This window comes from Bacillus sp. T2.9-1 (assembly GCF_950097965.1).
Lineage (GTDB): Bacteria > Bacillota > Bacilli > Bacillales > Cytobacillaceae > Niallia > Niallia hominis.
Map to the genome: position 1 here is coordinate 1 of NZ_CATNHG010000119.1, position 115343 is coordinate 115343.

At 36.5% G+C, this 115343-nt stretch carries 117 protein-coding genes and 1 pseudogene (1 of these 118 running past the window's edge); 84 read left to right on the plus strand and 34 right to left on the minus strand.

Translation table 11 applies throughout. The features are described 5' to 3' along the window. The first annotated feature begins 134 nt into the window (after positions 1-134). The 4 genes from QQZ16_RS17640 (at position 135) to mgrA (ending at position 3750) form a co-directional block, all read left to right on the plus strand. Complete coding sequence (locus QQZ16_RS17640; RefSeq protein ID WP_284561627.1) at positions 135-1529, plus strand: glycoside hydrolase family 1 protein; 1395 nt, start codon at positions 135-137, stop codon at positions 1527-1529. 95 nt (positions 1530-1624) lie between these two features. Then, positions 1625-2500: an ROK family protein gene (locus QQZ16_RS17645; protein ID WP_284561558.1), complete on the plus strand. Its 876-nt coding sequence runs from the start codon at positions 1625-1627 to the stop codon at positions 2498-2500. A gap of 7 nt (positions 2501-2507) precedes the next feature. Further along, positions 2508-2678, plus strand: a complete 171-nt coding sequence (locus QQZ16_RS17650) for a hypothetical protein (RefSeq protein WP_284561559.1) — start codon at positions 2508-2510, stop codon at positions 2676-2678. Between the two features lie 82 nt (positions 2679-2760). Then, the gene (gene mgrA / locus QQZ16_RS17655) at positions 2761-3750 is read left to right on the plus strand and encodes an L-glyceraldehyde 3-phosphate reductase (protein WP_031539521.1); all 990 of its coding nucleotides are present in this window, start codon (positions 2761-2763) and stop codon (positions 3748-3750) included. A gap of 59 nt (positions 3751-3809) precedes the next feature. Here the strand turns inward: mgrA and QQZ16_RS17660 are convergent, their stop codons facing one another. After that, the gene (locus QQZ16_RS17660) at positions 3810-3986 is read right to left on the minus strand and encodes a hypothetical protein (RefSeq protein WP_251629172.1); all 177 of its coding nucleotides are present in this window, start codon (positions 3984-3986) and stop codon (positions 3810-3812) included. 172 nt (positions 3987-4158) lie between these two features. On the opposite strand from QQZ16_RS17660, the gene QQZ16_RS17665 reads away from it, so the two are divergent. Together QQZ16_RS17665 and QQZ16_RS17670 are read left to right on the plus strand one after the other, a co-directional pair. Next, positions 4159-5070 (plus strand): glycoside hydrolase domain-containing protein, encoded by a 912-nt coding sequence (locus QQZ16_RS17665; RefSeq protein ID WP_109769001.1) that lies wholly within the window; start codon positions 4159-4161, stop codon positions 5068-5070. Between the two features lie 78 nt (positions 5071-5148). Beyond that, positions 5149-6126: a Gfo/Idh/MocA family protein gene (locus tag QQZ16_RS17670; protein ID WP_284561560.1), complete on the plus strand. Its 978-nt coding sequence runs from the start codon at positions 5149-5151 to the stop codon at positions 6124-6126. A 909-nt stretch (positions 6127-7035) separates the two neighbouring features. On the opposite strand, the gene QQZ16_RS17675 is transcribed toward QQZ16_RS17670, so the two are convergent. From QQZ16_RS17675 to QQZ16_RS17690, 4 genes are all read right to left on the minus strand, one after another. Beyond that, entirely contained in the window at positions 7036-8937 is a 1902-nt protein-coding gene (locus tag QQZ16_RS17675; RefSeq protein WP_048718603.1) for a DHA2 family efflux MFS transporter permease subunit, read from the minus strand. Between the two features lie 9 nt (positions 8938-8946). Further along, positions 8947-9597 carry an HlyD family secretion protein gene (locus QQZ16_RS17680; RefSeq protein WP_031536156.1) on the minus strand — a complete coding sequence of 217 codons (651 nt, stop codon included), beginning with the start codon at positions 9595-9597 and terminating at the stop codon, positions 8947-8949. Further along, the gene (locus QQZ16_RS17685) at positions 9594-10046 is read right to left on the minus strand and encodes a MarR family winged helix-turn-helix transcriptional regulator (protein ID WP_031536157.1); all 453 of its coding nucleotides are present in this window, start codon (positions 10044-10046) and stop codon (positions 9594-9596) included. Before QQZ16_RS17685 ends, QQZ16_RS17680 begins: the two co-directional genes overlap by 4 nt. 195 nt (positions 10047-10241) lie before the next feature. Next, entirely contained in the window at positions 10242-11162 is a 921-nt protein-coding gene (locus QQZ16_RS17690; protein ID WP_284561561.1) for an HD-GYP domain-containing protein, read from the minus strand. A 159-nt stretch (positions 11163-11321) separates the two neighbouring features. Between QQZ16_RS17690 and QQZ16_RS17695 the strand changes: the two genes are divergently transcribed. The 3 genes from QQZ16_RS17695 to QQZ16_RS17705 all read left to right on the plus strand — a co-directional run bounded on the left by QQZ16_RS17695 (position 11322) and on the right by QQZ16_RS17705 (position 12760). Next, positions 11322-11900 (plus strand): CBO0543 family protein, encoded by a 579-nt coding sequence (locus tag QQZ16_RS17695; protein WP_284561562.1) that lies wholly within the window; start codon positions 11322-11324, stop codon positions 11898-11900. A 14-nt stretch (positions 11901-11914) separates the two neighbouring features. Further along, the gene (locus QQZ16_RS17700) at positions 11915-12247 is read left to right on the plus strand and encodes a CBO0543 family protein (protein WP_251629182.1); all 333 of its coding nucleotides are present in this window, start codon (positions 11915-11917) and stop codon (positions 12245-12247) included. Between the two features lie 192 nt (positions 12248-12439). Next, positions 12440-12760 (plus strand): YnfA family protein, encoded by a 321-nt coding sequence (locus QQZ16_RS17705; RefSeq protein ID WP_031536160.1) that lies wholly within the window; start codon positions 12440-12442, stop codon positions 12758-12760. Positions 12761-12833: 73 nt separating this feature from the next. On the opposite strand, the gene QQZ16_RS17710 is transcribed toward QQZ16_RS17705, so the two are convergent. Beyond that, positions 12834-13124, minus strand: a complete 291-nt coding sequence (locus QQZ16_RS17710; RefSeq protein ID WP_031536161.1) for an AbrB/MazE/SpoVT family DNA-binding domain-containing protein — start codon at positions 13122-13124, stop codon at positions 12834-12836. 197 nt (positions 13125-13321) lie between these two features. On the opposite strand from QQZ16_RS17710, the gene QQZ16_RS17715 reads away from it, so the two are divergent. Further along, positions 13322-14164 (plus strand): aldo/keto reductase, encoded by an 843-nt coding sequence (locus tag QQZ16_RS17715; protein WP_284561563.1) that lies wholly within the window; start codon positions 13322-13324, stop codon positions 14162-14164. Positions 14165-14723: 559 nt separating this feature from the next. After that, complete coding sequence (locus QQZ16_RS17720; RefSeq protein WP_284561564.1) at positions 14724-15578, plus strand: nuclease-related domain-containing protein; 855 nt, start codon at positions 14724-14726, stop codon at positions 15576-15578. A 459-nt stretch (positions 15579-16037) separates the two neighbouring features. Here the strand turns inward: QQZ16_RS17720 and QQZ16_RS17725 are convergent, their stop codons facing one another. Then, a complete protein-coding gene (locus tag QQZ16_RS17725) occupies positions 16038-17096 on the minus strand; it encodes a hypothetical protein (protein WP_284561565.1) in 1059 nt (352 codons plus the stop codon). 161 nt (positions 17097-17257) lie between these two features. On the opposite strand from QQZ16_RS17725, the gene QQZ16_RS17730 reads away from it, so the two are divergent. From QQZ16_RS17730 to QQZ16_RS17750, 5 genes are all read left to right on the plus strand, one after another. After that, positions 17258-17815, plus strand: coding sequence for a thioredoxin family protein (locus QQZ16_RS17730; protein ID WP_251629185.1), 558 nt, complete (start codon positions 17258-17260; stop codon positions 17813-17815). Between the two features lie 144 nt (positions 17816-17959). Further along, a complete protein-coding gene (locus QQZ16_RS17735) occupies positions 17960-19414 on the plus strand; it encodes an IS1182 family transposase (RefSeq protein WP_284561566.1) in 1455 nt (484 codons plus the stop codon). Positions 19415-19766: 352 nt separating this feature from the next. Beyond that, complete coding sequence (locus QQZ16_RS17740; RefSeq protein ID WP_235252463.1) at positions 19767-21518, plus strand: ABC transporter ATP-binding protein; 1752 nt, start codon at positions 19767-19769, stop codon at positions 21516-21518. Positions 21519-21561: 43 nt separating this feature from the next. Further along, complete coding sequence (locus QQZ16_RS17745) at positions 21562-23325, plus strand: ABC transporter ATP-binding protein (RefSeq protein WP_284561628.1); 1764 nt, start codon at positions 21562-21564, stop codon at positions 23323-23325. Positions 23326-23407: 82 nt separating this feature from the next. Next, positions 23408-23908: a MarR family winged helix-turn-helix transcriptional regulator gene (locus QQZ16_RS17750; RefSeq protein ID WP_251629187.1), complete on the plus strand. Its 501-nt coding sequence runs from the start codon at positions 23408-23410 to the stop codon at positions 23906-23908. A gap of 67 nt (positions 23909-23975) precedes the next feature. Here QQZ16_RS17750 and QQZ16_RS17755 read toward each other — a convergent pair whose 3' ends face one another. Further along, positions 23976-24143 carry a hypothetical protein gene (locus QQZ16_RS17755; RefSeq protein WP_251629188.1) on the minus strand — a complete coding sequence of 56 codons (168 nt, stop codon included), beginning with the start codon at positions 24141-24143 and terminating at the stop codon, positions 23976-23978. Positions 24144-24517: 374 nt separating this feature from the next. On the opposite strand from QQZ16_RS17755, the gene QQZ16_RS17760 reads away from it, so the two are divergent. Together QQZ16_RS17760 and QQZ16_RS17765 are read left to right on the plus strand one after the other, a co-directional pair. Then, the gene (locus QQZ16_RS17760; RefSeq protein ID WP_031536170.1) at positions 24518-25183 is read left to right on the plus strand and encodes a Crp/Fnr family transcriptional regulator; all 666 of its coding nucleotides are present in this window, start codon (positions 24518-24520) and stop codon (positions 25181-25183) included. Between the two features lie 108 nt (positions 25184-25291). Then, a complete protein-coding gene (locus QQZ16_RS17765) occupies positions 25292-25483 on the plus strand; it encodes a YgaP family membrane protein (protein ID WP_031536171.1) in 192 nt (63 codons plus the stop codon). A 132-nt stretch (positions 25484-25615) separates the two neighbouring features. Here QQZ16_RS17765 and QQZ16_RS17770 read toward each other — a convergent pair whose 3' ends face one another. The 3 genes from QQZ16_RS17770 to QQZ16_RS17780 all read right to left on the minus strand — a co-directional run bounded on the left by QQZ16_RS17770 (position 25616) and on the right by QQZ16_RS17780 (position 29051). Continuing rightward, entirely contained in the window at positions 25616-25801 is a 186-nt protein-coding gene (locus QQZ16_RS17770) for a hypothetical protein (protein ID WP_251629192.1), read from the minus strand. A gap of 150 nt (positions 25802-25951) precedes the next feature. After that, positions 25952-26080: a hypothetical protein gene (locus QQZ16_RS17775; RefSeq protein WP_284561567.1), complete on the minus strand. Its 129-nt coding sequence runs from the start codon at positions 26078-26080 to the stop codon at positions 25952-25954. Positions 26081-26762: 682 nt separating this feature from the next. Continuing rightward, on the minus strand, positions 26763-29051 hold the full coding sequence (locus QQZ16_RS17780; RefSeq protein ID WP_446715459.1) for an alpha-galactosidase: 2289 nt from the start codon (positions 29049-29051) through the stop codon (positions 26763-26765). Positions 29052-29306: 255 nt separating this feature from the next. Here QQZ16_RS17780 and QQZ16_RS17785 point away from each other — a divergent pair, with 255 nt between their 5' ends. Both QQZ16_RS17785 and QQZ16_RS17790 read left to right on the plus strand, forming a co-directional pair. After that, positions 29307-30134 (plus strand): AraC family transcriptional regulator, encoded by an 828-nt coding sequence (locus QQZ16_RS17785; protein WP_284561569.1) that lies wholly within the window; start codon positions 29307-29309, stop codon positions 30132-30134. Positions 30135-30384: 250 nt separating this feature from the next. After that, the gene (locus tag QQZ16_RS17790) at positions 30385-30696 is read left to right on the plus strand and encodes a hypothetical protein (RefSeq protein WP_284561570.1); all 312 of its coding nucleotides are present in this window, start codon (positions 30385-30387) and stop codon (positions 30694-30696) included. Here the strand turns inward: QQZ16_RS17790 and QQZ16_RS17795 are convergent. The 3 genes from QQZ16_RS17795 to QQZ16_RS17805 all read right to left on the minus strand — a co-directional run bounded on the left by QQZ16_RS17795 (position 30635) and on the right by QQZ16_RS17805 (position 35851). Beyond that, the gene (locus QQZ16_RS17795; RefSeq protein ID WP_284561571.1) at positions 30635-31750 is read right to left on the minus strand and encodes a mechanosensitive ion channel family protein; all 1116 of its coding nucleotides are present in this window, start codon (positions 31748-31750) and stop codon (positions 30635-30637) included. The genes QQZ16_RS17790 and QQZ16_RS17795 overlap by 62 nt on opposite strands. A 137-nt stretch (positions 31751-31887) precedes the next feature. Further along, the gene (locus QQZ16_RS17800; RefSeq protein ID WP_284561572.1) at positions 31888-34617 is read right to left on the minus strand and encodes an N-acetylmuramoyl-L-alanine amidase; all 2730 of its coding nucleotides are present in this window, start codon (positions 34615-34617) and stop codon (positions 31888-31890) included. Positions 34618-35047: 430 nt separating this feature from the next. After that, positions 35048-35851, minus strand: coding sequence for a hypothetical protein (locus QQZ16_RS17805; protein ID WP_284561573.1), 804 nt, complete (start codon positions 35849-35851; stop codon positions 35048-35050). A gap of 231 nt (positions 35852-36082) precedes the next feature. Here QQZ16_RS17805 and QQZ16_RS17810 point away from each other — a divergent pair, with 231 nt between their 5' ends. The 18 genes and pseudogenes from QQZ16_RS17810 to QQZ16_RS23310 form a co-directional block, all read left to right on the plus strand. Further along, on the plus strand, positions 36083-36829 hold the full coding sequence (locus tag QQZ16_RS17810) for a YveK family protein (RefSeq protein ID WP_284561574.1): 747 nt from the start codon (positions 36083-36085) through the stop codon (positions 36827-36829). Then, positions 36816-37523 (plus strand): CpsD/CapB family tyrosine-protein kinase, encoded by a 708-nt coding sequence (locus QQZ16_RS17815; RefSeq protein WP_284561575.1) that lies wholly within the window; start codon positions 36816-36818, stop codon positions 37521-37523. The genes QQZ16_RS17810 and QQZ16_RS17815 overlap by 14 nt, the downstream gene beginning before the upstream one ends. 120 nt (positions 37524-37643) lie before the next feature. Further along, positions 37644-38408, plus strand: coding sequence for a tyrosine-protein phosphatase (locus QQZ16_RS17820; protein ID WP_284561576.1), 765 nt, complete (start codon positions 37644-37646; stop codon positions 38406-38408). Positions 38409-38438: 30 nt separating this feature from the next. After that, on the plus strand, positions 38439-39107 hold the full coding sequence (locus QQZ16_RS17825) for a sugar transferase (RefSeq protein WP_284561577.1): 669 nt from the start codon (positions 38439-38441) through the stop codon (positions 39105-39107). After that, positions 39108-40325, plus strand: coding sequence for a hypothetical protein (locus QQZ16_RS17830; RefSeq protein ID WP_284561578.1), 1218 nt, complete (start codon positions 39108-39110; stop codon positions 40323-40325). Continuing rightward, positions 40322-41437: a polysaccharide pyruvyl transferase family protein gene (locus tag QQZ16_RS17835; RefSeq protein ID WP_284561579.1), complete on the plus strand. Its 1116-nt coding sequence runs from the start codon at positions 40322-40324 to the stop codon at positions 41435-41437. The genes QQZ16_RS17830 and QQZ16_RS17835 overlap by 4 nt, the downstream gene beginning before the upstream one ends. 38 nt (positions 41438-41475) lie before the next feature. Next, positions 41476-42591: a glycosyltransferase family 4 protein gene (locus QQZ16_RS17840; protein ID WP_284561580.1), complete on the plus strand. Its 1116-nt coding sequence runs from the start codon at positions 41476-41478 to the stop codon at positions 42589-42591. Beyond that, complete coding sequence (locus tag QQZ16_RS17845) at positions 42588-43502, plus strand: glycosyltransferase (protein WP_284561581.1); 915 nt, start codon at positions 42588-42590, stop codon at positions 43500-43502. The genes QQZ16_RS17840 and QQZ16_RS17845 overlap by 4 nt, the downstream gene beginning before the upstream one ends. 61 nt (positions 43503-43563) lie before the next feature. Further along, entirely contained in the window at positions 43564-44865 is a 1302-nt protein-coding gene (locus tag QQZ16_RS17850; protein WP_284561582.1) for an O-antigen polymerase, read from the plus strand. A gap of 70 nt (positions 44866-44935) precedes the next feature. After that, positions 44936-46213 carry a hypothetical protein gene (locus QQZ16_RS17855; RefSeq protein ID WP_284561583.1) on the plus strand — a complete coding sequence of 426 codons (1278 nt, stop codon included), beginning with the start codon at positions 44936-44938 and terminating at the stop codon, positions 46211-46213. A gap of 8 nt (positions 46214-46221) precedes the next feature. Next, positions 46222-47100: a glucose-1-phosphate thymidylyltransferase RfbA gene (gene rfbA, locus QQZ16_RS17860; RefSeq protein ID WP_284561629.1), complete on the plus strand. Its 879-nt coding sequence runs from the start codon at positions 46222-46224 to the stop codon at positions 47098-47100. A 21-nt stretch (positions 47101-47121) separates the two neighbouring features. Beyond that, entirely contained in the window at positions 47122-47688 is a 567-nt protein-coding gene (gene rfbC, locus QQZ16_RS17865) for a dTDP-4-dehydrorhamnose 3,5-epimerase (RefSeq protein WP_284561584.1), read from the plus strand. Further along, entirely contained in the window at positions 47685-48539 is an 855-nt protein-coding gene (gene rfbD / locus QQZ16_RS17870; protein ID WP_284561585.1) for a dTDP-4-dehydrorhamnose reductase, read from the plus strand. The genes rfbC and rfbD overlap by 4 nt, the downstream gene beginning before the upstream one ends. A gap of 1 nt (position 48540) precedes the next feature. Continuing rightward, complete coding sequence (gene rfbB / locus QQZ16_RS17875) at positions 48541-49560, plus strand: dTDP-glucose 4,6-dehydratase (RefSeq protein ID WP_284561586.1); 1020 nt, start codon at positions 48541-48543, stop codon at positions 49558-49560. A 60-nt stretch (positions 49561-49620) separates the two neighbouring features. Then, the gene (locus tag QQZ16_RS17880; RefSeq protein WP_284561587.1) at positions 49621-50991 is read left to right on the plus strand and encodes a sugar phosphate nucleotidyltransferase; all 1371 of its coding nucleotides are present in this window, start codon (positions 49621-49623) and stop codon (positions 50989-50991) included. Between the two features lie 46 nt (positions 50992-51037). Next, a complete protein-coding gene (locus QQZ16_RS17885) occupies positions 51038-52204 on the plus strand; it encodes a nucleotide sugar dehydrogenase (RefSeq protein ID WP_284561588.1) in 1167 nt (388 codons plus the stop codon). Between the two features lie 563 nt (positions 52205-52767). Continuing rightward, positions 52768-53646 carry an aldose 1-epimerase family protein gene (locus QQZ16_RS17890; protein ID WP_284561589.1) on the plus strand — a complete coding sequence of 293 codons (879 nt, stop codon included), beginning with the start codon at positions 52768-52770 and terminating at the stop codon, positions 53644-53646. 97 nt (positions 53647-53743) lie between these two features. Beyond that, positions 53744-53945 (plus strand): annotated as a pseudogene (locus QQZ16_RS23310) (hypothetical protein); the annotation flags it as partial. Here the strand turns inward: QQZ16_RS23310 and QQZ16_RS17895 are convergent. After that, entirely contained in the window at positions 53892-54851 is a 960-nt protein-coding gene (locus QQZ16_RS17895; protein ID WP_284561590.1) for an HD domain-containing protein, read from the minus strand. The pseudogene QQZ16_RS23310 and the gene QQZ16_RS17895 overlap by 54 nt on opposite strands. 1347 nt (positions 54852-56198) lie before the next feature. On the opposite strand from QQZ16_RS17895, the gene QQZ16_RS17900 reads away from it, so the two are divergent. Both QQZ16_RS17900 and QQZ16_RS17905 read left to right on the plus strand, forming a co-directional pair. Next, positions 56199-56465 (plus strand): AbrB/MazE/SpoVT family DNA-binding domain-containing protein, encoded by a 267-nt coding sequence (locus QQZ16_RS17900; protein ID WP_051641024.1) that lies wholly within the window; start codon positions 56199-56201, stop codon positions 56463-56465. A 4-nt stretch (positions 56466-56469) separates the two neighbouring features. Beyond that, positions 56470-56868: a type II toxin-antitoxin system death-on-curing family toxin gene (locus QQZ16_RS17905; protein ID WP_031539831.1), complete on the plus strand. Its 399-nt coding sequence runs from the start codon at positions 56470-56472 to the stop codon at positions 56866-56868. 171 nt (positions 56869-57039) lie between these two features. On the opposite strand, the gene QQZ16_RS17910 is transcribed toward QQZ16_RS17905, so the two are convergent. From QQZ16_RS17910 to QQZ16_RS17925, 4 genes are all read right to left on the minus strand, one after another. Then, positions 57040-57168: a hypothetical protein gene (locus tag QQZ16_RS17910; protein WP_284561591.1), complete on the minus strand. Its 129-nt coding sequence runs from the start codon at positions 57166-57168 to the stop codon at positions 57040-57042. Positions 57169-57171: 3 nt separating this feature from the next. Next, positions 57172-57585 carry a type VII toxin-antitoxin system HepT family RNase toxin gene (gene hepT / locus QQZ16_RS17915; protein ID WP_251629089.1) on the minus strand — a complete coding sequence of 138 codons (414 nt, stop codon included), beginning with the start codon at positions 57583-57585 and terminating at the stop codon, positions 57172-57174. Next, entirely contained in the window at positions 57578-57988 is a 411-nt protein-coding gene (gene mntA / locus QQZ16_RS17920) for a type VII toxin-antitoxin system MntA family adenylyltransferase antitoxin (protein WP_284561630.1), read from the minus strand. The genes hepT and mntA overlap by 8 nt, the downstream gene beginning before the upstream one ends. Before the next feature lie 624 nt (positions 57989-58612). Continuing rightward, positions 58613-58837 carry a hypothetical protein gene (locus QQZ16_RS17925; RefSeq protein ID WP_284561592.1) on the minus strand — a complete coding sequence of 75 codons (225 nt, stop codon included), beginning with the start codon at positions 58835-58837 and terminating at the stop codon, positions 58613-58615. A gap of 165 nt (positions 58838-59002) precedes the next feature. On the opposite strand from QQZ16_RS17925, the gene QQZ16_RS17930 reads away from it, so the two are divergent. After that, positions 59003-59515, plus strand: a complete 513-nt coding sequence (locus QQZ16_RS17930; RefSeq protein ID WP_284561593.1) for a type 1 glutamine amidotransferase domain-containing protein — start codon at positions 59003-59005, stop codon at positions 59513-59515. Positions 59516-59575: 60 nt separating this feature from the next. On the opposite strand, the gene QQZ16_RS17935 is transcribed toward QQZ16_RS17930, so the two are convergent. The 4 genes from QQZ16_RS17935 to QQZ16_RS17950 all read right to left on the minus strand — a co-directional run bounded on the left by QQZ16_RS17935 (position 59576) and on the right by QQZ16_RS17950 (position 62783). Further along, positions 59576-59950, minus strand: a complete 375-nt coding sequence (locus QQZ16_RS17935; protein WP_048717726.1) for a winged helix-turn-helix transcriptional regulator — start codon at positions 59948-59950, stop codon at positions 59576-59578. Between the two features lie 270 nt (positions 59951-60220). Continuing rightward, positions 60221-60490 (minus strand): hypothetical protein, encoded by a 270-nt coding sequence (locus QQZ16_RS17940; protein ID WP_284561631.1) that lies wholly within the window; start codon positions 60488-60490, stop codon positions 60221-60223. Between the two features lie 135 nt (positions 60491-60625). After that, the gene (locus QQZ16_RS17945; protein WP_284561632.1) at positions 60626-61528 is read right to left on the minus strand and encodes an SDR family oxidoreductase; all 903 of its coding nucleotides are present in this window, start codon (positions 61526-61528) and stop codon (positions 60626-60628) included. Positions 61529-61586: 58 nt separating this feature from the next. Further along, positions 61587-62783, minus strand: a complete 1197-nt coding sequence (locus tag QQZ16_RS17950) for an AGE family epimerase/isomerase (RefSeq protein ID WP_284561594.1) — start codon at positions 62781-62783, stop codon at positions 61587-61589. Between the two features lie 302 nt (positions 62784-63085). On the opposite strand from QQZ16_RS17950, the gene QQZ16_RS17955 reads away from it, so the two are divergent. Further along, positions 63086-63232, plus strand: coding sequence for a hypothetical protein (locus QQZ16_RS17955; protein ID WP_192840943.1), 147 nt, complete (start codon positions 63086-63088; stop codon positions 63230-63232). 677 nt (positions 63233-63909) lie between these two features. On the opposite strand, the gene QQZ16_RS17960 is transcribed toward QQZ16_RS17955, so the two are convergent. The 3 genes from QQZ16_RS17960 to QQZ16_RS17970 all read right to left on the minus strand — a co-directional run bounded on the left by QQZ16_RS17960 (position 63910) and on the right by QQZ16_RS17970 (position 67366). Then, positions 63910-65262, minus strand: coding sequence for a gluconate:H+ symporter (locus QQZ16_RS17960; RefSeq protein ID WP_048717723.1), 1353 nt, complete (start codon positions 65260-65262; stop codon positions 63910-63912). A gap of 169 nt (positions 65263-65431) precedes the next feature. Continuing rightward, positions 65432-66478, minus strand: coding sequence for a mannonate dehydratase (gene uxuA / locus QQZ16_RS17965; protein ID WP_048717722.1), 1047 nt, complete (start codon positions 66476-66478; stop codon positions 65432-65434). A gap of 171 nt (positions 66479-66649) precedes the next feature. Further along, positions 66650-67366, minus strand: coding sequence for a GntR family transcriptional regulator (locus QQZ16_RS17970; RefSeq protein WP_048717721.1), 717 nt, complete (start codon positions 67364-67366; stop codon positions 66650-66652). 161 nt (positions 67367-67527) lie between these two features. On the opposite strand from QQZ16_RS17970, the gene QQZ16_RS17975 reads away from it, so the two are divergent. From QQZ16_RS17975 to QQZ16_RS18000, 6 genes are all read left to right on the plus strand, one after another. Continuing rightward, positions 67528-67710 (plus strand): hypothetical protein, encoded by a 183-nt coding sequence (locus tag QQZ16_RS17975; RefSeq protein ID WP_284561595.1) that lies wholly within the window; start codon positions 67528-67530, stop codon positions 67708-67710. A gap of 513 nt (positions 67711-68223) precedes the next feature. Continuing rightward, on the plus strand, positions 68224-68511 hold the full coding sequence (locus tag QQZ16_RS17980; protein WP_031540315.1) for a hypothetical protein: 288 nt from the start codon (positions 68224-68226) through the stop codon (positions 68509-68511). 239 nt (positions 68512-68750) lie between these two features. Next, positions 68751-69173 carry a hypothetical protein gene (locus tag QQZ16_RS17985; RefSeq protein WP_031540316.1) on the plus strand — a complete coding sequence of 141 codons (423 nt, stop codon included), beginning with the start codon at positions 68751-68753 and terminating at the stop codon, positions 69171-69173. After that, positions 69160-69543, plus strand: coding sequence for a hypothetical protein (locus QQZ16_RS17990; protein ID WP_284561596.1), 384 nt, complete (start codon positions 69160-69162; stop codon positions 69541-69543). Before QQZ16_RS17985 ends, QQZ16_RS17990 begins: the two co-directional genes overlap by 14 nt. Before the next feature lie 684 nt (positions 69544-70227). Next, entirely contained in the window at positions 70228-71013 is a 786-nt protein-coding gene (locus tag QQZ16_RS17995) for a L,D-transpeptidase family protein (protein WP_446715460.1), read from the plus strand. A gap of 343 nt (positions 71014-71356) precedes the next feature. Further along, entirely contained in the window at positions 71357-72013 is a 657-nt protein-coding gene (locus QQZ16_RS18000) for a Type 1 glutamine amidotransferase-like domain-containing protein (RefSeq protein WP_031538583.1), read from the plus strand. 241 nt (positions 72014-72254) lie between these two features. On the opposite strand, the gene QQZ16_RS18005 is transcribed toward QQZ16_RS18000, so the two are convergent. After that, positions 72255-72530 carry a helix-turn-helix domain-containing protein gene (locus QQZ16_RS18005; protein WP_031538585.1) on the minus strand — a complete coding sequence of 92 codons (276 nt, stop codon included), beginning with the start codon at positions 72528-72530 and terminating at the stop codon, positions 72255-72257. Between the two features lie 151 nt (positions 72531-72681). Next, positions 72682-73140, minus strand: coding sequence for a competence protein ComK (locus QQZ16_RS18010; protein WP_031538587.1), 459 nt, complete (start codon positions 73138-73140; stop codon positions 72682-72684). A 389-nt stretch (positions 73141-73529) separates the two neighbouring features. On the opposite strand from QQZ16_RS18010, the gene QQZ16_RS18015 reads away from it, so the two are divergent. From QQZ16_RS18015 to QQZ16_RS18085, 15 genes are all read left to right on the plus strand, one after another. Beyond that, the gene (locus QQZ16_RS18015) at positions 73530-74669 is read left to right on the plus strand and encodes a hypothetical protein (protein ID WP_048716973.1); all 1140 of its coding nucleotides are present in this window, start codon (positions 73530-73532) and stop codon (positions 74667-74669) included. A gap of 116 nt (positions 74670-74785) precedes the next feature. Then, positions 74786-75946 (plus strand): SEC-C metal-binding domain-containing protein, encoded by a 1161-nt coding sequence (locus QQZ16_RS18020; RefSeq protein WP_048716977.1) that lies wholly within the window; start codon positions 74786-74788, stop codon positions 75944-75946. 177 nt (positions 75947-76123) lie between these two features. Then, positions 76124-77767, plus strand: coding sequence for a PTS transporter subunit IIBC (locus QQZ16_RS18025; RefSeq protein ID WP_284561597.1), 1644 nt, complete (start codon positions 76124-76126; stop codon positions 77765-77767). Then, entirely contained in the window at positions 77764-78603 is an 840-nt protein-coding gene (locus QQZ16_RS18030) for an endonuclease/exonuclease/phosphatase family protein (protein ID WP_284561598.1), read from the plus strand. Before QQZ16_RS18025 ends, QQZ16_RS18030 begins: the two co-directional genes overlap by 4 nt. A 276-nt stretch (positions 78604-78879) precedes the next feature. After that, a complete protein-coding gene (locus QQZ16_RS18035; protein WP_031538597.1) occupies positions 78880-79440 on the plus strand; it encodes a transposase in 561 nt (186 codons plus the stop codon). A gap of 145 nt (positions 79441-79585) precedes the next feature. Continuing rightward, the gene (locus tag QQZ16_RS18040) at positions 79586-80722 is read left to right on the plus strand and encodes an SEC-C metal-binding domain-containing protein (protein WP_284561599.1); all 1137 of its coding nucleotides are present in this window, start codon (positions 79586-79588) and stop codon (positions 80720-80722) included. A gap of 80 nt (positions 80723-80802) precedes the next feature. Continuing rightward, entirely contained in the window at positions 80803-81537 is a 735-nt protein-coding gene (locus QQZ16_RS18045; protein WP_284561600.1) for an RQC-minor-1 family DNA-binding protein, read from the plus strand. 685 nt (positions 81538-82222) lie between these two features. Then, the gene (locus QQZ16_RS18050; RefSeq protein ID WP_284561601.1) at positions 82223-83362 is read left to right on the plus strand and encodes an MFS transporter; all 1140 of its coding nucleotides are present in this window, start codon (positions 82223-82225) and stop codon (positions 83360-83362) included. 135 nt (positions 83363-83497) lie between these two features. Beyond that, on the plus strand, positions 83498-84271 hold the full coding sequence (locus tag QQZ16_RS18055; RefSeq protein WP_235251936.1) for an IclR family transcriptional regulator: 774 nt from the start codon (positions 83498-83500) through the stop codon (positions 84269-84271). A gap of 18 nt (positions 84272-84289) precedes the next feature. Beyond that, a complete protein-coding gene (locus tag QQZ16_RS18060; RefSeq protein ID WP_235251935.1) occupies positions 84290-85549 on the plus strand; it encodes a M20 family metallo-hydrolase in 1260 nt (419 codons plus the stop codon). 20 nt (positions 85550-85569) lie between these two features. Beyond that, positions 85570-86355 (plus strand): dihydroorotate dehydrogenase electron transfer subunit, encoded by a 786-nt coding sequence (locus tag QQZ16_RS18065; RefSeq protein WP_284561602.1) that lies wholly within the window; start codon positions 85570-85572, stop codon positions 86353-86355. Next, positions 86352-87263, plus strand: a complete 912-nt coding sequence (locus QQZ16_RS18070) for a dihydroorotate dehydrogenase (protein ID WP_235251933.1) — start codon at positions 86352-86354, stop codon at positions 87261-87263. The genes QQZ16_RS18065 and QQZ16_RS18070 overlap by 4 nt, the downstream gene beginning before the upstream one ends. Positions 87264-87387: 124 nt before the next feature. After that, positions 87388-88833, plus strand: a complete 1446-nt coding sequence (locus QQZ16_RS18075; protein WP_235251932.1) for a dihydroorotase — start codon at positions 87388-87390, stop codon at positions 88831-88833. Positions 88834-88916: 83 nt separating this feature from the next. Continuing rightward, a complete protein-coding gene (locus tag QQZ16_RS18080; RefSeq protein ID WP_235251931.1) occupies positions 88917-89102 on the plus strand; it encodes a hypothetical protein in 186 nt (61 codons plus the stop codon). A 216-nt stretch (positions 89103-89318) separates the two neighbouring features. Next, complete coding sequence (locus tag QQZ16_RS18085) at positions 89319-89492, plus strand: YjfB family protein (RefSeq protein WP_235251930.1); 174 nt, start codon at positions 89319-89321, stop codon at positions 89490-89492. Between the two features lie 351 nt (positions 89493-89843). Here the strand turns inward: QQZ16_RS18085 and QQZ16_RS18090 are convergent, their stop codons facing one another. After that, entirely contained in the window at positions 89844-90287 is a 444-nt protein-coding gene (locus QQZ16_RS18090; protein ID WP_235251929.1) for a flavoprotein, read from the minus strand. A 306-nt stretch (positions 90288-90593) separates the two neighbouring features. On the opposite strand from QQZ16_RS18090, the gene QQZ16_RS18095 reads away from it, so the two are divergent. The 3 genes from QQZ16_RS18095 (at position 90594) to QQZ16_RS18105 (ending at position 93757) form a co-directional block, all read left to right on the plus strand. Beyond that, on the plus strand, positions 90594-91232 hold the full coding sequence (locus QQZ16_RS18095) for a GntR family transcriptional regulator (RefSeq protein WP_235251928.1): 639 nt from the start codon (positions 90594-90596) through the stop codon (positions 91230-91232). Positions 91233-91468: 236 nt separating this feature from the next. After that, positions 91469-92218 (plus strand): glucose 1-dehydrogenase, encoded by a 750-nt coding sequence (locus QQZ16_RS18100; protein WP_235251927.1) that lies wholly within the window; start codon positions 91469-91471, stop codon positions 92216-92218. 204 nt (positions 92219-92422) lie between these two features. Further along, positions 92423-93757 carry a gluconate:H+ symporter gene (locus QQZ16_RS18105; protein ID WP_235251926.1) on the plus strand — a complete coding sequence of 445 codons (1335 nt, stop codon included), beginning with the start codon at positions 92423-92425 and terminating at the stop codon, positions 93755-93757. A gap of 135 nt (positions 93758-93892) precedes the next feature. Here QQZ16_RS18105 and QQZ16_RS18110 read toward each other — a convergent pair whose 3' ends face one another. Continuing rightward, a complete protein-coding gene (locus tag QQZ16_RS18110) occupies positions 93893-94537 on the minus strand; it encodes a DUF6944 family repetitive protein (protein ID WP_048716983.1) in 645 nt (214 codons plus the stop codon). Between the two features lie 307 nt (positions 94538-94844). Between QQZ16_RS18110 and QQZ16_RS18115 the strand changes: the two genes are divergently transcribed. Next, positions 94845-95495, plus strand: a complete 651-nt coding sequence (locus QQZ16_RS18115) for a hypothetical protein (RefSeq protein WP_235251925.1) — start codon at positions 94845-94847, stop codon at positions 95493-95495. An 81-nt stretch (positions 95496-95576) separates the two neighbouring features. Here QQZ16_RS18115 and QQZ16_RS18120 read toward each other — a convergent pair whose 3' ends face one another. Further along, positions 95577-96047, minus strand: a complete 471-nt coding sequence (locus QQZ16_RS18120; RefSeq protein WP_048716985.1) for a tRNA (cytidine(34)-2'-O)-methyltransferase — start codon at positions 96045-96047, stop codon at positions 95577-95579. 272 nt (positions 96048-96319) lie between these two features. On the opposite strand from QQZ16_RS18120, the gene QQZ16_RS18125 reads away from it, so the two are divergent. Next, positions 96320-96817, plus strand: coding sequence for a sigma-70 family RNA polymerase sigma factor (locus QQZ16_RS18125; protein WP_251629068.1), 498 nt, complete (start codon positions 96320-96322; stop codon positions 96815-96817). Positions 96818-96973: 156 nt separating this feature from the next. Next, positions 96974-99481, plus strand: a complete 2508-nt coding sequence (locus tag QQZ16_RS18130) for a bifunctional diguanylate cyclase/phosphodiesterase (RefSeq protein ID WP_284561603.1) — start codon at positions 96974-96976, stop codon at positions 99479-99481. A gap of 155 nt (positions 99482-99636) precedes the next feature. Here the strand turns inward: QQZ16_RS18130 and QQZ16_RS18135 are convergent, their stop codons facing one another. Further along, positions 99637-100290 carry a GyrI-like domain-containing protein gene (locus QQZ16_RS18135; RefSeq protein WP_284561604.1) on the minus strand — a complete coding sequence of 218 codons (654 nt, stop codon included), beginning with the start codon at positions 100288-100290 and terminating at the stop codon, positions 99637-99639. A 394-nt stretch (positions 100291-100684) separates the two neighbouring features. Here QQZ16_RS18135 and QQZ16_RS18140 point away from each other — a divergent pair, with 394 nt between their 5' ends. Next, the gene (locus QQZ16_RS18140) at positions 100685-100939 is read left to right on the plus strand and encodes a helix-turn-helix domain-containing protein (RefSeq protein ID WP_284561605.1); all 255 of its coding nucleotides are present in this window, start codon (positions 100685-100687) and stop codon (positions 100937-100939) included. A 26-nt stretch (positions 100940-100965) separates the two neighbouring features. Then, positions 100966-101475, plus strand: a complete 510-nt coding sequence (locus tag QQZ16_RS18145) for a competence protein ComK (protein WP_284561606.1) — start codon at positions 100966-100968, stop codon at positions 101473-101475. A gap of 111 nt (positions 101476-101586) precedes the next feature. Here QQZ16_RS18145 and QQZ16_RS18150 read toward each other — a convergent pair whose 3' ends face one another. Continuing rightward, on the minus strand, positions 101587-102039 hold the full coding sequence (locus QQZ16_RS18150; protein WP_284561607.1) for a helix-turn-helix domain-containing protein: 453 nt from the start codon (positions 102037-102039) through the stop codon (positions 101587-101589). 469 nt (positions 102040-102508) lie between these two features. On the opposite strand from QQZ16_RS18150, the gene gnd reads away from it, so the two are divergent. The 10 genes from gnd to QQZ16_RS18200 all read left to right on the plus strand — a co-directional run bounded on the left by gnd (position 102509) and on the right by QQZ16_RS18200 (position 111517). Continuing rightward, positions 102509-103405, plus strand: coding sequence for a phosphogluconate dehydrogenase (NAD(+)-dependent, decarboxylating) (gene gnd / locus QQZ16_RS18155; protein WP_284561608.1), 897 nt, complete (start codon positions 102509-102511; stop codon positions 103403-103405). 107 nt (positions 103406-103512) lie between these two features. Then, on the plus strand, positions 103513-104280 hold the full coding sequence (locus tag QQZ16_RS18160; protein ID WP_284561609.1) for a PTS mannose/fructose/sorbose/N-acetylgalactosamine transporter subunit IIC: 768 nt from the start codon (positions 103513-103515) through the stop codon (positions 104278-104280). A 24-nt stretch (positions 104281-104304) separates the two neighbouring features. Then, entirely contained in the window at positions 104305-105174 is an 870-nt protein-coding gene (locus tag QQZ16_RS18165; protein ID WP_284561610.1) for a PTS system mannose/fructose/sorbose family transporter subunit IID, read from the plus strand. Positions 105175-105251: 77 nt separating this feature from the next. Then, positions 105252-105665, plus strand: coding sequence for a PTS sugar transporter subunit IIA (locus QQZ16_RS18170; RefSeq protein WP_284561611.1), 414 nt, complete (start codon positions 105252-105254; stop codon positions 105663-105665). A gap of 27 nt (positions 105666-105692) precedes the next feature. Further along, positions 105693-106187 carry a PTS system mannose/fructose/N-acetylgalactosamine-transporter subunit IIB gene (locus QQZ16_RS18175; RefSeq protein ID WP_284561612.1) on the plus strand — a complete coding sequence of 165 codons (495 nt, stop codon included), beginning with the start codon at positions 105693-105695 and terminating at the stop codon, positions 106185-106187. Positions 106188-106288: 101 nt separating this feature from the next. Then, complete coding sequence (locus QQZ16_RS18180; RefSeq protein ID WP_284561613.1) at positions 106289-107275, plus strand: D-isomer specific 2-hydroxyacid dehydrogenase family protein; 987 nt, start codon at positions 106289-106291, stop codon at positions 107273-107275. A 45-nt stretch (positions 107276-107320) separates the two neighbouring features. Next, a complete protein-coding gene (locus QQZ16_RS18185; RefSeq protein WP_284561614.1) occupies positions 107321-107986 on the plus strand; it encodes an HAD family hydrolase in 666 nt (221 codons plus the stop codon). A 38-nt stretch (positions 107987-108024) separates the two neighbouring features. Continuing rightward, a complete protein-coding gene (locus tag QQZ16_RS18190; RefSeq protein WP_284561615.1) occupies positions 108025-108948 on the plus strand; it encodes a phosphoglycerate dehydrogenase in 924 nt (307 codons plus the stop codon). 19 nt (positions 108949-108967) lie between these two features. Next, positions 108968-109597 carry a bifunctional 2-keto-4-hydroxyglutarate aldolase/2-keto-3-deoxy-6-phosphogluconate aldolase gene (locus QQZ16_RS18195; RefSeq protein ID WP_284561616.1) on the plus strand — a complete coding sequence of 210 codons (630 nt, stop codon included), beginning with the start codon at positions 108968-108970 and terminating at the stop codon, positions 109595-109597. 435 nt (positions 109598-110032) lie between these two features. Further along, positions 110033-111517, plus strand: coding sequence for an aldehyde dehydrogenase family protein (locus QQZ16_RS18200; RefSeq protein WP_284561617.1), 1485 nt, complete (start codon positions 110033-110035; stop codon positions 111515-111517). Between the two features lie 97 nt (positions 111518-111614). Here QQZ16_RS18200 and QQZ16_RS18205 read toward each other — a convergent pair whose 3' ends face one another. Then, complete coding sequence (locus tag QQZ16_RS18205; protein ID WP_284561618.1) at positions 111615-111944, minus strand: hypothetical protein; 330 nt, start codon at positions 111942-111944, stop codon at positions 111615-111617. Between the two features lie 359 nt (positions 111945-112303). Between QQZ16_RS18205 and QQZ16_RS18210 the strand changes: the two genes are divergently transcribed. From QQZ16_RS18210 to QQZ16_RS18220, 3 genes are all read left to right on the plus strand, one after another. After that, positions 112304-113959 (plus strand): M20/M25/M40 family metallo-hydrolase, encoded by a 1656-nt coding sequence (locus tag QQZ16_RS18210; RefSeq protein WP_284561619.1) that lies wholly within the window; start codon positions 112304-112306, stop codon positions 113957-113959. A 282-nt stretch (positions 113960-114241) separates the two neighbouring features. Beyond that, positions 114242-115021: a helix-turn-helix domain-containing protein gene (locus QQZ16_RS18215; RefSeq protein WP_284561620.1), complete on the plus strand. Its 780-nt coding sequence runs from the start codon at positions 114242-114244 to the stop codon at positions 115019-115021. 70 nt (positions 115022-115091) lie between these two features. Next, on the plus strand, positions 115092-115343 hold the 5' portion of the coding sequence (locus tag QQZ16_RS18220) for a DUF1398 family protein (RefSeq protein ID WP_284561621.1). 132 nt of this gene lie beyond the right edge of the window; the window shows 252 of its 384 coding nt (coding positions 1-252); it begins with the start codon at positions 115092-115094; its stop codon lies beyond the right edge, outside the window.

Sequence of the window (115343 nt, forward strand, 5' to 3'; positions counted from 1 at the left end):
GGAAAACTTTTTCAGATAGTGGGGGGCTAGCCCCCCACTATCTGAACTAACATCTATAGAATTATCAAAGAACAATATTTTAATTGGAAATTACCTCGAAAGAGGACTATAAACTTACTATACGAGGAGATAGGATAATGAAGAAATTTCCGGAGAATTTTTGGTGGGGTGCAGCTACATCTGGACCACAAAGTGAAGGTCGTTTTAATAAACAGCATGCGAACGTTTTTGACTACTGGTATGAAGTAGAACCAGAAGTATTTTATAACCAAGTTGGACCAGATACAGCATCTAATTTTTATAATAGCTATGTAAAAGATATTGCGCTAATGAAAGAGATTAACTTAAACTCTGTTCGTACTTCGATTCAATGGACTCGTTTAATTGATGATTTCGAGACAGCTAGTTTAAATGAGGATGGCGTAAATTTTTACAATAATGTCATAGATGAGTTTATTAAGCAAGGAATTACGCCTGTATTTAACCTGCATCATTTTGATTTGCCAGCAGAGCTTTATCATAAATATGGTGGCTGGGAGTGTAAGCATGTTGTGGAACTTTTTGCAAAATTTGCGCGTCGTTGCTTTGAAGTATTCGGCGATCGTGTGAAACATTGGTTTACTTTTAACGAGCCAATGGTCATTGTAGAGGGTCAATATTTATACCAATTCCATTATCCAAAACTAGTAAATGGGAAAAAAGCGGTGCAGGTAGCGTATAATTTAAATCTTGCTTCTGCAAAAGCAATCAAAGAATTCCGCGACCTGAAGTTGAATGAAACAGGAGCGAAAATCGGAACAATCCTAAACCTAACGCCATCTTATCCAGCCAGTGATAAGCCCGAAGATGTGGAAGCAGGCCGAATTGCCGACCTATGGCGCAATGAAATGTTCCTGCATGCAGCTGTTTATGGAGAATTCCCACCTGCATTAGTAGAACTTTTAACAAAAGATAAAGCAATTTGGGAATCAACGGAAGAAGAGCTTGCGATATTGAAGGAAAATACGATTGATACACTTGGAGTGAATTTCTATCATCCATCCCGTGTAAAAGCGCCAGACGTGGCGCCGAACAGTGTGGGTGACTGGATGCCAGACCGTTATTATGATAACTATGATATGCCTGGTCGTCGCATGAACTTAGATAAAGGCTGGGAAATCTATCCGAAGGCACTTTATGATATTGCTCTTAATATCCGTGATAATTATAAAAATATTGAGTGGTTCGTTTCTGAAAATGGGATGGGCGTTTCCCGAGAAGAACGTTTCTTAAATAAAGAAGGGGTAATCGAGGACGATTATCGTATCGAATTTATCCAAGAGCATTTAGAGTGGCTTCATAAAGGAATCGAAGAAGGCTCCAATTGCTACGGCTATCATTTATGGACGCCAATCGATTGCTGGAGCTGGATGAATGCGTATCGCAATCGCTATGGATTTATCTCCAACAACATCCATACTCAAGTGAAGACAATTAAGAAGTCTGGTCTTTGGATCAAAGAAGTGAGTGCCAATAACGGATTTGAATAATATTTTACGAAGATCATCGCACATTCTTTGCGGTGGTCTTTTACTACAGGCTATAATAGGATTGAAAGCGCAGACATAAATGAGGTGGTGACAAAATGTCATTATTACTAATGGATATAGGCGGGTCTTCCGTAAAGTTTGCAGTATGGGAAAAAGAACAGCTAGTAGAAAAAGGGTCCTTTGTTACGCCGAAAACATGGGAAGAACTGAAACAAGAAATGTTACAGCTAAAAGAAAAAATGGCGGAGAAATACACAATTGATGGCGTTGCGTTCAGTGCTCCAGGTGCAGTAAATCAAGCAAAAGGCGTTATTGAAGGAGCAAGCGCTGTTCCGTATATCCACCAATTCCCCATTTTTTTCGAACTAGAAGAACTGTTTGATTGCCCTGTTACGATGGAAAATGATGCAAACTGTGCAGGACTTGCAGAAGTTTGGCTGGGAGCAGCAACTGGATTAAAGTATGTGTTATTTGTAGTCATCGGCACTGGAATAGGCGGTGCAGTTATAGTGGATGGGAAAATTCAACATGGCAAGCACCTATTTGGCGGCGAATTTGGCTTTATGCTCCTTAAAGACGATCAAACATTCAGTACACTTGCTACTCCTGTCCAAATGGCGAAGCGTTATTCCAAGCGACTGGAGCTGGAGACTGAATTAAGCGGCAAGGAAGTATTTGAGCTCGCAGAACAAGGCGATGCGGTGGCAAAAGAGGAAGTAGAAACCTTCTATCACTATTTAGCGACTGGTATCTATAATCTTCAGTACAGCTTTGACCCAGAGAAAATCATCATTGGCGGTGGAATCTCCAGCAAAGAAGGCCTAATCGACGAGTTACATGCTCACCTCGAAAAAGTAGTAAAAAGCGTTAAAGTTGCCTCCTTTCTTCCAGAAGTGGAATTATGCCAATTCAGGAATGATGCGAATTTAATTGGTGCTGTTTATAATTATCAGCTTGTGTTCGGGGAGTAGGGTGAAGTTGAATTTGCAAGTAAAAGTGAGAGAGTTGCAAGTAAAAGTAGCTAAGTTGCAAAGAAAAGCGGCTAACTCGCAAGTAAAAAGGAGAAAGTCGCAAATAAAAGTCACAGACTTCCAAGTAAACTTCCATTCGCACACAAAAAAGAGCTTATCAGCAAAAGAATCACCATAAATCTCACGAATCGTTCATCCGATTCACCAAGAAGTACATAAGTAAATTTAGTAAACGATAAAAAGGAGAAAAGAGGGAAACCATGTATATTGCAGATGAAAATAGATATGAAAAGATGATGTATAATCGAGTTGGAAAAAGTGGTTTGAAATTATCGGCGTTATCATTAGGATTATGGCATAATTTTGGAGAGGTGGATCTCTTTGAAAATATGCGTGCTTTAGTGAGAAGAGCTTTTGACTTAGGGATTACTCATTTTGATTTGGCGAATAACTATGGTCCCCCAGCTGGTAGTGCGGAGGAGAATTTTGCAAAAATCTTGGAAAAAGATATGAAGATTTATCGTGATGAAATCGTTATTTCTACGAAAGCTGGTTTTCCAATGTGGGAGGGTCCTTATGGTGACGGGGGCTCAAAAAAGTATTTAGTATCTAGTCTTGACCAAAGCTTAAAGCGTATGGGGCTTGATTATGTAGATATTTATTATCACCATCGTCCAGATGCAGAAACGCCATTAGAGGAAACAGCAGAGGCATTAGATTTATTGGTACGTCAAGGAAAGGCGCTGTATGTTGGTGTTTCTAACTATACCCCAGAGCAAACAAGAGAAATGGCAGAAATTTTTGAAGCGAAAAAAACACCATTCATCATTCACCAACCATCCTACAGTATGTTTAATCGCTGGATTGAAGATGGGTTAAAGGATGTATTAGTGGAAAAACAACTTGGCGCGATTGCCTATAGTCCACTTGCGCAAGGTTTATTGACGGACCGTTATTTAAATGGTATTCCAGAGGATTCACGGGCAAATCGAGAAACAGGACGTTGGCTACATAAAGAGAATGTGGAGCAGACGATTGAAAAAGTAAAAGCACTAAACAATATTGCGAAGGACCGGGGGCAAACACTTGCGGAAATGGCTGTTGCTTGGATCCTTCGCGATGGCATCGTAACAAGTGTGCTTATTGGGGCAAGTAAAGTTAGTCAAATCGAAGACAATGTCAAAGCATTAGACAACATTGAATTTAGGGAAGAAGAGCTTGCCGCAATTGATCGTGTAATAAAAGGATAGGAAGCAAAAGAAACACTACAACTTTTCCATAGTTGTGGTGTTTTTTTGTAATGGTTGATTTAAAAATGGAATGTATTCTTCTTCAACCGATTAACAATATACTCAGCCTGCACAATCATAAAAAGTAAAAATAATGGAATAGCAAGCACGACAAGCTTTCGGTGCCAATGCAAATTGCGGTGGAGTAAATAGGAAGAAAATAAATTAGTCAGCACCATGTTCAACAAGTTGGTCATAAAAATTCACCCTTTTTTTCTTTTAGTTTGATAACAAAGGGTCATTCTTATTCAAGTGCTTATATGGAAAAGCAATCAAGAATACTTTTATATAAGAAAGAAAAAAGGGAAGTCTATTTCCTGTCCTTTTGCTAGCTTTTTTTCTATATAAAAGAAAAAAGGAGTTGTTGAAATGACAATAGGATTTGATTGTGCGACAAAATTAACGGAGAAAATGGCGAGGGATTTAAAGGGGGCAGGCTTTGAATATGCCGCACGATATTTGGGATCAAGTTGGAAGTCATTTGATAAAAAAGAGGCAGAGATTATTCAAAAAGCAGGAATCAAGCTAATTAGCATTTTTCAAAAAAGCGCCAATAAACTTTCCTATTTTACCGAAAAGCAAGGAATCACAGATGGAAAAGACGCAGAAAAATGGGCTAAAGCAGTCGATCAACCAGAAGGAACGGCAATCTATTTTGCCGTTGATTGTGATATAACGGGTAAACAAATGGCAAATATCGAAACCTATTTTTCAGCCGTGAAAAAGCAATTGCCGTCCTATAAGGTAGGGATTTATGGTTCCTATGCCGTGATGTATGCGATGAAGAACGATGCCGATTATTTTTGGCAAACCTATGCATGGTCCCGCGGGGAAGTAGCGCCATTTATTCACATGTATCAGCACGAGAATAATATTATCATCGAAGGGGTCAATATCGATCGAAATCGAATTATGCAAAGTCCAGGACATTGGGGAGCGGCGGAAGCTGTGCAGACCAGTAAGTATACTGTTCAAAAGGAAACGGGCGCTTTTCTGACTGCTGCTGATGCCAAATCTGGGAAAAATAAAAAAGGGACCGTCAAGCCGGGAACCTATGCAATTTTTAATACCTCCCAAGGAATGATAAATGTTACGAAAGTGGAGGGCAAGCCGGGATCTTGGATCAATCCCCATCATGAAACGATTCATATTGTGTCAAGTGGGGAAACGTTAACGAAAATCGCGAAAACCTATAGCACCACCATTCAAGCGATTCAAGCAAAGAATCCGCAGATTAAGAATATTAACCTTATCTATGTGGGCCAGGTAATAAAAATATAATTTGACTAGACAAATTATGGTATTAATAAAGGGTTTTCAAGAGAGGATAGCGAATGAATAAATGAGGTGAATAAAAAGATGAAATCATTTGAGAAAGAAGTTCGATGGGGAATTATTGGCTGTGGAGACGTAACAGAGGTTAAAAGCGGACCAGGGTTTCAGCTCGCTGAAAATTCTAAGCTAGTCGCTGTAATGAGGCGGAATGGCGAATTGGCAAAAGATTATGCAGAGCGTCATCATGTTCCTAAATGGTATGACGATGCAAAAGCTTTGATTAATGATCCAGAGGTTGATGCTGTTTATATCGCTACCCCTCCAGGTTTTCATAAAGAATACACGATTCTTGCAGCTAAAGCAGGCAAACCAGTGTATGTAGAAAAACCAATGGCAAGAAATTATCAGGAATGTCAAGACATGATTGAAGCATGTAAACAAGCAGAGGTACCTTTATTTGTAGCCTATTATCGACGAGCACTTCCTCGTTTTTTGAAAATAAAAGAAATCATAAACAGCGGCGTATTAGGGGATATTCGATTTGTGCGAACAATCCAATATCAGCCAGCGTTAAAAGATGATCAAGCATGGAGAGTGCAGCCCGAGCTTGCTGGCGGCGGCCTTTTCCTTGATTTAGCAAGTCATACATTAGATATTCTTGATTTTCTGTTTGGTCCCATTAAAGAAGCAAAAGGATTCGCATCCAATCAAAATGGCAGCTACCAAGCGGAAGATATCGTAACCGGCACCTATCTATTTGAGTCAGGCGTTCACGGGACAGGCACTTGGTGTTTCAGCGCCCATGACCATATCGACGAAAACGAAATCGTCGGCAGCAAAGGCAAACTTACTTTCGCAACCTTTGGCAACGGCCCAATTACCTTCACGACTCCAGAATCAAAAGAAGAGTGGGTAATCGAAAATCCTCGCCACATCCAACAGCATCTGATTCAATTGATGGTGGATGAATTAACAGGAAAAGGAACTAGCCCAAGCACAGGTGTTAGTGGAGCAAGAACGAATTGGGTAATGGACCAGCTGATAAAAGGGTATTATCAATAATAAAACGGGGAGAAAAACATTTCTTTTGGGGAGTGTTTCTTTTTTTGGTAGGAGGAAGTGTGAAAGTGTATGGGGGAAGAACTGCTGAAGTTATTAGAGGAATTCGAAAACCAGATTAAGATGGGATTTTGTTTTGATGGACCGGTTTGAGGAGGAGCCGTCTCTGAGCCCAAAAACAAGAAAAAGTAGAGGGAAAGGTAACAGAGAAGCCGTCTCTGAGCCCGAAAGCAAGGAAAAGCAGAGGAAAAGGTAACAGAGAAGCCGTCTCTGAGCCCGAAAGCAAGAAAAAGCAGAGGAAAAGGTAACAGAGAAGCGGTCTCTGTGCCCGAAAGCAAGAAAAAGTAGAGGAAAAGGTAACAGAGAAGCCGTCTCTGAGCCCAAAAGCAAGAAAAAACAGAGGAGAAGGTAACAGAGAAGCCGTCTCTGAGCCCAAAAGCAAGAAAAAGCAGAGGAAAAGGTAACAGAGGAGCCGTCTCTGAGCCCAAAAACAAGAAAAAGTAGAGGAGAAGGTAACAGAGAAGCCGTCTCTGAGCCCAAAAGCAAGAAAAAGCAGAGGAAAAGGTAACAGAGAAGCCGTCTCTGAGCCCAAAAACAAGAAAAAGCAGAGGAAAAGGTAACAGAGAAGCCGTCTCTGAGCCCAAAAGCAAGAAAAAACAGAGGAGAAGGTAACAGAGGAGCCGTCTCTGTGCCCAAAAGCAAGAAAAAGCAGAGGAAAAGGTAACAGAGGAGCCGTCTCTGAGCCCAAAAACAAGAAAAAGTAGAGGGAAAGGTAACAGAGAAGCGGTCTCTGAGCCCGAGAGAAAGAAAGATGGAAACAGAGATTATAGAAGAAATGAACCCCACATTCCCCATCCCACCAAAAAAATCCCAGAGCAACTACTATGCTCTGGGATGGAAACACTGCCTTTATTAACTATCTTTGGAACTGGTTGTGGCTCTACGTATAAACAGGGAAAGAACTAAGGCGATGCTGGCAATAATGGTTGCGACGAGAAAGGCGTCGTTTATTCCGCTGATGGTAGATGCTTGTGCTGCTTTTCCGTAGATGGTGGAGATGGCAAGTGTTTGACCTGCTCCTACTGGAAGTCCAGTTAGGCTTGCTAACCCTTGACCCAACTGTGCAAACTTTTCTGCGATAAACGGATTGGCAGAAGAGATGATGTTGTTATAGTTATCTAAATGAAATGCTGTACGATTTGTCATGACGGTGATTAAGAAAGCAGTTCCGATACTTCCGGCAACGGTTCTTGCTGTATTGGATACAGCTGTACCGTAGCTTGTTAAGTTTAAGGGAAGCTGATTCATTCCTTCTGTCATAACGGTCATCATAATAAAGGACATACCAAACATCCGGAAAATATAGAGCATCATCAAATGTGAATAGGATGTCTGCATGGTTAATTGGGTGAATCCCCATGTCGTTAAAACAGTGATAATTAAACCGATGACTGCAAGTGGTCTTGCACCAAAGCGGTCAAATAGCTTTCCGGCAATTGGAGACATGATTCCCATGATGATGGCACCTGGTAACATTAATAATCCAGAATCCAATGCGGTAAAGCCACGAATATTTTGTAAGTATATAGGCAGAAGCAGCATTGCTGCAAACATGGCCATATTTACAATCATGCTTATTAAGGTTGTTAAAGTAAAGATACTATATTTGAATACACGCAAATCAATCATAGGTGCTTCCGTTGTAAGTTCTCTCCATACGAATAGGCATAAGAAAATAACACCAATCACAAGGGAAAGAACAACTACTTTACTATCCCAGCCGTTGTTCCCAGCCTCACTGAATCCGTATAGCAAGGATCCTAGGCCAACAGTACAAGTAATAAAGCCGATGGTATCAAAGACTGGATTCGAAACTTTAGTGACATCCTTCATCCAAATAATGGCAATAATTAAATCAAGAATGCCGATAGGGATAACTAGCTCGAATAATACTCTCCAAGAGTAATGGCCGATTAACCAGCCGGATAAAGTGGGACCGATGGCAGGGGCGAAAATCATTACAACACCCATAATGCCCATCGCAGTTCCGCGTTTTTCTGGTGGGAAAATGATTAAGAAAACGGTCATCAACAGTGGCATTAATAAGCCTGCTCCTGCTGCTTGGATGATGCGTCCTATTAAGAGCATGGAAAAACCAACAGAGGTTGCACACACAACCGAACCAATGGTAAAAGCAGAAATCGCTCCAATAAGTAATTTCCTTGTTCCAAATTTATTTATCAAAAATGGAGTGATTGGGATAAACACACCATTTGTTAGCATATATCCAGTGGATAGCCATTGGACGGTGCTTGTAGATACATTTAAATCATTCATAATATGTGGAATGGCCACATTTAATAAGGTCTGGTTAAGAATCGCCACAAATGCGCCAAGCATCAGGGCAACAATTACTTTGCCGCGGTTTATTTCTTCGCCAGTGTCAAGTGGTTTATAAGGAGCTTTCTCCTTATTCGCTTCCTTCGTTTGTGAGAGTTCCTCTTCCTCTTTCGACTCTACTGAAGCTTTCTCATGGAACTCAACAGAGGATTCAGCAGCACTTTCATTCTCCCGTTTCTCTTCAATCAACTCTATTTGTTCCTCATGAGTTTCTCCCACATCCGCTTCCTTAGACGCTTCTACAGGTTTAGCTAGATCCGATTTTTCAAGGGATGGCTGAATGTCATTATTCCTCTTTGCATCATCTAGGACGTTTTCTGGTTTCGCCACTATTTTCTTTTTTCGTAAAAAAAGATTGATGATTAGGAGCAGGAGGATGCTTCCGATAATATAGCTTGTGATGTAAGTGGTCATATCCATCACCTACTTATGAATTCTTACGGAAACGTTCATACCTGGAATTAGTTTTAGGCCGCCGTAATTATCGATGGAGATGGTTACGGGTATGACTTGTGTTTCTTTTGTGTAGTTTCCTGAGCTGTTGTTGCTTGGCAGTAGGGAGAAGGTTCCTGCTGTTGCAAGTCCTAGGCTGTCTACTTTACCTGTTAGAACTGTATCTGGATAGGAGTCTACGTATAAGTCTACTTCTTGGCCGACTTTTACTTTATTGATGTCTGTTTCGTCGATGTTTGCTGTAACCCAAAGATTATCTAAATCATAGCTTTTTGCTAGGGATGTTCCTGCTGCAATATAAGTATTTGGTACGGCGCTTGATTGAACGATGGTGCTATTTTCTGGAACGGTAATATCCATATCAGTTGTGCCTGATTCTGTTACAACTTCTACAGTACCAATTTTTTGGTTTTTATTAAAAGAAGTACCTGTTTCGCCTTTCCATTCTGTTAGTTTCCCTGTAGCTGGTGATGCGATGCTAATTTGTTGTCCGGCGATTTGGGCATTGTCTGTTTTAATATAGGAGATTGATTGGTCGTAGAAGTAATAACCGGCAAATCCTCCTCCTACTAAAACGATTAAAAGGATAATATTTAATAAAATCATGCGTTTACTATTCATAGTTGTTCCTCCTCAATTTCACTTAAAATGGCTAATATTTTCCCATTTAGTTCTAGTATTTTGTTTATTTCTTCTTCAGGAAGCTCCATCACTTCTTTAACTTTTTTTGATAGAGTAGATGTTCCAGCAAAGTATTGTTTCATAATGCTGTGTCCTTCTTCCGTTAGTTGGATATTTACCGCTCGACGATTGTCTTCAGGAATGGTTCGTTCAATTAATTGTCGTTGGGATAGTCGATCGATAATTCCGCTAACGGTGCTTTTCGTTAAAGAGAGCTTTGTCGCTAGTTCTCCGATTCCGATATCAGGTTGGAAGTAGATTCTGTACAGTGTTTTAAGCTGTACGGCTGTTAAGTCCAATTTGTTCGCATCTAGCTGGACAAGGTGGTTATAGGCTTTATGAATCCGGGAATAAGAGCGAATTAATTCGTTATTTAACGACCCGTTCATCTGAAAATTCTCCCTTTCTATTGTTTTTATTAAAACTGTTCGTATACGAACTATTGGATTGTCGCATATATTTTTACTTTAGTCAATTGTTTTCTTAAGAGGAGTTATTTGGGTTGGCTTTCGTTATATAGGCTATAGCATTTTGTACCAAAAGGCGGTCGAACGATTTAACGCTGGAAAAATATTTTCGCTATCTTAGTTTCTTCTATTCTTAAATGGATTATCCTTGTCTTCGATTAAAGATAGAAACGCATCGACTACGAGTGGATCGAACTGTTTTCCTTTGTTGCATTTTATTTCTTCGAGAATTTGGTCTAATTGGAGTTCCTTTCGATAGACGCGCTTGGAGGACATTGCGTCAAAGCTGTCAGCTACTGCAACGATGCGGGCGACTAATGGAATTTCTTCTCCTTTTAACCCATTTGGATATCCCTTCCCATCAAACCGCTCATGGTGATGAAGGACAATATCGAGTATGCCATTGTTTTTATATTGCTTAACATGTTTAATGATTTCGTATCCCTTTATCGGATGCGTTTTTATTAATTCATATTCTTCCTCTGTCAATTTTCCAGGCTTAGTTAATAAACATTCTGGTATACCAATTTTCCCAATATCATGAAGTAGTCCTCCAATATGAATAACATCGCATAAGGAAGAAGGTAAATTCATTTCCTTTGCAATTTCCATTGCATATTTAGCAACATTTTTAGAGTGGTTCATCGTATAAGAATCTCTAGAATCTAGTGCATTGGAAAGCACCTTTGTTAACGCTAAGTTATCTTCAAGCACTCTTTGAACTCTAGACATAAGGCCAACCGAAATAAGGCTGATTAGTAAATAGGTCAATAAATAGGTAATAAAGGTAGACATAGTGAGTGATTGATCTTTGATGAAAAAAAATCTACAGGAAACTACCAAGAAAGTAAGTAAGAAAATTACCCAAAAGGGACTTTGATAAAAGCCGATTCCTAGAAAAATGGAACATAGAATATAGAAGATAAAATAGTTTTCGTGATTTTCAAAAATACAGAGATTCAATATGATACTAATAAATAAAAGAATAAAGAAAAAATATCGGAAATAAGTAGCATTATTCCATATTCGATGATACATAAAGTACCCCCAGTGTTCATCTAGTTACTATTAATCGAAAGAAGTTTCTAATAATTGAAGTCTGCCCCATTCTTTTTATTTAATGAGCGATGAGTAAGTGAAATATTTTCTAGTAAATAGTTCATACTAAAAAAATGAAATAATCCCTGAGGTGATCAGATGAATGACCAACAACGATCTTTTTTTGATCGATTAGTTTCTATACAAGAGAATTATACAAAAGAGGCAATAGAGTATTGGAGTAAGTATTCTGGTTTGGATACATGGCAGTTTTGGGTGGGAGTGCTGATGTTAGTTATTCCACTAATTGTCATATTTTTTTCTATTGATCGAAAGCATATATTCATTATTGGTTTCTTTGGTTTTGCTGTGCATATGTTATTTTCCTATGTAGATGCAACGGGTATTCGCTTTGGTTTATGGGCCTACCCGTATCAGTTTCTGCCATTCTTACCAAGCTTCTCACTGGATGGGGCGATTATTCCAGTGGCTATTATGCTCGTATTTCAATGGACGTTAAAGCATAATAAAAACTTCTATCTTTATGCAACCATATTAGCAGTTATTTTTGGCTTTGGTTTTAAACCACTTTTGACAGCTATCGGGTTATTTGAACCCTATAAATGGATTAATTTCTTCTATATTTTTCTGATTTATTGGTTCCTCTATATTGGTGGGTATCTATTAACAAGATTATTTATGAAGTTTCAGGAGAAAAGAACGGACAAGCCAATATAGACAGGAGTTATTTTATGTTCTTTCTTATCTTGATGGTAATTTTATTTAATACAATTGCTTATTTTATTCCTAAACGCTTAACAGCTATTGAATTGTTGACAACGACATTGTTTGCCACATTTCTTCAACTAGTAACTGATACCTTTCTCGATTTGAAATATGATTTATATGGTTATTTTAGAATAGGGGTAGATTGGGAAAGTTTGATTTATATTGGGGGAATCTATCCGGCGATTAACGTCATCTTTCTAAATTACTTTCCGTATAAAAGTGGTCTTCATAAAAAGATAGTCTATATTTTCACTTGGGGAGTCATTGCAATGGTATACGAAACCCTCTTTATTTAAACAGGAACCTTTTATTTGAATGGCTGGAAGCAATTTTACTCCATTTTTACCTATCTAGTTCTAAATGTTTTTTTGATGCTTTTTCACAAATTAACAGTGAGAATGATTGAAAGAAGTAGACGGGAAAGAAGTGATTAATTACCCTAGTTATTTGGTATAATGAATGGAAAATGGATAGTAGGGTGATTTTTGATGACAATTATCATTTTTATTTTGGCTGGTATAGCTGAAATCGGTGGGGGCTATCTCATTTGGCAATGGCTTCGAGAGGGCAAGCCTTATTATTGGGGGATATTTGGCGGAGTATCTCTTGTTTTATATGGTATTATTGCAACCTTTCAATCGTTTATGTCGTTTGGAAGAGTATATGCTGCATATGGAGGTATCTTTATCATCCTCTCTGTTTTATGGGGATGGGGGATTGATCGAAAAACACCTGATTTGTATGACTGGATAGGTGCAGGTATTTGCCTAATAGGAGTAGGTGTGATGCTGTTTGCACCGAGACAATAAAATCAAAAAAGACAATTCCGTCTATCGAGTGAATGGAGAGGGAATTGTCCTATCATAAATGGAATTTGAAAGCTTACTTCTGAGAATCATTCGCAAAAACGGATTCTAATTCTTTCATTAGTATTTCGGCGCCTTCTTTACTTAACACAATCTTTCCGTTGCCAATGGTGATATTATCAGGTGAGACTTCCCCAGTAATCGCACACTCCTCAAAGGCTTTATACTTCTGGAAGACGATTTTTTCCCCTTCTACGAAAATCTCTAATGGATCTTTAATTTCAATTCCCAATGTTCTTCTCAATTCTCTTGGAATAACAATACGACCTAATTCATCCACTTTCCGAACAATTCCAGTACTTTTCATCCCTTATCCCTCCGATACATTTTTTAATATATATACTATATTTTAACATATTGGTTAAGTATTGAAAGAATAATGTTTTGAAGTAAAGATAATTTAATGAAAGAGATGAAGCATATCAGTAGAATTTGTTATCTAGTATCGTCTATACTTTTAAAGAGAGGAAATCTTTTCTAATTTATAGAAGGAGGATATCAATCATGCATACAACAATTCCACAAATAACGCTAAATGATGGCCTTGTGATTCCAGCCATTGGATTTGGTACATATGATTTGCGAGGCGCGTCTGGTGTTCAAGCGATGACGACAGCAATTGATATGGGCTATCGCTTACTCGACTCTGCATTTAATTACGAAAATGAAGGAGCAGTCGGTGAAGCCGTTCGCCGCAGTGCTGTTAGCAGAGATCAATTATTCCTTACATCCAAACTTCCAGGAAGACACCATCAATACGACAAAGCCATCTATACTATCCAAGAATCACTCTACCGCACAAAACTAGATTATTACGATTTATTCCTAATTCACTGGCCAAATCCCAAAACAGATTTATACGTAGAAGCCTGGCAAGCGTTAATTGACGCCAAAAAATGGGGACTCATTCGCTCCATCGGTGTCTGCAACTTCTTACCAGAGCATCTCGATCGCTTGAAAAAAGAAACCGGCGTATTGCCGAGCATAAATCAAGTAGAACTACATCCATTTTTTTCACAAAAAGAGCAACTAGCCTATGACAAAGAGAACGGAATCGTAACCGAATCATGGAGCCCACTCGGCCGAGCAAATAATGTCCTAGAAAACGAAACGATTCAACAAATAGCAAAAGCACACGGCAAAACAATATCCCAAGTCATCCTAAGATGGCATACCCAACTAGGAGCCTTGCCAATTCCAAAATCAAGCTCCCCACAAAGACAAAAAGAAAACCTAGAAATATTCGATTTTCAATTAACAGAAGAACAAATGCAGCAAATTTCTGGGCTAACGCGTGTTGATGGGCGGATTGCGGATCAAGATCCAGCTGTTTATGAGGAGTTTTGAGGTTAGAATCCCTTATTGTGTTGAGCGATAAGGGATTTTTTTGTTGGTTGGAGTGGGGTGGAGATGGTCGGAAATGTGGATATATAATCGAAAGCAGTGGAAATGGTCCAAAAAACGAATATATGATCCAAAGCAAAGCAGATATAATCCAAAAAACAAATATATGATCCAAAGCAAAGCAGATATGATCCAAAAAACAAATATATGATTCAAAGCAAAGCAGATATGATCCAAAAAACAAATATATGATCCAAAGTAAAGCAGATATGATCCAAAAAAACAAATATATGATCCAAAGTAAAGCAGATATGATCCAAAAAACAAATATATGATCCAAAGCAAAGCAGATATGATCCAAAAAACAAATATATGATCCAAACCACATTCCGCCACATTATCAAAAAGGATTTTCAAGCAATCAAGTAGAATAACTAATCTAGAAAAAAAGAAAGGAAGTGGAAAATTGTTCTTAAATGAAATTTGCAAGAGTGATAGACTGAGATCAACAGAGGTGCTAGTAGGAAGGTTAAAAGAAACTTATAAACTTAGACCGAATGTAATGGAAGATTTAAGGAAACTTTTAGCTGGTTATCGCGGCGAGAAAGAAATGAAGTATTATCTGCAATTTTTGCCGGAAAAAGAGTGTCTTATCATTCATAATCTCCGCCTTTATGATGGAAAAACATATTTTCAGATAGACTATCTCATTCTCAACCAGCGGTTTTGCCTCATTGTTGAATGCAAAAATTATTACGGAGAGGTTTACTTTGATGCTAAGTTTAATCAAATGATTCGCAAAGTTGATGAAAAGGAAGAGGGATTTTCTGATCCTATATCCCAAGCCAAAAGGCATCAGCACCAATTGCAAACATACTTCAAGCTGCACAACTTCCCACCAATTCCCATCGATTTCTTAGTCATTTTCAGCAAGCCATCTACCATCATAAAAGGAAATCCCGCAATTAAAGACAAAGTCATACACAGCCACAGCTTTTTAGAAAAATGGGAATTACTCTCTGTAAAATATAAAATGATTGCGATTGATTGGAAGATTCTCCGCAAAATATCCAAAAACCTCTTAAAAAATAACACTCCCGAAACCTTAAATTTATTAAAACAGTATGGAATTCAACCAAATGATCTAATTACAGGAGTGCAATGCCCAGCATGCGCGAAATTTGCAATGATTCGCCAAAAACGGAAATGGTGCTGTCCTCATTGTGAGACATATGATGCAGCTGCCCATCAAAAGGCGGTAATGGATTACTTTTTATTGATAAAATCCACCATTACAAATAAGGAGTTTCGTGAATTCTCCCAGCTTACCTCACGTGGAATCGCCTCCAAAATGCTAGTAAAGATGAATTTACCAAGTAAAGGAGAAAATAAAGGCAGAGTTTATTACAAACCATGATTTTTCAAGAAGAGAATGGAGTGAAGATTTGTGAAAAAATGCGGATATGATCCAAAAATTAAATAAATAATCCAAAGGTGAACAGATATGATCCAAAATAGAAATATATTGTCCAAAGCAGGGAGGATATGATCCAAAAAACGGATATATGATCCAAAGTTGTACGAAAGCAACATTTGAATAAAAAAAGAGTCATTTTTCCCCATTCTTAATCTTTACGAAAAACAATGGAATAAAAATGACTCTTTTTCAGGTGGAAATTATTAACTTCATCTATTTAATAGTAGAGTTAGCCTAAATTAGAAAGGAAAAAATGCGGATATGATCCAAAAATTAAATATATGATCCAAAGGTGAACAGATATGATTCAAAATAGAAATATATTGTCCAAAGCGGAGAGGATATAATCCAAAAATTAAATATATGATCCAAACCAACATAATCAACTCCACCCAAACCTCAATCCCCCAACAAAACCCCCATCATCTTCCTCTCCAACACAACATCCGCAGCATTTGGATTATTAGCCTCCAACCCAACACCCTCTTCGCATAGAGCAACCGCCTTATCTCGGTCCCCATTCACGAAAAGCTCATAGGCAGCTGCGATTCGTTTATTGCTCATCTGTTTAATTGCTAAAAACCGTTTAACTTCCTTCAAAGCAAAGATGGAACGTGCTTCTTCCTTATCGACCTCTAAAACAGCTAATAAAAACAATCGTTCTTTTGCAATCTCGACTCTGAAAAGGGAAATAAGCTGTTCTTTTCTTTCCCACAGCATATCATTAATCCTTTTTGCCTCTTCAAAATCAAGGCGGTCCATTGCCAGTGCTTGCTGGATGCAGAGAGTCCACTGTGAAAAATAGTCCTTCCCATCATCGCCTGGGGGCAATGCAAATAGTTCCTCTGGCAGCTCCTGATAAGTGACACCGTTGGACGTTTGGGCGTTAATATAAAACTGGGAAAAAAGCTGCCACTGTTTGCTTTCCTTCTTCCAAGCCATTTTTAGCGTCATGCCATCATTAAAGCCAGCGGGAATAATATTCGTTAACCCGATGAGCAACCCGAGAAGGATAAAAATACTAGCAACTAAAGGTAATTCTCCTGCAATCCAGGCAATCAACCCAACGACAGCACTCGCAAGAAAATTCATGATGACTCCACCACATAAATACAGCTTAAATGGAAACTTGCCCGCAACATATGGCGGCGGGGCCATTAAGCATTGTCCAAGCGTTCCTGGAACATACAGCTTTTTACGCTCTAAGCCGTTCTTTGTCGAAACAACCATCCACGAAAAGACGCGAAAGGATACGAGAGAATAGCCAGTTAATTTTCCGAAAATAAGATGTCCTGCTTCATGCAAAATAATATGTACAATATAAAATACAATCAAACAAATCAAGCTAGTGATAATACTAGTAATATTTACATCCCCTGATAAAATAAGAAGTGAAAGCGCACCACCAAATACAGCGCCAATCACAACCATTACAAGTGTAGAAAGAAATTTCTTCATGCCATAACTCCTATCCCTCATTAATCTAAAATAATTGTATCAGACGTTTATATAATCATCTATCAAAAAAAGAAATTTATCCCAAATCTGAAAAATAGAATGAAAAACAGTTAAATAGTAAAATAATAGACAAGGCATACATAAAAAGGAGAGGTATATAAATGAAGACAGAGCAACAGTATTTCGAAGAAGGTTCTACCATCCAAGCGTATATGGACAATATGAGTACATTAAAAGAGGAAAGCTATGAGGTGTATCAAAACTTTACATTGCCTGAAGATGGCTTTGCAGCAGAATTAAAGCAACACAACCTCCACTTTTTAACCATAACAGAGGATTGGTGTGGAGATGCAATGGTGATTAATCCGATTCTTCGCAAATTAGTGGAAGCGGCTGATCTTCAGATGCATGTGGCACTTAGAGACGCGGACACGGATTTAATTGACAGACATTTAACAAACGGCGGCAGAGCTATTCCGATGGTCCTTGTTTTAAATGAACAAGGGGAGCTAGTCGGCAAGTGGGGACCAAGGGCGCCAGAGGTACAAGAGATGGTGACAGAAGGTCGAGCTAAGCTTCCAGTGAAAGAGGACCCAGCATTTGCGGAAAAGCAAAAGGAATTTTATATGCAATTACAAAAAACGTACCGAACGGATCCGGCAATTTGGACATATGTGTACAATAGCTTTAAGAGTATGTTAAAAGAAATCATAAAATAAAGGAAAAACAGCTCCCAACGATGGAGGCCACTGAAAAAGTCCTCCAAATGTTCATAATCTAAAAGGTATAGTCCTTCATTATTTGAAGGACTATCCTTTTTTTATTGTATAATTATAGTATCAATTTCAGTGTGGGTGGATACTATGATTCAAAAACAACAGTCTATGATTCTTTTTAGCCCTTTTATGGCTCTATATGATTTAGTCGTTCCAAAAGATAATCTGTTACGAAAAATTAATGACTTAATTGACTTTTCATTTGTTTATGATGAAATCAAGAAAAATTATTGTTTTGATAACGGTCGAAATGCCATCGATCCTATTCGTATGTTCAAGTATTTATTATTAAAGTCGATTTATGACTTGTCTGATGTTGACGTTGTTGAACGTTCAAAATATGATATGTCTTTTAAATATTTTCTTGATATGGCACCCGAAGATTCGGTGATTGAACCAAGTTCTTTAACCAAATTTAGAAAGTTGCGTTTAAAAGACGTAAAACTTTTAGATATGCTTGTTAATAAAACCGTAGAAATCGCTATTGAAAAGGGAATTATCAAAAGTAAAGCTATTATCGTAGATGCCACTCATTCGAAAGCTCGTTATAATCAGAAATCACCTAAAGAAATCCTAATGGATCGTTCGAAAAAGCTTAGAAAAGCTGTTTATAAAATAGATGAAAGCATGAAAGATAAGTTTCCCACTAAAACTTCAACGGATATTTTGGAGGATGAAATGGAGTATTGTCAAAAACTGATTGAGGTGATTGAGAAGGAAGATACGCTTGTTCCATATCCAAAAGTAAAGGAACAACTAAACCTTCTAAAAGAAACGGTAAATGACGATATCAAATATCTACAAATTTCAGAAGATAAAGATGCTAAAGTTGGTCACAAGAGTGAGGATACCTCATTTTTTGGATACAAAACGCACATAGCCATGAGTGAAGAAAGGATTATTACAGCCGCAACAGTCACAACTGGAGAAAAGAATGACGGAAAACAATTAGAAACACTGATTGAAAAAAGTATGACAGCCGGCATGGAAGTTGAGGCAGTGATCGGGGATGCAGCTTATTCGGAAAAAGGAAATATCGAGTTCACAAAAAAGAATGGAATGAAATTGGTAGCCAAATTAAACCCTTCTGTAACACAAGGATACCGTAAAAAAGAAGATGAATTTGAATTTAATAAAGATGCTGGAATGTATGTTTGTAAGGCTGGACATATGGCAATAAGAAAAGCAAAACAGGGCAAAAAAGGAGAAGGTAGAAATCAAGTTCATACGTACTATTTTGATATAGAAAAATGTAAACACTGTCCGTTTAAGGAAGGATGTTATAAGGAAGGGGCTAAAAGTAAAACATATTCTGTAAGCATCAAATCAAACGAGCATACAGAGCAGGCAAAATTTCAAGAAAGTGACTATTTTAAAGAAAAGTCGAAAGAACGATATAAAATAGAAGCTAAAAATAGCGAATTAAAACACAGACACGGGTACAATGTTGCAAAATCCTCGGGTCTATTAGGTATGGAATTGCAAGGTGCCATGGCAATATTTACGGTGAATTTAAAAAGAATCTTGAAATTAATGAGTTAAAAAAGATAGGAATTCATGAGAAAATGGATAAAAAAAGACGACTCTACATTCAAAAAATTTAATGAGGGTCGTCTTTTTTTATGCGGCCAGCTGATTATTTAGAAATGACCTCAGTTTGTCAGTGGCCTCCAACGATGGGGCTGTTTTTTTCTTTACCCACGAGATGGAATTATTTTCGTTTGACATTTAGCGATAAAATCATTAATATAATCGCATACGATGTATCGGATGCGATACATCTTATTCGATTAATTTTTGTTTGATAATTATTTGTAAATAGGGTCCAGAATAGCAGAGAGGATTTACAGCGAAAAAATAAATGTGTTTTGCTGCAGGAGGAGGAATAGATTCCATGTTAAAAATCTTGAAAAATTTTCAAAAAAGTGACTGGATGTTTATCACATTTGCCCTTATTTTTATCTTTGGGCAGGTATGGCTTGATTTAAAACTTCCAGATTATATGGCGGAAATCACTAGACTTGTACAGACAGAAGGTAGTGAGTTAAGTGATGTTCTCAAACAAGGTGCCTTTATGATGCTTTGTGCAGTGGGAAGTATGGCCGCTTCGATTATAACTGTATTTTTTGCGGCAAAGGTTGCTGCTGGTTTTTCTAATCGACTGCGTAAAAAAGTGTTTGATAAAACTTTATCTTTTTCCATGGAAGAACTGTCTAGTTTTTCGACAGCGAGCTTAATTACTCGTTCTACCAATGATATTATGCAAGTGCAAATTCTAATTATCCTAAGCTTGCAAATTGTGATAAAGGCTCCGATTATTGCCGTTTGGGGCATTTTTAAGATTATGGGAAAAAGCTGGGAATGGACTGCTGCTACAGGTGTAGCAATCGCTATATTATTAGTATTAATCGCCATCCTAGTTTTTGTGGCCCTGCCTAAATTTAAAGTAATCCAGAAGTTAACGGATAATCTTAATATGGTAACAAGAGAGAATTTATCAGGAATCCGTGTGGTTCATGCGTATAATGCAACTCGTTACCACGAGGATAAGTTTGAGAAAGCGAATAAGGAACTGACAGATACGAATCTTTTTACAACAAGAACAATGGCTGTTATGATGCCAACGATTACCCTTATTATGTCTGGAATGAGTCTTGCTATCTATTGGATTGGAGCGGTGATCATCAACAATGCTCCTATGGCAGATAGATTGCCTTTATTCTCTGATATGGTTGTATTCTCTTCCTATGCCATGCAAATCATCATGGCCTTTATGATGGTTTCTGTTGCATTCGTCATGCTTCCTCGTGCGGCTGTTTCTGTAAGAAGAATCAACGAAGTGCTCGATACAGATGTGAAAATAAAGAGTGGCACGAAGACAGAAGGGGACAGCAAAGGGGAAATCGAATTCCGCCATGTAAGCTTTAAATATCCTGGTGCGAGTGATTACATTCTCCGAGATATTAGCTTCACTGCATCCAAGGGAGAGACAGTAGCCATTATTGGTTCAACTGGTAGTGGAAAAAGTACCCTTCTCAACCTGATTCCACGCTTTATGGATGCTACAGACGGGGAAATTTTAGTGGATGGTCAAAATGTGAAAAATTATAAGTTGGAAGCTTTGCGAGATAAAATAGGCTATGTATCCCAAAAAGCTGTTATGTTCAGTGGTTCGGTTACATCCAATATTGCTTTCGGTGGGGAGATTAAGCAATCAGAAGATAAAGTAAAACGAGCCGTAGAAATTGCCCAAGGGAAGGATTTTATCGAAAAAATGGATCAGCAATATGAGGGAACTATTTCGCAAGGTGGAACCAATCTTTCTGGTGGTCAGAAACAGCGATTATCGATTGCCCGTGCTATTTACAAAGATCCAGAAATCTATTTATTTGACGATTCTTTTTCCGCATTGGACTATAAAACAGACCGTGTCCTCCGCTCCAAGCTTAAAGAGGAAATAAACGATGCTACAAACATTATTGTTGCACAGCGCATTGGAACCATTAAGGATGCAGACCGAATTCTTGTATTAGATAAAGGAGAAGTAGTCGGAATAGGGACACATGATGAGCTGATGGTTACTTGCGATGTTTATCAAGAAATTGCCTTATCACAATTATCAAAGGAGGAGCTCGAAATTGGCTAAGAAAAAGGATGTTAAAGAAACGAAAAATCAATCAACAAAATCGATTCCTCCAAATGCAAAAGGCATGAAATTTTCTAGCTTGAAGGAACTAGCGGTTTACTGTAAGGCGTATTTTCCAATCATTTTACTTGCTTTAATCCTTGCGATGACAGCCTCTATCTTTAGCATTATTGGTCCTGACCAGCTTAGCAAAATGACGGATTATATTACAGAAGGCTTAATGGGAGAAATTAACCTGGATGCTGTCTATGATGTCGCTATTTTTCTCGTATTCCTTTATGGTTTAGGCTATATTTTCAACTATGTTCAAGGTTTTATTATGGCTACCGTCACTCAAAGGATTTCTAAGCAATTAAGAAGAGATATTTCGGGAAAAATTAATCGATTGCCTTTAAGCTATTTTGATAATACAACAACAGGGGATGTCCTTAGCCGTGTAACAAATGATGTCGATATGGTTGGACAGACAATGAACCAGAGTGTTAGTAGCTTAATTACGGCTATTACGATGTTCATCGGTTCGTTAATCATGATGTTCTATACAAATTGGATTATGGCTATTGCCGCTATTTTATCTACATTTATCGGCTTTGCGTCTATGGGTATGATCATTTCGAAATCACAGAAATACTTTGCCCAACAGCAACAAGAACTTGGAAAACTAAATGGCCATATCGAAGAAATCTATTCCGGTCATAATGTTGTGAAGGCATATAATGGAGAGCAACAAGCAAAGGATGCTTTCTCTGCCATTAATTCACGCCTATTTGAAAGTGCGTGGAAATCGCAATTTATGTCAGGATTAATGATGCCATTAATGATGTTTATCGGAAACTTTGGCTATGTCGTTGTATGTATTGTTGGTGCTGTGCTTGCTGTTAATGGCCATATTTCATTTGGAGTCATCGTTGCCTTTATGCTGTACATTCGCTTATTTACACAGCCCCTGCAGCAAATTGCGCAAGCAGCGACAAATCTACAGCAAACAGCAGCGGCAAGTGGTCGTGTTTTTGAATTCTTAGCAGAGAAAGAGCTTGTAAAAGAAGACGAAAAGAAAGAAAAACTGCAAAATGTCAAAGGCGATGTGGAATTTAAGCATGTACGCTTTGGCTACAGTGAAGATAAAGCAGTTATCAAGGATTTTTCCGTAAAAGTAAATGCTGGTCAGAAAGTAGCAATCGTTGGACCAACTGGTGCTGGAAAAACAACATTAATCAACTTGCTTATGCGTTTTTATGAAGTGAATGGCGGAGAAATTATGATTGATGGTGTCCCGACTAACCAAATGACACGAGAATCTCTTCATGACCTGTTCTGCATGGTTCTTCAGGATACATGGATATTTGAAGGCTCTATCCGTGATAATATTGTTTATTCCAGAGAAGACGTATCTGATGAAGAAGTAGAAGCAGCTTGCAAATCAGTTGGCTTGCATCACTTTATTCAAACATTGCCAAACGGGTATGATACAATTTTAGATGACAAGACGAGCTTATCGGCAGGGCAAAAGCAGCTTATCACCATTGCCCGTGCGATGGTAAAAATGGCACCATTGCTCATTTTAGATGAAGCGACTAGCTCTGTAGATACACGCACAGAATTGCTGATTCAACAAGCAATGGATATGCTGACAGAAGGAAAAACTTCTTTCGTTATTGCACATAGATTGTCAACGATAAAAAATGCTGACTTAATTCTCGTAATGAAAGAAGGAGATATTATTGAAGCAGGAACACATAAGGAACTAATGGAGAATAATGGTTTCTATGCAGAGCTTTATAATAGTCAGTTTGAAGAAGCGTCTTAAATTTTACCTAAGCCAAGAAAGACTCGCAGTTTGGCTTTAAGAGTTTTTCTTCATAATAACTTTTGAAGAAAGGAGTTAACAAATGCTAGATAGGGCCACGTATATTTGGGAATCCATCGATTTCTTGAATCGTTTTATCATGAAGAGTCTCCAGAGACATGCAGAAGAACATGGAATGACTGCCCCGCAAGTACGCGTCATTCTAGAGGTCTTTATTAATAAAAAAATTAGTGTCAAGGAGCTAACCCAAAATCTTCGCATGACACAGAGTACGGTTTCAGATATTGTAGAAAGACTAACGGAAAAAGGGATTCTCATCAAGAAGCCGAATCCACAAGACAAGCGATCTGTTCAGATTATGTTAACAGAAGAAATGGTAAAAATAATCGAAGAAACCTCACCAAAGCCGATTCAGCAAATAATGGGTGCGGTATTAGATAATTTGCAGCCAAGCGAGCAAGCGACTGTTGAAGAAGGAATAAGGCTATTGGTAGCGGCAGTGGGCGAGAAGATGGAAGCAGATGGAATCGAGAGTTTAGAAGATTTTGAAGTGTTATTTTTGCCAAAAGAGAAGAAAAAGTAAAAGAAAAGGGAAGCCATGTTCAACGCCTAGTTAACATGGCTTTGGCCTGTCAAGAATGCTTATTTACTTAAAAAAATTGTTTTTCCTTACGTGCTAAAAACTGTTCCAATGCTTCGTTACTATCAATCCCCATTCTTTCCGCTAAAATAATGAGCCACCAGATGGATTCGCCAATTTTATGCGTAAGCTCTGCCTCTGGATTATCACCAGTTGGCCATCTCTCTTGCTGCGCCATTGATAATCGCCCAACCAATGCAGCATCTGTAAGAAAAGCAAGTGCATCTTCCGCAACAGACCACTCAGAACCATGGTATTATTTTTCTAATTGATGATAAGCCTGTCTAATTTGAAGAGAGCGTTCTATTGCTTCTTTAAAATTCATGTAAAGGATCCTCCTAATAATGTTGTTAGATGATGGAATGAGGATTCCACCATCTTCTTCACTTACTAAAAATAACATAGGAAAGTTGACAGCATGTTGTCATGTTTAAAGCCTAATTGTTTTGATTGGAAAAAAAGGAAAAGATACAACGAATGCTATAATATAGAATTAACAAATAAATCCTATCCTATGAAGTAAATAAAAAGAATGCGAAAGGAGAAGAATCGATGAGTAATAATGTACAGGACCATTTACCAAAGATTGTTTCTATTTTCCCTGATTTAGCTGATTTGCCAGAAGAAGAATGGCGCAAAGCTGGAATTGATGTAAAGAAACTGGAACCAGCTCAAACGATACCAGAAGGAATTATTCTAGATTATGCTGTTTTTATTTTAGATGGAAGGGTGAGAATGTACAAAGTAAGTGAAAGTGGGCGCGAAATAACGCTATACCGAATAAGTGATGGAGAGTGTTGTCCTTTAATGAGCTCGAGCATTTTAGGGGGAACAGAATATGAAGCATCTGCTAGTGTGGAAACCCACAGCCTCGCGCTTTTCATTCCAACACCAATCTTTCGGGAGTGGTTTGATACATATAAGAGCTTCCGCCAATTTATCTTTCAATCGATTTGCGGAAGAATCCTCACCCTTTCTAAATTACTCGATAACATTAATTTCAAATCCATTCGCAGCCGAGTAGTAGAATATTTGTTAGAACAAGCGGAAGGAAATGTTATCAAAACAACTCATGATACATTAGCAATCGAACTAGGATCAGTTCGCGAAGTAATTAGTCGCACACTAAAACAACTAGAAAAAGATCAATATATCGCATTGACGCGAGGAAAAATCATGATTTTAGACCGAGCAGGCTTAGAAGAATTAGTAGAATAACGACATGTTAAAGAATTTTTTTTGCTTTTATTCGTTATGTAACTTAGTTACGGAGTTCATGCTCTTCCTCCTGCTAAGATAGAAATATCTTGAAAGGAGGAATTAACAATGAAAAATGTCGGAGGATTTGATAGAGGTTTTCGCATCATATTAGGAATTGCCCTTTTATCACTATTTTATTTTTTACCAGGGTATTGGAAGCTATTTGGCCTAATCTCCCTTCCTTTACTAATCACTGGACTTACACAAAAGTGTGGCATCAATAAATTGTTAGGTAGAAATACTTGTAGAATTAATTAAGCTTGTACTTGGATGAAAGGGCAATCCCCCGCCGATAAAGAAAAGTAGGTGGGGGGGCCTAACTATTTAGGGGTGTTTTGATAGGAAATATTATTCCGACTGATGAATAGAATGAATAGCTAACAAGACTTCCTATGGTTGCCGATACTTTTGAAATCTTATTGTATTGTCACCTGAATTACTTAATTTTCTTCTTAAAAAGGATACATCCTTATTTATCATCGTACATAAATAAATCATAAATCCACTAAATAAACTGGATAAAAGCGTACTTGCTAGTAAAAACCAGATTATTTTTTTTGCCCCATTCCATGCCATTCTTACACCTCCTCAACTTGAAGGTATTATCTGTTAAATTAATGGATGTTATACTTTATTTCCGATACATTCTATAGATAAGAAAAGGCAGACTTCCATTAAATAAATATCCCTTTATAGAGCAAAACAAAAGGCACCTAAAAAGGCGCCCTATACCATATTAATTATCTCTATGTCACTATCTTCAAATTCCATTTCTAGCAAATGTTCATACTCTAAATTATCTTCGGCACTTATTAAAGGTTTTTCGATGATAGAATTAATCCATTTTCCCAACATTTTAAAGCACCTCATTTCGTTAGTATAATACGCATATACCCTATACCTTTATTTTATAAAAGTATTATGAACGATATGTTTAGCAAATATGAAATATTTATTAAGCTTTTTTCGGTGACATTTTTCGGTGACAGGCACCACAAAAAGACAAACTGCATGAATTGTACATATGAGAAGGACACTGAATGAAGACAATAAGGGTTCTCCGTCGTATACACCAACTTAGGTTGAAAGTGTTTATCTTGTAGGAAACAGAAAAACGATTGTTCATATCCAAAAAACGCGAGCAAAAGAATGCAAAACAAAACAAAAGACACTTCTCCCAGTCATCCGCTATTTTCTTCCATTCACCACTATCTAATCAAAAACAAATATGCATAGTAAAGGAACCATCCTTATTCCCAAAAAACATGTAACAGAATCTTTATCCATCCAAAGAAAGAAGTCCATAATGGAATACTGATGCCTAATCCAATCGTGAAGCCTTTAACAAATTTCTCGTTTTCCATGTAGAAACACTCCTCGATAATGACAAGTCCACTTTACCCTTGATAACAGTTATTCTAACCACTTATTAGAAAAATAGTAGGAAAAGCCCGAAATACAACATGGAATAATACATCACTTTACTACTCGCTTATTAAAAAAAGAAGTGAACATTAGCTCACTCCTACTTCAAAACTCAATCTAATTTCTGCAACTGAAACAACCTAGCTTGATAATCTCCCCGCACAGGCTCGCCGACACCATTTTTAGAAACACTCCGCCCATGCCGTTTGGAATATAATGTTTCCGATAAGAATAGACCCATTTCCATCAATTCACTTCCTGAATAGACAATATCCAATTCTTTTACGAGATAACGCGCTGTCCGGTCCAATCCTTTTAATCGCAAGCGCTTATAACGATCATTTGGACGAGCAAGAACTTGATACCAGCCAACAATTGCCTCCGACTGATCCTCCTTCACGACCATCCAAGCCGTTCCACTTCCAGCATCCCCTAAGCCGCTAAGACGACTCTCGGTAGTTGATTCCGCAAAAGGGTCAGCCAAACGAATAAACTTCCCATACAACAACAACTGGCGCTTTTCCTTATAAAAGCTGATTTGCTCCTTCACTAATTCAGCTTCCTCTTCTGAAAACGTGCGTGGGTCGAGCTCATAGCCAAAGGCGCCGAAATAGGCAACAGCTGCACGCATCCCAAGAGAAGTGACTCGGCCGACTTGATGATTTGGCGATGCAGAGACATGGGCACCCATTGAACTAACGGGATAGACGAGGGATGTTCCATATTGAATCTTTAAGCGTTCCACCGCATCACTATTGTCACTCGCCCAAGTTTGTGGTGCGTAATACAGCATCCCTGGGTCAAAGCGCCCGCCACCAGACGCACACGATTCAATCAAAAGGTCAGGATAATTATGAAGCAGCTTCTCATAAAGTGTATACACACCGAGGATATATCGATGCAGTACTTCCCCCTGACAAGCCCCATCCAAATAGACCGAATAGGCATCATTGATATTACGATTCATATCCCATTTTACATAAGCAATGTCTGCCTCGCCAATTACCTTATCCATCATCGTAAACACATAATCGACTACTTCCGGATTAGCAAAATCAAGCACATACTGGAACCTCGCGTGCTTACGCTTTCTGCCAGGTGTCCCCATAACCCAATCTGGATGTGCCCGGAACAAATCAGAATCCTCATTGACCATCTCTGGCTCAAACCACAAGCCGAATTGCATCCCTAGTTCCCGGACACGATCTGCAAGACCTTTAATCCCATTCGGCAACTTTTCCTTATATGCAACCCAGTCCCCAAGCGATGAACGGTCATCATCTCGCTTACCAAACCAGCCATCATCCAACACAAATAATTCGACGCCAAGCTTGCTCGCAGCAGATACCATCTCGACAATCTTCTCTTCATCAAAGTCAAAGTATGTACCTTCCCAATTATTCATAACGACAGGACGCGCCATTTTTGCCCACCGAGGATTGATTAAATGCCCGTGATACAAATCATGAAACGCCTGACTCATCCCATTTAAGCCACTATCTGAATACACCAACACCGCTTCCGGCGACCAAAATGCCTCCCCAGACGGCAAATTCCATTGAAAACGCTCTGGATGAATCCCAATCATCATCCGCGACATCCCATAATTGTCAACCTCCACCTGTGCCAGGAAATTGCCGCTATACACTAAATTCATTCCATAAACTTCCCCACCATGCTCTGTCGTGTCATTCGAAAGCAATGCCATAAACGGATTATGCATCGCACTACTCGCACCCCGCACCGACTTGACCGCCTGCACACCAGGTCGAGTCATCCCCCGATAGACATGACGCTCCTTCGCCCATGCACCTGATAGATGGAGCATCTCATACCCATCCCCAGGCAAATCAACACTCGCACTCAACAGCCGCTCCAACACAAACGATTGCTTCCCACCATTTACGACCCGCACAGATCGAGTCACAACAGGCAAATGCTCAAAAATCGTATAATGCAGATCCACCTGCAGCCCACATGTATCATCCGCTAACCGGACCACCAACGTTTCCGCCGCACCCTTCTCCGCAAAGGTAGCAGGCATCCCCCGACGTTTCGGCTTCCCATCCAACACATCATGGGATACATATGTAAGTTCCACCACATACGAACCATCCCCGAAAGCCACCTCCAGCATCGCCTCCCGGAAATCCCCCGACCCAGACACCGGTAACTCTTGCTTGATTAACTCCAGCGAATGATCCCACTCATCCTCAAACTCACAAACAGAAAGAGGTCGATAACTCCGCTCCACAAACCGCTCCACCGAATCAGCAAGCACCACACGCTTCCCATAATACAACTGCTCCAGCTGCCCATTCTCCATCACCCGAAACAAATAACTAATATAATCATTACATAAATGAAAAGCCTTTTCTTTTTCATGGAAAAAAATAGACATGCCTTTTCCCACACTCCTTCTTCTTATCATTTCTATGTCATTAGCGAAGATTCTCTTTACTTGGAAAATGGGGCAGAGAGGACACCGCAAATAGCCTTTTAAAAGCTTATTTACAGAAATCCCAATACCCCATACAATAAAGATAAGCGCTTACGTCTATACATCGTACAAGAGACTGCCAAGATAAAACATGGCAAAATCAAAGCTATCTATAGCAAAAACAAATGATTTTTAAAACGAAGGGAAGAAAGAAAGTTGCGAGAATATATCCATACATTTGGCAGCAACCATCAAAAAGAAGGCGAAGATCTTGTCTTATATAATTGCGGATTCGAAGACTGTCAGAAAGGACATTATTTCGGACCTCTATCCAGAGATTTTCACATCATTCATTTCGTTACAGAGGGAGAGGGGACACTCACCATTGATCATATCACCTATTCAGTAGGCAAAAATCAAGCCTTCCTCATTCCCGCCAATAAAGTAGCCAAATACGAAGCATCCAAGACAAATCCATGGAAATATTACTGGTTCGGCTTTATGGGAATCAAAGCAAGGGAGTATATTTATCAAATCATGAACACGAGAGAAACACCTGTCATTCTTGATATCGAGGATCTATCTGCCTTTCAAGAAACAATTCAAACAATGGTAGACATTGGCGAAAGTGGCATTTCGCTAAAGAACCACTTTATTATCCAAGGCTATATGTATCATCTCCTCGCAGCCTTAGTGGAGACAACAAAGCCACTTGCACAACAAACAACAGCAGAAGCTTATATCTACCAAGCCCAAACCTATATCAACAAAAATTTCGCCCAACCAATCCAAATAGCCACAATCGCAAACAAGCTCGGCCTTCATCCCATTTACTTAACAGCACTATTTAAAAAACATACAAACACCACACCAAAGGAATATTTAATGAAAGTACGCATGGCAAAAGCAGCAGATTTCTTAATACATACCAATTATCAAATGAAAATCATCGCCAGATCCGTTGGCTATGCAGATTCCCTTGCCTTTTCGAAGGCATTTCGGAAGTATTATGGAGTGTCGCCGAAGGAATATCGGTGTCAATAACGGTGTCTGTCAATATCGGTGTCAGGCACCATAAAAAGACAAACTTTAAGAAAAGTACATTTGGGAAGGACAGTTTATATGGAATTTCCTTAAATTCCTTCTACCTATGTCGCAACAACCCGATGCAAAAACAGAAAAATAACAAATAAACGATAGCATCGCGGTAGATTAGCTAAAATTAGTAGAATGAGAAGTGGATGCAGAAAGTGAATCAGCAAAAAAACATGGAAAATAAGCCGAATTGTAAATAATGATCCAAACAAAGAAGGAAAAGGAAATGATCCCAACCGCAAATATATCAGCCAACCAGGGAAAGAAATCAGCCAAACCACAAATATATCAGCCAAACTGGGAAAGAAATCAGCCAAACCGCAAATATATCAGCCAAACTGGGAAAGAAATCAGCCAAACCACAAATATATCAGCCAAACACCCACCCACCCACAAACAAAAAAAAGACAAGGCACACCAGCGCCTTGTCTTCTGCTCCCCAAAAACCATCATTCCCCACTCATCAACTTTTTCCCTTCCTCTTTCTCTGGCAAATAAATCTGCTGACTAGGCAATGCGATTTCTATTCCGTGTTTTTCTAAAATATTTAATATTTGTAAATTTGTATCTTCTTTCACTTCTAAAAACTCTGACCAAACGGTAGTTTTCGAGAAGAAATAGATGAAGACACCTAAACTGTAATCACGGAATTCCGTGAATCGCACCATGATGACATCTTTATGTACACCTTGGTGTGCATGAAGCATTTCTTCTATTTCTCTTAAAGCGACCCGTAATTTCTCGTTTGGCGTGCGATAGGAGAGAGCCAATTCATAGCTGATTTGTCGCTTCGCCATTTTGGACCAGTTTGTGATCGCTTCATTGGAAAGCTTTGAGTTAGGAACGGTCACAATCGAATCAGCAAATGTGCGAATTTGCGTACTACGGAATGTGATATCCTCGACTGTTCCTTCCACTGAAGGAGATTGAATCCAGTCTCCCTTGGAAAATGGCTTTTCCGTAATAATCACAACACCGCCGAAGAAGTTAGCAACGGTATCTTGTGCTGCTAAGGAGAAGGCAAGACCAGCAACCCCGAGACCAGCAACGAAGGCACCAATTTGAATATCCCAAATGTCCAATATGCTAACAGCAGTAAAGATAACGACAAGCATTCGGAATACCTTCCCTAAGAAAGGAATCAGCATGCTATCAGCATCAAGCTTTGTTCGCGACACCAGCCGTTCAAAAGGATTCGATTGATCGGAAAAATACTGAAAGATTCCCCAGCCGATTAATCCGATAATAAAGGACTTATATATCTGTTGCACAAAGTAGAAAGTAGTAATCGGAAATGGCAAATAAGTTAAAGCCAAGTAAGTTCCGATAATGACCCAGAACCAACGAAGTGGTTTTTCAAACGCTAATAATATTTTGGAAACCGTAGCTACTGGTAATTTCTTTACCATTCCTAACACTAACTTGAAAATATAGGTCGTAAATAGCTTTCTAAACCCTAAAAAAACAAGAAAGATTAGCAAGGCAATCCCAATATCCATCCAGTTAAACCGCTCAAAAGCAGCGATAAATCGCTCCCATTGCGACCATACTTGTAAATCCCCCATCTAAATCACCTCGAAAAACATTATAGCATAGGAATGGGCAAACCCAAGCAACTCACTTATAAGAGTAAATAAAATGTAATATGACAAGCCTATCCATAGAAAAAAGGACCAGCATTCCTGCTGATCCTTGATTAAGGTTAAAATCTTTCAAAATACTCTTCGATGCCATCTGCAATAGCTTCTGCTAATTTATTCTGATAGCTGCTCGTTACAAGCTTTTTACGCTCAGCCGTATTATTAATAAATCCAAGCTCTAGTAAAGTAGCTGGTACTGCTGTTTCTCGTAAAACAGCAAGTGTTTCACCATCAATGCCCCGATTAGTGGCATCTGTTGCGTTAACCATTTCATTCTGTATCAAATCCGCTAGCAATGTGCTTTTCATCACGCGGTTTGGATCATTATGCTTATCGCTATTGATGACAGAAGGGTATGCTGGATTATATTTGTAGTAATACGATTCGATTCCAGACGCTGTTGTCGAGCCAGATCCAGTTGAATTATGATGGATGCTCACAAAGATGTCTGGATTAAGCGCATTGGCTTTTTTGGAACGGTCGAGTAAAGAAAGATAGGTGTCAGATGTACGAGACATATAGACAATATAGCCACGGTCTTTCAATAGCTTTTCCACTTTCTTCGCAACCGCTAAATTCAAGGCAGCTTCTGTATAGCCACCAGCCATTGCACCTGGGTCAGATCCGCCATGTCCGGGATCTAAGAAAACAGATTTTGCCTTTTTAAAAGCCTTTGTTGCACTCACAGACGAGCCGCTGCCTTTTGGAACAAGCTTGATTTGAATGGCTTCTAATCGCTTAGATAATCCTTCTGATCCAGCTTCCATTCCATTTTTCGCCCATCCAAGCCAGCCATAGCTTTGGGAGTGAACGCGATAGTAAACATCGAAATATTTCGCCATATCACCAGTTAAACTAATTTTTATAGCTTCCAATCGTTTACTTTTCCCAACCGTACCAGAGATATCTCCGTTCGAAGAGTTCGTTACCCAGCCTGTGCCTTGTATATGTGTGGAGTAAACAATATCTCCGCTAAATGCGGCATCTGTTAAATCAATTTTAATCGCTTCTAATCGCTTTGATTGTCCTGTTGTGCCACTTGATGCACCGTTTGTGACATTGGATAGCCATCCTTTTGTTTGTACATGCGTACTGTATGTGACAGTTGGCTTCTTCACGAAGGATGTGCTCGTAGAACCAGGAGCTTTTGCCCCTTTCTCCACTAGGACGATCTCAATCGCTTCAACACGCTTCGAAAGACCTTCCGTACCAGCAGATGCGCCGTTTTTTGCCCATCCAAGCCATCCGTATGTTTGCGCATGAACACGGTAGTAAATATCATAGTGTTTCGCCATATCGCCAGTTAGATTTATACGGATACCTTCCAGACGCTTGCTTTGTCCAGAAGTCCCAGATAGCTCACCGTTTGATACAGCATTTTGCCAGCCGATGTTTTGCACATGGGTGGAATACTCGATATTTCCACTGTATGGCTTATTTTCTAAATCTATTTTAATGCCTTCTAGTCGTTTTGATTGCCCAGAAGTTCCGCTCATTTCTCCATCTGCAACATTAGGCTGCCAGCCGATTGTTTGAACATGTGTGGAATATGTAACAGATGGTTTGGTAATAAAGGATTTATCGGTAGAACCAGGAGCCTTTGCGCCTTTTTCTACTAATTTAATCTCAACAGCTTCTACTCGTTTGGAAAGACCTTCCGTACCAGCAGATGCGCCATTTTTTGCCCATCCAAGCCAGCCAAATGTTTGTACATGTAGGCGATAATAAATATCATAATGTTTCGCCATCTCACCTGTTAGCTCTATCTGGATAGCTTCCATCCGCTTATTCTCACCAGGTGCACCACTGATTGCGCCATCTTTTTCCTCTGTCATCCAGCCATAGCCTTGAACATGAGTCTTATACGTTACGCCACCAGAGTAATTTGCATTTTCGATGAAAATTTTCACTGCTTCTAATCGCTTCGATTGTCCGCTTGTTCCAGATAGTTCTCCATCTTTTACGGGAAGTTGCCATTTGCTTCCTTCTACATAGCTTGAATAGTTAATAGAAGGATTCACGACAGCTGCTTTCAGAGCACGAGAAGCTTCTGCTTTCGGCATGACAGTAGTATGTTCCTCTGTCGATGTGCTCTCCTCTGTTTCTGCCTTTTCTAAGGAAGCATCCGGATCAATCTCTTCTTCCACCTTATCTTCTGTTGGCAGCTCTTCTATAACTTCTTCACTAGGAGTCGCCGTTTCTTCTGCATCTTCAGAAGAAGAAGGGTCTGTTACAAGGTTTAAAGCATCATATTCTGCCTTCGTAATCACCGTTTTTTGCTGATTTTCGTCAGTAGAATAGTAAGTTAAACCTTGATTGTGAACGATTGTACCATATTCATCCACAGTTTTTATTTCTTCTATAGAAGTACCATTATCATTTTCAGTCACCACAGTAGCTTGATCTGTGAAAGTAACCGGTTCTACTTGTTCCGCTTTATAGGATTCCGAGGGTGCTATTCGATAAAGAACATTTTCTTCATTAGAAATCGAAAGTTGTTCCCGCTCTTCTCCAACATTCATGGAAAAAACTTCATGATCACCTAATTTATCTGATAGATAACCTTGAACGGATGTCTGTGTGTCATCTGTCCAGCCATTTAGGTGTAAAACCACTTCCTCATTTAGATTAATATCTTGCTTTTCGCCATTATAGTAGATGAAATAATAACTGGAAGCAATATCCAACTCATCGGTATCCCCATTTTCCGTGGCATAGCCGACATTTAAGTTAGTAGGAAACACCAAACTAAAAACCATTACAGCAACTAATAATAAAACTTTTTTCCTCATCACCAAAACCCTTCTTCATTTTTTTGCAGAATATATCTGTATAACACTACTATTCTAGCATAATTCTGGCAGAAAAAAGTACTATTTTCCTACTAAATTATGGTAATTTTTAATTATAAATGTATAAATAAGAAAAAAGACCTATCGAATAAATTGCATAATATGGGAAATTTGATTCCCAAAGACAAAGAGAATTAGGAAGATCAAACAAATAAAGTGATAAAACAGTTGAAAAAAGGAATGCCTTTACCTTTTTATTATTCAACTATATATAATAGAAGAAACTAGGTAACGCTTACATAAAAACACATCGAAAAATCGTATTTACGAATATTCAGTAAATATGATAAGATAATCGTACGTTATATAGAACAACCAAACAAAAAAATAAGCGAGTAGTACTCGCTTATTTAGGACATTATATACATACTTACTGTGAAATGAGCTTATCAGCCAAATAATCGCTCCAAACTTCAAAACCTTGTTCATTCGCAATCGATTTATCGCCATCTAGTTCCTTGTAATAATCTTTAACCTTTTCATCCTGACGATTTGGCCAAGCTTCCCAATGGTTCCAATAGGGAATTTCTTCCGCTTCGGCATACTTCTCTAGGTCACTAACTTGCATAGGATAGAGACTGGCATCATATAATGGATGTGCTGGCATTAAAACGAACGTAACATCAGGCAACGAATCTGTGGTTTCTTTAATAACCGTATTGATATTCGTTAACGTCGTAGAAATATTTACTACGTTGTTATCATGTAATAGGAATGGCTCAAAGATAACCATATCTGGTTTCTTGTCAATCAGAGATTCATACTCTTCATCATCTACATAATCGGAAGTAGTTCCGTCATAAGCGATACTGTCGATGGTTACATATTGATCATACTTACTAGCCAATGCTTCTTTTAAAGGGGGAAGTAAACCAGACTCTTGATCGCCAATCGCATCTGAGCCAACTAGTAAAATATGAAATACCTTTTTGTCTGATAATTTCGCTTCTAATACTTGTTGCGCTTGTTCTGGCCAAGATTTAGCAAAGCCCATATAGTAATCAAGGCTAAAGTAGCTCTCTGAATTAGAACTTTTTTCTTGGGAAACCGTTGAATCGTGTGTATCGTGAATCGGTGATAAAGGACTATCTCCCCGAATATTCCAATGAATATTTCCAATAATAAGAACCACAACAAGAACAATAGAAAGAATAGATAGAATAGCTGCTTTCATTTCAACCTCCAGGAATTCAGTATAATCGTTTCATTTAAGTATACCGATAATTTACAAGTATGTAGGAAACTTCTCCCTTTTTTGAAAAAGAGATAGGAAAAATGTCAATTAATTGGTATAGTAAGTAACGTAGTAAAGCAAATCTATTAAAATTATGACAAGAAATGACAGTATATGCAATGATATATGATATAATATTTTTAGTTTTTTATATTTTTCTAGGAGGAAGTCATGGAAGAAACGATTAGTCTAAAAGAATTATTCGACACACTTAAGAAACGATTTGCCCTTATTATCTCTATCACTTTAATCGCAATGATTGTAAGTGGGATAGTAAGTTATTTCATTATTACACCGGAGTATAAATCTTCAACACAAATTCTTGTCAACCAAAAGAAAGAGGAATCATCAGCTGTCATTAATTCAGGTGAAGTACAGGCAAACGTACAAATGATTAGCACATATAGTGTGATTCTAAAAAGTGCGGCTATCTTAAATATTGTAAAAGAAGAATTGAATTTAGATATGAGTGTTTCAGAATTGAATAGTAAGATTACTGTGGAAAGTGCGCAAAATTCACAGGTAATGACTCTAGCTGTTACAGATGCTGATCCAACAGTAGCTTTGCAAATTGCCAATAAAACGGCAGAAGTGTTCGAAAAAGAAATTAAAAATATTATGTCCATTGACAATGTGACCGTATTGCCACTTGCGGAAGATCAAGAAAATCAAGCACCAATCAGTCCAAATCCACCATTAAATATTGCGATTGCAGCAGTAGTAGGGTTAATGATTGGAGTCGGTTTAGCCTTTTTACTAGAATACTTAGATAATACAGTGAAAACAGAACAAGATATTGAGAAACTACTAGATTTACCAGTATTAGGCGCCATTACAACAATTGATGAAAGCCATGAAGCGAAGTTAAGAGGCGTTCAAAAAGGAAGAAGTAGGGGGGATTTACTTGGCAACAAGTAAGAGAAGCAAAAAAGGCGGTTTAGCCTTAAATAGAAGAAAACTTATTACAAAGTATGATCCGAGATCTCCTATTTCTGAGCAATATCGAACAATCCGTACAAACATTCTTTATTCAAGTATTGATGAAGAGATACGTTCTATCTTAGTGACATCTTCTGGACCAGGAGAAGGAAAATCAACAACGACAGCCAACTTAGCGATTGTTTTTGCGCAACAAGGAAAAACAGTACTACTTGTTGATGCTGATTTACGTAAACCAACTGTTCATTACACATTTAACTTGAATAATTCATCTGGATTAACATCCGTTCTAACGAATCAGTTAGGTTTAATGGAAGCTGTTCATGAAAATGAAGAGAAGAATCTGTATGTTTTACCTAGTGGTCCGATCCCACCAAATCCTTCTGAGCTATTGGGTTCCCGTGCGATGAATCATTTCTTAGAGAGAGCTCTAGAGGAGTTTGATATTGTCCTATTTGATACACCACCAGTATTAGCCGTTACAGATGCACAAGTGCTCGCTAATCATTGTCATGGAAGTATATTAGTAGTTAGTAGTGGAAAAACGGATAAAGAAGCGGTTGTCAAAACGAAAGAAAAGCTATCAGCGACTTCAGGGAAAATATTAGGAGTTGTCCTAAATAATAAAAAAGCGGACAAAAAAGGTGACTATTATTACTATGGAACAAATTAACAAGTAAGCAAACGAGATTCGACAATCTTCGCTATTTACGAATGAATAGTTCAATGTTACTATTTTTGAAGTGTTATAGGAAAATAATGATAGATTACAAAAATAGAGAGGTGTAGCACAATGATTGATATTCACTGTCATATATTACCTGGGATTGATGATGGAGCAGCGACAATAGAAGATAGCGTAGCGATAGCAAGAGCGGCTGTTCAAGAAGGAATAACAACGATTATTGCTACACCTCATCATAAGAATAACAAGTTCAGTAATCCAAAATCTTCTATTCTTACAAAAGTAAATGACTTAAACACCGTTTTAAAAGAAGAAAATATTCCTCTAACGATACTTCCAGGACAGGAAGTAAGAATTTATGGAGAAGTGTTAGAAGATTACTATAAGGAAGAAATTCTAACACTGAATCATACTAAATACCTTTTCATTGAGTTTCCTTCTTCCTCTGTTCCACGATATGCAGAGAGATTGCTGTATGAACTGCAAACAGAGGGAATCATTCCAATTATTGTTCATCCAGAAAGAAATAAAGAATTGCAGGAGAAACCTGATCTTCTTTATCAATTTGTGAAAAATGGGGCGCTTACGCAAGTAACGGCTTCTAGTGTTGCTGGGTACTTTGGGAAGAATGTGAAGAAGTTTTCCGAGCAGTTGATTGAGCATAATTTAACACACTTCCTAGCGTCAGATGCCCATAATGTCCATAATCGTAGTTTTAAGATGATGGAAGGTTTAGATATGGTGGAAGAGAACTTTGGGGTAGATTATGTTTATCTTTTTAAAGAGAATGCGGAATTGCTTTTGGAAGATAAGAATGTGATGAAGGAAATCCCTGAACGTATACAGAGAAAGAAGTTTTTGGGGATATTTTAAGTGGAATAAATTAAGAATGGAGAGGTAAATTTGAATATAGGCGAGAATTCGTATCAAAAAAGCGCAGTAAAAAGACAAAGTAAATTAATTTATAGTGTTCTTAAGAGGGGAATTGATATTATTGGTTCTTTTATCTTGTTAGTATTAACTCTTCCGATATTTGTGACTATTTCCTTTTTATATTTATTCGGTGAGAATAAAGGACCTGTTTTTTTTAGACAAGAGAGAATAGGGTTGGATGGTAAAACTTTTTATATTTATAAATTTAGATCTATGATCGTAAATGCAGAGGATAAGTTAAGAGCAGACAAAGAATTATATAAAAAATATATAGAAAGTAGTTATAAGTTAGAGCCTGAAGAAGATCCACGCATTACTAAGGTAGGTGCAATCTTAAGATCAACTAGTATTGATGAAATTCCACAATTATTAAATGTTTTAAAAGGTGAAATGAGTCTTGTTGGACCAAGACCTGTGATCAAAGAAGAGCTTGTTCAGTATGGAAATAGAAAAAATGAATTTTTATCAGTTAAACCAGGAATTACAGGTTATTGGCAAGTTAATGGAAGAAGTAGTGTGGATTATCCAGTTAGAGCAGATTTAGAATTATTCTATGTAAGTAAACAATCATTACTTTTAGATATTAAAATCTTGCTTAAAACTATATTAATAGTAGTGAACAGAAAAGGTGCGTATTAAGTGTTAAGTAATAGAATTAAAAGTTTTAATTTACAAAAAATATATGTAATAGGAGATCAAGTATATACAGCAGCCTATAACTTTTTATTTGTTCTTATTACTTCTTTAATATTAAAACCAGATCAGTTTGTAGAAATCAACTATATTTTCTTGTTGATTATGTTTGTTGTTAATGTATGTAATGCACTTGTATTTCAACCATTTATGAGACAAATTAATAAAAATAAAATAATTACAAAAAACATTATATTATTCTCTGTTAAATATTTAGTAAGTATTTTTTTAATTTCTATGCTATTGCTATTTATATTGATGGGGATATTTGATTTAACTTTTTCAACCTTGATGTTAGGCTTTCTATGGTTAATTCTTATTACATTCTATGAGTTTACAAAAAGAATTAATATGATAAAGGGAAATTGGAAAAGTAACTTTAATGTAGGTCTTACATTAAATATATTAACGTGGGGAACAGTAATTTATTTACAACCTAATAGTAGCCTTAAATATCTAATGATTTGTATGATTATACTATTTATTTCTTGTTTAGTATTATTTTTATCATCTAAAAAATCATTGTTTGATAAGATTAATGTAGATAATGTGGTGGATGTAGGGGAATTTTTTAATAATGGAAAGATTCTTCTTGGTGGAGCAATTTCATTTTGGTTTATAAGTGGAGGCTATTTATTATTTTTATCATCATTTTTAAGTGTTGAAGAAATTAGCGCGTTAAGAATAATACAGAATCTTTTTAATGGGGTTTTAATATTAACAACTGCTTTAGATAACTATATATTGTCTGGAAATGGTAGGAAAATTTTTGAAATGAGGAGAATTTTAGTAGGAGCTCTAACTGCTTTTATTTTATTATATTCTGTAATTGTTTTTATAATTTCTAAAGTTATTTATACAACAAATTACGAAGTAGTTTATTTACTCCCTATATGGTTGATTTTTTATATAGTTTTAGGTATTTCTAGATTTCTAGTATCTATGATTAAATTTTTTTCTGTATCAAAGGCAGTATTTACAAGCCAATTTTATTCAATGTTAACTTTTATAATATTATTTGCGTTATGGTTATTTACTTCTGAACATGTAAATGTTTATATTGTTTCAATAATTTGGATACCTAGTATTTCCATATTCTTAATAATGAATTTAGTAGAGATGAAAAAGTTGAATTATATGTTAATATCGGAGGAGAAAAATTGAAGAAAGTAACGATTTTTGGAAGTGTAGGTTTTAATATTGGTGATGAAGCAATTGCAGTAGCAACTGCTAATAAATTATTAGAACACAATCCGGATTGGGAGATAACAATATCTACTATTAAAGAACAAGTAATAAATGGTAAATATGAAAATCTAAAAGAATTTAATATTAATCGTAACTCATTTAGTGGATGGAGAAAATTATATAAACAAATCGCAAAATCCGACTTAATATTATTAGGTGGAGGTACCATGATTCAAGATAAGTTAGGAATTTCCTTAATGAGAGGAATGATTCCTTATATGGTACAAATTCTATTTATATCTAAGATACTAAATAAAAAAGTTATCACTTTGCCTATTGGTGTTGATAAATTAAATACTTCACTTGGAAAGAGAATGGCTCCTTTATTTTTACGATCGGTTGACCAATTGTTTGTTAGAGATGCTAATTCTTTAAAGTATGCCGAACTTTATACAAAGAAGGCGAATATTGGGGAAATTAGTGCTGATCCAGCTTTTTTTCTTGATTTAAAAAGTGATGCTTTTAAAAGTTCTGAAAAGAAAGAGAGTTACATAACGATATCCTTAGTTAATGAAAATCTTAATAAAAACACTTTTTTACCAGCTGTTTCCAAAGGGATTGATTGGATATTAAATGAAACTGATTATAGTATTCATTTAATTGCGATGGACAGGAGAGAGATTGAAGAATTAACTTTATTTCAGGAACTTATAAATGGTATTGATTCAAAATTTATTAATAGAATTCAAATCTTTGATATCAATTCAGATGTTTATCATGTAACACAAGAATTAAGGAATTCAAAGTTATTAATTGGAATGAGATTACATGCATTGATATTAAGTGTAGGATATACAAGTTTAATAGGTTTAAGTAGAACTACAAAAACAGAAAACTTTTTAGAAGAGTTCAAGATTGATTATTTTGATTTGAATAAAGGTGAAATAGATTCAAACAAATTAATTAGATTAATTGAATCAAAAATAAAAAATGAGCTCGATAGAGAGGATCAAGATAATACTTTGGAAATTTTAAAAGAGAAAAAAGATAAATATCAAGAATTTGTAGATGTGATTTCTAAAATATAAAACATAGTAATTTTAAAAAAATTTAAGGATGGATTAATATGAAAATAGCGATTAATGCAACAATTCTAGGAGAAAAGCCATCCGGACTTGGTGTATATACAATAAATATTATTAAAGAGTTTGTAAGACTAGCTAAAAATGAAGAAATTATAATATATACATCTAATCCGGAAATTTTAGGGGACTTAGATAACGTTAAAGTAATAAAAACTTCCAAATATCTTATGCCTGAATATGGGAAAATCGCAGGCGGCTTAAGATTTTTATGGTCTCAATTCATTATGCCAATTAGATCTAAAAGTGAGAAAGTGGATGTTCTATATTCGACAACTCATCATGGAATGTTTTTAAGCAATATAAAGCAGATTTTAACTGTACATGATTTATTACCTATTATTTATCCTAAACAACATAAATTACAATATTATTATTTTAAGTATATACTACCAATTTTGTTGAAAAAATCTTATAAATTGGTGACAGTATCTCAAAATACTAAGAACGACCTTAATAAAGAGTATGATTATGAAAAATCTAAAATTTTCGTTGTTTATAATTCTTATGATAAGGAACATTTTAAAAGTTCCTCAGACAACAAGTTTAAAGAAAAATATGGAGAGTATGTACTGTTTTTAGGGGCATCCTATCCTCATAAAAATCTTATTAGAACTATTAAAGCCTTCAATAGCTCAATTATATCAGATAAACATTTAAAATTAATTGTAGCTGGTGGTAGAAAAGATTATAAAGAAACGGTTAAACAATACTTTAGTAACAGTGAGGCTTTGAAAGATGTAGTGTTTTTAGATTATATACCATACAATGATTTGCCAACACTTTATTCTAATGCATCTTTGTTTGTTTATCCCTCATTATATGAAGGCTTTGGTATACCACCGGTAGAGGCGATGGCTTGTGGATGTCCAACTATTGTTTCAAACACTTCTTCACTACCAGAAGTATGTGGTAGTTCCTCGCATTATTTTAATCCAGAAAACATGGAGGATATTAGTAAATCTATAGAATTTGTATTAACTGATTCTAATGTTAGAAAACACTTAATTGAATCGGGATATCAAAATTGTGAAAGATTTAGTTGGAAATTAAGTGCAAATGAAATTTATAGAATAATAAAAGGAGACCAAGCATCTTGAAAGTATCCTTTATAATTCCTACTTTAAATGCCCAAGACACTATTATGGAAATTTTGAAGATATTAACTGAAGAATTCAAGTTTGAAAAAGAAATAATTATATTAGATTCTCAATCAGAGGATAATACAGTTTCAATAGCTAAAAAACATGGGGCCAAGGTAGTTGAGATTAAGAGAAGTAAATTTAATCATGGAGGGACGAGAAATCTTGCCATAAACATGGCATCAGGAAATATTTTAGTCTATTTGACACAAGACGCAATACCAAATGGCAAAGATGATATAACAAACTTAGTCAAGCCATTATCAAATGAAAAAATAGGTATGTCATATGGTAGGCAAATTCCACATCTTAATGCAAAAATATTCGGAAGTTTTGCACGGTATCAAAATTATAGTGGAAAAAGTGAAACTCGGAGTATGAAGGATAAAGATAAATATGGGATTAAAACTGTTTTTTGTTCTAATTCTTTTGCTGCCTATAAAAAGGAAGTATTGCAAGAAGTAGGTGGATTTCCAACGGATATAATATTGGGTGAAGATACTTATGTATGTGCAAAAATGTTATTAAAAGAATATTCGGTAGCATATGTTGCAGATGCCATTGTTAGACATTCACATGATTATACAATAATCCAAGAGTTCAAACGAAATTTTGATATTGGGGTATTTCATACAAACGAAAAATGGCTTCTGGATAATTTTTCTAAAGCTGAGGGAGAAGGGCTTAAATTTGTTGTATCGGAAATTAAATATCTTTTTCAACAAAAAAAAGGCTATTTAACTTTATTAGCTGTTATAAGAAACTTTTCAAAGTTGCTAGGATATAAATTAGGGAAATATGAGAGAATATTACCTGTTAAGATGAAACATAAATTTAGTATGTATAAAGTATATTGGTCTTCCAAATGAATTTAGTAAGACATTATCAATATTCTAATTATATTTCAGTAAATTAGTTGGTGAAAAATAAATGATACATGTAAAATTAATGATATTATTTGGAGCGATAATATACTATTTAGGATTATATTTTGTTTGGTTTAATTATAAGAATATAATCGCTCATTTAAATGTTGGGAAGTTAATAATCGCTTTTATATTACCTGTGCTATTTATAAATAATACCTTTGAATATTTTGATTCAAATATAGTTGAACTATATGCTTTGATTTTTTTTATTGGAGGATTATTTCATTTAATCGGTATTATTTTAGGAGGGAAGAGTAAACGGATTACATTATTTTCGGGAAACTCCGATACTTTTAAAATTCATATTGAAGATTTTTTGGAAAAACATTCAAAGTTAATATTTCGTTTATTTCTTCTAGCTATAGTAGGAATAATTATTGCCTTTCTTGGAATGGGCTATGTTCCGATTTTTACAGATGATCCATTAACTGCAAAATTTTTTAGAGGTCCTTATAAAGAATCGTATGATAAGGTAAAAATAATTTATAGAATTTCTTATTTTATAATTATTACTTTTATTCCGTTTATTTTGGCATTATATGTAAAAAGTAAAAAGAAATTATATTTATGGATTTCTTTAATTGCCTTAATTCTGATTTTTATGACTTTAACTAGGGCTCCACTAGTATCAGGTTTAATTGCTTTTATTTTTTTATTATATTCAAAAAATAATAAAAAGGCCATAATGCTAATTATAATGTATACATTTATCATAGGGTTTGGATCAATTTCTTATAAGTACCTATTTATGATATTAGGATTGGCTCCCCCAGCTTTCTATTCAGGGAGTTTTCTTGAAAATGTTGTTAAAGGAATGCCAGATTTGAATGATCAGTTATTGTTTTTAACAAAGTTTACAGAAATGGGAAGTCCATTTACAAATGGTATGACATTTATTGGAGCTTTAATTCCTAATAATTTCCCTTTAAATCCTAGTGTATGGACGTTAACTATTATGAATGGAGGTATATCGGATATATCTAATATTGCTTCCGGAGGAATTAGATTACCTGTCTATATTTGGGGATATGTATCGTTTGGCTGGATAGGAGTTATTCTAGTTTCATTAGTATCAGGTTTCTTTTTAGGAAATTTATTTAGGTTTTTTAAATATTCAATGATTAATAGCAAGGATATTTATTATAAAACTTTAATTTATATAATTACTAGTTTTATTTATATAGAATTAGCCAACTTTTATTTGTTTAGTATGTATGATGCAGCAGTTATAATTATTTTAATAATGACTCTTTATGCCACATCAATAAGAATTGGAAAAAAGAGAAAGATTGATGAAAGATAATTTTGTTCATAATAAATGAGGCATTTATAAGTACTATTTTAAATTATTTTAAAAAATTATGGGTGATTATTTGTTTAAAAGACTATTCCTTTTAATTAATTTAATATTAATTTTAGTGTTTTTAACTTTCACTGAATTGAAACAGAATATTAAGACCTTTATTAATATTAATGATTTTATTCAAAATAACCATCATGACTATACAAAAGAAATCCAGGATGTTTTATCCAATGGAAATAACAGTGTTATCTTTTTTCCTCCAATAGAGGGAGTTTATAGAATAACAGACACTTTAATTTTGCCGAAAAACGTCACCATTTTTCTGGGAGATAGCATTACCTATGAAGGAGAAGTCGCAAAAAATTTATTTCGTGCTAAAGAATTTGAAAATATAAAAATTATTTCTATAAATAATGCTTCTATTGATGGTGGAAACGTAAATTCTACACTAAAACCTTCCGATGGAACTAAATCAAATTCAGGTGGAGTATATCTTAGTAATTCATATAAAAAGGGATCTATAAGTATAGAAGGTGTCAAAATAGAAAATACATTTGGTCCTGCGCTAGTTATAGACAATGCAAATAGTATTAAGATTAACTCATATACTGCAAAGGATATAGGTAGAGGAAATATTAATACAAAATATGCTGGTGAATCTTTAGTAATTAAAAATTCTAACAATGTGAATGTAAATGGCTTTACTGCAATTAATACCACCGATGGCATGGGAATATTACTTTCTGAAAATGTAAAGTTGTTTAATTTAATTTTTATTAATTGTGCAATAGGACCTTCGATATCAGCAAGCCAAAATGTTTTGATTGATAATGTAAATATCGTAAACCCCCTAATAAGGGGAATTGATAGTGTTTCTTGGAGCAATTTGTCTGATGATTTGAATTATGGTTCGAAAAATTTAATTATAAGGTCTGCTGTTATTGAATCTAATGCCATAGAAGTTGATGGGAACATGTATAGAGGGAATGGAATTGCAATTGATAGTACAGATAATGCAAGTATAGATGCGGAAATAAATGGAGCAAAGAATGCATTAACAATTAATAGGAATTATTTATCAAACAAAATTCTTCCTGAAAAAAATGGAAGTATTACTATAAATTTAAAGATTAATGATTATCGGGAAACTGGTGTAATATTAAGTGCTGTAGAAAAAATTACAGGGAAAATAGAATTTAATAATAATAATAACTTAACCCATCTTAATGAAAATGATATTAATTTTTTTGTAAGTAATAATGAAAACAGTATTAATGATATTAAAATGAAGATTAAAAAAAATAAAGATATATTCAATATAATAAATTTTTTTGAGAAAGGAAAGTGAAAATGAAAATGAAAGGAATTATACTAGCTGGCGGAAGTGGAACAAGGCTATATCCACTTACTTTAGTGACAAGTAAACAGTTATTACCTATTAATGATAAGCCAATGATTTATTATCCACTTTCTACTTTAATGTTAGCGGGAATCAAAGACATTTTAATTATTTCTACCCCAGAGGATACACCTCGATTTGAAGCACTACTTGGCGATGGTTCTCAATTTGGGATTACCTTACAATATAAAGTGCAACCAAAACCAGAGGGATTAGCGCAGGCTTTTATTATTGGCGAAGAGTTCATCGGGGATGATTCTGTTGCGATGATCTTAGGGGACAATATTTATTATGGTAGTGGAATGAGAAAACTTCTGCAACGTGCTGCTCAAAAGGAGAGAGGGGCAACGGTATTTGGCTACCATGTACAGGATCCAGAGCGTTTTGGGGTAGTGGAATTTAATGCAGATGGAAAAGTCTTGAGCGTGGAAGAAAAACCGGAAGCTCCTAAGTCTAATTATGCGATAACAGGATTGTATTTCTATGACAATCGTGTCGTAGAGATTGCGAAAAATGTAGAGCCATCTCATCGTGGGGAACTAGAAATTACCTCTATTAATGAAGCTTATTTGCGACTTGAAGAATTAGAAGTAGAATTACTTGGTAGAGGATTCACTTGGTTAGATACAGGAACCCATCAAAGTTTATTAGATGCATCTAATTTTGTTCGAACTATTGAAGACCATCAAGGTATTAAAATTGCAGCACTGGAAGAAATTGCTTATATCAATGGTTGGATAACGAATGAGTTACTTGTAGAATGTGGAAATTTATATTCCAAAACTGGCTACGGTCAATATTTATTAAAAGTGGCAAAAGGCGATATTAAATATTAACTAGATTTGAGGTGCTTTACCATGCAAATAACAGAAACATTTATCGAAGGGCTAAAAGTAGTGGAACCAAAGGTATTTGGAGACCATCGTGGTTGGTTTATGGAAACCTATAATGAAGAGAGTTTTAAAAAAGAAGGAATCGATATTCCATTTGTACAGGATAATCAATCCTTTTCGGCAACAAAAGGAACACTTCGCGGCTTGCATTATCAATTAAATCCAAAGGCACAAACAAAATTAGTCCGTTGTACAAAAGGGGCTATTTATGATGTAGCGGTTGATATTCGTGAAAATAGTCCAACATTCGGAAAATGGTTTGGAATTGAGCTTTCTGCCGAAAATAAAAAACAGCTATTAATCCCACAAGGATTTGCTCACGGATTTATGACGATTACGGACGATGTCGAAGTACAGTATAAGGTGGATAACCTATATGCTCCAGATTGTGATCGAGGCATCCTTTGGAATGATCCTACTATTGGCATTGAATGGCCACTAGACATCAAGCCAGTTCTTTCGGAGAAAGATGAAAAAGCTCCATTGCTGGAAGATGCTGAACACAATTTTACTTTTGGTGAAAATAAATGAAGATTTTAGTAACAGGCTATTCTGGACAATTAGGCTATGATGTTGTTTTAGAAGGAAAAAAACGTGGATATGAAATGATTGGTGTTGGACACAAGGAGCTGGACATCACACAGGAAGAACGAGTGCAAAGCTATGTACATACCGTGAAGCCAGATGCGATTATTCATTGTGCAGCCTATACGGCGGTGGATCATGCAGAGGAAGATAAAGAAACCTGTTTGGATGTCAATGTGAATGGGACAAAGTACTTGGCAGCTGCGGCAAAAGGGATGGATGCTAAATTTATTTATATTAGTACAGACTATGTGTTTGAAGGCACAGGTACCGAGCCTTTTACGGAAGAAGATGCAGCGAATCCTGTTGGTTACTATGGATTAACTAAGTATGAAGGGGAAAAAGCTGTTCAGTCCCTATTGGACAAGTACTTTATTGTTCGTATTTCTTGGGTATTTGGCATCAATGGCAATAACTTTATTAAAACAATGCTTCGTCTGGCAGAAACAAGAGACGAATTGAATGTAGTAGGGGATCAATATGGTTCTCCTACCTATACCTTTGATTTAGCGAAGCTTTTAGTAGATATGGTAGAAACGGAGAAATACGGAGTTTATCATGCATCGAACGAAGGATTTACGACATGGGCAGACTTTGCGAAAGGAATTTTTGAAGTAGCGGGAAAAAAGGTGAAAGTAAATAGTATTACAACGGAAGAATATCCGACTAAAGCCGTTCGACCAAAGAACTCTCGTATGTCAAAGGACAAGCTAGAGAAGAATGGCTTTACCCGCCTTCCTGCATGGCAAGATGCATTAACGCGATATATCGCTGAATTACAAGAAGAGGTGAACTAAGGTGGCAAGAAAGAAAGTATTAGTAACAGGTGGCGCAGGCTTTATAGGCGGAAATTTTGTACAATATATGGTCAAAAAATATCCAGATTACGATATTTATAATTTAGATTTATTAACCTATGCAGGAGATTTAACGAAGCATAAGGAAATCGAAAAGAAGGATAACTATCATTTCGTAAAGGCCGATATTGCAGATCGAGACGCAATATCAGCTCTTTTTGAAAAGGAAAAGTTTGACTATGTGGCTCATTTTGCAGCAGAAAGCCATGTGGACCGTTCGATTACAGATCCAGAAATCTTTGTCGTGACAAACGTTCTTGGTACGCAAGTGTTACTTGATGCAGCAAAAGCGATTGGTGTAACGAAATTTGTTCATGTATCGACAGATGAAGTGTATGGAGAACTAGATTTCGATCCAACAACCTTCTTTACAGAAGATACACCATTACAGCCAAATAGCCCATATAGTGCAAGTAAGGCGTCTTCTGATATGCTTGTTCGTGCTTATCACGAAACATTTGGTTTACCAATTAATATTACACGTTGTTCAAATAACTATGGACCCTATCATTTCCCAGAGAAACTAATTCCATTAACGATTTCTCGTGTGCTAAATGATCAAAAGATTCCTGTTTATGGAGACGGTAAAAACATTCGTGACTGGTTGCATGTATTGGATCATTGTGCGGCAATTGATTTAGTGCTTCATGAAGGAGCAAATGGCGGAGTGTACAATGTTGGTGGACATAACGAACGTACAAACCTAGAAGTAGTAAAAACAATCATTAGTACATTAGGCAAGTCAGAAGACTTAATTGAATTCGTAACCGATCGCTTAGGTCATGACAAACGCTATGCGATTGATCCAACTAAACTTGAAGCATTAGGCTGGAAGCCAACCTACACCTTTGAATCAGGGATTGCCCAAACGATTCAATGGTATTTGGACAACAAAGAATGGTGGGAACAAATCATTAGCGGCGAATATCAGAATTATTTTGAGAAGCAGTATACTTTGTAGTCAGTTACAAGGATTTAATACTCAGTAAAATAGTAGTTTTTATAAGATTGGAGAGTATATATGAAATTAGTATTGTTATCGGGTGGGTCAGGAAAGAGACTTTGGCCACTATCAAATGATGCTCGTTCTAAGCAATTTCTAAAGGTCTTAGAAGATAACAAGAAGCAACAAGTTTCTATGGTACAAAGGGTTTATAGCCAGTTAGAAGCTGTTGGATTAGGAGATTCTTCTGTCATTGCAACAAGTGCTTCTCAGGTAGATATGATAAAAAATCAACTTGGTGATAGAGTTTCTATTGTAATCGAACCTGAAAGACGCGATACATTCCCAGCTATAGCTTTATCAGCTTCTTATCTATATTCAGAGTGCGATACAGGTTTAGATGAAATTATTGGTGTATTACCAGTTGATCCATATGTAGAAAATGCATTTTTTCAAAAGGTTGCAGAATTAGAGGATGTGCTAATTCAATCAGATGCTGATTTAGCATTAATGGGAGTTAATCCAACATTTCCTTCTTCTAAATACGGATATATTGTTCCTAATGAAAATCATGAAAAATCGTATTTAAAGGTCAGTCATTTTAAAGAAAAGCCTAGTGAAGAAGAAGCCAAGAAATTAATAAAAGATGGAGCATTATGGAATTGTGGAGTATTTGCTTTTAAACTATCTTTTCTTATAAAAATGATAGAGGATCTTAATTTACCTACAAATTATCAGCAATTAAAAGAAAAATATGATTGTTTTAATAAAAATAGTTTTGATTATGAGGTAGTTGAAAAGGCAACAGAAATTATTATGTTACCGTATAAAGGGTATTGGAAGGACTTGGGTACTTGGAATACTCTTACTGAAGAGATGTCTACAAGTGTAATGGGTTTAGGAACAATTAGTGAAGACAGTAAAAATGTTCACTTGATTAACGAACTAGAAATCCCTATAGCTGTATTGGGTGGAAGTGATTTAATTGTTGCAGCTTCACCAGACGGAATATTAGTAAGTGATAAAGAATCTAGTCCGAAACTAAAAGAATTGATCGTAGATTTTGATCAACGACCAATGTATGAAGAACGAATTTGGGGCTGGTATAAAGTTCTTGATTTTGTTAAATACAAAGAAAGTAAAGAAGTTCTAACCAAAAAGATTTGTATCCATGCTGGGAAAAATCTTAGCTACCATTACCATCAGTATCGGACAGAAGTGTGGACAGTTGTAAAAGGTACGGGAGAATTAATCATAAATAATGAATCACGTGTAATTACTGCAGGTGATGTTATTGAAATTTCCCCCTATATTAAACATGCAGTTAGAGCAATAGACGAATTAGAAATTATTGAGGTTCAAAGAGGTACGAATATTATTGAAGAAGATATAAAAGAGCCGATTTTTTCTTGGGATGAGATTTTACTGACATTACAAGTAGGTAAATAGAACCGACAATTTTATCGAAGAATGAACGAAAGAAGGTAAAAAAGGTATGAGAATTACTGTTGCTGGAACTGGTTATGTTGGTTTGTCTAACGCTATACTTTTAGCGCAGAATAATGAAGTTATCGCTCTCGATATCATTCAAGAAAAAGTAGATTTAATTAATAATAAAAAGTCACCAATTATCGATAATGAAATTGAAGAATATTTAGCAAAAAAGGAATTAAATTTAATAGCAACAACCGATAATTATACTGCATTTAAAGATGCTGAGTATGTAATAATATCTACTCCAACAAACTACGATCCTGAAAAAAACTATTTTAATACGAGAACAGTTGAAGCCGTAATTGCAAATGTACTTTCTATTAATCCTGATGCTATAATGGTCATTAAGTCTACAGTTCCTGTTGGATATACAGATAAAATAAAAGAAAAGTTTGAAACAAACAATATTATCTTTTCACCTGAATTTTTAAGAGAAGGTAAGGCACTTTATGATAACTTGCATCCATCTCGAATCGTATTAGGAGAACAATCAGTAAGAGCAAAAGTATTTGCAGACTTATTAGTTCAAGGTGCAATCAAAGAAAATATTGATGTCCTCTTTACAAACTCTACAGAAGCAGAAGCAATTAAACTATTTGCTAATACTTATTTAGCAATGAGGGTTGCGTTCTTTAACGAACTTGACTCCTATGCAGAAGTAAGAGGATTAGATGCTAAGCAAATTATTGATGGGGTTGGCTTAGATCCAAGAATCGGAACTCATTATAATAACCCATCCTTTGGGTATGGTGGGTATTGTTTGCCAAAAGATACAAAGCAATTATTAGCTAACTATGAGGATGTTCCAAATAATATCATGACTGCAATTGTTGATGCCAATAGAACGAGAAAAGATCATGTAGCAGAAATGATTATTAAACAGAATCCAAAAGTTGTTGGTATTTATCGATTAACAATGAAAATGGACTCAGATAACTTCAGACAATCTGCTATACAAGGCGTTATGAAACGTATTAAAGCAAAAGGTATTGAAGTTGTTGTTTATGAGCCTGTATTACAGGAAGAAACTTTCTTCAATTCTAGAGTGATTAATGACTTTAATCAATTTAAAGAAATTTCTGATGTGATAGTTGCTAATCGATTATCTAGTGATTTAGCAGATGTTAAAGAGAAAGTTTATACTAGAGATTTGTTTAGTAGAGATTGATTGATAGAGTACTAGTATAGTATTTTAACGTTTATTGATACCTTCATCTAAAATTTAGATGAGGGTATTTTACTTGTGCGTCCCGGCATGTACATGAACTATAGGGTGCAAGTCCCGAACCCCGAATACAGAAATAGAGGTTAGCCAAAACTGTATTTGATAATTTAATATTGAGCCACTTTCCAGTAGTTCGGTAAGTGTTTTTGTCAATATTAAATTGAGCCATAGCGATCACTTCAAAAGGTAAGCGTCAAATAGGCCCCACCTATTAATTAGATGGGACCTAAGTTATTATTTAGATAACTTTTTAAATTCTTGGTCACAGTGACGCCCCGAAATATGTCGAAGATTGATAGAGAATTAGATTGTGTGAATGATAAACTTAAATAGTAGTTGGATATTGGAGGGGGTTGGCGTTTTTCCCTTTCCAATGGCGAACCGATAATAAATTCTTGCTGCACAGTGAGGCACTGAAAAATCTTGTTTCAGGTTAAAATAAATATATAATAAGTATGGCTTATAAAGAGTAAAGTAATCTTACAGAAGAGAGGTAATAGAAGACAATGGTTGAAATAGAGAATGATTGGCTGAAAGTAACAATCAAAAATGATGGGGCAGAGGTATGTAAAGTACAACATAAGGAAAATGGATTAAACTATATGTGGACTGGAGATAGCGCATACTGGGGACGGGTGTCCCCGGTTTTGTTTCCAATTGTTGGTCGTTTGAAAGGGGATCGGTATATGGTAGAAGGACAGACCTATCATATGTCACAGCATGGTTTTTTACGTGATGTTCGTTTTAGCGTGGCTTCTCAGACTAAGGATAGAGTATCTTTCTTATTTGAATCGGCTGGCAATTTTAAGAACATATACCCGTATGAGTTCAAGGTGCTTATTCATTACATACTACAAAAAAATGTACTAACTGTTACCTGGGAGGTAATTAATGATAACGAAGGAGAGATGTATTTCTCTATTGGAGCACATCCTGCTTTTAAGATTCCATTATTGGAGGAAGAGACAATCGAGAATTATTCCTTAAAGTTCTTCCCAGCTAAGAATAAGCATGTTATGGAATACGAACTAAAAGAGTCACTTCTATTGGAAAAAGGCCCTGCGGACGATGTTGAGGCTATTCAGTTATGCCCATCGTTATTCGTAAATGATGCCCTTATTTACAGTAATATCGACCGAATCACCCTTACATCTAATATTACAAATTGTGGTGTAGATGTAATGTTGAAAGATTTTCCCTTCGTTGGTATTTGGTCTAAATACGAGGAGACTGATGGCAGTTTAGCTCCTTTTGTATGTATTGAACCGTGGTATGGTATTGCTGATAGGCAGGACTCGACGGGAAAGTTAAAGGAGAAATTTGGTGTAAATAGACTTGCTCAGGAAGATAAGTTTCGGGCACAGTATAGTATACGGTTTATTTAGGAGATAATTTGAAGGGATTTAGTAATCAGTAGTTTCGAACTTACGAAAGTCCATTATATGAAATTCATGGTAACAGTAACGCCTCGACAATCTTGTCTTGTTCCATAGAAGGCTTTATGGAAAAGAGGGAATGTTAGAAGTCAGCCGCTTTATCTACCTTAACCCAGTCGAGGCGAGAATGGTTAAACGGCTATCCTTGGAGTAGCTATCAATATGATAAGGAGAAGAATTCCACAGTTACAGTATCATTTAATAATCAATTCATACTCTTTCTTAAGCTCGCCTATTTTCGCCAGTAATTCTTTTCCTTTCACATCTTCATTCAATTTTTTCCCATCAGTCACCATAGGCGTTTTATTGTAGACTTTTCTCACTCCGAAGCTAATCCCATCGCCTGTAATGGATGATTGAATATTAATTTTTCCAGGAAAATGTATTAATAGATTCATTAATTCTTTTACAATAAGATTATTCGAATGGTTCAAGATGTTTAGTAACTCATAATCAGTTAAAAAAGCAATAGCAGAATCAACTGTACCCTCGAAATGTAGACTTATTGCTTCTGCAAGTATTCGATCAGCAGCTAATAAATGGGGAGATAGAAATAACTCATGATCCATTAAGGCCAATTCCATTATGTAAAGAGCTGTTTCACAATCAGCTATTACTCCCTTTTTGGAACAATTAATAGAACTCAATACATCTTTGGGGAGTCTATCTATTCCTCCGTTCATATAAGTATCCCTAAAAAAACTGTCTAAGTGATCCAGCCCCATTATCTCATCCGTTCCTGTGAGTTGATTTTGTGAGTTTAAAAAGTCTATCACTTCTAAAGAAGTAAGATTAATTTTATTCAATATACTTTCTATTTCCCAATCTTTTACGTATTTTTCAGTCAGTTCATGATGATTAAATCCTAACGTTCTTTCAACTGAATGGGAGAAAGGTAAATGGCCAATGTCGTGTAAAATAGCAGCAGCTCTAGCTAAGTTATCATTAGGAAAAAAGGAAGCTGTCAATTTCCAAACACCTATCGTATGTTCATATCTAGAATGGACTACAGGTGATATCAGCGAGCCTGCCCCAAAATGGGATAATTGCTTTAATCTTCTTACATAACTCGTATTAAAAAGGTCAACTTCCCATTCATTTAATTCAACTTCTGGATATAATGGTTCGTTTATATAGCTATAATTTTCTAGCATAATCAAATCCCCCTTGAGAAAAAAATTATTGGTATCTTATTTAGTAGATATGAATAATCTTGGTGCCCTTTGCGGAATGGCAAGTCAATTATAAGAATATTAAAACCTTTTGTATCATGTTTCCTTTTTAACACGCTCATGAACTCATTTAGAAGAACAAGATGTTATACAGAAAGCAGTTATAAAACTTCAAGTTTAAAAAGTCGATAGAACAAGCTATCGACTTTTTGAAAGCAAAAAATGGAGAGGTTTAAATTTAAGATGGCGGAATTCTATTTAGCTTGTGATTCATTGAAAATATAAGCAGAACTAAAACAAGTGATTTTGGACTTTTATATTAATTAGTCCTTTGACTTATCCTTTTCCATCTTTTCACTATAGTAAAAAAATGCATTATAAGCAAGAAAGCCAGCAATGCCTAGTACACCTACAACCGTTACGATGAAAATGCTCATTCTCATTAAACCTCCATTCCTATTGCTAGTATATGAATATTTATCACGAAAACGCGGAATTACTGTAGAATTCTGAAATGACTGACTGTTTATAATTATAACAAATTTATGGAAACAGAGATGCCATAAAAAATTATGTTTCATGGGAGGGGGATAGATTCTTGGTCACAGGGACGCCTCGGAATTTGTCGAAGATTGATAGAGAGTTAGATTGTGTGAGTGTGATGAACTGAAATAGCAACTGAATGGTGTAAGGGTGGTTGGTTGTTGATTTTTAATGGTGTTGCTTGCTGCTTGGTTTGGGCAATATATTCAAGTGGGACCGAAAATTATTTCATTTTATTATTTACAATTTTTTTATATACTACCTTGTATATTCAAATCGTACTAGAAAAATCAGAGAAACTGCTGTTTATTTTAAAAGCTTATTAATTCAAATTAAAGAATCAAAAAAAGAAGATAAGCGCCGAACCAAAAAATGCTCTAAATAAAGGTATGGTTACTTTTCCCCGAATTTATACATGTGTACTAATAGGGGCTCGCTGCACAGGGACGCCCCGAAATATGTTGAAGATTGATAGAGAATAAGATTGTGTGAATGATAAATTGAAGTAGTAGTTGGATATTGGGGGGTGTTGGCGTTTTTCCTTTTCCAATGGCGAACCAAGATTTAAAAAGTAGACAATTGTAACCGTCAAGTAGAAATGGTTCTTACGCTAATTAGATGAAGTGCACCAAACAAATAAAGGTACACGTTTATGTTTACTTAAAACAATGAGTAAACAACTCACTATACATGTACTTTCAATTAGTATATTATTACGTTATAACAGTATTACGTAATAATTGTATAAACGGTAAGATGCTTGCATATAATAAGGAGGAGAACAAAATGGCGGTGACTAATGTGGAACGTAAAATTGTACGTATCGGCAATAGCCTTGGTATCACATTACCACAAGAAGTGCTTGATCATCTGAAGGTGAAACAGGGCGATGAAATCAAGCTACAGCTTGAGAAGGATGGTACCGTATCCTTTAAACGACAAAAGAAACTGAATTACGATGCGTTAGATGGTATTGACCAGGATTTCCTTGATGGTATGCAGGAGTTATTCGAAAACTACGATCAGACGCTCAAGAATTTGGTGGATCGTTAAATAAATGGTCAGGTATTTACATCAAAAAGAACTCATCCTCATCAATGCTATGTTAATTAAAAGATACAGTCCTGGAGAGCAAATGGGGGTTAAGGACACAGCACTATTGGATAGTGCCATCAACCGGCCAAAACAAAGTGCTTTTGGTGAAGAAGCTTATCCTACCATCTGGTTAAAAGCTGCCGCATTATACAGCAGCATTGCCCAAAACCATGCTTTCCATAATGCAAACAAAAGAACTGCGTTTGCTGCAATGAAGCAATTTTTATGGGTAAACAGCTATCAGTTCGTTGCCCCTCAGAAAGAGGCAGAGGACTTTACTGTAGAATTGGTGGCAACAAAACCACCGATGGATATTCAGGAAGTTGCTAAATGGATTGAGAAACATGCAAAAGAAAGATAAAAGGTATACGTAAATGTTTATGTTTGCGTATACCTTTTATCTTAATTACTCAACTATCGCACCTTGAATAAAGATCCTGTTTCTTGAGGTCACAGGAACGCCCCGAAAAATCTTGTTTCACAGGTATGTTTCACTTTGATTTGTCGATTGATATTCATTTGGAACGGAATATCAATCGACAGAGAGGTGATAGTTGGACCGTACTTTCGCTGTTTTCCATTTAGACGTTTTGTAAGGTTGGGATGGTAGAGGGGAAAGTGCGAATTTCTCCTCATCCTCTGGTGTAGTCACTGTGACCATGAATTAATGATTCTCCTCCAATTGTAAAATCACTTTCGTAAAAACTATAAAATCATTAATGTGTTTTTCTAGAATCGCCTCTAATATATCTAGCTCTAACGTCTGGTAGTCATGTACAGCAATATTTCGGAATCCGACCATATTCATCAATGTATTTGCTAAGCTTTTTTCAATTAATCCAGCATTTAGTAGCAATTTAAATGCTTCACGACTCGCTTTTGGTACTCCAAGCTTGCGTTTACTGACAATATGCATCGCTAAATCGATGCTCGCCTCACAAGCACGTTGAATATTTAAAATGATACTATCCTGTTTTGTAAAGTCCGTTAAGTTTGCAGGATTGTCCTCGTACACTTCATGAATACGTTTAACACAACGTTCAATTGTTGTCGCTTTATTTAAAATAACATCATTCATTGCCGAATACACTCCCTCTTTCTTTGATCGCACTAATAATTGTAGCACGCTGCTCACTTAACGTAGCATACATGCTATAAGCACGCATTTTTTGGCGTATAAATTCGTTCTCGTCATGTATATAAATCGGATTGCCTTGCTCAAAAATCTGCATTGTAAATACTGTATCGCTTTGTTTAATGTCGACTAAATCGACTTCCCGACCGGCAATTGCAGCAAGCTCAGAAGCGAGCATAAAACGTTCATAAGATGATAGCTTCTTGTCACTGAAATAAGCAAGATCGATATCACTTGCATCATATGTCGTGCCTTTAGCGAATGAACCAAATAGAATGACGAAGGCTGGGTTTGTTTCTAGAATGATTTTATCAACTAACTTCTTTTGTAATTCTTCTTTTAGCATGCTTATCACCGTCCTTTCTCATATTATAAAGCTTATAAGGATAAACCGCACATATAGGGATAGGGACATGGGGTCAGGTTCCTTGTCCCAAACTCTAGAGATACACCTAGTTCTTGGTCACAGTGACGTCCCGAAATTTGTCGGAGATTTATAGAGAATTAGATGGTATGAATGATAAATTGAAATAGCAGCTGGATATTGGAGGTGTTGCTTTCTGCTTAGGAAAGGGGGGATAATCATAGAAAGATTTCTTCGTGGAAGGATTACGGCGAGGTGATTTTACCACGCTTGCCATATTTTTTACTAGTCTTCGCCAATAAATGTATCACATAGCGGCAATTCGTTTCCTATGTATAGTAAAGTCCAACAGATTACGCAACAAACTGTAGGATTTTTTTCATTGTTTTTTTCTAGGAATTGAATATCTAAATATTCGTTTATAAAAGAAAAAGCATTGACTATTAAAAGAAATGCTAATGTTTTGAAAATGTATTTTCAAATGAAGTGAAGTAAACGACGTCGAAAAAGTAAAAGTGTCAAAATTAAATGAGTGAAAAAATTTAAATTTTTTGTACTGACATGTAGACATTTTTAGTATGTATTAATCATATAGTTTTACCTCATTTATAATTTAATAGTTACCCAAACTTTATAAATAAATGAATCCTCAACTTTTACTCCTGGACGAATACTGAAACTTTTTTCTGAATGAACAACAAAATCAGGATTAGAAGCTAGAAAAAATGAAAGAGCATATGCTATTTTATAATCTGGTGTTATATATCCATTTATTGTTCTACCATGTATTTCGTTAGCTAGAGAATTAGCCCATACCTCTGATTCTCTCACAATCTAACTTTCTATCCATCTTCGACAAATTTCGGGGAGTCACTGTGACCAAACACTAAAAGTAACTTTTTAGTAACTACCGCACAAAAATGTGCATTCTTCAAAATTGAAGTACGATGGTTTATCATGAAATAGTAACAAAATTTTAAAAAAGGGTTGATCTAAATGAGTAAGAAAATCGCTGTACTTGTGACAAACCTTGTTGAGGAAATTGAATTGACTGATCCAGTAGATTCTTTTGTAAGTGCTGGTCATGTGGTTGATTTAATCGAGGAACGCGCAGGCAAAGATATTACTGGTAAGAACGGGGTTAATTTTAAAATTGATAAAGGAATCGATGAGGTTAAGGCTGACACCTACGATGCACTTTTAGTGCCTGGTGGATTTTCACCAGACTTACTTAGAATTGATGAAAGAAATGCTGCTTTTGCACGCTCTTTTATTGAAGCAAAAAAACCAGTGTTCGCTATCTGTCACGGACCACAGTTCCTAATCGATACAGATTTATTAAAGGGCGTAAACGTTACTGGCTTTACATCAATTCGTAAAGACTTGATTAATGCAGGGGCAATTTTTAAAGATGAAGAAGTTGTTGTTGATCATAATATTGTTACAAGTCGTACTCCAGATGATCTTCCCGCTTTTATACGTGAATCAAAAAAATTATTGAACAACTAATGTGAGGTGGCCAGATTTTTACAACTGGCCACTTATCTTTTTAAGGAAGAAATAACCACACTACAGTAACCCTTCTTGTCTTAATTGCGAGATGCGATTTTTGCCCCACTCATACATCATTTTAACAATAGGCAATATTGTATATCCTAGTTTAGTCATCGAATATTCGACTCTTGGTGGGCTCTCTGGATATACTTTTCGACTAATTAATCCATCTTCTATAAGTTCCTTCAATTGCTTTGAAAGAGTTTTATGAGAAATATTTTCAAATAGTCTTTGAAGATCACTAAAGCGGTGTGAGCCTTCAACACCTAAATGCCATAAAATAACTAATTTCCACTTCCCGCTAATTATAGAGAGCGTCAGTTCTTTTTCACAATGATAATTCTTATTTTTTAATTTTTCTTGTATTTCTTCTCGTAATGTATAACACATAGGACCTCCCCCTTTTCTCTCCATTCAATTTTATCAGAAAAATAAATTCTTGGTCACAGTGACGCCCCGAAAAATCTTGTTTCATGGGACATGGGGTCAGGTTCCTTGTCCCAAAATTCTTGGTCACAGTGAGGTCCCGAAATTTGTCGGAGATTTATAGAGAATTAGATGGTGTGAATGATAAACTGAAATAGTAGCTGGATATTGGAGGTGTTGTTTTCGGTTTAGGAAAGGGGGATAATCATTGTATAGTTTTACCTCATTTGTGATTTAGTAACTATTAATAGTTACCCAAACTTTATAAATAAATGAATCCTCAACCTTTACTCCTGGACGAATACGGAAACTTTTTTCTGAATGAACAACAAAATCAGGATTAGAAGCTAGAAAAAATGAAAGAGCATATGCTATTTTATAATCTGGTGTTATATATCCATTTATTGTTCTTGTTCTACTATGTATTTCGTTAGCTAGAGAATCAGCCCATACCTCTGATTCTCTTAAAGTTTCAATAATAAGCGTTTCTTTTTTCCATTCTATTTCCATCATTTACACCCTCATTTTTTTATTTCTAAATTCTATCACATTTATACATTCTAACTTTCTATCCATCTTCGACAAATTTCGGGGAGTCACTGTGACCAAACAACCACAGCGACGCCTCAAAATACACCGTTAAACTATTGTGCCACCATTTGGATGTAGAATCTGACCAGTCATGTAGCTTGCGTCATCAGAAGCAAGAAATACATAGCTGATTGCCACTTCAAAAGGTTGCCCTGCACGTTTCATTGGTGGTTTGGATGTGTCGGTTCCATAGGTTGCTACTTTTTCTGCTGAGTAGGAAGAGGGGATGAGAGGTGTCCAAATAGGTCCAGGTGCAACACCATTCACACGAATACCCTTGTCTAGAAGAGATTGCGAAAGGGAGCGTGTGAAAGTCAGGATGGCCCCTTTAGTAGCGGAGTAGTCAATTAATTCTTGATTTCCTTGATAGGCTGCGAGAGAAGTTGTATTAATAATGGAACTGCCCTTCTTTAAATGTGGTAAACAGGCTTTGGTCATATAGAAAAATGAGTAGATATTTGTTCGGAAGGTTACGTCTAATTGTTCTGCTGTGATATCTAATATGCTCTGTTGAATAAACTGTACTCCGTGATTATTAACCAGAATATCAATTTTTCCAAAATGATGGACTGCCTGTTGGACGACGGTATATGACATTTTTTCCTGTTGTAAATCACCGGGAACTAGTAGGCACTTTCTGCCGATTTGTTCAATTCTACTTTTTGTTTCTTGTGCATCTTGATGTTCATAAAGGTAGGAAATAACAACGTCGGCTCCCTCTTTAGCATAAGCATAGGCGATGGCTCTTCCTATTCCACTATCCCCACCTGTGATAATAGCTACTCGGTCTTTCAGTTTTCCGCTTGCTTGGTAATAAGGATTTTCCGAAATAGGTTTTGGCTCCATAGTGTGTTCAAGACCTGGATGTTGTTCTTGGTGTTGAGGAGGAAAAGCAATATTTATATCTTGACACTTTTGTTTTTTTTCTAAGAATTTATAAACAGGATAGATAGGACATTCCCCTTTCCTATTTCATTTAAATAAGATAAAGTTCGTTAAAACCTTTTACTCACAGATTCGTTAGTGCTCGGATGGTTTCATAGCAATTTGCAATTGGATGATAATCCGTCTTCGTTACGGGGCTTTTCTTATTCCCTACCTTTTGATTAAATCGATTTACTTTTTCATACCAACCACCCCGTTTTTTATCTATGAAATAGTTCCAAGCATAATTAAATAGAGCATCATAATTTCTCCAATATGTGAAAGCTTTTAATCGTGTTCCAAGAAGTGCTGATGCACCAATCGCTTCTGCCATCACCCAATAGTATTTATCTGACTCTAGTACTTTTCTTTCACGGTCAATCGAATAGTATATCCCCCCATATTCAGTGTCTAAGCCGGGCTTTAGTGCGCTATTATATAATTCTACTGCTCTCTCTATCATCCATGATTCAGATTTATATCTTTCCAAGAGTAAGAGTAGTTTGCTCCATTCAATCGAATGACCAGGAATAAAGCCTTGGGGCCGAAATTGCTGCATCTCTTTATTGGTTTCAATATAGTTCCAATCAATTACCCAATTAGGGTCATAGTGTTCCCATATTAATCCTTCTGATTGTTGAGCTAAATTTAAGGTAACATTATATGCTAATATATAGGCTCTCTCTAGATACTTATGGTTACCGGTTGCTTCATAGGCTGAGATCATTGCCTCGCACAGGTGCATATTCGGATTTTGCCCTCTGTATGGATTTATAATGGACCAATCTGAATTCATTTCATTTAGATATAACCCGTGATCTGGCTCCCAAAAATATTGGTCGAGTATGTTATAAATATAGTCTATTAGGTGAGAAGCGCAAGGTATCCCTGCCTGATAGGCTTTGGAAGCTGCAAGTAAAGCAAATGCGTGTCCATATGCATATTTCTTAGAAACAGACACCTGATTATTGTTTAACTTCCAAAAATAACCTCCGTTATTAATATCCAGATGATAATTTTGAAGGTAGGATAAACCATGCTCAGCCGCCTGTAGACACCATGAATCACCACGTAACATGGCTCCAACACTAAACACGTAAATAAAGCGAGATGTCCCTACTAAGTGTTTCGTCTGATTATTGCAGATTGTCCCGTCATCTAAGTAGCACTGAAAGTATCCACCATTACGATAATCAATACATCTTGGATAATAAAATTGCAAGGTACCAAATATATGATTGGTTAACCATGCTGGATCACGAACCCGAATCTCACTATTCATTCACCACCACTTCCTTTTTTGAAATCATTCCCATTCTTTTGGGACCTATCTTAAAATAGTGACTTAACTAAAAATATTCTTTTTAGGACGGCAATATACATTGTCCAAACAAACTGTTCATTTAGGTTTGGTCATTATAAACACTTCCTTCGAATACTCTTGGTCACAGTGACGGCCCGAAATTTGTCGAAGATTGATAGAGAGTTAGATTGTGTGAATGTGATAAACTGAAATAGCAACTGAATATTGTGAGGGTGGTTGGTTGTTGTGCTTCTTTCCATTTAGGAAAGGAGGTGATAATCATGGAAACATTTCTTGAATTTGTTCGTGAAGTTCTGAAGGGGATTGTGCGTGAGATAAGCGCCTATTTCTTTCGGAAGAACATATTAGAAAACAAGAAAACCACCCTACGCCGTCGCAAGCAAAAGGGTGGTTCTCGACCAAAATAATATTTAATTGACAACCATAACCTGACGGTAGAGGTTGCAGGGAGAAGTGTTCGCGCACTTCTCTTTTTCATTATATACGTTTATTATATAGCTTATAACAATTGCTTTCAACTATGTGTCAAAATTTAGGTCACAAGCAAGAAAGCCAGCAATGCCTAGTACACCTACAACCATTACGATGAAAATGCTCATTCTCATTAAACCTCCATTCCTATTGCTAGTATATGAATATTTATCATGAAAACGCGGAATTACTGTAGAATTCTGAAATGACTGACCGTTTATAATTATAACAAATTTATGGAAACAGAGATGCCATAAAAAATTATGTTTCATGGGAGGGGGATAGTGTGATGCATTTTGAACTTGAGCTGATTAAGGGCCACTATAAAAAGATGGTGATACTTTTACAATCAACCAATTTGGTACCTATAAGTTGTAGGTAGAGGGAGAAGTAAGGCATAGAGGGAGTTTGGCGCTATTTTGGGAGTGAAAACATCAGCACCGCAAATCCAAAATGTTGTACTTTATTAGTCTGTATAGGAGATAGGGAAGGGGGACTATTTATTCAATTTGATTTAGTTATTAGCAGTAAAAAAACTCAAAGCCAATGAAATTGTACTATGCGAAAATTCCATGGGCTTTGAATCTTGGGAGCAGGGTTATGTCTTTGGCTTTTATACAAATAAACTAAGCAATAAGACAAACACTAATCCACAGACGGAAATAAGTGTTTCGAGTACTGTCCATGTTGCAAATGTTTCCTTCATTGTCAATCCGAAAGATTCCTTTACAATCCAGAAACCGGTATCATTAACGTGTGAAGCTATAACACTACCAGAGCCTGTTGCCAATACTAATAGGGCTAAATTTACATCACTTCCAGCTACCATTGGAATAACTAACCCAGCTGTTGTTAACGCGGATACGGTTGCCGATCCTTGTGCAAGTCTAATAATTGCTGCAATTAACCATGCGAGTAATAATGGGGAAATCGTACTTCCTTCGAAAATTTCAGCAACATAATCTCCGACGCCACCATCCATTAATACCTCTTTAAGTGATCCACTAACCCCTAAGATTAATAATAGCATCCCAATAGCTTTGACAGAACTTTCCGCTGATGCCATGAGTTGATCCATTGGAATTTGTCGTGCAATCCCCATTGTATAGATGGCTAGCAACACTGATAATAGCATAACCATCGATGGATGCCCAATTGTCGCAACAATTGCAAAGAATAAGTTATCATCTAAGCCTACGACATTTTTTATTAGTGTAACAACAGTAGATATACTCATTAATAGAACTGGAAATAATGCAGTGAATGCACTCACACGAAACGACGGTGTATCTTCTAATTTATAGACTTTTGCATCACCTAGTTTGGCAATACTACCTTCTATCACTTTATCAAAAGCTGATGGAATGACTCTTTTTGAAAATTTTGTAAATAGTGGTCCAGCAATAATAATTGTTGGAATAGCAATGATAAATCCATACAGCAAAACCATTCCAATATTGGCACCATATTGAGCAGCAATAACAGTTGGTCCAGGATGGGGTGGTAAGAAAGCATGTGTTACAGATAATGCGGTTGTCATTGGCAACCCTAACCAAAGAAATGAGATCTTAGTTTGTTTGGTAATTTGATATACGATTGGTATTAATAAGACAAGTCCTACTTCAAAAAACAAGGCAACACCAAGAATAAATGAAGAGAGGACAACTGCCCATTGAACTCGCTTCTCACCAAACTTATGAATTAGTGTCATTGCAATACGTTGGGCTCCACCAGCATCAGCTATTAATTTCCCTAAAATGGCTCCAAGACCAAAAATCAATGCCGTACTAGCCATTGTATTACCTAATCCATTTTGGATAGACCCCATGATTTCATTGATTGGCATTCCGAGTCCTAAACCTAGTAAGAACGAAACAACTATCAATGTTATAAAGGTATGAAGCTTAACCTTCATAATCAAAATTAATAAAAGTATAATACCAATTGCAGTAATAATTAATGGCATAGTATTCTCTCCTTTATTTGATTGCTGTTTGTGATGTATTATATGCTTACTCTTAAAATTCTAGTTTTCTTTTAATATAGCACGAGGTATAAACGCTTTCATTATTAATGATTAAATACAAGATTCTGCATCTTGTATTTAATCTGTTCTTCTCCATTAAGGAGTTTCTTTAGCTTGATTTTTTTATTGCCTCTATTAATCCGTTTATATATACTGCACCTAGAGCGCGATCATATAGACCATAGCCAGGTCTTCCTTCTTCACCCCAAATCATGCGACCATGGTCCGGACGAAATGGTCCTTCAAATCCATAATCTACATAAGCCTTTATAATTTCATAAAAATCTAATGAACCTTCTGTAGATAAATGAGCAGTTTCCCAAAATGATTTTTCTCCCGTAATCTTAACGTTTCGCAAGTGGGCAAAGTGAATACGATTTTTTATTCCCCCGAAGTATTTCACCATATCAACAAAGTCATTATTCGGATCACATCCTAATGAGCCAGAGCAAAGTGTAAGACCGTGGTTTGGTGAGTCATATAAATCTAAGAATCTTTCTAGGTTCTGTTTATTCGTAATAATTCGTGGCAACCCAAAAATGGACCATGGTGGATCATCTGGGTGAATGGCCATTTTTACGTCACTTTCAATGGCTACTGGTAGAATTTCTCCAATGAAGTACTTTAAATGCTCCCAAAGTTTTTCTTCATCCACGCCTTCATATTGTTGTAATAAGCCTTTTAAACCTCCTTCACCATAAGAAGTATCCCAACCAGGGAGTGATAACTCTCCAAGCATCGGATTCATCTTTTGAACAGTAGATTCATCATAAATTAATGACGTTGAGCCATCCGGAAGCTCATATGCTAAATCGGATCTAGTCCAATCAAATACAGGCATGAAATTATAACAAATGACTGGGATCCCGACTTCACCTAATTGTCGAATAGTTTGCTTGTAATTTTCGATATAACGATCTCTTGTTGGTAACCCTAATTTAATATCTTCATGCACAGGTACACTTTCAATGACAGAAATCTTCAAACCTACACTTTCGACTTTTTCTTTTAAGGCTAGGATTTTCTCCATTGGCCAAACTTCTCCAACGGGTACATCATATATAGCGGTTACAATTCCTTTCATCCCAGGAATTTGAGCAATATACTCAATATTTACTGGATCTTCTTCTCCATACCAACGAAATGTCATTTCCATCTCGGTTGCCTCCCTTTCCATTTTATCGTTTCTCTTTTATACTAGTATACTAGCATTATTGTGAAGCGTTTACAACCATAAAATTTACAGGAGACTTATTTTATTAAATAATTTTCACCAAATTGTAATAATTATTTAATGACAAAAAATGCCAATACTCTAGTTTTTTCCCTAGAATATTGGCATTTTATTGGTAAGGTCAAAAAAATCTACATATGGACTAGTAGGCTTATATAAATCTTCCCAAAGCTTTGTTGGTTCAATAATATGTTCTCTTATAATAGCTTCCACTTGATCTATATTTTTGCTTTCAATCATTTTTACGATTGTTTTATGTTGGAGGATTGCATCACTGAAGCTTAGATTCATCTCGGCTAGCAGTCTCATGCGATTGTAATGTGTACTTAATCGAATAATGGAATTCCAGACATTTTCCTTATTGTTTCCTTGAAAAATCAGAAAATGAAACTGCTTATCTAATTTGTGGAATTCCAGCTCCATTCCTTTTTGATCCAGCAATAATTCTTGATGTGCGATATTATTTTTCATTTCTACTAATACATTTTTCGGGAAGGAAATACAGGATTGTTTTAAAATTTCTTTTTCCAAGATAATTCTTGCAAATATTGCTTCTTCTATTAAAATTGGTTTAAATTTAGAAATATACGTTCCTACTTGTGGGATTACTTCTACTAAGTGTTCTTCTCGTAGCTTCATTATTACCTCACGTATTGGAGTACGAGAAATATGAAGTGCCTCAGCGATTTCTGTCTCACTTAAAGATTGACCCGGTTTCAATCGCAACGACATAATCGCTTCTTTTATTAATCTGTATGAATAATCCCTATTATTCTCTCCAGGCAACTTGGCTTGCACTTCTATTAGCATTGCTTTCTACACTCCTAAATCAAACGGTTCGACCCGAAATTTTTCAAAGTACTATTTATTATTATAACACCATCAAATAGTATAACCAATTCAATTCTTTTTTAGGGAGAAGGGGGCTGGTTGCTTGTTCAAAATTTAATTCTTGGTAATGCTTGGTCACAGTGAAACCTCGGAATTTGTCGAAGCTTGAGAGAAAGTTAGATAGTAGTGATTTTGGTGGCCCCATTGATTTTACCACTCGTGAAAAGGACGATGTTGATACTTTAACATTCAATCAACTTGGTACCTATAAGTTGCTGGTAGAGGGAGAAAAGCATAGAGGAAGTTTTGCGTTATCTTGGTAGTGAAATAATGAATGGCCACGTGATTATTATCGTCTTCTAAATATTTTTCGAAGTAAGAAAAATATTAGTATAGTTAAAAGGAATGCTAGTCTAAAATACCCAGGTATTAAGCCGATAATCCATATACTTGTTGTGATAGTTGCAAATGATAAATATTCTATATACTTAACATGTTGCCATTTCTTCTTGTTTAGTAGAATGATTATATACGCAATGATAGGTGCTACTATTGATATAAAGTATATAAATTTTTCTTTTGTGTACCATGGATTTCTTTTCATTTTTATACCCATTCTTTCTTTTATTTTATAAAAATAAGGCTTATAACAGTTAAAAACTTATGCTTGTAGAATCTAAATATATTAATGTAGTATAAATACTATTACTTTTGCTCCAATTCCTGCTAAATAAAACATAAGACTGATAGTGGATTGAAGATATGTCCCTTTGCTCTTGGTTTCTTTCGGAAAACTTTATATTAGTAACAATATATCTTTTTAAGGAGATGATCGGATGCTTAGTGAAATAGTAGAAACTTTAATCATTCTGTGGGCAGGAAAAGATATTAGTTATTATCCGACCGAGGAACAAAAGAATCAGAATCTAAAATTACTTAGAAACGAACAATGGTTTAAAGATTTATTTTCAGAGCATACAGAGCTGTTTTTGAAGAATAAAAAGCTCCGTCATTTTATTGGAGCAGTTAACCCCCAAATAATCTTAGCTAATCCAAAAAAGAAAAAAAGGTTTGAAGAAGATCTAATCTATCTTATAAAGATTATAGAAAAACATCAAAAATAAGCAGAATTGTTGAGTGAAGGAAGCGGATTTAAAAGAGTCACAAAAAAACGAAATATGCGCGGCCGTTGGGCTGCTTTTTTGTTGTTATTTAAGCCTTTCACAGCATGTATTGACTAAAAAATAACAGAATAGAACATAATAAACACATGTAATTTAATACATATAATAATACACATTTAAATACACATTATAATACACAATTTCATATTTATAGTATATAATGGGAGGTGAAAACAATTATGAAAGAAAAGGAGATGAGTAAATTGTCTGCCAAAGCAATCGAAGAAGTACAAAAAATCCGTCATGGTTTCCAAATGGGGAGCAGAGTAGGAGTCACACAGCTAGGTCGATCCACACAATGGCGTGAAGATTTGGACCGATTAGCTGCAATGGAGGTTGTGGATCGTAACGAAACAAAAGCAATTTTACTCAAGCCGGAAGTGTATCAAGCGATGATCGAGTATATGTCCTTATTAGAACGTAAAAAAGAAGAATTAGAAGTAGAAATCGAAACAGCAGAAGTGGAACAGCTATATGGATATCGTTTAAAACGCAAAGAAGCAGAGTATGTTAGGGGTGGAAAAGAAGCTGCAGAAGATGCGGTTGCCCTTTTCTTATCTAATCCAGAAAAGTTTAGGTCTCCACTAGATGATGATAAGTAATTCCAAAATAGCTGAAACGATTGCTCAAATTACTACCATATCGGGCATTCAACATGTACCGACAGATGTTATTACCGACGTTATAAATTTAGCAAATGCTTTTCCGAACGATTTCGATTTCGATTCCGCCGCTGACAATGTTATTCGATCGATTATTCAAATTAAAAGAAACCCCCATATCGGAGGACTGCTCCGAGATAATTATATGGGTTATCGTTCTTTCCATTATCAAAGTAAAAGAGTAAACAAGCACCCAGCCGATATGCGTACCATATATCGATATCGTGAAGATAATGGAGTTATCTATCTTCATGGATTTGGTCACTGTCATAATCCGGATAGTGTCTATAAAAGATTTCAGGGCAGATAACAATCCTTTGCGGGACTGTCAAATGAGGCTGGGACATAAGTATTTCAATCAACAACAAACACGAACTATAATGTAATTAAATTACATTATAGTTCGTGTTTGTTTTTTAGAAAAAGGTTTAAAAACGAAGTGAAATGGAGCGGAGGACGCTCGACTCCTGCGGGAAATAGAGGAAAGGCTGAGACCCCGCAGCGCAGCGAGGAGGCTTAGCTTCCTCCCCGCGGAAAGCGAGCGTCCGTAGCGCAATGGAACGACTTAGTTTTTACACTTATCTAGATTTAAAAACATAGATAACCATCATGAGAAAGTAGCCTTATTTAAGAGATAAATTAAAGATTGTTCGTCTTTAAAGATTAGTTATTTAGTTTTGTCCCACCTTCTTTTTTATATGGGACAAGATGCCGGATTCCTTGTCCCATATAATTACTTGGAAGAAAAACGATTGAATTATCATAGGTTTATTCCATAAACAGTATTATAATGGATGGTATATCCAGTTAATGGATTGTATTGTTGGATATTTATGAAATTTGTATTAGTTCTTATTATTTATTATGAAGAGAATTGAAGGGATGGTTTTACTGCATCCTTGTCTTTATAAGATATAATAGGAAAAATCATAGTTGTTAAAATGTAATCAAGGATAGAGGAAAGATTATCTATTAAAGAATTCAAACTACAGTAATCGAAACAAGTTCTAATGGATGGAGTAAAGTAAGGGTGAATAATAAAACAGGATGGGTTTCTAGTAAATATCTATCTACCAAAAAACCAGTCGTTACAGAAAGTACTTCTCCTAAAGAAACTTCAACTTCTGATTCTAAAAAGCCCACTACACCTACTCAAAGCACGCCTGCATCTAGTGGTAACGTAGCGGATCAACTGAAAACGATTGATGCAAACCAACAACTAATTCTCGTTACAACAAATGGATCGAGTACAAGTTCCGCAACCATTCGTACATTTGAAAAGGATTCAAAGGGAAAATGGACCCAGTTACTTAACATTGCAGGCTATATTGGTAAAAAAGGATTCGCTACTCCTTCCGCTATGAGTGAAGGCGGGAAGAAGGCTCCAATCGGAAAATATACAATTGGGACAGCATTCGGGCGTTATGATAACCCTGGTACTAAATTACCTTATCGGAAAATTACGAGTGATGATGTCTGGATAGATGATCCTAACTCAGAGCTATACAACACTTGGCAATCAAAAAGCAAAACCCAAGACCAGTGGAACAGTGCCGAAAACATGAATATTGCAGCTTACAATTACGGATTTGTGATTAATTACAATACAGCACGAACTCCAAATAAAGGGAGTGCGATTTTCTTCCATGTTAGCAGTAGTTACACTCTCGGTTGCACCGGTACATCTCAAGCAAACGTAATAAGCATCTTAAAATGGCTAGATCCAGGAAAAAATCCTGTAATTATCCAAACCCCTGTTTCAGGATTAGGAAACTACTAATAAAGGGATGGTTTCAGCAACTCCTCGCATATCATGTTTCACGAGAATTTTAGACTTTTCCTGTCTAAGTTTAAAAAAATCCTGATTATAAAATTGGGATTTTTTTAATTATAGAAGATGGAAGACGGTTTTCTTATAGTGTCATTTATTAAAATCATTAGTTTGATTTTGAATGTCTATCCCAATAAAATTTAACGCACAAAAAATAGCGACTGAACTATTGCTAGGCTGGTTGGCTGTTTTGCTTTTGAATATTAGAAAATAAGAAAAAGCTCACGGAGTTTATGTTGGTTACAATAACACAGAATATGGATATCATTCACACTTTACTACGGGGGAACTTATGAAAATTCATTATTATTTAGGCTGGTTTAATAATTTTTTCCCAGCGAAGTTGAGCAGGGTATTACAGGAGGATATAACCGATAGAAAATCACTTGTGATGATTAGCTCAGATCCATTTTTTTATGAAATGGATGGTGCTACGGAGCGTTCGTGGTTTGACCAGGCTGGCATTATGTTTGATGAATATCATTTAATAAATTATCGAGTACAGAAGGAAGAGGCCAATAGCATCATTCAAAATGCCTCCGTTATTTTCTTATTGGGCGGAGATACGATTAAACAAAATGAGTTTTTAAGGGATTATGAATTGTCTGTTGCTATTAAAAAAAGCAGAGCTGTTGTAATGGGAGCGAGCGCTGGTGCAATTAACATGTCTGCTAAGTGGTTATGCTCGAAAAGCTTTGGCTATAACATTGAAACCAGTTCTGTTTACGAAGGAATCGGTCTGGACGATTTTTCCGTCCTGTCTCATTTTGATCTTGAAAATAATCTTCCATTGGTTCAAGACGAACTATCTCACTTATCGGAAGAAATGAATATTTACGCATCGAACAAAGATTGCGCAGTACGTGTAAAGGACGATAAAGTCGACATTTTAGGCAATGTCTATTTAATTTCCCGCTCAATGATTCAAAAACTAGATGAGACGCTCTGAATTTTTGATTATAGGGATGAGCTGAATAATCTTGTTTTACAGGAATATTTCGCGGCTGTAACCCACTGCAAGAATAGTCAAACTAGTAAAATACTATCCTCAGAGTAGCCATCAATAGAAGAAGCAAAGGGAAGAAAGTTAGCTTATTGCAAACTTCTAGGGGCAATGGTAACGCCCCTAGAAGAAAAAGCCTCTATTAGCTATTCGTATGATATTTCATTTACCTACATAAGGTTACTGCTTATTGTTCTTCCTCTTCCTGAAACAACATGTCCACCTCGTCCCTCACTTCCATAAGAAACGATGTTGCATCAATCTGCAATACATCACAAATGGCATGAAATAGTCCTGTGGCTGGATGGGAATGGCCAAGCTCGACATTGTTGACATGGTTGATACTAAAGCCTGTATCTTCTGCAAGTTTCTGTATGCTTACATCACGTATTTTTCTTCTATTTCGAATATGTCTACCTAATACGGTCATGTAAGTTTTGCTTTTATAAAGCTCATTAGACACGGTTATCCCTCTTTTTTCCTCATTATCTAAAGAGAAAAAAGTAATGACCATAAAGGATAATGTGTGTTTTTCTATATTTTTACATATTCAACAAGAAAATTTTCAAATAAAATGTTTTCTGAATAAATAATTGTATTCCTTACAAGACAATCTACTCATTAAGTGCCTTCTTGCATAACCAAGTTCGATACATTTGCTTTTCTAATATATGTAAGGATTCATTCATCTTTATTTCTCTGCCATTTTTAAATTGGATAATAGAACGATAGTTGCCTTTAGTTGGTTTAATTTCGTCGACATGATGGAAGAATATCCAACTGCAATGAGCTTGGTTTGGGGAGGTAGTTGGAAATGCATAGATGTTTTTTTGTGGATTAATGGGAATCGGAATTTTCTTATGAATGCCTGTCAAATAAGTCATTGAAGTCCTCCTGCCATTATACTCAGCGCCCCCTCGCTTTGCCGCTAGCTTAATTAATTCCAATGGCGTTTGTTTCACAAATAATTCTCGCTTTCCCTCCAGTACGATAGTCTGATAGTCTAGCTGAAAAGCAGGTGTTAGTGCATTTGTTTCTTCATTCACATTGTACGTAGTAAGAATTTCTTTCATTTTGGATACTCCTTTTTAAGTGGATTTTTTCATGGAGTAGGGAGGCGTGTCCCGTTATCTTAGGTGGGGATGGAGGAATTTCATTAGCAGAGATAAAGTATGTGTAATGGTGAGCAATTAATCCTATATGAAATTATAGAAAAAAGGTGAAAGTACTAGCTCTATTTTCTCACTAACAATATTAACCCTCCTTTTCTCCTATTATCTATAAAAAATAGGAATTGAAAACCAAGTATAATGGGTATTTATGTAATTTTCTGATTTTTTATATAAATATACTTCGTTTAGTGTTCCTTTTCACTAACTCGTATTTCATTTTAAAGTAATTTTTGTTAATCTAACTAAAGTAAGGAATATTATTAGTAAAATAGTTAGATAGGAATGAGGACATGAGTGATTTAATCGTTGCAGTGGGGAAAGTATTGTTTAAGGTTGTCGAGTGGCTGTTAGATCAGCTGTTGGGGGATACTTACACTCATTTTAAAACTAGAATTAGTAAATGGCTACAAAGGAAAATAAAGGGGAAGTCCAAAAGGTATCAAACCATTCAACAAGACGATGGGGTACTTTGGATAGCAGGCCGAAAAACAAATTTTGTCGTTAGCGGTGGTTCTGGAGAATTTGCTTATGATCGAAATTATATCCAGACAAGGTATGATGATGAGTATTTCGAATTGCCTCAAGAATTGAAAGAGCTGCGAGACAAGATTGAAGCAAGAGAACAAATGAAAAAAGAGCAAGGCCTAAAGCATATGTACAATACATATCAGGTAGCCTTAACCAATGCTTTTCAAACAAACACGGATATTATTGAAAAACCATATCCAGTTTTACATTTCAAAAGATCTGATTATTATAACTTTCAAGCAACGGTGGCAAGCCTAGACAATTACCAATTAAGCAGTGGAGAAACGATTAGAGAAAAATATATCGATCAAGCCATACAGGATTTACATGTGCCTTCCGATGTCTTGTCCCAAGGGATTGGAATCGTCTTAACAGTCGTAACCGCAGACGAAAAAATTGTTCTTACAAGAAGAAGAGCAGATACAGGCATTCGTCCAAATGAATTGGATGTTAGTGTAGTAGAAGCAATTGATCCATATCAAGATGCAGTAGAAAATTCCAACGGAGAGCAAAATTCCCGTAAAACCATCGATCTCTACAAAGTAGCTATTAGGGGATTAAAGCAAGAATTAGGGATTGTAGCTAGTCCAGATCAAATCCATCTCCTCGGATTTGGTGTAGATTTAGAATACTACCAATGGAACATCATAGGCACGGTAAAAACAGAACTTACCTCCAGCCAAATTATCGAATTAAAGTCATCCGGCATTCATGGCATTAACGAATTATCCAAGATAGAATTCATCCACCATGACCATATCAAGGTTGCAGAAGTCCTCCGTGATCAGCCATTATGGAGTACCGCTCAAATTGCTCTGTATTGGACGATGGTATATGACATGGGGAATCCTAATAAGGTTTTTGCGGATAGGACTTTTAAGTCGGTTTTTGGGAGAACGTAGGGTGATAGATTTACTTTAGGGAAGGTGTGTACATCCTCTGAAGTTACATCTGATTGATCTTTTTATTAAGGAAAAGCAGCAATCTCTATACTATGTGTTAGAAAGGAACAAGATAAATGGCTTTTTTAGAAAAAATACAACCACACTTACTCAGTCCAGATTTATTAATCCAGGAAACGATTTTATACGCAATTAATGATTATCCTGCCCTTCCTGCTGATTGGACGGTTCATTTATTGCAGGAGGCTTTTTCAAATAAAGATAAGCTATCTTCTATTTTAATTCATATAGAAAATCAGCCAATAACGGAAGAAGCATTACAAATTTTGATGGAAAAGGTACCGACAATGGACCGAACAAAGGTTCATCTGGCTTTGAAATTATTAAACAATGTGGAACCAGCACTAGCGATGAAATATAAAGAGGCCTTAAAAGGGTTTATTCCCGAAGATAATTGGTCCTTATTTGAACTATTAGTAGGCGGAGAAGAAGAGGAAGTTTATGAGAAATATGGAGAAGTTATAAATGCTATGGAGACAGCAAGTACATTCCCGTATCTTCTATTTAAGCAAGCTAAATATATCGCGAATTGTATAGTGAAAAAAGGCTGGATTACAGAAGAAGAAATAGATATGGTTTTCGCTGAAGAAATAGAGAACCAGTGGTTTTCTTTCAATGGTATCCTAAATGTCTATATGGTTGGTTTGCTAAAAATAGAAAAGTATATTCCACTTTTAGCAAGCTTGCTAGAACGAGAAGAAGACTCATTATTAGAAGAAGTTTCCACAGCCCTTATTAGCTTTCAATCTGACAAAGTGGTGACTGCTGTAGAACCTTATGTGAAGAAGTCTGAATCCGTTATTTATGCCGCATCTATAGTTGAAAATATTAAAACAGATTTGGCAGTTAAGGTGTTAAGAGAAGCTTATTCCACATTCAACGATTTGGAAAATCAAGACACAGTAATAGAAGCTCTTTGTCATCAATTTTCAGAAGATGGACTTCCGGAAATAAGCAAATATATGAAGAAGGAATACTTTTCCTCTTTTATTGATATGGAACATACTGCCTACAGTTATTATTCCATTTTGGGTTTCGACCATCCAGAATTAGGGGATTGGAAAAAGGCTGCGCTGCAAAGAGAGCTAGCACATCAAGCAAATTTAAACCAAAATAGAAGTGATAAAGAGCCTATTCGTAAAGAAAATAAGGTAGGAAGAAATGATCCTTGTCCATGTGGAAGCGGAAAAAAGTATAAGAAATGTTGTGGGAAATAAATTAAAGAGAGAAGGAAGCGATTTCCGTTGCTTCTTTCTTTAAAATGCAAACGTTTGCGTTATTTTTGCATTAAATACTAAAATTTTGAATTTTTTTCTTGTAAAATGGTAGATATATTACTATAATCAAAGATAAGTTTAGTGCAAACGTTTTAATTGGAAATGGGAGGTAATAAAATGAAAAAGATGTTTTCATTTGAATTTTGGCAAAAATTCGGAAAGGCACTAATGGTAGTGGTAGCTGTTATGCCGGCAGCTGGTATTATGATTAGTTTAGGAAAGTTAATTGCAATGATTGATGCTTCTGTTTTTATTACAATTGGAAGCGTTGTAGAGAACATTGGTTGGGGAATTATTGGTAATTTACATATTTTATTCGCATTAGCAATTGGTGGTTCATGGGCTAAGGAAAAAGCAGGTGGAGCATTTGCTGCTGGGATTGCCTTCTTATTAATTAATAGAATTACAGGATCTATCTTTGGTGTAACAAATGATATGCTTTCCCAAGAGGGAGCTTTTACGCATACTTTATTTGGAACGAAGATTTTAATAGATGGATATTTTACAAGTGTATTGGAAGCGCCTGCACTTAATATGGGTGTTTTCGTGGGGATTATATCCGGGTTTATCGGAGCAATTGTCTATAATAAATATTATAATTTCAGAAAGCTGCCTGATGCACTTGCTTTCTTTAATGGAAAACGATTTGTACCGTTTGTAGTTATTCTGTGGTCTGTTATCGTATCTTTAATGCTTGCAGTGATTTGGCCAACTATCCAAACAGGAATTAATCAATTTGGATTATGGATTGCTACCTCAAGTGAAAGCGCTCCAATCCTAGCGCCTTTTATCTATGGTACGGCAGAACGCCTTCTCATTCCATTCGGTCTACATCATATGTTAACGATTCCAATCAACTATACATCATTGGGTGGAACCTATACGATTATGTCTGGTGTGATGGCTGGAAAGGAAGTATTCGGACAAGATCCACTTTGGCTAGCATGGGCAAGTGATTTAGTGAACCTACAGAATGCAGGTGATACAGGGGCATACAATCAACTGCTTTCCACAGTTACTCCAGCACGTTTCAAAGTAGGGCAAATGATTGGTGCTACTGCTATTTTAATGGGTGTGGCTGTTGCGATATACCGAAATGTTGATATGGATAAAAAGAAAAAATATAAGTCGATGATTTTTTCAGCAGCGATAGCTGTATTCTTAACAGGAGTTACAGAGCCTTTAGAATTTATGTTTATGTTTGCGGCACCATTACTTTATGTTGTTTATGCTATTTTACAAGGATTGGCTTTTGCCTCTGCAGATATTGTGGATTTACGCTTGCATTCCTTTGGGAATCTAGAGCTAATCACACGCTTACCAATTGCTTTTAAAGCAGGCTTGGGCGGCGATGTTCTAAACTTTGTGATTGTGTGTATTGTCTTTTTTATAGTGAGCTATTTCATTGCGAATTTCATGATTAAGAAATTTAATTTTTCAACACCAGGTCGTAATGGTAACTATGAAAGTGATGCAGATTCTAACAATACAGAGACTGGGAATGCTGGACCTACTAACAGCCAAGTTTTAGAGATTGTAGCATTATTAGGTGGAAAAGCTAATATTACAGATGTGGATGCATGTATGACAAGATTGCGTGTATCTGTAAAAGAGATAGATAAAGTTGGCGACGAATCGTCCTGGAGAGCGGCTGGCGCAATGGGCTTAATTAAAAAGGATGGCGGTGTTCAGGCAATCTATGGTCCAAAGGCGGACATTCTGAAATCAGACATTAATGACTATTTGGAGCAAGGGGAATGAAATTATTAACGTTAAATACCCATAGCTGGATAGAGGAAAAGCCTTTGGAAAAACTCGAGGCGATCAAGGAGCAATTGCTGGCTGATCCATATGATGTAATTTGCTTGCAGGAGGTAAATCAGTCGATGGATGCAGAGGAAGCGGAGGTAGATTCTTTTTTCAATGCCCCGAATCCAGATACGGTGATTAAAAAAGATAATTTTGCTTTTCTTCTCCAGCAGGAGCTGAAGAAAAACGGGCTCGAATATTATTGGAGCTGGGTTCCTAGTCATATTGGTTATGACCAATATGATGAAGGAATCGCCATTCTTACTCGATTTAAAGTAACAAATACAAGAGGGATATTGCTGTCACGCAAAGATGATTATACTGACTATCATACAAGAAAAGCACTAGAAGTTAGTTTTCAAGCAAATGATAAAAACTATTTGGTGTACGGACTGCATCTATCTTGGTGGCAGGATGAGACAGAAAGCTATCCGTTTTTGTATGAATGGAACAAGCTTGTTGAAGAATGGGAAACGGAAGCGCAGAAAGGTAGCTGTATTTTGTTGATGGGCGATTTTAATAACCCTGCCCATATCGAGAAGGAAGGCTATAGCCTTGTTTCCAAGCATCCGCTTTTAAAGGATGCTTATCTGGACGCCACCGTTAAAAACGGCAGCCATACAGTTGAGAAGAAAATTGATGGTTGGGAGAACAATAGTGATTTTCTTCGCATTGATTATATCTTCGTTTCTGCTAATTTATCTGTAGACTCATATGAAACGGTTTTTGATGGAAGAAAGACCCCGGTTGTGTCTGATCATTTTGGGGTGGGGGTTAGGTTAGAGTGACAGGCACCATAAAAAGACAAAAAGAATATTTTGTCTTTCTGTGAAGGACAATGGGGAAGGAATCATTTTTTGGTTTCTTTTCCTATTTTTTTTGTGGGGAAATGCAGGGATTTTGATTTCTTAAGTAGAATGTTGTAATTTAATGTTCTTTCTTTCTTCGTATTCTTTCTATTTATTTAGTGAAGCATTGATAACCCTCCCCTTTTGCTTTGGCAAAATCTATCCATTTTATCCTTCATCGTAGTAATGAAATTTCATAAAAAAGGAGGTAGTTAGTTGGCAAGAAAAAGGCGCATTTGGTATCCTGGTGCTAGTTATCATATTACGAGTCGAGGTATTCGTCGAACTTCTTTATTTTGGGACAAGGAAGATCGAGATGAATATTTGCGATTGTTGGCAGAAGCAATGGAAAAAAGGCCTTTTATTCTGCAAACCTATTGTTTGATGACAAATCACATTCATCTTCAAATAAAAACCCTTCAACATTCCCCAAGTGATATTATAAGAATTCTCCATTTTAATTACGCAATCTATGTTAATAAGAAATACGATTTTACAGGACATGTGTTTGAAAGTCGTTATGGATCTGAGTTGATTACGTCTGCTCAATATGAATTAGAGGTAAATCGGTATATTCATCTGAATCCAATTCGAGCCGGTATGGTAGATTGCTTAGAAGAATATCCGTGGAGTAGTTATTTTAACTATATAGAGGCCAAGGAAGGAAGTCTGGTAAATTCAGAACGGATTCTTGCTTACTTTCCTGAGCCTCAAATCGAGCAATATCTCCAATTTTTACATGCAAGAGGGAAAGAATCGGATCAATATCCAGTCTGAGTTTTGATAGAACCGCTTTTAGGACAGTTGTATATGTGTTAGAGGTTATAAATGATACAGTGGAGTGGTACAATGAAAATTATATAAATAGTAGAAAATTTATAAGAAGTCATATATGGACCGATGTGGATGAAAGGGGTATGGAATGAAAATAGATAAAAGAAAGAATCAAAAAGAGAAAGTTAAGGGATTGGCTACATTAAAAGAAGGGCTAACTGTATATAAAGTGGCAGACCTTCGAGAGATTGGTAAAAAACTAGGAATCAAAAATTTAAGCTCTTTAAAAAAGGCAGAATTAATTTCCTATTTAGCGGAGGAAATTCCTAATTATCTTAGAACGATAATTAGTGAGTATGATGAGCGACGAATTTTTTTACTAAAGAGGATTATTGCTAATAATGGAATAATAAGTGAAGAGGATGTAGAAATAGAGGAGATGGAGTATTTCCCGAAGACGGGTTTCATGTTTATTGTCTATCATAATCGAAACCCATTCGTAACGATTCCTGTAGAAATATTGCCTTCTTTAGAAGAAATTGTTCAAGATAGTGCAATTCTTACCGATGTGAAGCGAAATACAGAATGGATTAAGATAACGCGCGGATTAGTCTATTATTATGGAACTATACCTGCAAACCAATTAATAGAGTTGGTGGAAAAATATATACCGATCCATCCAAACGTTCCTGCGTTTAATCGTATTATTTTCGATGCAATGGAATATTACCAAGAAGTTCATTATGACAAGTACGGTTATTCTTACTGGGAAGTCCTAGAACCTGAAGAGATTTTGGCAGAACAAGCGTTGAGAAAAAATATTGCCTATTATCCTTTTACGAAGAAACAGCTCCTTGAAGCTGGTGAAACGAACTATTTGGAGCGTCCAAAGGGGTATTCTCAACTTATGGAACTATTTACAGAGGTGTATCAGATTCCAAAGGACGAAGCGAAGGCAATAATTGATGACTGTATCATACATGTGAAATTAAACGAACACCCTAGTCAGATTCTTCAATATTTACAGTTGGAATTACCACTCGAAAGCTTAGAAGAAGTAAAAAGGCTAATGGACATCATTGTTGTTTTTATGAATAATACAAGACAATGGTATTTAAAAGGATATACACCAGTAGAGTTATCAGGACGTGATAAGCAGGCATCACCGCCTTTATCGAGTCAAAAAGGAGAAGTTATTAGCTTTCAAACTCGTGAAAAAATTGGCAGGAACGATCCATGTCCATGTGGTAGTGGGAAAAAGTATAAGAAATGTTGTGGGAAGTAGTTAGGGGTAGTTATAAATATTAAATAGGAAAGAAAATGAGATTTCTATCATCGTTGGGTAGATGAGGAGGATTTACCAGTATGATAAATGCTAAGACGAATCGATTATCTGAAGAAGAAATAAAAGCCATATTGAGAGCAGCGGATATGATCATTGACAGTGGAGGAAGAACGCTTCTTGCGAAAATTTTAAAGGGCTCACGGGAAAAGAAGGTATTACAACTGGAGCTGGATAAGTGTCCGGCTTATGGTTATTTTAAAAAAGAGAAACTAGAAGAGATTATGAAGAAAATTGATTGGATGATTGATTATGATTTTCTAGATATTCAGTATTCTGGAAAACTCCCGATGATTATTTTTACAGAGCGAGGATGGGACCTTGAATCTGATCAATATACGGATGAGCTGTTAAATGAGTGGAAGGAATGGATCAAGCAAGGGAAGCAAGATCCAGATATGAGCTATTTAAAGGATCGAAACAGAAGCATGATTCTCTTGCTACTAGAGAAAGTGAGAGAATCTGGGGATCAATCATTTATCCCTTATTTAGAATTATGGGAGAAAGTGGATTATAAAAAAGTAAAAGAAGAGATTCGCACAACGATAAATGCATTAACCAGTGATGAGCCGATTGATAGCTCGATTGCAAAGGAAAGAAAGGAATATATCAAAAAAGCACTAAAAGGTGTGGAGCCGCAAGATATTCTTTTAAAATGCTGGGAATGTGGAGACCGGTTTACTTTTACATTAGGAGAGCAGCAGTTTTATAAGATGAAGGGGTTATCTTATCCTAAGCGGTGTAAAGAGTGTCGCTAATAGGTGACAGGCACCATAAAAAGACAGTTGTTAGATTTTGTCCATATCAGAAGGACAAAACTTATGATTGGATGGCGATAGCTGGTATCATGGGAGTTTCCAAACTTTTGGGAGCTCTTTTTTTGCTTTTGGACTTCTATAGAAGCTGGAATACTGATGAAAACAACTTAGGGATTAGCCTAAGATTAATAGTTAATAGACATTTTTAAGCAAATTGGGCAAGAGAACTAAACCAACTATTAAATCAAACATAATTATCTATGGAATTACTTATAGCTAAGTAAGACAATACCTTCTCTCATCTCCATACCAGATGAGGTTATTTCGTATGATGTACTTCGAAAATAAATATCAGAATAAAAAAAATATTGTCATATATTCTGACAACAATATAGATTTCCAAAAAAGTTAGTAGTATCATTCATGTATGTTATTTAATTTTGAAACATCGTTCCGTTCAGTGAAACGACTGGCGGTAGAAAGACATAAAAGATAATTTTGGGGAGAGGAGAAGGGAAGTAGTTAGTGGTTCTTTGATAGAAAGATAGAACTTTTTTTCATTATTTTTGGTAAGGGGAGGATTTTTTCAGTGAATATGAAAGTACATGAAACTTCAGAGGTACCGGAGAAGAAGATAACGGGTTAACAGTGGAAAACACTATGGTCTTCAACGATTGGGTATGCCATGGATGGATTGGATATGATGATTTTGGCATATACGTTGCCGCTTATTATAGCTTTTTTTGGCATTAATCAAGCACAGGCGGGAAGTCTTTCTACAATTACTTTGCTTGGGGCTGTAATTGGCGGAATTGTGTTTGGAGTAATGGCCGATAAATTTGGGCGAGTACGTGTATTTACTTGGACTATTTTAATTTTTTCTGTTTTTACAGGTTTGTGTGCTTTAGCTCCTAATTTAGAAACATTTGCTATCTTCCGCTTTTTAGCTGGTTTAGGGCTTGGGGGAGAATTTGGAATTGGGATGACGCTTGTCAGTGAGACTTGGCCGAAAAAGTATCGATCTCGTGCTACATCTGTTGTAGCGGTCGGCTTTCAAATAGGAATTGTTCTTGCTACTTTAACAGTATTATTTGTTGCACCGAAATTTGGATGGCACGGTGTATTCCTTGCAGGGGTTGTACCAGCTATTTTTGCATTTTGGTCCCGCAAAAATTTAAAGGAACCTGAGATTTGGACAAAGCTAAAAGAAGAAAATAAAAATAAGATAGCAATTGGACAATTATTTGCTTCTAAGGACACAACGAAGATAACAATTGGCTTAATCATTGCTACAAGCGTTCAAAATTTCGGCTTTTATGGCATTATGACTTGGATGCCCACAATGCTTGCTTCAGAACTAGGCTATGATTTTAATAAAACAACGTTATGGACAGTAACGACGATTATCGGCATGATTTTAGGGATTTTAATCTTTGGTTATTTGGCAGATAAAATTGGACGCAGACCATCTTATATTACCTTCTTGATTGCAGCAGCAATTATTGTTTGGGTTTATTTCCAAGTGACATCTACGGTAGCTTTATTGCTTCTTGGCGGAGTATTAGGATTCTTTGTAAATGGGATGATGGGTGGCTATGGAGCACTTCTAGCGGAACATTATAATACAGAAGTTCGTTCCACTGCGGAAAATATAATTTTTAATGTAGGACGAGCGATTGCTGGATTTGCGCCATTTATTATTGGCTATATCTCTCTTAATCATTCTTTAAGCTATGCACTTAGCTTACTATCAGGTGTTTATATTTTATCTGTATTAGCGTTTATCTTTTTAATTCCTGAATCGAAGGATAAAGAGATTGTTTAACAATTAAGGTTAGACGCAGTTTCACTATATCTATATTTTAAAAGAGAGGGGTGTTTAAATGACACCTTCTCTTATTCTAAAAAAATGGAACAATGTTCCGCTTAGAGAAATTCGTTTTCAAAGGAGAGAAAAGGCTTGGAATGGTTAAATCGATTTACACTTGTAATGGACTGCATCTCTTCTAATGCTAATATGGGGATGGGAGTCAGCGAACTTGCGCGAGAGACTAATTTAAGTAAGGGTACCATTCATCGAATGCTCACAAGTATGTGTGAACAACAGCTTGTTATTCAGGATAAAACCACTAAACAATATTATTTAGGACCGAAAACGATGCTGTGGGGAAGTCAGTTTTTAAGATTGCAGGATCCGATTAAACTATTGGGACGATATGGGGAAAAATTATCTAATGAAACGAACCTCTATACATTCATTTGTCGCTATCATGGCGGTGATGTCTACTGTGTTTATACCCATCAGCCATCCGATTTGCGCAACAAGTATTTTGTCCATGTGGGACAAAGGATGCCGATACATAGTGCAGCGGCAGCAAAGGTAATTGTAGCATACCAAGAGGAAGCGATGGTTGAGAAAATTGTGCAAGAGACACCATTTGAAGCTACCACGCCTTACACCAAAACGAATCCTCTTGATATAAAAAAGGAATTAAAAGAAATTTATCATTCTCAGCTTGCTTTTTGCATCGAAGAATTGGAAATAGGGGTATCTGCTATTTCCGCGCCAATATTTTATGACGACAAAAAAACAAATGTCAGCATCAGCATTGTTGGAGAAAGTGATTATATAATGAGGCAGCAAGAAACATTAGTGAAGCAAATAAATGAAGTGGCCAAAGAGGCAAGTGAACATATGAAATCTATGCATCTATTAAGTTCTATTCGCTTATAAAGAGAAGGGCGGAGCTCCATGGCCCATAATCAAGGAGATAGAAAGATGGATCGAAAAAGAAGATACGAAGAGCTTTTGAATAATATGAATCAATATAATTCAGGAAGTGAAGGAATTACAAGAGTTGCCTTTACGAATGAGGAGCAGGCATGCAGTCATGCTTTTATGCGTTTGTGCAAAAATGAGGGACTAGAAATTAGGATGGACTATTGCGGCAATATTATTGCCAGACGAGAAGGAAAGAAGAATCTGCCGCCAGTGGTGATAGGGTCCCATCTCGATACCGTTTATCAAGGCGGTAAGTACGATGGCGTGGTAGGAGTTACAGCAGGATTAGAAGTGATAAAGCGCCTAAATGAACAAAATCTGGAAACGGAACATCCGATTGAAATTATTTCATTCGCTTGTGAAGAATCGTCTAGGTTCGGTGTATCTACGGTTGGAAGCAAGGCAATGGTAGGAACGCTACAAAAAGAGAAATATCAACACCTCAAGGATAAGGATGGAATTACCTTTGAAAAAGCTCTTTCACTTTGTGCCTTGCGATTTGATCAATTAGATTTGGCCAGCAGAGAGACAGAACGATTTCAGGCTTTCTTTGAATTACATATTGAGCAAGGTCCGATTCTGATGAATACCAATAAGAAAATTGGGATTGTAACAGGAATTGCCGCACCTGTTCGTTTGATTATTGAAGTAAAAGGTGCTGCTTCCCACTCTGGTACAACACCTATGAATATGCGTAAGGATGCATTACTTGGGGCAAGTGAATTAGCACTCGCGTTAGAAGAAGCAGCGAAAAAGGAACAGCATAACGGAACCGTCGCCACAATAGGAGTACTTTCGATTCCAATGGGAGCGATGAATGTCGTACCAGGTACAGTAGAAATGAAAGTAGATATTCGCTCCACTTCGATTGCCTCAAGAAATAAGGTACTTGACGTCCTTTATAAAAAAATGGAGGACATACAGGAAAGACGAGGATTGGAGATATTTTCACAGGAGATAAGTAAAGAAGAGCCAGTACAGTTATCAAAAGAACTTTCACTCGAAGTTGAAAAAATTTGTCTGGAAAAAAATCTTCCTTATCAATGGATGCAAAGTGGAGCTGGGCATGACGCCATGAATATGACTTCTTTAGGACCAGTGGGATTAATCTTTATTCCATCTTTAAATGGAATTAGTCATCATCCAGATGAGCATACCGATTTAGACGATATATTAATCGGAATTGATGTTCTAGAGGCAGCCGTATTACAGCAGGCAAGAGGGATATAAAAAGAAAGGGGAGAAAAAGGATGGCAGTGAAGACAGAAATTTTATTCAATAAGCAAATAAGCAAGCGCTATTTTCATCTAAAAGTAAAAGTCCCCAATAAACAGCTATTCCCAGTTCAAGCAGGTCAATTTTTCCATATTAAATGCAGTGATGGTTCAAAACCTTTGCTGCGCAGACCACTCAGTATATTTCGCATAAATGAAGCGGAAAGTACGCTGGAGTTTCTTTATCTAGTAAAAGGTGTCGGGACAATGGCATTAGCAGAGCGAAAGAAAGAAGAGAGGCTAGATATATTAGGTCCGTTAGGCAAGGGGTTTAGCGTAGCGGAAGGAAGCGAAAATATTCTTGTTGTTGCTAGAGGTGTTGGAATTGCCACCCTTTCTGCCCTTGCTTTTAAGATGAAAAGGATGAATATTTCGTGTTTTGCCATTGTTAGTGCTAGAACAAAAGAGGACTATTTAATGGAAGCAGAGTTAAAGGCAGCTGGTGTGGAAGCGGTTTTTGTAAATGATGAGGACGGAACGAGTGATCCTCATCATGTAAAATTTTTAGCAGAAACGCTAGTAAGCGAAAAAAAGATAGATGGGATCTATACATGTGGGTCAAGAAGGCTATCAATATTAATGAAGGAATTAGCTTGTGAACATCAGCTGTTTGCGGAAATTGCCTTGGAAGAAAATATGGGGTGTGGGATTGGCTCTTGCTATGGATGTGTTTGTCAGATAGAAGAAGAGGAGAGCATAAGGCCTGTTCGAATTTGCATGGAAGGACCAGTCTTCCCATTAGAAAAGGTGGTTTTTGCATGAGTGGATTGGAAGTATCATTAGGCAAGCTACATTTGAAAAATCCTATTATGCCAGCATCTGGAACATTTGCGGAACAAATGACGAATTATATCGATATAAATGAGATCGGGGCTGTTATTCCAAAAAGCATTACGAAGAATCGCCGCACAGGCAACCCAACTCCGCGTATTTGTGAAACAAAGGCAGGTGGCATGATTAATTCGATTGGGATTCAAAGTGAGGGATTAACGTATTTTAAGGAAAAGACAATCCCCTTTTATGCCAATTTTTCCACCCCATTTATTCCTAGTGTTTCAGCAGATAGTATCGAAGAATTTGTGGAGGTTTGTGAAGAGCTTGGTGCTATAGATGAGGTGGACGCCATTGAATTAAATATTTCCTGTCCGAATTTGAAAAATAATGGTCTGGCTTTTGGCATGGATCCATCCATCTCGCATGAATTAGTAAGCCAGGTTCGAAAGACGACAAATAAACCGCTTATTCCGAAGCTGTCTCCTAATGTAACGAGTATTGTGGAGATTGCGAAAGCATGTGAAGCATCCGGCGCCGATATTTTAACGGTTTCCAATACTTTTTTGGCTATGTCTATTGATGTTCATACAAGAAAACCGAAGATCAGCAATGTGATGGGCGGCTATTCCGGCCCAGCCATTTTGCCACTTGTTGTCCGAATGGTTTACCAAGTATACCAAGCAACTTCTCTCCCCATTATAGGATGCGGTGGTGTCATGAATGGAGAAGATGCTATCGAGTTAATGCTCGCAGGAGCGTGCGCTGTACAAATTGGGACGGCTTCCTTCATTGATCCAGAAGCAATGATAACAATACGAGACGAAATCGAAGCGTATATGAAGGTACATGGAATAAAGGATATACAAGAAATCATTGGTGGGGTGGTGGTTCGGTAGTCGTTGGGATGGGAGATTGGCAGAAAAGAATGTGATTTTGGCTGATAAACCCCAAAGTATGGCTGATATCCTCACCGTATTGGTTGATATATAAATTTTTCGTATAAAAAAAGGAGTGGAGAGTATGTTGTGGGATCATGTTATTAAAAACGGCTATTTATATACCGGAAATGGGTTTGAAAAAGGGCATCTCTATATAAAAGATGGAAAGATTGCGGCCATCTCCAAAGAGGAGTTAGCGGGAGAAGCTTTGGAAGCAACAGATGGAGAAGGCTTATATGTTTGCCCTGGCTTTATGGATACCCATATTCATTCAAGGGATCCAGGTCCAACGTATAAAGAGGATTTTTATTATAGCACCCAAGCAGCAGCGGCTGGCGGTATCACGACTGTTTTTGAAATGCCGAACACCAATCCTCCTATTAATAATGTTGGGAATTTTGAAAAGCAAAAGGAAAACCTTTCGGCAAAAGCACATGTGGATTTCGCGATATGGGGAATTTGCTTAGGGGATGTCAATCGAGAAGATATTGTTCCGCTTCATCATGCTGGGGTTATTGGCTTTAAGTTTTTCTGGGGATATGCCATTAATAAAGAGACTTATCAGTTGATGTATAACTACAAGGATGGAGATGAAGGGGTCATTCCACCGCTTTCAGATGGAGAGGTCTATAGTATCTTCCGAGAAGTGCAAAAAACAGGGCAAATTCTAGCTATTCATGCGGAAAATAATCAAATAATCCAACGGCTAACAGAGGAAGTAGAAGCTTCTGGGAAAAGAGATTACGAAGCGCTTCTCCAAGGACGACCGAACTTAGCGGAAGAAATGACGATTCAATCTGGTATTGCCTTAGCGAAAAACCTCGGAACTAGACTGCATATTCTTCATGTAAGTACAGGAGAAGGTGTGAAGTTAATAAGGCAAGCCCAAGCAGATGGCTATACAAATATTACATCTGAAACATGTCCACACTATCTCTTTTTATCCAATGAGGATTATGAAAGAGTTGGCCCGCAGATGAAGGTATATCCGCCTATTAAATATAAAAAGGATCAGGAGGAGCTTTGGAGGGGGATTCGAGATGGCACGGTAACAGTAGTTTGCTCCGACCATGCTCCCCATACGGAGGAAGAAAAGGATGGTAGCTTGTGGGATATCCCTGCTGGAATGTGCGGTGTTGAAACACTGGCACCACTAGTCTTAAACGCAGTGAGTGAAGAGAAAATCTCTTTAGTCGATGCCTGTAAACTCCTTTCTGAAAATCCAGCAAAACAATATGGAATCTATCCGCAAAAAGGATCCTTACAAGTAGGAACCGATGCAGATATCACCATAGTGGATATGAATAAAAAACACACCATAACAAGAGAACAGCTCCACAGCAAAAGCAAAGTAACCGCATATGACCAAACACCAATTACAGGAATGCCAGTCGCCACCATTGTCCGTGGAACAAAAGTAATGGAAAACGGCCAAATCATAAGCAAACCAATCGGAAGAATCGTAGTTCCAGGATGGAATGAGAGAGACGGTTCACCTTTTCAGCTTAAGAGCATAGGTGATTTGTGATAGCTGGCTTCTATTCAAGATAAGGACAGTTTCTGGTTTAGTAGATAAAATATCTGTTACAAAAACAGAAGGAGAGAGGATAAATGAATAAAAAAGAAAAGCTAGATTCTTTTATAAAACTATACCACCTAATCAACTTTTACTACGAAAACCGCGACCGCCCAGCAGATAAGGAATTCGATTTCTTTGAAGAAGTAAAAACCAACTGCGAAATACTAGAGATTGATTATGATTTGTTTATTCAAGAATTACGGTTGCAGCGGTTGTGAGGAGGAAAGCGGGGGAAAGATTCTCCCGCTTTCTTTTTTAATTAATTGTATAGAAGAGTAGGGTAAACTAGCTTCAATTAAGAAGCTTTCAATCATTCTCATAATAATTTTTGATGGATACGTACTGAGCTCTAAGTAATATATTGGTAAAAAGATTTGAAGATTTGTTTATAGTTCTGCCTGATAACCGATAACAAGAATAGGTGGTGAGAAAAAATGGATATTGCAGCATTATCAATAGGAATGAATCAAGCACGCTTATCTCAAAATGTCGGCATAGCTTTAACAAAAAAGGCAATGAATACAGCTGAGCAGAATAGTGATCAATTACTAAAAATGCTAGAAGCTCCTCATCCCACACTAGGTAAATCAGTTGATATGTCGGTTTGATTGGTATTGTAATCATCTATTAGCTGGAACTTTCAAAAGCTAAAAAGTGGTAAGATTCAGCAAGAGGGACTAGGGAAATGGGCCATTTTCTTGGTTCCTTTTTTCTTTGTAAGTTCATTATATATAGGAAGTCATCTAATACTTAACAATTTTTTACAAGACTAGTGTATATAGAAAACGTATCAGAAACCACCATGTTGGAAATGAATAAATACACATAGTGTATATATTTATCGAAAAAAGGCTAAATATCATCGCCTAAATAAAGAGTATTTCTAACTAAGAACATGAAATAGAAGATACTTATACACTGATTTGAGAGACTTGTTTCAGCGAATATCTTAGTGGGATTCATTTTTGAGTTTTTTCACTAAAAGATCCGTTAATTAGCATTCTGTTAATATTATCGTTTGGGATTCCTGATTCAATATAACTCCTTATCAACTTCCATCCATAAGAACGATTATTTTTAAAGGTTTGGAAAAATAAATTTGCAGTATCTAAACTCTTACCCTGAATAATCATAGTTGCAGATATTATCACCATTGTTTCATCAGCATTTAATGGGATAGTAGAGAGCACATTTAGTTTCCATTCTGCATTATTTTCTTTAACAAAATTAAATCCTTGTTCCCACCCACGCACGGCTTCTTTCATTCCAAAATCAGCTATCTCACCCTTTGTGATTTCTCTACCTTTGTAATCTTTTGATATTAAATTTCTTAATTCAATCAAAGAGGAAGAATTCCAAACTCTTAAATAAGTATCAAGAAATTCTCTAAATGAATTATCCATATAATAGCCTCCTGTTCTTGTACTGGTATATTCATCTCACTGCTTATTAGTTGAACAAATATTATGATAATTTTACCACTAAAAGTAATACTTTGCCTTTTTGAGCCTGTAGTTTAATAAAATAATTCTGGGACAAGGGGTCAGGTACCTTGTCCCATGATAGATTGCCCTTAGCCAATACTTGGTTGCGGCTTTTTTATGTTTGCTGTGTTTAGTTGATGAAAGGCAATTTAGATGAGATTATATATAATATAGAGATAAACAAGATTTCGTGCAATCTATTATTAGAAAAGGAAAGGAATAATCATGGATAAATCAAAAGAGAGGGAAGAAATGTCCTTATCGTTAAAAGATAAAGTGAAGAAAATTCTACGAGACGAAATTATTATTAATAAGCTAAAACCAGGAGATCGTGTGGTAGAGACGGAGGTCGCTAAACGGCTTGGCATTAGCCAAGTTCCTGTTCGAGAAGCGCTTAGAGGCTTGGAAGAAGAAGGGCTTATCCGCACAGTAAAGTATAAGGGGGCATTTGTAACAGAAATAAATAAGACAGAAATGTACCATATTTTTTCCTTGCGTGCATCGATTGAGACAAATGCAATCGAAATAATTACTCCTTATCTAACAAATAAAAAACTTGGTGAGCTATATGATATTGTTGAACAGATGAAAAATGAAAAACCTGACTATTTGCTGCAATCTAAATTAGATATGGAATTTCACCGGACTATTATCTCTTGGTCAGGAATAGAAACATACAATCGAATATGGTCTATGCTCAATAGTCATATTCAGCGCTATATTACCGTTCTAAATCCTGAAATCAAAATAATGCCAGAAGAAGTGCATACATACCATTTAAAGCTAGTAGAAGTCTTAAAGGAAAAGGATATTCAAAAATCAAAGGAAGTATTTTGGGAACATATTATGAAAATGGTTCTATAAGTCTTTTTGCTCCATAACATAAGATTAAGTGTTGGGATTATATATAAAAATTAAAATTATATATATTTAATCTCGACACGTCTTTAAAAATTATATATAATATTATTAATTATATATAAAGTGAAAAGGAGGGATAGAAAATTAAATGATCTTTTTGCCAACAAAATGATAGCGGTTTCTATAAGGGTGTTTATAATCTGCTACATGAATTCAAGAATGAAGGAGGATATGATTAAATGTTTCGTTTAGAAGGAAAAGTTGCTGCTGTAACAGGTGCGACAAGAGGAATTGGAAAACAAATGGCAATCGCGTTGGCAGAGGCTGGAGCAACGATTGCGTTGCTGCAGAGGAATACAGCAGATATTACAGTTCAAAAAGAGATAGAAGCAATTGGTCAAAAGGCGATTATTGTTGCCTGTAATTTAGAGAATCAAACACAAGTAAAAGAGGCGATACCAACAGTAGTGGAGCAATTAGGCAGCATTGATATCCTTGTTAATAATGCTGGTATCCAACGTCGTTCTCCTTCTTTGACTTTTTCTGAAGAGGACTGGGATGATGTTATAAATATTAATTTGAAGACAGTTTGGCTTTTATGCCAGGAAGCAGGGAAGTATATGGTTCCCCAAAAGAAAGGAAAAATTATTAATATGGCATCTCTTTTGTCTTTCCAAGGGGGATTGACTGTACCTGCCTATGCTGCTGCTAAAGGAGGAGTTGCCCAGCTTACAAAGGCGTTAGCGAATGAGTGGGCAAAGGAAAATGTCAATGTAAATGCGATTGTGCCTGGATATATTGCTACAGATATGAATGAAGCATTAATGTCAGATGAAACACGCAATAGACAAATTCTTGAACGTATTCCTGCCGGTCGATGGGGCACAGCCGAAGATTTCAGTGGAGTCGTAGTTTTTTTAGCATCAGATGCTTCTAACTATATTCATGGACATTTATTGGCAGTGGATGGTGGCTGGTTAGGCCGCTAAATCTAGGAAAGGTTGATTTGCATACGAAAAATTTTTATAGTTTGCAAGGGAAGTAAATCAAACGTTTAAGTGTGAATACATCCTGTTCTTCTAAATAGGGTCTCCCTTGCAAAAGTGGTATTGATTGTTTAGTTATAGATTATTGTAAGCGCTTCACGATGACTTTTAATAAGATCGACTATATCATTTTTTGGAGGGAATGCAATGCCTATTATCATTGTTGCAATTGGTATTCTTATTTTATTATTTCTTATCATCAAGATGAAGCTAAACACGTTTGTATCGCTAGTTATTGTCTCTTTTTTGGTTGCGATAAGCCTTGGCATGGAATTATCGGAAATAGTAATGACAATAGAAGCCGGGATTGGAAGCCAATTAGGGCATTTAGCCTTAGTATTTGGATTAGGAGCAATGCTTGGGAGATTAGTATCTGATGCAGGGGGCGGAAATAGAATTGCCATTACCCTTATTAATAGGTTCGGTCCGAAACGGATTCAGCTAGCTGTTGTTGTTGCTTCCTTTATTATAGGGGTTGCCTTATTTTTTGAAGTAGGGCTTGTTGTATTAATTCCGATTATTTATGCAATAGCTAAAGAATTAAAAATGCCTTTTCTTTATTTAGGAATACCAATGGCAGCTGCCTTAAATGTTACACATGGCTTTTTGCCTCCACATCCGGCGCCAACTGCGATTACTGCTGCATATGGTGCAGATATTGGACAGGTGTTGTTATTAGGGACCCTTATTGCTATACCAACAACAATTATATCAGGACCGCTATTTAATAAATTTGCCATGAAGTTTTTTCCATACGCTTATAAAAAAAATGGAAATCTTGCAGCTTTGGGACCACAAAAGGAGTTTAATTTACAAGATACGCCTGGGTTTGGCATAAGTGTGCTAACATCATTATTCCCAGTTATATTTATGGGGCTTGCAACAATCTTCTCGTTATTGTTTCCTGGGGAATCTATTGGGAAAGAAATCATAGAATTTATTGGTGCACCGGGAACTGCCATGCTTTTATCACTTTTAATTGCAATCTATACAATGGGATATTCAAGAAAGATTCCAATGAAAGAGATTGGTAATACACTGTCTGAGTCTATTGCCCAAATTGCGATGATGCTATTAATTATCGGCGGTGGTGGTGCCTTTAAGCAAGTGCTAGTAGACGGAGGAGTGGGCGATTATGTAGCGACATTATTCAATGAAACGAATATGTCTCCTATTTTAGTAGCTTGGATGATTGCAGCAATATTGCGTCTCTGTTTAGGATCTGCAACAGTAGCTGCACTTACAACAGCCGGCCTTGTGACTCCTTTATTGGCCACAAGCTCCGTGAACCCAGCACTTATTGTTTTAGCAACAGGAGCAGGCAGCGTTATATTCTGTCATGTTAATGACGCAGGATTTTGGATGGTAAAAGAATATTTTGGTTTAAGCATAAAAGAAACCTTCCAAACATGGAGTACCTTGACCACGGTCATTTCGGTAACAGGTCTATTATGTGTATTGCTGTTGGGAGTGTTTGTTTAGTAATGGTGACAGTAATGGTGACAGGCACCATAAAAAGACAAAACACCACATCTGTCTCTCTCAGAAGGACAAGGGAAAGGAATCATTTTCTTGATTTCTTTCCCTTTTTTTGTTTATCAGCAGCCTTGAACTTCGCTAATAATATTTACTCCTTGCTTTCCACGGATGCTTAAGATTTTCTTGCTCATAAAAGGAAGTGGCATCTTCCATACTCTTATTTTGGTTAACATGGTTATTTTCGGTTAACTCCTCATCGGTTTGGCCGATTGCATTTAGTATCGTTCCCACTGCTTGTATCCAGCTTCCACTTATTACTAAAAATTTCCCCTTATCGTTATTGTTAAAGAGGATATGCTTCTCGCCGATTGCTTGGAAGGAGTTACCGACTGCCTGTGTGGTATTTCCTAAGATATTTAATGTTTGTTCCTTGCCTGAGTTATCGAATACTTCATCCACAGCTTCGACGATTGCACCAAATGCCTGTAACCAATTCCCTTTAATGATTAACTTACTTTCTAACTCATCTTCTAATAAAATATACGAACTGGCTACGACCGTATTCCCAATTGCTTGTATCTCAGCTCCGATTTTTTCATATGTTATCGTTTCTTGTTGATCTGCCTGTACGGCATTTCCAAAAGTTTGTAAAACATTTCCTATTAAGTCCAAGTCTTTAATTTCTTCTTCACTTAGTAAATTCCATGCACTGTTTCCTAAAGCAGCAAGGATGGCACCAATTGCTTGCACCCATACCGAAGCAATCTCGACTTGGTTCTTCATAATACCACGCCCACATTTTCTTCTAAGCTGTTTCTATATGGTATTCACATAATGGTGTCAGGGCACTTTGAAAAGATAAAATGTATAATTAGCTTCTAGTTTTTCTGTCGGAAGAATGATAGTGCCTTTGGTGCATGGTTTTGTCCTTCTGGTATGGACATAAATTAAAAAGTGTCTTTTTGTGGTGCCTGTCACCATATCAAAAGAAAAATTAAGTTTTTTTTAAGCAACTTTCATTATGCTAACAGTGAGATTGATTGCCTCTTTTAGCCAATCAGTCTCTCCCATTATGAAAGGAGTTTTTTATATGTCTGTATCAATCAACAGCAATTATTCCAATTTGTATGGCAATTGGACTACGGCAAACCTGACAAGCATACCGAGTACCCAGCAAACATCCAGTAATAGTGAATCAACTTTTAAAGACTATATGCAGCTTGCAACAAGTACCCAATTCACTAGTAGTGGCAATTACAGTAGTAGCACAACAGATCTAACATCTTTAACAACGGAACAGAAAACAGCTTATTTAGAAACGATGCTTAAACGTTTGGAGTCAACAGATTCTAGCGAGAGTTCTTATCTTCCTGAAAGCCTGCAAACAGCATTAAGCACAGTCGGCGATCTTCTTAGTGACTTTCAGGCAAGTGACAGCTCAGAAGAGGAGATTTCCGAGCTATTCACAGCTGTAACGGAAACGCCGGAAGAAGCAAAGCCTTCCAAAGCGGAAATGACGCCACCTCCACTACCAATAAATAACATAACTGCACAAATGGATGATTCGTCATCGGAAACAAGCACAGAACTATCAGTGGACCAGATGAAAGAACTAATTTTTAATCTAATTAATACACTTTCAGAGAACGATTCTACTGATAACACAGATACTTTGAGTGCATCTATTACAGAGCAACTTTCTGATTATGATCAAACTACTGCAACAGATGAAGAAATTTAGGGTGACAGGCACCACAAAAAGACATTGTCCATATCAAAAAGACAAATTCCAACAAAAAAATCTTCCATCTAGGAAGATTTTTTATTTTAAATTCGGATATCCCTGTTGTCTCAATGCTTCAAACACCAATATAGCTGCTGTATTAGAAAGGTTTAGGGAACGAATATGTTCTGTCATTGGTATTCTTAAAAAATGGTCTTTATGTGTTTCTAGTAAATCTTTTGGTAATCCCGTTGTTTCTTTTCCGAATATGAAATAATAATCCTTTGATTTATCTTTGAAATCATGAGATGTATAGGTTTCTTCAGCGAATGTTTCAATATAGTAAAACTCACCTTGATTTTTTACAAAAAAGTCATCTAATGAGTCATAATATGTGATGTTTACAGTCTCCCAGAAATCAAGACCTGCTTGTTTAATCATCTTTTCATCGGTTGAAAAGCCAAGTGGTCGAATTAAATGCAAGGCTGTATCTGTTCCTGCACAAGTACGTGCAATATTGGCAGTATTAGCTGGAATTTCTGGCTGATATAATACAACATGTATGGCCATGAATGTCACCTCTATCTTTCTTTTCCCCTTCGAATTATAGCATATTTTGATCTCGTTGCAGGTATGATTTAGGTGATATCTCCCTTCGAAAATTATTGCTATTTATCAGGTAGGAACCACTATCGCTTCAAGTAAAATGCTATTTTTTCTAATTTATTCCATTTTTAGCATCGTTGCCTTCTTTTTCTTTAATCGAAAAGCTTTCTTTTTTTCCATAAAGTAAAAGTACCTAGGAATAACAAAGAAAAGCGCTTTTCTAAAAGGAAACGATAATGGAAGGAAAAACATATGATCAACTCGTTGAAGAGTTTACGCCCATGATTAACCACATGATGAAAAAGCTGACGATTTATAAAGATAAGCAAGATTTTTTTCAAATTGGCTTAATAAGCATTTGGGAAACGACGAAAACCTTTAATCCAGAAAAGGGTAAGTATAGCAATTATTTATATCGGCATATGTGGGGAAGATTTCTAGATGAATTAAAGCGTCGGACAAGAGAGGCAGAAAGGAATGCTTATCCAAGTGAAGAATTTTGGGAGGTGATGGAAAGTCCTATCTTGTATCGGGAAGAAGAGGATTACGTAAAAGGACTTTGCAAGGAATTATCTGAAGGGGAAACAACGTGGGTAGTTGACACCTTTGTACATCAGCTGACGGTGAAGGAAATAGCGCAGAAAGAAAGAGTCTCCCCTTCTGCTGTAAAATGGTGGCGGAAGGGTGCGAAGGAGAAGTTGAAGCGGACATTGGTCCCTGAAAGAGGGGAATGATTTTTTTAAGAGATGTAACCTCGAAAAATAGAACGAATCCATTATTTGGCTATAAATCCATTTATTATTACAAAATTGTCCAAGAATCTATATAGTACAAATTCCGATAAAATTATATAATAAATGGCATATGTCCGTAAAAATAGGGAGAAATCTATGAAATTAGAACCATTTATAAATGCGAGTCCAGATATTATTATTTTAAAAGATAAAGATGGACGCTGGATGGAAGCGAATAGTAAAACTTTAGAACTTTTTAATATAGAGGAATACCAAGGTAAAACGGAAGATGAATTAGGAAAACTATATCCTCATTTTGCTGTATACGTACCTGTTTTTGTGAAAAGTGATCTTGAGGCTTGGGAGACAGGAAAACAGATAGAAGTAAAAGAGTCTATTATTTTCAATAATTCGGAAAGAATATATGAAGTAATTAAGGTACCGATATTTGATGCTGGTGGAAATCGCCAAAACTTGATAGTATTTGGGCGAGACATAACAGAATTGGAAAAAAGTGAACAAACGTATAAATCTCTATTTTTACATGATCCCGACGGAGTCTATACGTTGGACCAAGAAGGGAATTTTTTAGATGTTAATAAAGTTGCAGAAGAAATCAGCGGGTATACAAGGGAGGAATTAACGAACTTAAATTTTCGTGATTTGATAGTACCTGAAAAACTTCCAAAGGTGTTGCAGCGTTTTGACAAAGTACTATGTGGAATGATTCAAGGGTTTGAGTCTCAAATCATTCGAAAGGATGGAAGAATTAGGGATATTAAATTAACTACAATTCCATTGAAGTTGAATGATCAAGTTATTGGTATACACGGAATAGCACAAGATATCACAGATAAGAAAAACATAGAGAAACTACAAAAGAAACAAAAGACTATTTTATCGAGAATTGCTGTTGGAGAGCCGTTGGAACAAATAATCGAATATATTACTGAAAGTGTAGAAGAACTTTCAAGAGGGATTTGCTCGATTATGTATTATGAACAAGAGCATAATTGGTTGCGTTTTGGCTATGGTCCAAAGTTAGACCCTGAATTTGCTGAAAAGGTGGATAAGTTTCCTGTCGGTGAAAATTTTGCATCTTATGGGTATTCAGCATATGCGAAGGATAAAAAAATTGTATCTGCTATACAAACAGATACATCCTGGTCCAATTGGAAAGAAATTGCCCTAGCAGAGGGTCTGCATTCCTGCTGGTCATTGCCCATTCTCTCTTCAAAAGGCTCTTTATTAGGAACATTTTCTGTTTATTATAAAGAATCAATGACACTAAAGGATTCTGATATTGAGATGCTTAAAGATTTTAGTCATCTGACAGGAATTGCACTGGAGCGTCATTACCGTGAAGAAGAGATCAAATATTTAGCTAATTATGATAGTTTAACAAATCTACCGAATTTGCGATATTTAAAAGAGCTCTTTCCGAAACGCTTACAAGAAACGAACAACCTTGCTGTTATGTTTTTAGATTTAGACAACTTAAAACCTCATAATGATACTTTTGGTCATTCTTCTGGAGATCAGTTAATACAAGAAGTAGGGAAACGAATTCAAGAGGCCATTGGAGAAACGAATGTTGTTGCACGTATGGGCGGAGATGAATTTGTTATTTTAATTAGTAATTGTACGAATAAAACCATGTTGCATGAATTGGCGGACAAAATTCTCAAAGCAATTGAAGAACCAATTATTATCGACGGTCAAGAATTTTCCACCTATGGGAGCATCGGCATAAGTCTTAGTGGGGAACATGGTAAAACATTTGAGGAGCTTATGAAAAATGCCGACATTGCTATGTATGGTATGAAAAAAATGGGTGGTAACGCCTTTAATCTGTATGATCCAAAAATGAATAAAACCGATCTTAGTGCTTTTCAATTAAAAAGCAATCTCAGAAAAGCACTGAAAGAAAATCAGTTTCTTCTTTATTATCAACCAAAAATTAATACAGAAACAGGTACTATTATTGGAGTGGAAGCATTAATTAGATGGATTCATCCAGAGAAAGGAATGATCAATCCGGCCACCTTTATTTCCCTAGCGGAAGAAAGTGATTTTATTTTACTGCTAGGTGAGTGGATACTTAATAAAGCGTGTAATCAAATAAAGGAATGGGAAAAGTTAAATATAAAGATTCCCATCGCCATAAATGTATCAATTAAGCAGCTATTAAAACAAGATTTCGCTACACTAGTGAGCAAAAAGCTGAAGGAATTTAAGATATCTTCCAAATATCTTGAAATAGAAATAACAGAAAGTGTGTTATCTAGCAATGAATCGCTGGTTAGGGATACGGTCTCCAAATTGCGGAACATGGGAATAAAGGTTTCTATTGATGACTTCGGAACTGGATATGCCTCCTTCATGTACTTAAAACAGTTTCAGGCGGATACCATTAAAATTGATCAATCATTTATTAGCCATCTTCCTACTAGTCAGGTAGATACAGCTATTGTTTCAGCCATCATCACTCTTGCTTCTGAATTAGGTATAAATGTGATTGCAGAAGGGGTAGAAACACAAGAACAATTCAACTTTCTAAAAGACAAAGGGTGTAGTCAGCTCCAAGGCTACTTGTATAGTAAACCACTGCCACCTAACGAAATACTTTTATTATTAAGGGAAGCAGAGGGACGATTTTACTGATTCCGAATATTAAATGTCACTTCCAAAATAATTGCATGCCAAGACCTGTACTTGTAGTTTAACTCAAGTGAGGTCTTGGCATTATTTCTATTTTTGATAAAGCTAACATTTTTACAATACATATGTAAGCCCTGTCTTCTATGTTAATGGAATTTTTAAGAAACTGGATCACGTAGAATCGTACGTAGTGTGTCTTGAGGTGTACTACGATTGAACGGGTCAAGATGAATTTCATGATGTGGTCCACTTCTTCTAACTCCGTAATGATCGGCTATGGCCCCAAGTCTAGCTAGAGTGTCGTATTCATTAGCAAATGGACCATGATGCATCACTTGTACAACCACTTGCTCAGGGATTGTTATTATTTCTAGCTTTTCGTTTTCCGTATCAGATGCACTCATTGCAGAACGACGAGCCATTTCGACATCTGCTTTTGAAGTATTTTCGTTAATTTTTACTAGCATGCGATAAAGCAATGATGATATGGGATTCACGCTATAGAAGTCAGCGATACCAACTTGTATTGCGTCGTCTGGATACCAGTAGAGAATTTCAACAACTGGAGAACCATCAAGCGTGTTATCTCCATGCGTAAGTATACGTCCAATATCGGTAATGAACGCCATTTTTCGATAAAATGCATCTGTTCCTGGTGCCCCCACACCTAAGATGGACACAAATGTAGCTTTAGTGGCTATCGCCATTTCAGGAACGTCCGCAGCATGCAAGTGATCTGTTGTGGGAAGTTCATTGATTATTTTACTTTTCGTTTCATTGCTATTCGTCTTATTTTGATAGTGTTCAGGCATATATTAGCCTCCATTTTAATTTTATTGAGAAATGTTCGTCAACATTAATTTTCATTATATATTCTTTAATATGACTACGTTATGTCTGGTTTAAGATACTCAGTGTAACAGAAATTTTTTTACAAGTAAGTAATAAATTGGTGATTTATGGAAGTGGATAAAAAAACAAACTATTGCTTTCAAATAATAAGTTCACCAAAACAGTAAGTGACTCAAGGAATCTCTTACTTTCCGTCTAATCAATTTGGAGCTTAATAGCTTTTACAATGGTCTCGACTCGTCCTTATATTTCTTACAGTTGATTCCTAAAAAAGTAACAAAATGTTAACAATATCATTCCTATAGGAAGTAGTGCAAGCAACTAGTCTCCGTCATAATAGTTCTAAAGGAGGTGATGCATTTGAAAGAGAGAGGGGAAAAAAGTTGCATTGATTATAAATTTTTGAAAGAAAGGAGGTTGCAAAAGAATTTCACTCAAATGGAACTTGCTAAAGAGACAGGCTTAGATCATAATCATTTGGGGCAAATTGAAAGGGGACAAAAGGAACCCAAAGTTCGTACATTGTATAGGATTTGTGAGGTACTCGATTTACAGCTTGATGCGGTGTTAATTAAAGAGGAAACGAAGGAATTAGAGGAGTTAGAATAAATGGTGTGAAAGAAGGAGTGTGTAGGATGAGAGAGGAAATTATTGTGAATAAATATATGGTGAACAATCGTACCATGTTAATCATGCCAGCAGAAGCGGTAGATTATTATGCAGTTGTAAAAGAAATAGATCGGATAGTATTTGTTAAACAAACTCCTTTTGACATTATCAAAGAAAATCTTTTAATCGGAGGATCTGATTTTAATGGACGACGTCGCTCCATTACATATAAACTAGGAATGCAGAAAAAGCTGCCAATGCCAATTAACCCCCCAAGAAATATCTATGCATTTCCAACCCACTCACCTAAGCAATTTCACTGTCACTGGATATTCACCGAGCATATTGATCAAATACACCCAGTAAGAAATAATAGGAAATATAAAAGCGCTATCATCTTTAAAAACGGAGAAAAAGTATTCACAGAAGTATCTCCTTATATCATAGAGACACAAATCATCAAATCATGGAAAGTCAGAAAATCAATGGAAGATAGAGAGAATATCCAGCAATATGTCCTTTTTAATAGTAGGTAGGAAAGGGAAGCGGAGGGACGGTTCTATTGCTTCCTTTGTTGCAAGCACAAGAAGGCATGGTAGAACCTTTCCCTCATGTTACTGAATGTCCACACAAGAACCGTCCCTCTGTTACCGACTTTCAAAATCGAGTTTTATGCGTGCAATCATTAGTAATTCGGCTGCGTCTCGTTCATTTAAATGGTTAAATATGGTGATTAGTTCTATTACTTCTTCTGTAAGAGCTAATGTTTCTTTGGTAGCTGGATCAATAATAGATTCTTGTTCTTTTATCGTACTGGTACCGATTGTTGGTTTGTCATCTTGAATTACTATATTGCCGCTTTTTAAGGACGAATCTCCTAAGTATTCCTCTCCAGCAAGTAACCAATCAGCAGATACTTGGAATTCCTTCGCAATGGTATAGATCGCTTTAGCTCCAGGTAATGATTTCTTTTTTTCACTTTCCCAGTCTCCAACATTTCCAGAAGATACCCCAATTCTTCTTCCAAAAGCAGCCTGTGATAATCCGTGTTTTTCTCTCAATAATTTAATGCGATCCCCGATATGCTCAATGTTTTTCACTATTTCAAACTCCCTTCACACGAAAAAACGTATTTATACGAAAATTCGACTATTTTTGGTTGACTCACTCGAAAAAACGTGTATAATTTTAATTAACAAATGATATTTGCCCACCGGTGTTTTAGCTAGTAAATGTCACTTGTGAAAAAAGTAGTGGTAGGTTTCCTATAGTTCCTAACTGTTAAATCATACAAACATTTAGCCAAAGGGTATCTTAAAAAAGTTCGATTTATTTGGAGAATCATTTCTAAATGCTTGATGAGCACAGTTAACAACAAAGACAAGGGACAGCTATGCCCACATATATCTACTAACCTAGCAATCTTAAACGTATAAAAGATACAATCATGTACAAACATTTTTTGCTGCAAATAACAAGAACGTATGATTAACGAATAAAGGCAATAACTTTCTCAAAGTCACAAGAAATTACGAACGAAAAAGCTGTTTGTAAACAAGGAGTGGTTTGATGCAAATTGGAATGATTGGTTTAGGGAAAATGGGATATAACCTTGCGTTAAACTTAGCAAACAATCATCATTCTGTCTATGGTTTTGACCAATCTAATGAGGCTCGAATTAGGGCAAAAGAAAATGGGATACATATTGCGGAAAGTATGGATCAACTGCTTTTAAACATGCCGTCTCCACGGGTGGTATGGGTGATGGTACCGGCAGGAAAACCAAGCGAAATGGTGATTGAAGAGTTGTTCGAAAAAATGAAAGCGGATGATATTGTCATTGATGGAGGAAATGCGAATTATAAAGACTCCATTCGTCGTGCAGCTCTAGCAGATGAAAAGGGTATTCACTTCTTAGATGTTGGTACATCTGGTGGCATCTTAGGTGCTAATGAGGGAGCATGTTTAATGATTGGGGGGAAACGAGAGATTTTTGAACTTGTGGAACCAATATTCAATAGTATCTCTATTCAAGACGGTTACTTACATGCAGGAGAATCTGGCAGCGGCCATTTCTTAAAGATGGTTCATAACGGAATTGAATATGGCTTTATGCAAGCAATTGGCGAAGGATTTCAAGTGTTGAATCAAAGTCAGTACGATTTTGACCTAGCTAAGATAGCCTCAGTCTGGAATAATGGTTCCGTCATTCGAAGCTGGCTTATGGAATTAATGGTATCAGCATTCCAAAAAGATACTAGACTCGAAAATATTCGTGGAATGGTAGCATCGTCTGGTGAGGCAAAGTGGACAATAGAAACAGCATTAGATTTAGAAGTTCCTGTTCCCATTATTGCTTTATCGCTTATGATGAGAAACAGGACTTTGGAAGAGGATAGTTTTTCTGCGAAAGTAGTCGCTGCTCTCCGTAACGAATTTGGTGGCCATAGTGTGATAAGGAAGTAATTTATATTCCATATAATTATTTCATATATTCTGCGAAAGGAGGGTAGCTTTATAGTAGTTTGTGCAATTATGAACATTTTTAAAATTATAAGGGAGTGATAAGACAAATGGAAACACTATCCATTGGTCAAGCACTAATAATAGCCATTTGGGTGGCAATCGTGATGTCACGTGGTATAGGGTATGCAACCTTAACATTGCGCTTTAGCCCGTTAATGACAGGGTTAGTTGTTGGAATCGTTACAGGACATATAACAGAAGCGATGATAATTACAGCGGCAATTCAATTGGTTTATATGGGGGCAGTAGCACCAGGAGGAGCATTACCAAGTGAACCTGCTATTGCGGCAGCTATTGCTGTAACAGTAGCAGTATTAGGGGATTTCACACCAGAAAAAGCAGTAGCTATCGCCGTTCCAGTTGGAATCCTAGGTAGTTATGCTTATCAATTTCGCTTCTTTTTGAATACGTTTGCATTGCGTGTGTTAGATAAATATGCGGCCGATATTAATGACCGAGGAATATTTGCATCTGTCATCATTATTCCAATCGTCATAAGTTTTGTTCTTTATGTTCCAATAGTATTTATTGCTCTTTACTATGGGGCTCCAGTAGTTGCTGATTTTGTAAATTCTATTAGCGATGGTCCAATTATTCACGTGCTTGAAGTAGTTGGAGGCGGTCTTGCTGCTCTTGGGATTGCCGTTATTATGCATGTTATCGGCAAGAAGGAATTGCTTTTATTCTTTTTCCTTGCCTACTTCATGAGTGTTGCTTTAAAAGACTTACAGATTAACACGGTCACTTATGCAATTTTCGGTGCTATTCTTGCTGGTCTATATGTATTATTCACAAGAAGAAAGGAAGCAGCTTAAGAACTTAAAAAGGTGGGTTGATAGATGAGTATGGAAGAAAAGAAACAAAGTCCAGAGAATTACCCTGAGCCTATTACAAAAAAAGATTTGCTTAAGGCTTGGTCAAGATGGTGGTGGGCGAATGAAATACCTCATACGTTTGACAGAATGGTGGCTCCTTCCTTTTTATTCGGAATGACGCCAATACTGAAAAAATTATATAAAGATAAAAAAGATTTAAGCGAGGCGTACCAAAGGCACTTATTATTCTTTAACACGCAAGCCATTTGGGGAGGAGGTACGTTGACTGGTATTACAGCATCCCTTGAGGAATCTCGCGCAAAAGCATTAGCTGAAGGGAAAAAAGAAGAAGCCCCGAGTCCAGACATGATTAACAACACAAAAGTAGGATTGATGGGTGCCTTAGCAGGGATTGGAGACGCGATTGACTCTGGTACTGTCCAATATATCTTTATTGCAATCGCTTTGCCATGGGCAATGGCAGGCAGCCCTCTTGGCGCATTGTTTCCGTTTCTTGGCTTCACGCTCGTAACATTCCTTTATGGCTATTATTTTGTCCGAATGGGCTATGGGTTGGGACGTAATGCGGCAAAAGAAATTTTAGCTGGGAGCCGTATTAAAACGATGATTGACGCATTATCTGTTCTTGGATTGTTTATGATGGGGATCTTGGCAGGATCCTATGTAAAAGTAAGCAGCGCACTATCTTTTACTCTATCAGAAAAACAATTCGTACTTCAGGATATTTTAGACTCGATTTTACCAGGGTTATTGCCTTTATTAACCGTATTAGGTGTTTACTTATACTTTGATAAAAAAGGCTTTAATATTACAAAAGGATTATTATGGCTAACTGGTACGTTAATTGTACTAGGAGCAATCAAAGTATTATAATTCTATTATTTTTTTGTACTGATTAAGGTAGGTAAGGTTATAGATTTAAAATTATCCAAAAGAAAAGGAGCAGGTGTATGGAAAATCGGGCAATTTTGGTGATTACACATGGAGAATTCGGCATCGAGCTCATTAAAAGTGTAGAGATGATAATGGGACCTCAGAAAAATTTATGTGCATTAGCACTCAGACCAGGTGAATCTGTAGATGCTTTGCGTGAAGAAACAAATAAGATAGTGAAAGAGAATGACAAAAACGGCTTAGAAACAATTTTACTAGTAGATTTATTGGGAGGCAGCCCCTCTAACGTAGCTTTGTCGTTACTAAACAAGTATGACTTACACATATTAACCGGAATCAATATGCCGATGTTAATTGAATTATTAACTTTCTACCAAACTGTAGAAGATACAAAAAATTTAATAGATACAGTGCAAGAAACTAGTGCAAGTGGAATCCATCATTTAAACCGGGATTTCTTAAAGAAATAAATCTTTATGGTTAAAAGGGAGGCCAGCATGGGGAAAATCAATTTAGTTAGAGTAGATGATCGCTTAATTCATGGACAAGTAATGACAAAATGGTCAAAAGGTTTGGGAACGAATGCCCTTTACGTAATTGACAACGAAACAGCATCTGATGAATTTATGAAAGATATTTATATAAATACAAACTCTTCTTCTGGATTAAAGATTCAGGTATACAGTAATCAAGAAGTAGTAGAAAAATGGAATAGCAATCAATTTGGAAAAGATACTGTTGTCCTACTCTTTAAACATATCGCTAGTGTAAAGGAAGTAGTGGAAAAGGGCTTGCCAGTTACTAGACTCAATGTAGGAGGAGTTTCGAAAAAGGGGGATGCTCAATTTGTTATCCCAACCGTTGCCCTAAAGGAAACAGATGTTGACCATTTAAAGTTATTAGATGCAAAAGGAATCGAAGTGTTTTTCCAAACCGTGCCTGACAGCAAAAAAGTTTCATTGACGGATGGATTAAAAACGATTAAAAAATAGCTCATCAATATGAAGGAATGGTATTACGTTTTCTAAAGGTAATACCGTTCCTTCACGATATGTTCAGTTAATGAACAATAAAGTAGAAAGGAACAAAAGCAATGGCAAACAAAATTGCAATTGTAAATTCAAGTAGTTTTGGAGAAAGATTCCCTGATCAAATAGAACGGCTTGAAAACATTGGTGAGGTAAAAAAATTTACATTCCCTGTAGATACTTCGGGAAAAGAGCTAGCAGAAAAATTGCATGGCTTTACTATCATTATATCTAGCGTTACTCCTTTTTTTACAAGGGAATTCTTTGAACATAAGGATAAAACACTCATTATTACACGTCATGGGATTGGTTATAACAACATTGATATAGAAGCTGCAACAGAAAAAGGGACGATTGTGACCATTGTATCGGCATTAGTAGAAAGAGATGCTGTAGCGGAAAATGCAGTTACAAACCTTCTAGCAGTAGTAAGAAAAACATATCTAGCAGCAACGGCAGCAAGAGAAGGTCGATGGGCGGATAGGGCTCAATTTGTAGGGCACCAAATCAATGGGAAAACAGTTGGTGTGATTGGATTAGGCAATATTGGAAGTAGGGTTGGCGAAATTTTCAAAGATGGATTTAATGCTAGATTACTAGCATATGACCCCTATCAAACAAAAGAGGAATTAGAACAAAAAGGTGCAGAAAGTGTTCCTTTAGAAGAATTATTAAAACATTCCGATATTATTTCATTAAATGCGTTTGTTAACGAGGGAAGTTATCATCTCTTGTCTGACCGTGAATTTGCTCTCATGAAAGAAGGTGTGTATATCACTAATACGGCACGTGGAGAATTGTGGGCGCAAGATGCTGTATTGCGTGCATTGGAAAGCGGAAAAATTTCAGGGCTTGCAACAGATGTTTTAGAAGGGGAACCGGTTGATGAAACCCATCCGTTTTTTCAATATGAAAATGTTCTTGTGACACCACACACTTCCGCCTATACAATGGAATGCTTAAGAGGGATGGGAGAGAAAGTAGTGTCAGACATAGAAAGAACGATTAAAAAAGAGAGACCGGACAATGTGGTCAATGTGGAGTTGTTCTAAGGGGAATCTGTCACAGGCGTTCTATTGATTGAAAGGAGAATTAGTTTGGGAGTTCCATCGCTAGTTATTTTTGATATGGATGGCTTAATGTTTGATACGGAAAAGTTAGCCTATCAAGCTTGGCAAATGACAGCTGATCATTATGGCTTTTCTTTTGAAAGAGCATTATTTGAACAGTTTATTGGTATAACGAATCAAGATATTATTCGGAAAATGGACGCGTATTATGGTCCAGAACAATCTGTGCAAGAATGGCGAGCCTATATGCGTTTAAAAAAGCATGAATTAGAATACTCGTTTATTAGAGATCCTAATTTTAAAAAAGAGGGATTGGACGAATTACTTTCCTTTTTACAGTCTAAGAGAATAAAGGTAGCTGTAGCCTCATCAAGCGCAAGCGAAGTGATCCATCGATTTCTAACCGTATCAGACACTCTTCCTTTTATTGATTTATACGTTTCGGGAGAAGAGGTATCTAAGGGAAAGCCAAGTCCTGATATCTTCTTTGAAGTCTGTACTCGATTAAAAGTGAATCCGAAAGAGGCACTTGTATTGGAAGATTCCCCTGCTGGTGTTCAAGCGGCCTATCATGCAGGTATTCCAGCATTTTTTATACCTGATTTTGTGAAGGAAACGTCTATAATTCGTAAGCTCAAGCCAAAGGTTTTTGAAAATTTAGCGGAAGTCGAACAATATTTGCGACTATTATAATGTTTCACAATAAGTAAACGAAAGGAGGAGGGGAATCGATGCCCAAAGTACTTATTACTCCCCGATCATTTGGAAAACACAGTGAAGAGGCAAGTCGAATATTAACTGCTCATGGCTTTGAAGTGGTTACCAATCCATATGGCAGGATCCTGACAGAAGAAGAAATGAAAAAGGAAATTGTGGATGTAGACGCAGTTATTGTTGGCGTAGACCCGTTGAATGCCAATGTGTTAGCTAAAGCGAAAAATTTAAAAGTCATTTCAAAGTATGGCGTTGGGACAGATAACATTGACGTAGACTATTGCAAAACTAACAATATCCCAGTAACGATTACTCGTAATGCAAATTCAGACTCTGTCGCAGATTTTTCTTTTGCTCTCATGTTAGCGATTGCTAGAAGAATAGTAGAAATCGATCAATCATGCCGGGCAATGGATTGGGGCAAAAAAACAAGTATTGGTATATACGGCAAAACTCTTGGGGTGATTGGGACTGGTTCAATCGGAAAGGGTGTTATTAAGAGGGCATGTGGTTTTGATATGGATATTCTTGCTTACGATGTTTGTCCAGATAACGAATTCGCTAAAGAATATAAGGTGACATATGTTGAACTGGAACAGTTGATGAAAGAAAGCGACTTTATAACCCTTCACTTACCAGCGACTCCAGAAACAACCAATCTGTTTAGTGAGAAAGAATTCAGCATGATGAAGGAAACGGCCGTATTGGTCAATACAGCTCGTGGAGAACTGATTGATGAAGATGCACTTTATAACGTTCTGCGGGATAAGAAAATTTGGGGAGCAGGGATAGATGTTTTCAAAAAAGAACCACCAGAAAAGAAAGAATTACTGGAGCTGGATAATATTATTATTGGGTCACATACTGCTGCCTCTAGTGTTGATGCAGTCAATAAAATGAGCTTAATGGCAGTTGAAAATATCCTTGCAAATTTTAACTAAAAGGAAAAGGTGATCTTTTATGGATAAAATAGAAGTTTTGGCAAAAATGAAAGAGGAAAAGATTGTTGCAGTAATTCGAGCTCAAAATGTAGATCAAGGATTGCTTGTAAGTGAGGCGATTCGGCAAGGCGGCATTAAATTTTTAGAGTTAACCATGACGATTCCTGGTGCATTGGATGTGATTAAAAAACTAGCTGATAAATATGCTGGTGAAGATGTAATAGTTGGAGCTGGGACAGTATTAGATCCTGAAACAGCACGACTTGCTATCTTGGCAGGCGCAAAATTTATAGTAGGACCCAACCTATCACCTGAAGTAATTACGATATGCCACCGCTACCGGGTTGCTGTCATGCCTGGCGTTATGTCACCAACCGAAGCACTAACAGCTATAGAACTTGGCGCAGATGTCATTAAAGTCTTCCCAGGAGGGGCATTCGGACCAAGTATTGTTAAAGATTTTAAAGGACCACTTCCCCAAGGAAACTTTATGCCAAGCGGTGGCGTCACCGTCGAAAATGCAGCCGACTGGATTAAAAATGGCGCCTACGCCATAGGAACAGGCTCTAGCCTAACAAAAGGAGCCTCCTCAGGAGATTACGAAGCTGTAACCCACGAAGCAGAAAGATTTGTTACGATTGTGAAATAGGGAAGTAGAGGGACGGTTCTTATGAGGACATTTTTAAGTTTTCTAGATTAAATATTTTATCAATAAAGCTATCTTCCTATAATTGGAGGATAGCTATTTTAATAAATGGAAAAAAATAAAACAAAGCTATTATTTAATTTTATTCCAAATGTATTATTTGGGGCGGATGTAGGTGAAATCATAAATGAAATATTCTAATTGTAACGAATAGATAAAAGCATAATGCATAAAAAATAGTACAGATTGAGTGGATATTTTGAACGTCCCTCTGCACCCTCTCGCTTCCTGTCATCTGCCGTCGTAATGTCAAATTCTCTCGAAATTTTTCCCTTTATATTTGTTGTATCTCTATTTTCACAGTGTTAATATTATTTTTGTAAGCGTTTTCTAAAATTGGTACTTGACCGTTAAATCTACTTTTTAAGGAGGAATTCGATGAACCAACAGACTGTAGTTTTAAAAGAAAAGGTTGAAAAGTTCCTGAGTGGTAAGAAAAAGTTATTTATTAATGGGGAGTTTGTGGAGAGTAAATCGCAAAAAACGTTCGATAGTTATAATCCAGCGACTGGAGAAGTTCTAGCAAGTGTCTATGAAGCGGGTGTGGAAGATATTGATTTGGCAGTGAAAGCTGCAAGAAAAGCGTTTGATGAGGGTCCATGGTCAAAAATGAGTGCTTCTGAGCGTAGTCGCCTTATGTACATATTGGCTGATTTGATGGAGGAAAATAGCGAAGAACTTGCCCAATTAGAAACGTTAGATAATGGAAAACCAATCCGTGAAACGTCGAATGCCGATATTCCTTTGGCCATTGAGCATATGCGCTATTATGCTGGATGGAGTACAAAGATTGTTGGACAGACAATCCCTGTTAGTGGTCCATACTTTAACTATACACGTCATGAGGCGGTCGGTGTAGTTGGGCAAATAATTCCGTGGAATTTCCCACTTCTTATGGCGATGTGGAAGCTTGGAGCGGCACTTGCAACAGGATGTACGGTTGTGCTGAAGCCAGCTGAGCAAACACCACTATCTGCTCTTTATTTAGCAGAACTAATGCAGGAAGCTGGGTTCCCAGATGGCGTCGTAAATATTGTTCCTGGATTTGGAGAAACAGCGGGGCAGCCACTAGTCGATCATCCGTTAGTTGATAAAATCGCCTTTACAGGTTCAACAGAAGTTGGAAAAATGATTATGTCTAATGCTTCGAAAACATTGAAGAGAGTAACACTGGAGCTTGGCGGGAAATCACCGAACATTATTCTTCCTGATGCGGATTTAACAAAAGCAATTCCAGGAGCATTGAATGGTGTTATGTTCAACCAGGGACAGGTATGTTGTGCAGGCTCACGTGTATTCATCCAGAAGAAGCATTTTGATAATGTCGTTGCAGATATGGCTGCACAGGCTAAAAACATTAAACAAGGTGCGGGTATCCACGGTGATACAGAAATTGGACCGCTCGTTTCTGCTGAACAGCAGCAGCGTGTTCTTGGCTATATTGAGAGAGGGTTGAAGGAAGGGGCACAGCTAGTCGCAGGTGGCTTTAATCCACGAGAAGAAGGCTACTTCGTTTCTCCGACAGTATTCGCCGATGTTCGTGATGAAATGACTATTGCCAAGGAGGAAATCTTTGGACCAGTTATTTCCGCTATGCCTTATGATGATTTAGATGAATTAATCAATCGGGCCAACAATAGTGAGTACGGATTAGCAGCAGGCGTATGGACGAGAGATATTGCAAACGCCCACTATATTGCTAGCAAGCTACGTGCCGGAACTGTTTGGGTCAATTGCTACAATACATTCGACGCAGCATCCCCATTCGGTGGCTACAAACAATCCGGAATCGGCCGCGAAATGGGATCCTATGCTTTGAATAACTATACGGAAGTGAAGAGTGTTTGGGTTTCGATGGAGTAGAAGGTGAGAGAAGGTTTTTGTTTTTCCTTAGATGTGGATGCTCCGAATAGAAGCATAGGGTGAAATTCCTATGCTTCTTTGCTTCCTATTAGAAAATCTACATGACCTTACCACCTGTTTCAGATGATAGAACAATTTGAAGGTTTCCTTTTAGTATTTTATCTAGATGCCACCACCACTCACTAAAAGGTTGTTTGGATAAGTTAAAATCATACGCTTTCTTAATGTGTCGGTACATTTTATGAACGTTTTTAAATAAGAGCGCATCATATTCCGCCAGCAACTGCTGCTCTTCTAAACTTAATTGATGGAATACTTTCTGAATATCACTTCTATCTTGCAACATCAGTAGGCTTTCAAACGGGCTACTTTCAAAGTCATTAACATCATCCCCGTAATTAAGAATATCCTGCATATACATACTCATTCCAATACCTCCTTTACCCCGCCTTTTCTCTTTTTACGCTTTTCAAGATGATTTGTATCACTTCCAGGCTTCCATTTTAGTGAAATATTCAACTATTTTCCGTCCCTTAGAGATTCTACTAATGACTATTATAATGCTAAACAGAAAGAATAATCAGATTCTTATAGGACGAATTATGGAGAAAATAGAAATAAATAATAAAGTTTCTAAAATGAACTAAAACAGATTGAAAGTGACACTTAGTAAAAAAACTGTGAGATTATTTAACACGATCAAAGATAATTTCCTATTACTTCTATATTGTTTTACATATACAGTAGCTTGAAGAAATAACCATAGGGGAAAAAGGGTGAGATAAAATGTTCAAAAAACTAGAAAACCTATCCACATTCAATCAAATAAACTTACTGACTACTTCTCTCGTAAACATTCTAAGTATCAATGGAACAATGGGAGAGGTAGAGATTGCCAATAAGATAGAGGAAATTCTTCGTAGTTTTCCTTATTTTAAAGACAGTCCTGAAATGATATGGACACAGCCTTTGCCTAATGATGGAATTGGCAGAAAGAATGTTTTTGCAAGGATAAAAGGCAATGGTGCATCCAAGAAGACTGTCATTTATCATGCTCATATAGATACAGTAGGAACAGATGATTATGGGAAAATTCAAGAACTGGCAAATATGCCAGAGCGCTTGCTAGAATTTTTCAAAAGCTGGGAGGGAAATAAAGAGATTCAAGAACAAGCGCGTTCAGGTGATTGGATGTTTGGACGTGGAGCGCTTGATATGAAGAGTGGGATTGCTGTTCATCTAGCGAATATTCTTTATCTGAGTGAGCATCGTGATAAATGGGATGGAGAGATTATCTTTATGGTCAATCCAGTAGAAGAAAATCAGCATACTGGAGTAATTGCTGCTGTTGATGAGCTACTGCGACTTCGTAAAGAGGAACAGCTGGATTATATTGTAGCAATCAATACTGATTACATAACTTCTCTTTTTCCAGGGGATGAGCAGAAATATATTTATACGGGAGCAGTTGGCAAGCTACTTCCTTGCTTTTACGTATATGGGAGAGAAACGCATGTTGGAAGAACGCTAGATGGGCTAGATCCAACGCTTGTAACCTCTGAATTAAATCGTCTTATTAATAATAATATGGAATTGATCGAACAGGTAGAAGGAGAGCTGATGACACCGCCGTCTGTTTTATATCACCGGGATACGAAAAACTTTTATAATGTGCAAACAGCGGTAACGAGTCATATTTATTTTAATTTAATGGTATTAGAGGATAGTCCACAAGTAGTAGTTGAGAAATCAAAAAGGATTGCGAATAAGGCAGCGAGAACGACGGAAACTTATTATCAGAAGCAGTATCAATTGTATGCCTTACGTAATCATTTTCCTGAGGAAATGCCGAAATGGGAAATGGAAGTTTATACGTTTGAAGAGTATTGCGAGAAGCTTCGAAAGCAAGGAGTGGATGTGGAGGGAATAGCGGAACAAATGGAAGCTGCCTATAAAGAGGAAGACCCACGGGAGGTTTGTTTTCAAATAGTAGATTCCCTAAGGCAGCAAGATGCTACTGGAGTTCCTTGTATTATTATCTTTTTTGCTCCACCTTATTGTCCCCATCATTATTTAATAGGAGAAAGTAAGCGGGATAAACGCGTAATGGATGTTATCGATGAAGTGGTAGGAAAATGGGAATCTGGTTCAGTCGAACCATTTTCTATCAAAAGATTTTTCCCCTATCTATCAGATAGTAGCTATTTATCCCTTCATGACACAGAAGAAGAAATAGAATCCCTTATTCATAATTTTCCTGAATGGAAGAGTATTTACCCAGTCCCGGTTGATAAGATAAGAGAGCTGAATGTTCCAGCTATTAATATTGGCGTATATGGGATGGATGCTCACCGGTGGACAGAGAGAGTTTATAAGCCATACTCGTTTGAAACGTTGCCGCATTTGATTAGGGATTTAACGATTTGTTGGTTAGGGAAGTAGTCATATATTGTTATGGAAAAAAGGAGACGGAGATCCTATTTAAAAAGTTCTTTAAATGGTATATTACCATTATAAATCAATAGGAATTAATAGAATTTTTTAAAAAACTTCTATTAAAAGATACATCAAATATTATATGAATAGATAATATAAAAGACGGAACGCGCTTGCGTAATGCCTATGTAGGTAATTACTTGTCCTTTATACTAAGTAGTGTTCGAATAATGGTACAATCTACAAGGTATCTTACTATCTTTTAAATAGAAGAAAGGCAGAACTTCAATGATCGTTATTCGTCCAAAGAGATTAGCTCCATTTGTAGAAAAGATAATATGGCAAGGTAAGGGAACAAGTGACCCTTATATAGTTTATCCTGATATTTATCATGTGATGGGTATTCAAAATCAAGGGCAAGTTAATGTATGGAATGGTAATCAAATGCAGAAGCTTGAAAGTGCTGGAATAACAGGCATTAATTCTGCTCCAAAAACTTTTCAGGCAACAGAGAATATTTCTTCTGTATTAGTTTTTTTTAAGCCAGAAGCTCTTTTTCAATGGAAAAAGATTCATCCTAAAGAAGTGGCAGGAACTAGTATTGGCTTAATGGATTTTTGGATGAAAGCATCAGAATGGGATAGAATCTTGAATATACAAGAAGAAAGCCCATATCACTTTTTAGCGCTTGTAGAAGAAATGTTATGGAAAGAGTTCAAAGAAATGGATACTGATCCTTGGATTTCATGGGTAATCAATCAAATAATAGCAACACATGGTACCATGCGAATTAATGAATTAGCCCAAGATGTAGTTCTTAGCAGAAGGCAATTTGGACGAAAATTTACGGAGAGAATCGGCGTTTCCCCTAAGGCATTCTCACAAATTGTCCAATTTCAATATGCTCTAGACTTGGCGAATACAACAAATAAATTGGTAGATATAGCTTTTGAAGCTGGATATACTGACCAATCACACTTTATAAAAGAATTTCGAAAGCATACAGCCTCCATACCGAGTGATTTTTTTTCCCTTCATAAAGATAATGTCCCATTTTTACAAGAATAAGAAGTATGTTCAAGGTTAAAATGATGATACACATTGAAAGGAAATACAATCATTAGTGGAGGTATTATGTATGAATGACAAAATAACAGAAAACGAGTTCCAGGAAATTATTCAGAGAAGAAGTAACGGTATAATAGATTTCGCTCTATTCTTAGATGAATTGTCCCAAAGAGGAATTAATGAATACGAAATCGAAGTTGCAACAGGGCAAGCCACCTATAAAGGAGTATACAAGGAATTTAAAACAGATTCCCAGGTAAACTTGGTAGTTTCAGATAATTTTAATAGAAAGAAGGTACTTGCGGCAATTGCTAACATCTCA

Coding starts and splice junctions, on each gene's coding strand:
- QQZ16_RS18145 (WP_284561606.1), top strand. CDS start 100,966: ATGAGAGAGGAAATTATTGTGAATAAATATATGGTGAACAATCGTACC.
- QQZ16_RS17910 (WP_284561591.1), bottom strand. CDS start 57,168: ATGGTCACAGTGACTACACCAGAGGATGAGGAGAAATTCGCACTTTCC.
- QQZ16_RS17990 (WP_284561596.1), top strand. CDS start 69,160: ATGATGATAAGTAATTCCAAAATAGCTGAAACGATTGCTCAAATTACT.
- QQZ16_RS18130 (WP_284561603.1), top strand. CDS start 96,974: ATGAAATTAGAACCATTTATAAATGCGAGTCCAGATATTATTATTTTA.
- QQZ16_RS18040 (WP_284561599.1), top strand. CDS start 79,586: ATGAAAATAGATAAAAGAAAGAATCAAAAAGAGAAAGTTAAGGGATTG.
- QQZ16_RS18000 (WP_031538583.1), top strand. CDS start 71,357: ATGAAAATTCATTATTATTTAGGCTGGTTTAATAATTTTTTCCCAGCG.
- QQZ16_RS17665 (WP_109769001.1), top strand. CDS start 4,159: ATGACAATAGGATTTGATTGTGCGACAAAATTAACGGAGAAAATGGCG.
- QQZ16_RS17750 (WP_251629187.1), top strand. CDS start 23,408: ATGCTAGATAGGGCCACGTATATTTGGGAATCCATCGATTTCTTGAAT.
- QQZ16_RS17850 (WP_284561582.1), top strand. CDS start 43,564: ATGATACATGTAAAATTAATGATATTATTTGGAGCGATAATATACTAT.
- QQZ16_RS17765 (WP_031536171.1), top strand. CDS start 25,292: ATGAAAAATGTCGGAGGATTTGATAGAGGTTTTCGCATCATATTAGGA.
- QQZ16_RS17960 (WP_048717723.1), bottom strand. CDS start 65,262: ATGCCATTAATTATTACTGCAATTGGTATTATACTTTTATTAATTTTG.
- QQZ16_RS18060 (WP_235251935.1), top strand. CDS start 84,290: ATGGCCCATAATCAAGGAGATAGAAAGATGGATCGAAAAAGAAGATAC.
- QQZ16_RS17660 (WP_251629172.1), bottom strand. CDS start 3,986: ATGACCAACTTGTTGAACATGGTGCTGACTAATTTATTTTCTTCCTAT.
- QQZ16_RS18110 (WP_048716983.1), bottom strand. CDS start 94,537: ATGAAGAACCAAGTCGAGATTGCTTCGGTATGGGTGCAAGCAATTGGT.
- QQZ16_RS17715 (WP_284561563.1), top strand. CDS start 13,322: ATGCATACAACAATTCCACAAATAACGCTAAATGATGGCCTTGTGATT.
- QQZ16_RS17985 (WP_031540316.1), top strand. CDS start 68,751: ATGAAAGAAAAGGAGATGAGTAAATTGTCTGCCAAAGCAATCGAAGAA.
- QQZ16_RS17760 (WP_031536170.1), top strand. CDS start 24,518: ATGAGTAATAATGTACAGGACCATTTACCAAAGATTGTTTCTATTTTC.
- gnd (WP_284561608.1), top strand. CDS start 102,509: ATGCAAATTGGAATGATTGGTTTAGGGAAAATGGGATATAACCTTGCG.
- QQZ16_RS18210 (WP_284561619.1), top strand. CDS start 112,304: ATGTTCAAAAAACTAGAAAACCTATCCACATTCAATCAAATAAACTTA.
- hepT (WP_251629089.1), bottom strand. CDS start 57,585: ATGAATGATGTTATTTTAAATAAAGCGACAACAATTGAACGTTGTGTT.
- QQZ16_RS18215 (WP_284561620.1), top strand. CDS start 114,242: ATGATCGTTATTCGTCCAAAGAGATTAGCTCCATTTGTAGAAAAGATA.
- QQZ16_RS18180 (WP_284561613.1), top strand. CDS start 106,289: ATGGCAAACAAAATTGCAATTGTAAATTCAAGTAGTTTTGGAGAAAGA.
- QQZ16_RS18195 (WP_284561616.1), top strand. CDS start 108,968: ATGGATAAAATAGAAGTTTTGGCAAAAATGAAAGAGGAAAAGATTGTT.
- QQZ16_RS17730 (WP_251629185.1), top strand. CDS start 17,258: ATGAAGACAGAGCAACAGTATTTCGAAGAAGGTTCTACCATCCAAGCG.
- mgrA (WP_031539521.1), top strand. CDS start 2,761: ATGTATATTGCAGATGAAAATAGATATGAAAAGATGATGTATAATCGA.
- QQZ16_RS17670 (WP_284561560.1), top strand. CDS start 5,149: ATGAAATCATTTGAGAAAGAAGTTCGATGGGGAATTATTGGCTGTGGA.
- QQZ16_RS18010 (WP_031538587.1), bottom strand. CDS start 73,140: ATGAAAGAAATTCTTACTACGTACAATGTGAATGAAGAAACAAATGCA.
- QQZ16_RS18015 (WP_048716973.1), top strand. CDS start 73,530: ATGAGTGATTTAATCGTTGCAGTGGGGAAAGTATTGTTTAAGGTTGTC.
- QQZ16_RS17905 (WP_031539831.1), top strand. CDS start 56,470: ATGGTCAGGTATTTACATCAAAAAGAACTCATCCTCATCAATGCTATG.
- QQZ16_RS18095 (WP_235251928.1), top strand. CDS start 90,594: ATGGATAAATCAAAAGAGAGGGAAGAAATGTCCTTATCGTTAAAAGAT.
- QQZ16_RS18190 (WP_284561615.1), top strand. CDS start 108,025: ATGCCCAAAGTACTTATTACTCCCCGATCATTTGGAAAACACAGTGAA.
- QQZ16_RS17950 (WP_284561594.1), bottom strand. CDS start 62,783: ATGAATAGTGAGATTCGGGTTCGTGATCCAGCATGGTTAACCAATCAT.
- QQZ16_RS17690 (WP_284561561.1), bottom strand. CDS start 11,162: ATGTATCATCGAATATGGAATAATGCTACTTATTTCCGATATTTTTTC.
- rfbC (WP_284561584.1), top strand. CDS start 47,122: ATGCAAATAACAGAAACATTTATCGAAGGGCTAAAAGTAGTGGAACCA.
- QQZ16_RS17930 (WP_284561593.1), top strand. CDS start 59,003: ATGAGTAAGAAAATCGCTGTACTTGTGACAAACCTTGTTGAGGAAATT.
- QQZ16_RS17720 (WP_284561564.1), top strand. CDS start 14,724: ATGGAAGATTTAAGGAAACTTTTAGCTGGTTATCGCGGCGAGAAAGAA.
- QQZ16_RS17805 (WP_284561573.1), bottom strand. CDS start 35,851: ATGAAAGCAGCTATTCTATCTATTCTTTCTATTGTTCTTGTTGTGGTT.
- QQZ16_RS18125 (WP_251629068.1), top strand. CDS start 96,320: ATGGAAGGAAAAACATATGATCAACTCGTTGAAGAGTTTACGCCCATG.
- QQZ16_RS18100 (WP_235251927.1), top strand. CDS start 91,469: ATGTTTCGTTTAGAAGGAAAAGTTGCTGCTGTAACAGGTGCGACAAGA.
- QQZ16_RS17980 (WP_031540315.1), top strand. CDS start 68,224: ATGCTTAGTGAAATAGTAGAAACTTTAATCATTCTGTGGGCAGGAAAA.
- QQZ16_RS17955 (WP_192840943.1), top strand. CDS start 63,086: ATGGAAACATTTCTTGAATTTGTTCGTGAAGTTCTGAAGGGGATTGTG.
- QQZ16_RS17705 (WP_031536160.1), top strand. CDS start 12,440: ATGACAATTATCATTTTTATTTTGGCTGGTATAGCTGAAATCGGTGGG.
- QQZ16_RS17695 (WP_284561562.1), top strand. CDS start 11,322: ATGAATGACCAACAACGATCTTTTTTTGATCGATTAGTTTCTATACAA.
- QQZ16_RS17755 (WP_251629188.1), bottom strand. CDS start 24,143: ATGGCGCAGCAAGAGAGATGGCCAACTGGTGATAATCCAGAGGCAGAG.
- QQZ16_RS17675 (WP_048718603.1), bottom strand. CDS start 8,937: ATGACCACTTACATCACAAGCTATATTATCGGAAGCATCCTCCTGCTC.
- mntA (WP_284561630.1), bottom strand. CDS start 57,988: ATGCTAAAAGAAGAATTACAAAAGAAGTTAGTTGATAAAATCATTCTA.
- QQZ16_RS18045 (WP_284561600.1), top strand. CDS start 80,803: ATGATAAATGCTAAGACGAATCGATTATCTGAAGAAGAAATAAAAGCC.
- QQZ16_RS18050 (WP_284561601.1), top strand. CDS start 82,223: ATGGATGGATTGGATATGATGATTTTGGCATATACGTTGCCGCTTATT.
- QQZ16_RS17800 (WP_284561572.1), bottom strand. CDS start 34,617: ATGAGGAAAAAAGTTTTATTATTAGTTGCTGTAATGGTTTTTAGTTTG.
- QQZ16_RS17810 (WP_284561574.1), top strand. CDS start 36,083: ATGGAAGAAACGATTAGTCTAAAAGAATTATTCGACACACTTAAGAAA.
- QQZ16_RS18200 (WP_284561617.1), top strand. CDS start 110,033: ATGAACCAACAGACTGTAGTTTTAAAAGAAAAGGTTGAAAAGTTCCTG.
- QQZ16_RS18070 (WP_235251933.1), top strand. CDS start 86,352: ATGAGTGGATTGGAAGTATCATTAGGCAAGCTACATTTGAAAAATCCT.
- QQZ16_RS17725 (WP_284561565.1), bottom strand. CDS start 17,096: ATGAAGAAATTTCTTTCTACACTTGTAATGGTTGTGATTGGCGCTGTA.
- QQZ16_RS17710 (WP_031536161.1), bottom strand. CDS start 13,124: ATGAAAAGTACTGGAATTGTTCGGAAAGTGGATGAATTAGGTCGTATT.
- QQZ16_RS17645 (WP_284561558.1), top strand. CDS start 1,625: ATGTCATTATTACTAATGGATATAGGCGGGTCTTCCGTAAAGTTTGCA.
- QQZ16_RS17700 (WP_251629182.1), top strand. CDS start 11,915: ATGTTCTTTCTTATCTTGATGGTAATTTTATTTAATACAATTGCTTAT.
- rfbA (WP_284561629.1), top strand. CDS start 46,222: ATGAAAGGAATTATACTAGCTGGCGGAAGTGGAACAAGGCTATATCCA.
- QQZ16_RS17880 (WP_284561587.1), top strand. CDS start 49,621: ATGAAATTAGTATTGTTATCGGGTGGGTCAGGAAAGAGACTTTGGCCA.
- QQZ16_RS18140 (WP_284561605.1), top strand. CDS start 100,685: ATGCATTTGAAAGAGAGAGGGGAAAAAAGTTGCATTGATTATAAATTT.
- QQZ16_RS17895 (WP_284561590.1), bottom strand. CDS start 54,851: ATGCTAGAAAATTATAGCTATATAAACGAACCATTATATCCAGAAGTT.
- QQZ16_RS17840 (WP_284561580.1), top strand. CDS start 41,476: ATGAAAATAGCGATTAATGCAACAATTCTAGGAGAAAAGCCATCCGGA.
- QQZ16_RS17935 (WP_048717726.1), bottom strand. CDS start 59,950: ATGTGTTATACATTACGAGAAGAAATACAAGAAAAATTAAAAAATAAG.
- rfbD (WP_284561585.1), top strand. CDS start 47,685: ATGAAGATTTTAGTAACAGGCTATTCTGGACAATTAGGCTATGATGTT.
- QQZ16_RS17885 (WP_284561588.1), top strand. CDS start 51,038: ATGAGAATTACTGTTGCTGGAACTGGTTATGTTGGTTTGTCTAACGCT.
- QQZ16_RS18160 (WP_284561609.1), top strand. CDS start 103,513: ATGGAAACACTATCCATTGGTCAAGCACTAATAATAGCCATTTGGGTG.
- QQZ16_RS18165 (WP_284561610.1), top strand. CDS start 104,305: ATGAGTATGGAAGAAAAGAAACAAAGTCCAGAGAATTACCCTGAGCCT.
- QQZ16_RS18080 (WP_235251931.1), top strand. CDS start 88,917: ATGAATAAAAAAGAAAAGCTAGATTCTTTTATAAAACTATACCACCTA.
- QQZ16_RS17790 (WP_284561570.1), top strand. CDS start 30,385: ATGATCCAAACAAAGAAGGAAAAGGAAATGATCCCAACCGCAAATATA.
- QQZ16_RS17900 (WP_051641024.1), top strand. CDS start 56,199: ATGGCGGTGACTAATGTGGAACGTAAAATTGTACGTATCGGCAATAGC.
- QQZ16_RS17795 (WP_284561571.1), bottom strand. CDS start 31,750: ATGGGGGATTTACAAGTATGGTCGCAATGGGAGCGATTTATCGCTGCT.
- QQZ16_RS17740 (WP_235252463.1), top strand. CDS start 19,767: ATGTTAAAAATCTTGAAAAATTTTCAAAAAAGTGACTGGATGTTTATC.
- QQZ16_RS18105 (WP_235251926.1), top strand. CDS start 92,423: ATGCCTATTATCATTGTTGCAATTGGTATTCTTATTTTATTATTTCTT.
- QQZ16_RS18020 (WP_048716977.1), top strand. CDS start 74,786: ATGGCTTTTTTAGAAAAAATACAACCACACTTACTCAGTCCAGATTTA.
- QQZ16_RS18170 (WP_284561611.1), top strand. CDS start 105,252: ATGGAAAATCGGGCAATTTTGGTGATTACACATGGAGAATTCGGCATC.
- QQZ16_RS18025 (WP_284561597.1), top strand. CDS start 76,124: ATGAAAAAGATGTTTTCATTTGAATTTTGGCAAAAATTCGGAAAGGCA.
- QQZ16_RS18085 (WP_235251930.1), top strand. CDS start 89,319: ATGGATATTGCAGCATTATCAATAGGAATGAATCAAGCACGCTTATCT.
- QQZ16_RS17820 (WP_284561576.1), top strand. CDS start 37,644: ATGATTGATATTCACTGTCATATATTACCTGGGATTGATGATGGAGCA.
- QQZ16_RS17775 (WP_284561567.1), bottom strand. CDS start 26,080: ATGTTGGGAAAATGGATTAATTCTATCATCGAAAAACCTTTAATAAGT.
- QQZ16_RS17680 (WP_031536156.1), bottom strand. CDS start 9,597: ATGAATAGTAAACGCATGATTTTATTAAATATTATCCTTTTAATCGTT.
- QQZ16_RS17890 (WP_284561589.1), top strand. CDS start 52,768: ATGGTTGAAATAGAGAATGATTGGCTGAAAGTAACAATCAAAAATGAT.
- QQZ16_RS18120 (WP_048716985.1), bottom strand. CDS start 96,047: ATGGCCATACATGTTGTATTATATCAGCCAGAAATTCCAGCTAATACT.
- QQZ16_RS17780 (WP_446715459.1), bottom strand. CDS start 29,051: ATGTCTATTTTTTTCCATGAAAAAGAAAAGGCTTTTCATTTATGTAAT.
- QQZ16_RS18115 (WP_235251925.1), top strand. CDS start 94,845: ATGTCTGTATCAATCAACAGCAATTATTCCAATTTGTATGGCAATTGG.
- QQZ16_RS17685 (WP_031536157.1), bottom strand. CDS start 10,046: ATGAACGGGTCGTTAAATAACGAATTAATTCGCTCTTATTCCCGGATT.
- QQZ16_RS17970 (WP_048717721.1), bottom strand. CDS start 67,366: ATGCTAATAGAAGTGCAAGCCAAGTTGCCTGGAGAGAATAATAGGGAT.
- QQZ16_RS18075 (WP_235251932.1), top strand. CDS start 87,388: ATGTTGTGGGATCATGTTATTAAAAACGGCTATTTATATACCGGAAAT.
- QQZ16_RS18175 (WP_284561612.1), top strand. CDS start 105,693: ATGGGGAAAATCAATTTAGTTAGAGTAGATGATCGCTTAATTCATGGA.
- uxuA (WP_048717722.1), bottom strand. CDS start 66,478: ATGGAAATGACATTTCGTTGGTATGGAGAAGAAGATCCAGTAAATATT.
- QQZ16_RS18065 (WP_284561602.1), top strand. CDS start 85,570: ATGGCAGTGAAGACAGAAATTTTATTCAATAAGCAAATAAGCAAGCGC.
- QQZ16_RS18030 (WP_284561598.1), top strand. CDS start 77,764: ATGAAATTATTAACGTTAAATACCCATAGCTGGATAGAGGAAAAGCCT.
- QQZ16_RS18135 (WP_284561604.1), bottom strand. CDS start 100,290: ATGCCTGAACACTATCAAAATAAGACGAATAGCAATGAAACGAAAAGT.
- QQZ16_RS17735 (WP_284561566.1), top strand. CDS start 17,960: ATGATTCAAAAACAACAGTCTATGATTCTTTTTAGCCCTTTTATGGCT.
- QQZ16_RS17770 (WP_251629192.1), bottom strand. CDS start 25,801: ATGGCATGGAATGGGGCAAAAAAAATAATCTGGTTTTTACTAGCAAGT.
- QQZ16_RS18090 (WP_235251929.1), bottom strand. CDS start 90,287: ATGGATAATTCATTTAGAGAATTTCTTGATACTTATTTAAGAGTTTGG.
- QQZ16_RS18205 (WP_284561618.1), bottom strand. CDS start 111,944: ATGAGTATGTATATGCAGGATATTCTTAATTACGGGGATGATGTTAAT.